Source organism: Actinoplanes sp. NPDC048988, assembly GCF_043197815.1.
Lineage (GTDB): Bacteria > Actinomycetota > Actinomycetes > Mycobacteriales > Micromonosporaceae > Actinoplanes.
In genome coordinates this window covers 1-111,291 of the sequence record NZ_JBICTW010000002.1, presented here as the reverse complement: position 1 = coordinate 111,291, position 111,291 = coordinate 1, and the positions used below count along the sequence as shown (strand labels likewise).

The window sequence follows — 111,291 nt, the reverse complement described above, 5'->3', positions numbered from 1 at the left end:
AAGAGGCATAGAGGTTAACCGGAAGAAAACGGTCAGCGATGGTGGCTGATCGAGACGAGGTCATCACGTTCGGTTGCTCAGGATGCCAACAATCTCAATCCGAGTAACTTTCGCCCGAACGTATATGGCATTCGCCTTCGGTGATGCGCACAATCGAGCGCGTGTCAGGCCGCCATCGTAGAAACTTCAATGCAAGAGGAGCTGGCGTCGTCGGAGCCGCGATGGCGATAGTCGTCGTCTTGGCCGGGTCGTACCTCGGCTACCAGCAGCTTTCCGACAAGGGGTGCACCGGTTCGATCCGGTTGACCGTCGCCGCCGCCAATGAGATCCAGCCCGCAGTTGATCAAGCCGCGCAGCGGTGGGTGCAGGACGGCGCAAATGTCGACGGCACCTGTGTCGCAGTCAGCGTGGTCAATGCGAATTCGTCGACCATGGCCGCCGCGGTCGCCGGCGAGCACAAGGTCCAGCTGACCGGGCTCGGCACGGCGCCCGAGTCGGTGAAGGTCCCCGACGTCTGGATCCCCGACTCGTCGACCTGGTTGCTGCGGCTCAAGGCCGAGGCCCAGGGCTTCGCACCCACCGACCAGAAACCGATCGCGCAGAGCCCTGTCGTGGTCGCCATGCCGAAACCGGTCGCCGAAAAGATCGGCTGGCCGGACCGGGAGCTGTCCTGGAGCACCCTGCTCAACCAGATGCTGACCAGCACCAGCCTCAACACCGGCATCGTCAACCCGTCGCTGGACGCCGCCGGACTGGCCGGCCTGCTCGCGCTCGGCCAGGCGGCCGGCTCGGGTGAGAAGGCCCAGTCGACGAAGGTCTCGGCGATCAAGGGCCTGGCCAACAGCGCCTCGGCCCTGCGCGACGACCTGCTGCAGAAGTTCCCGCGCTCGGCCGACCCGACCGACATCGCGTCGAGCCTCGGCGCCGCGCCGCTGTCCGAGGAGGACGTGGTCGCGTACAACGCCGAGAGGCCGGCCGTTCCGCTGGTCGCGCTCTACCTCAACCCGAGCCCGCTGCCGCTCGACTACCCGTACGCGGTGATGCCCGAGGTCGACCTCCAGAAGACCAAGGCGGCCGAGGGCCTGCGGGCCCAGCTGTCCAGCGCGTCCTTCAAGAACGCCCTGGCCACGGCCGGCCTGCGGGCCCCCGACGGCTCGTACGGCGCCGGCTTCGCCCGTCCGCTCGGCGCTCCCGACGCCTCGCCGGCGGTCACCAAGCCCGCGGCCGGTGGTGGCGACGACAGCGGCGGCGGCCGTGCCGCCGCCGGTCTCGACGCCAGCACGCTGTCCCAGGTGCTCGGCAGCTGGAACGCGATCACACAGCCGGGCCGGGTGCTCGCGGTCTTCGACGTCTCCGGCTCGATGGACGACCCGGTTCCCTCGGCGGGCAACCAGTCGCGGGCGCTGGTGACCCAGAAGGCCGCCGCGGCCGGTCTGAGCATGTTCGACGACAAGTGGGCCGTCGGTGTGTGGCTGTTCTCCACCGAGATGAACGGCAAGAAGCCCTGGCGGCAGGTCCAGTCGATCAAGCCGCTGGCCTCGTCCCGCACGGAGATCGCCGGCGCGATCCCGCAGATCGTCCCGAAGAAGGGCGGCGACACCGGCCTCTACGACACGATTCTGGCCGCCTACAGCGAGGTCAAGAAGACGTACGAGCCCGGCAAGGTCAACTCGGTCATCCTCTTCACGGACGGCAAGGAGGAGAACCCCGACGGCATCAAGAAGGAGAAGCTCCTGGCCGAGCTGAAGAGGCTGAACGATCCGAAGGCGCCGGTCCGCCTGGTGATCATCGGTATCGGCGACGGTATCGACGAGCCGGTCCTTCAGGAGATCGTCAAGGTCACCCCGGCCGGCGGCGTCTTCATCGCGAAGGACCCGGCGCGGATGGCGTCGATCTTCGCCGAGGCGATCGGCCGCCGTACCGGCGCGAACAGCTGACCAGACCGGGGCCGCTCTCTCAGGAGAGCGGCCCCGGCCAGTCGAGACACACGGCGACCGCGTCGTCCTCGAGGTCCGCGTCACCCAGATAGGTCCGCAGATCACCCAGCAGTGACCGGACGGCCTGCAACGGGGCCAGAGCTCCGGTGTGCCGGACGAAACGGGCCAGCGCCGCCTCCCCGTACCGCCCCGTCGCGGTCACCGCCTCGAAGACGCCGTCGCTGACGATCATCAGCCGGTCGCCGGGGAGCAGCGTGAACTCCTGCACCCGATAGTCGGTGTCCTCGAACATGCCGAGCGGGAACTGCGCGGTGAGCTTGTGCTCGGTCACCACGCCGTCGCGCAGGAACAGCAGCCGGGGGGAGCCGGCGTCGACCGCCAGCACCTCACCGGTGGCCAGATCGATCCGCAGCATCAGCGCCGCCGCGTACTGGGCGCCCCGGTGCAAGGCGTAGATGGCCTGATCGGCCAGCGCGGCCTGGTCGGCCAGCCCGATACCGGCCCGCCGGGCGTTGCGCAGCGAGTACGTCGCGAGCGCGGTGAGCAGGGCCGCCTGCACGCCGTCGCCCATCCCGTTCAGGACGCTCAGGTAGAGCCGGCCGTCGTGCTCGGCCCAGTCGAAGCTGTCGCCGCGTACGGCGTACGACGGCTCGAGTTGCCCGGCCAGGCTGAACGAGGGCCGGACCCGGCTGCGCCCCGGCAGCAGCTCCCACTGCATCTCGGCGGCCAGGGTGAGCCGCTTGGTGCGGGCCGCCGTCCGGTATCGATCGGTGCCGGCGGCCGCGGACTGCAGCTCGTGCGCCACGAGCGTCGCGATCTCGGCCAGCTCGCCCCGCAGATCCGGGTCCTCGGGGACCGGTGTGGCCCGCAGCACCCCGATCCGTTCGCCGCGGGCGGTCACGGGTAGGTGGACGGCGCCGTCCTCGACCACCTCGGACTGGTGGTCGAAGCTGCGCCACGCCGGGTCGCCGGGATGGGTCATGGGTTCGCCGCCGAGCAGCGGCAACAGGGCCGCGAGCCGGTAATCGACCAGGTAAAGCTCGGTGTCACGCAGGTCGTAGGCGCTCGCCAGAGCGGCGGCCAGCCGCTCGGGAACGGCGTCGGCGTCGGCCCCGGCCAGGGCCCGGCGGACCGCTTGTAGCCTGTTGATCAATGGCGCACTCCTCGAACAGATCGGCCAGTACCGGTAGTCTCTGCTGCACCATGGCCGTTCACCAGGGGCCGGACGGGCCGGACCCGATGTACGCCGCGGCGATCGACGACGCGGCGCAAGCCCTGCTGCTCGCCTGGGACGTGGCCCGTGAGCAGGCCACCCCACGCGTGTCCTCGGTGCAGCTGAGCGCGCTGCTGGCCGTCGAGCGGGCCGAGGGCCTCAACCTCGGCGGTCTCGCGGCCGAGTTGTCCATGTTGTTGTCGTCGGCCAGCCGGCTCTGCGACCGCCTGGTCGCCTCGGGCCTGGTCGAGCGGGTGCCGGGCCACGCCGACCGGCGTGAGATCGCGCTCTATCTGACGGCGGCCTCTCGGGCGCTGCTGGCCGAGCTACGGCGCATCCGCCGCCAGTCGCTGACCACGGTGCTCGAGAAGATGTCGCCGGCCGGCCGGGCCGCCCTGCTGCGCGGGCTCACCGAGTTCGCCGCCGTGTCGGTGGAGAGCGGCGAGGAGTCCGCTCCCGCTCAGACCGCCTGAAGCGCGAGCCACGTCGCCGGGTCGTCCTGCACCGCGCGGATCACCGCGTCGGCCGCCCCGCGCACGGCGGCGTCGGGGCCGAGCGTGGCCGGCCGCAGCGTGATCGGGGCCAGGTCGGCGGTCAGCACCCGCCGGCGCAGCTCCGCCTCGATGCCGGCGCTGAGCTCGCCGAACCGCGGCGCGTACCCGCCGCCGAGCACGATCACGTCGAGGTCGAGCAGGTTGACCACGGCCGCCAGCGCGATGCCGAGCGAGGCCGCGGCCAGCGCCGGGTCCTCGGCCACCATGGCCGCGCCCGCGTACTGCTCGAGGCAGCCGTTGGCGCCGCAGCGGCAGGGCCGCCCGTCCGGATAGACGGTGACGTGGCCGATCTCACCGCTCCAGCCGCGGCCGCCGCGGTAGAGGTCGCCGTCGAGCACGATGCCGGCGCCGATGCCGACCTCGCCCGAGACGTAGAGGAAGGTGGGCTCGCCGTCGCCGGCCCGTAGTTCGCCGAGGGCGGCCAGGTTGGCCTCGTTGTCCACGGTGATGGGCAGGTCGGCCAGGGCCGGCGTCCCGCGCAGGAAGGCGATCGGGTCGACGTCCTGCCAGCCGAGGTTGGGCGCGACCCGGACCAGGCCGCCGGGGGCGACCAGCCCGGGCACGGCCAGCGCGGCCCCGGCCAGGGCCAGCCCGTCCTCGGCGGCGGCGGCCCGGGCCCGCACGGCCAGCTCGCCCAGGCCGGCCAGGGTGGGCGAGCGGTCCATGAAGCGGTGCCGGACCGCGCCGGTGAGATCGACCACGCAGGCCGCCAGGTAGTCGACGTTGATCTCCAGGCCGAGGCCGGCCGGGCCGTCGGGGGAGAGGGCGAGCGCGGTGGCGGGCCGGCCGGCGCCGATGCGGGGCGCGGGGCCGTGCTCGGTGAGCAGGCCGCCGGCGATCAGGTCGTCGACCAGAGCGCTGACGGTGGCCCGGGTGAGCCCGGTGGCGCCGGCGATGCCCGCCCGGGAGGGGCGATCTGCGCTGTTTACCACTGTCTGCAACACCAGTGCGAGATTGTGGGCCCGCACGCTCGATTGACGGACGGGCGCCCGGGAAGGACTTCTCAGACGACCGTTCACGGCCTTGACAATGCCACACGGCCGCCAAATAATTCAACCACTAAACAAATCCGAGCTGTTACGTGGAGGTAACCGTGCCGGTCCAGCCCACACGCGAAGACAAGTTCTCATTCGGCCTCTGGACGGTCGGGTGGCAGGCCCAGGACGCGTTCGGTTCGGCCACGCGTCCCCACCTCGACCCGGTCGAGGCCGTGCACAAGCTCGCCGAGCTCGGTGCGTACGGCATCACGTTCCACGACGACGACCTGGTGCCGTTCGGCTCCGACGCGCAGACCCGCGACGGCATCATCGCCGGGTTCAAGAAGGCCCTCGAAGAGACCGGCCTGATCGTCCCGATGGTCACCACCAACACCTTCAGCCACCCGGTCTTCAAGGACGGCGCGTTCACCAGCAACGACCGCTCGGTCCGGCGCTACGCGCTGCGCAAGGTGCTGCGCCAGGTCGACCTCGCGGCCGAGATGGGCGCCAAGACCTTCGTGCTCTGGGGCGGCCGCGAGGGCGCCGAGTACGACGTGGCCAAGGACATCAACGCCGCGCTCGACCGCTACCGCGAGGGCCTCAACCTGGTCGCCCAGTACTCCGAGGACAAGGGCTACGGCCTGCGCTTCGCCATCGAGCCCAAGCCGAACGAGCCCCGCGGCGACATCCTGCTGCCGACCCTCGGTCACGCGATTGCTTTCACGTACGAGCTGGAGCGCCCCGAGCTGTTCGGCATCAACCCGGAGACGGGCCACGAGCAGATGTCCAACCTCAACTTCACCCAGGGCATCGCCCAGGCGCTGTGGCAGGGCAAGCTGTTCCACATCGACCTGAACGGCCAGCACAGCGTCAAGTTCGACCAGGACCTGGTCTTCGGCCACGGCGACCTGCTCAACGCGTTCTCCCTGGTCGACCTGCTCGAGCACGGCCCGATCGGCGGCGGCCCCAAGTACGACGGCCCCCGCCACTTCGACTACAAGCCGTCGCGGACCGAGGACGCCACCGGCGTCTGGGAGTCGGCCAAGGCCAACATGCGGATGTACCTGCTGCTCAAGGAGCGCGCGCAGGAGTTCCGGGCCGACCCGGCCGTGCAGGAGGCGCTGCGCGCCAGCAAGGTGCTCGAGCTGGAGACCCCGACCCTGAACCCGGGCGAGACCTACCAGGACCTGCTCAACGACAAGAGCGCCTTCGAGGAGTACGACGTCGACGCGGCCGGCGCCCAGGGCTACGGTTTCGTCAAGCTGCACCAGCTGGCCATCGACCACCTTCTCCGCGCGAACTGATTCAAGGGACGACATGACTCTCGTAGCCGGGATCGACAGCTCCACCCAGTCCTGCAAGGTGGTCATCCGCGACGCGGAGACCGGCAAGCTGGTCCGGCAGGGCCGTGCCAGCCATCCGGAGGGCACCGAGGTGCACCCGGACGCCTGGTGGGCCGCCCTCCAGGAGGCGATCGCGCAGGCCGGTGGCCTGGACGACGTGGCCGCGGCCTCGGTCGCCGGCCAGCAGCACGGCATGGTGGTGCTCGACGAGAACGGCGAGGTGGTCCGCCCGGCGCTGCTGTGGAACGACACACGCAGCGCCGGGGCGGCCGCCGACCTCATCCAGGAACTGGGTGGGGGCGAGAAGTGGGCCGAGGCGGTCGGCATCGTGCCGGTCGCCAGCTTCACCCTGACCAAGCTGCGCTGGCTGGCCCGCAACGAGCCGGATAACGCGGCCCGGGTGGCCCTGGTGTGCCTGCCGCACGACTGGCTGACCTGGAAACTCTCCGGGTCGGCGAACATCGGCGACATCAAGACCGACCGCAGCGACGCCAGCGGCACGCTGTACTGGTCGGCCAAGACCAACGAGTACCGGCTCGACCTGCTCGAGCTCGGCTTCGGCCGCCGGATCAGGGTGCCCGAGGTGCTCGGCCCCACCGGCATCGCGGGCCACCTGCCCAACGGCGCCCCGCTCGGCCCGGGTGCCGGCGACAACGCGGCGGCCGCCCTCGGCACCGGAGCCGGCACCGGCGACGTGATCGTCTCGATCGGCACCTCGGGCACGGTCTTCGTGAGCTCCGAGGTCTCGCCCAACGACCCGACCGGGACGGTGGCCGGGTTCGCCGACACCACCGGCCGCTTCCTGCCCATCGTGGTCACGCTGAACGCGGCCCGGGTGCTCGACGCGGCCGGCAAGCTGCTCGGTGTCGACCACGCCGAGCTGTCCCGGCTCGCGCTCAGCGCACCCGCCGGTGCCGACGGGCTCGTGCTCATCCCGTACCTCGAGGGGGAGCGCACGCCGAACCGCCCGGACGCCACCGGCGCCGTTCACGGCCTGACGTTGAAGACGTCCGACCCGGCCCACCTGGCCCGGGCCGCCGTCGAGGGCATGCTGTGCGCGCTCGCCGACGGTCTCGACGCGCTGGTCGCCAACGGCGCCACGGCCAACCGGATCGTGCTCGTCGGCGGCGGGGCGCGCAGCGAGGCGGTCCGCCGCGTCGCGCCCGAGCTGTTCGGCCTGCCGGTGCTGGTTCCGCCGCCCGGCGAGTACGTGGCCGACGGCGCCGCGCGCCAGGCCGCGTGGGTCGCGCTCGGCGGCGAGGAGCCGCCTGTGTGGACGGCCGAGGCGCCCGAGACGTACGAGGCCACGCCCGTTCCCCTCATCCGGCAGCAGTACGCCGCCGCACGAGACGCGGTTGTCAACCGCGCCCGCTAACCTTTGCGGGTGAGCAGAGGCGGTACCGCCCATCGCGCGTACAGCGTGGTGGTCTTCGTGGTCCTCGCCTCGCTCGACAACGTCGCCATCGGCCTGGTGCCGCCGCTGTACGGCAGCATCGGGGACGCCTTCGGGGTCGGCGAGGGCCACATCGCCCTCGCCACCACGATCATGTTCCTGATCAGCGCGGTGGCGGCGATCGGTTTCGCGTACGCCGGTGACCGCACCGACCGCAAGCCGGTGCTCATCGTGGGCACGCTGATCTGGGTCGCCGGCACCGCCTGGTCCGGCCTGGCCGGCAGTTATCCGAGCTTCCTGCTCGCCCAGATCGTCGCCTCGTTCGGCCTGGGCGCGGTCGCCTCGGTGAGCTTCGCCGTGGTCAGCGACCTGATCTCACCCCGCCGCCGCGGCCTCGTGATGGGATTCTGGGGTCTGTCCCAGGGCGTCGGCACGCTCGCCGGCACCCTGGTCGGCGGCTTTCTCGGCCACACCGACTGGCGCGAGCCGTTCCTCGTGACCGCCGTGGCCGGCACGATCGCCACTGTCGCCTACCTGTTCACGTACAACGTGCCCCGCGGCGACAGTCAGCCCGAGCTGGCCGGTGTCGACTACGACGAGCGGATCCACCACGACCACCTGCCGTTGATCCTGCGCCGCCGCACCAACATCTGGCTGATCCTGCAGGGCAGCACGGCCCAGATCGCCCTGGGCTCGCTCGTCTGGCTGCCCATCCTGTTCCGGTCCCGGGCCGAGGACCAGGGCTATTCGGCCGGCACGGCGGTGCTGGTCGGCAGCGCTTTCGCCACGCTCTTCCAGCTCGGCGGCGCGCTCTCCATCGTGGGCGGCCTGGTCGGCGACCGGCTTCAGCGGCGTACGCCCCGGGGCCGCGCCCTGGTCGCCTCGGTGGGCGTCCTGGCCGCCGTCCCCTTCTACATCGTGCTGTTCTTCGTGCCCATGGAGATCGACGTTCCGGACGGCGCCGGCACCGGCGCGGTGGTCGGCGCCGTGCTGGGCAGCGTCTTCACCTCGCCCACGGTCGGCCTCTGCCTGGCCACCGCCGTCTTCGCGCTGATGCTCACCTCGGCCAACTCGCCGAACTGGTTCGCGCTGATCGCCGACGTGAACCCGCCCGAGCACCGCGGCACCGTCTACAGCCTCGGCAACCTGGTCAACGGCTTCGGCCGGGCCGGTGGCAACGCCATGGTGGCGGTGGCCTTCCGCGGGCTGGCCGGCGCGTTCCCACCGCCGCTGAACTACGCGGTCGGGCTGGCCGCCTTCCAGCTGTTCTGGGTGCCCACCGGTGTCATGTTCTGGCTGGCCAGCAGGACGGTGGCGAAGGACATCTCCGACACCCACGCCGCCCTGCTGGCCCGCGCGGCCCGGCTAGAGCACCGCCCAGACGGTGACGTCGGTGGGGACGCGCCCGTCGTCGTCGAGGGGCTCGCTGCTCAGCAGGACGGTGGCCCCGGCCGGTAGCTCAGCGGCGTCCGCTCCAAAGTTGGTCAAAATCAACGCAGAATTATTGCGAAATTCCAGTACTTCGTCCGATTTGCGCGACCAGGTGAAGGTGCCGGCGCCCAGGCCGCGCTCGCGCCGGACGGCCAGCGCGTTCCGGTAGAGCTCCCACGTCGAACCCGGAACCCCCTGCTGACGGTCGGCGGCGTACTCGGCCCAGACGGCCGGCTGCGGCAGCCAGCTCTTGTCCGATGGCCCGAAGCCGTACGACGGAGCGTCCGCCTCCCACGGCAACGGCACCCGGCAGCCGTCCCGGCCCCGCTCGGTGTGCCCCGAGCGCTCCCACGCCGGGTCCTCCCGGAACTCGTCCGGCATCGTCGTGTGCTCCGGCAGCCCCAGCTCCTCGCCCTGGTAGAGGTAGGCCGAGCCGGGCAGCCCGAGCATCAGCAGCGTGGCCGCCCGGGCCCGGCGCAGGCCGAGCGCGGTGTCCGGCTGCGGGTCCTCGGCGCCGATGCCGTGCATCCGCGCCTGCCCGACCGGGTAGCCCAGCCGGGTCGCGTGCCGCACCACATCGTGGTTGGACAGCACCCACGTGGTGGTCGCGCCGACCTCGTCGTTGGCCGCCAGCGACTCGTCGATGATCTCGGCCAGCCGCACCGGGGTCCACGGCGCGTCCAGGTACGGGAAGTTGAAGGCCTGGTGCATCTCGTCGGGCCGCACGTAGCGGGCCAGCCGGGACGCCGGCTGCACCCACGCCTCGGCGACCAGGATGCGCCCGCCCGGATATTCGTCCAGGACGGAACGCCACTGCTGGTAGATCGCGTGCACGCCCTCCTGGTCCCACATCGGCGGCGGCGGGCCGGCCGGCTCGAGACCGCCCAGGATCTGGCTCGTCGACGTCCAGTCGGTCAGGTCCCTGTCCTTGATCAGGCCGTGCGCGACGTCGACCCGGAAGCCGTCCACGCCCCGGTCGAGCCAGAACCGCAGGATGTCCACGAACTCGGACCGGACCTCGGGGTTGTCCCAGTTGAGGTCGGGCTGGGTGACGTCGAACAGGTGCAGGTACCACTGACCGTCCGGCAGCCGCTCCCAGGCCGGGCCGCCGAAGACGCTCTGCCACGAGTTCGGCGGTTCCGAGCCGTCCGGTCCCTTGCCGTCGCGGAAGATGTAGCGCGCCCGCTCCGGGCTGCCCTTCGGCGCCGCCACCGCCGCGCGGAACCACTCGTGCTCGCTGGAGGTGTGGTTGGGCACCAGGTCGACGATGAGCTTGAGCCCCAGGTGGTGTGCCTCGGCGATCAGTTTGTCGGCGTCGCCGAGGTCGCCGAAGCGAGGATCGACCCCGCGGTAGTCGGCCACGTCGTAGCCGGCGTCGTACTGCGGGGACGGGTAGAACGGGGAGAGCCACACGGCGTCGATGCCGAGGTCTCGCAGATAGGGCAGGCGCCCGGTGATGCCGGGCAGGTCGCCCATCCCGTCGCCGTCGCTGTCGGCGAACGAGCGGGGATAGACCTGGTAGATGACGGCGTCGCGCCACCAGTGTTCAGTGCGGGGCATATGCCCAGGCTAATCGTCGAGGATGGCGGCGAAACGCTCCTCGGCCAGGTCGAGCTGGTCCAGGATGTGGTCCTTGGCCGCTATCGACAGCGGGGTGTCCGGGCGGCCGACCAGTTCGCGGAGCTTGGGCACGAGCGGGCGGTACTTCACGGCGGCCTTGAACGCCTTCTCCGGCGTCGTGTGGACCACGCCCACCCCGTTGTCGGTGAAGTCCGAGACCTTGATCACCCGGGCCCACGGGTCGCGTTCCAGGCTGTCCGCCACGTGCTGCCGGTACTGCTCGTGGCGGTCCCGGTCGCGGTCGTACTCCGGGTTGGTGACCGAGCGGACCAACTCGGCCGTGCGGGGACCGAAGCGGCGGGCCAGTTCGGCGATCGCCGCGTCGGTCAGCTCCTGATGGGTGCCGCTCGACCGCCCGGCCAGCTCGGCCGGGTGGTCCTCGACGGCGTCGTGCAGCAGGGCCGCGGTCAGCACGTCCACGTCCCGGACCCCGTAGTACTTGATGATCCGGATGGCGACCCGGAGCAGGTGGTTCAGGTACGGCTCGCGCACCCGCCGGTCGTCGGCGTGCAGTTTCGCGGCCAGCTCGAGCGCCTCGCCCAGGCGCTCCCGCTCACCGGCCGGGAACGACTCCAGTTCGAGCAGCAACCGCTCGCGGAGGCCGGCTTCGCCATACACCTCGGTGATCGCGTGCAGCGGCATCGACAGCAACATCCGTGGCGCCATGCCGAGAACGTACCGGACACGTCAGCCGTTGGTGGTGGTCCGCACGGGAACCGGGCGCGGCGAGGGCCGCCGCACGGTCGGCGCGGCGATCGTGGCCTGCTTGAGCGACCACGGGACGCCGGCGTTCTCGGCGTGCACACCCCGTCGTGGCGTACCGGCGCCGTCGGTGAACTCCTCCTCGGTCATCGCCTGGAGCGCGCTGAGGGCGACCCCGACGATGGTGGCGGCGGTGATCAGCGTGATCGGCACGATCATGGTGAGCGGCCGGAAGCCGTCGACCGGGGCCGTGCCGAGCGGGTCCAGGTGCACCGACATCGCGGCCATGCCCGTGTAGTGCATGCCGCAGACCGCCACGCCCATGATGGCCGCGGCGCCGCAGATCGTCGCCCAGCCGCGGACGGAGACGGCGAACCACAGCGCCACCGTCGACGCGACCACCGCGATGATCGCCGACGCGACGACCAGGGCCAGGTTGTAGCGCATCTCGCCGGCCACGTGCATGCCGTACATGCCGGTGTAGTGCATGGCCAGCACGCCGCCGCCGGTGAGCACGCCGGCCGCGATGATCTTGGGCAGGCTGCGCCGGCCGTGCCCGACGATCAGCAGGCCGGTGCCGACCGCGGCGACCGCGAAGACCAGGCTCAGCACGGTCATCGGGATGTCGAAGCGCACCGGGCTGTCCGGCACCTCGAAGCCGAGCATGGCGGCGAAGTGCATGAGCCAGATGGCGCCCCCGCCGATCGCGAACGCGGAGATGACCAGCCACCGGTTACGCCGGCCGCGGGTACGGGCGTCCCGCGCCCGCGCCGTGCCCAGCAGACCGAAGAACGAGCCCAGGAAGGCCAGCAGGTAGGCGGCGAGCGGATTGAAGACGCCGTACGTGAAGTGATGTACCTCGGCCACGACAGAGCCACCTCGCGAGAAAAGATCGAAAGATTTCCGCGAGTGATTCAGTCAGGAATCGGGAGAAGGCCATCGCACGGCGAGTGCGGCACCCCTACGAGAGGAGCCGGGGCCACCCGTTCAGGTGGCCCCGGCTCTGTGGTTTGCCGGGGGACTTAGTTTGTGGGAGCGGGGGATCAGGTGAAGATGCTGACGCCGCCGGGGCCGACCAGCAGGCCCACGATGATCAGCACGATTCCCCAGAGGAGCTGACGCCGGAACAGGGCCAGGATGCCGGCGACCACCAGAATGACTGCGAGGATCCAAAGGAGTACGTCCATGCACCTGGGATACCCGAGTGCCCGATTTCGGAAACGTGTTTATCCGACGGTCGTAAGTGACGATTCGATCTCGCCGCTGAGCAGCTGATACACGTTGTACGCCTGCTTGATCACCGGGTGCGCGACGTTGCGTACGGGCACCCCTCCCGGCGTACGGCCGCGCTCCGATCCGTGGTGTGCGTGCCCGTGCAGGGCGAGGGCCGTCGGCGCCGAGTCGATCGCCTGGCCGAGCTGATAGCAGCCGAGGAAGGCGTAGATCTCCAGCGGCTCGCCGACCAGCGTCTCGGGTACCGGCGCGTAGTGGGTCAGCGCCACCAGCGCGTCCGCCTCGACCGAGTGCAGGGCCTCGCGCAGCGCGGCCGCGTACCGCTCGGTGGTGCCGACGAAGTCCTTCATCTCCCGCTCGCCGAAGTTGCTGGCGCACGCCCCGGCGAACCCGCCGCCGAAGCCCTTGCTGCCGGCGATGCCGAGCCGGTGCCCGTTGATCTCCAGCACCGTCGCGGTGCCCTCCAGCACGGTGATGCCGGACTCCTGGAGCACGTCGGTGACCTGGTCCTGCTGGTCGCTCTGGTGGTCGTGGTTGCCGAGCACCACGACGACCGGAACGGCCAGGCCACCGAACTCCTTGGCGAAGCACCGGGCCTCCTCGACCGTGCCGTGCCGAGTGAGGTCCCCGGCCACGAGCAGCGCGTCGGCGCGGTCCGGCAGTTCCTCGAGGGCGGGCCGGTACCGGCCCACCACGTCCTTGTCCACGTGGACGTCGCCCACGGCGGCGATCCGGATCATGAAATCTCCTCCACCTCACTGGGCGCCTGGGCCCGGGTGATGCCGATGTCGCAGGTGATCTCCACCTCGGGGAAGCGGGTGGTGATCTGGCGGCAGATCTCGTCCCGGCGCTGCGCGCTCTCCACCTCGCCGCCCAGCACGATCGAGTGCTCCCGGCGCTGGACCGTGATCCCCTGCTCGGCGATCCGGTCGTGCTCGGTGAGCAGCCGCTGGATCTCGGCCTCGAGATCGATGTCGTTCGTCATACCCGGCCCCTTCATTTGGACGCGAGCGCTTCCGGGAGCGGGACGACGTCCAGCCGGTCCAGCAGGATCAGAAACGCCTCGGCGTAGGGTGACTTCCTCGTCTCCCGGCGGACCCGGTCCCAGTCGATCTGCTCGCGCAGCGAGCGGGCCACGGGCAGTCCGGTGGCGAAATCGCAGTAGTGCTGGCTGTAACTGAGCAGCTTATGGATCATCAGCTGGCTGGCCGAGAGCACCGGCATGTAGATGGCCTCGACCGAGATCTGCTCGGTGTCGCGCAGCGTCTCGTCGGTCACCGGCGTCTCCACCGGCCGGTAGATCAGGTCGACCATCCGCTCGTCGTCGTACACCTTGACCAGCCAGTCCTCCGGCGGCTGCTCGGTGCGGAAACCGGCCTTGGACAGCTCGGCCAGCGCCTGCTCCTTGTCCTGCTCGCGGAGCAGGAAGTCGACGTCGTGGTCGCTCGAATGGCCGCCGTGCGCCCACACCGCGAAGCTCCCGCCCAGTGCGAACGGGATGCCGGCCGCCTTGAGCGTCGAGGCGACCTTCTTCAGTGTGGTGGCCAGGCCCTCGTCCACCTGGTGCGGCATGACGTAATCCCCCTGTCGGCGTATGCGGTCCCGTGCCGATTACGACTACCCGGGCGCCCCCGCGTTTGAACCGCCGACCTCGGGGATCTTCGGGCAAAACCCACTGCAACCCCCATTTTGGTACGGGCGGGAGCGCCGTCGCGGGGAAACCGGATGTGCACCTGCCGGTTACCGTTGGTTGGCATGACCCTTCGTACGATCGCCCTGATCGGCATCGACGGCTCCGGCAAGACGACGCAGGCCCACCGCCTGGCCGATGAGCTGGCCGCGGCCGGCCTGCCCGCTGTCTACCGGCGCAACGCCGGGGGCCGGCACTGGGTCGGCAAACTCGCCGTGCGGCTCGGCAAGCGCGACGCGGAGGATCTGATCGGCCGCCGCGCGATGCTCTTCGTGGAGTCGGTGCTGCGCTGGCTGGCCATGCTCCGCACGCTGCTGTGGCGGGTGCTCACCGGCGGCGTGGTGGTCATGGACAGATACGCCTTCTGCCAGTACGCGAGCCTGCGCGCCCGGGGCGCCCACCCGGCCGCCGAGCGCCGCGCCCGCCTCGCCTACCGCCTCTTCCCCCGCCCCGACGTGACGTTCCTGCTGGCCGTCGACCCGGCGGTGGCCCAGCGGCGGATCGACGCCCGCGGCTACGACCACGAGTCGATGGCCTACCTGAACGCCGCCGACGCCGCGTACCGCTCCCTGCCCGAGTTCGGCTCCTTCGTGGTGATCGACGCCAACGGGACGCCCGACGAGGTCTCGGCCGCCCTGCACGCCGCGCTCGCCACCCGCCCGGTGGCCCGGCGCCGCGGCCTGCTCCTGGCCGGCGCGGCCGCGCTCGCCGGCATGCTCACCGTCCTCGGCTACCAGTTCGCCGAGCTTCTTTAGACGGGCAGTTTCGCCCCACTGGTCGCCTTGGAGGCGTCGGAGGCCAGGAAGAGCAGCACCGAGGCGATGTCGTCGGTGCTCGGCCACTTGCTGTAGTCCGCGTCCGGCATGTCCCGCCGGTTGGCCGGCGTGTCCACGATCACGGGCAGGATCGTGTTGGCCCGCACGCCCTGGCCCCGGTACTCGGCCGCCACCGCGTCGGCGAAGGCGATCACGGCCGCCTTGGAGATCGCGTAGCCCGACCCGCCCGCGAACGGCGCCAGCGCCGCCCGCGCGGCCACGCAGACCACCGAGCCGCCGCCGGCCGCCACCAGGTGGGGCAGGGCGGCCGCGGTGACCAGATACGTCGGCCGCAGGTTGGCCGTCAGCATCGCGTCCAGCCCGGCGATCGGCGTCTCGGCGATCAACTTGCCGACCGTGAACCCGCCGGCCAGATTGATCACCGCGCGCAGTGGGGCGCCCGTCTCGGCCGCAGCCACCTCGATCGCGGCCGTGACTTCCGTCTCGTTCTGAAGGTCGGCCTCCACCGCCAGGGCACCCTTCGGCAGCCGTCCGGACGACCCCGGACGGACCGGCGTGACCACCCGCCACCCCTCGGCCAGAAACCTCTCCACCGCCGCCGACCCGATCGCCCCGGCCCCGCCGGTGATCAGAACCGTGCTCTCGCTCATATGTCCTCCGCTGTGTTTTTCGTCACCCCGCGCGTCCGGATGGTCCGGCCGGGCCGAACCGTTGTCGAACAGTGGGTCACTCGCCGGTGCATCACCCGTGCGGGCGAGTGAACTGCGCCGCCGTGTGCCGCATTGTGGCAGGTGGTCCCGTTCGGTCAACGCCTCGGGATCTTTTCGATGTTGCTTTTGTTTCAAGCCCGTCGCGAACCTGACGATCCACCACCTGAACCCGGGAAGCCACTCGGCCGTACAGGGTGGTGACGAGGGTCCCAAGGTCATTGGTGATGCCCGTCGCTGTGATCAATGAGGAGCCGGTGGTGTCATGAGACGAGCGACGGGTAAGCGTCTGTCAGCGCTGCCGACAACAAGGGCGCGTGGGAATGCCGCCAGAGCGGGCCTGCTCAGCAAGTACGCACTGGGCTCTCAGCTATCACCCAGGCATTCGTGACACTTTCGACCCACCAGCCGGAATCAGTACAGGCAGCAATTTGTTGTGTAGATGCCAGTAACCGCAATGTGCGAACTGCGGACGTTACGGGGAGGAACTGATGGACACAGGTATCGCCCGTAGCGGGGTTAGTAGTGATGGCAATGAGGGGACCGTGGGCAACGTGGAGAAGAGCACCGTCTTGAGGACCGATCAGGTTGCCGAGGAGCGCGACCTCGTTGGCGTCTACCTGCACGAGATCTCACGGACACCGCTGCTGGACGCCGCACGTGAGGTCGAGCTCTCCAAGTCTATCGAGGCCGGCCTGTACGCCGAGTTCCTTCTCGACAGCGGCGAGAGCAAGCGCGGCGTGAGCCGCGAGGAGCTGGAGCGGCTGGTCACCGAGGGCCAGAAGGCCAAGGACCTGTTCATCCGCGCGAACCTGCGACTGGTCGTCTCGATCGCCCGGCGCTACGTGCGCTCCGGCATGCCGATGCTCGACCTGATCCAGGAGGGCAACACCGGCCTGGTCCGCGCGGTCGAGAAGTTCGACTACGAGCGCGGCTACAAGTTCTCGACGTACGCGACCTGGTGGGTCCGTCAGGCGATCAGCCGGGCCATCGCCCAGCAGGAGCGCACGGTGCGCCTTCCCGTGCACCTGGTCGAGGACGTCAACCGGATGCGCAACGTGACCCGTCAGCTCGTTCGTGAGCTGGGCGGCGACCCCGAGCCCGAGCAGGTCGCGGCGGCGCTGGGCGTCACCGTCGAGCGGGTCAACGAGCTCACCCGCTGGGCCCAGGACACGGTGTCCCTCGACACGCCGGTCGGCGACGACGGCGACACCAACCTCGGCGACCTGGTCGCCGACAGCGACGCCCCCTCGCCCGAGGACATCGTTCTCACCGCGCTCGAGCGGCAGCGCATCGAGGGTCTGCTCAACCACCTCGACGACCGTTCGGCCGGCATCATGCGGGCGCGCTACGGCCTCGAGGACGGCCGGGAGCACTCGCTGACCGAGGTGGCCTCGCGCTTCTCGCTCAGCCGCGAGCGCATCCGCCAGCTCGAGATCCAGGCGCTCGGCCGGCTCCGTGAGCTGGCCCGGGCCGAGGGCCTTCAGGCCGCCTGAGAAACGACACCCCCCCCGTCTCCTGAGACACGAAAGGCCGGTACCCGCGAGGGGTACCGGCCTTTGCCGTGCCTGACGCTACTTGACGCGTCCGTAGCCGTACGGCGACATGATGTCGATCGAGACCTTCTTGACCACCGAGCCGGTGTGCGGCGCGTGGATGATCATGTTGCCGCCCACGTAGATGCCCACGTGGCCGAGACTTCGGTAGAACACCAGATCGCCGGCCTCGAGCTCGGACCGGCTGATATGGGCCACCTGGCCCCACTGGGCTTCCGTGTTGTGCGGCAGCGACTTACCGGCCGCCGCCCACGCGCCCGAGGTCAGGCCCGAGCAGTCCCAGGTGTTGGGGCCGTCGGAGCCGAACACGTACGCCTCGCCGAGCTGGGCGTAGGCGAAGGAGACCGCCTTGCCGGCCGAGCCCGGGATGGTCGGGACCGGTCCGTTGTACTTGCTGGTGGCTTCCTGCGCCTGACCGTAGGCCTGGGTGCGCATGGCCAACAGCTTCTTGACGTCCTTCTGGATGCTCGCCTTGCGGGCGGCCAGAGCGTTGACCTGAGCGGTCTGCTTGGCCTGGGTCGCCTTGAGGGCGGCCTGGCGGGCGCTGAAGTTCTGGGTAGCCTCGGTGTACGAGTCGATGTCGCGCTGGTTGGCCCGGGAGATCTGGTCGAGGTAGTTGATCTTGTCGACCAGGTCGTCCTGTCCCTCGCCGGACAGCAGCGCGGTCATCGGCCCGACCCGGCCCTGCATGTACGACGTCGCGGCGAGAGTGCCGACCCGCGCACTCGCCTGTTTGAGCGCCGCCTGCGCGGGAGCCAGAGACGCCGCGAGCTTCTTCTCGTCCGCGATCGTCTTCTTCAGGCTGATGTTCATCTTGTTGTAGTTCTCGGTGATGTCCTCGAGCTGGTTGGACGCCGCCTCGATCTTCTTGGTGAGCTCGCTCGTGGACGGAGCCGCGTGGGCGGCTGTCGCCAGAGACCCGGTCATCGCGACTGCCATGGCCGCGACGGCGAGCACCCGAAGCCTCGTACGGAGGTGTGGCACCGGTTTAGTGGCCTTTCTTCCGCTTGGCCGCCTACCGGGTTGGCTGTCCCTGTTTTCCGAGGCTCAGTCGGGCGGGAAGAACGCCCTACCGCTTGCGCGGACTCACCCCAGAGACGCGATCCCCGGCCCCATCGCAGGTCTTAAACGCGCTCGGGGGAGAGCGGGTCGTCGCCACGACGGATTGAGCGGCGCTGGCCGGCGCCACCGAGGGGAGTGGCTGCGGACCGGACCAACCGCATTAACTTATCGGGGGAAACATCAAATGCAAGTGGTCACAGAGTGATTTAAGACTGTGGACCGCTATGCGTCATTGATCCCGATAACGGATAGTCATTCGGCGAGGACAATGTGTTGATGGTGCCTCTCAAGCCGGACTATTCGCAAGCTCCGCCGCACGCTGCGGAATCCACTGCTTGCTCACCTTGCGCTCGACCCAGAAAGACAGGAACGGGATCGTGCCGGCCAGCATCACGCCGATCATGCGGAGGAAACCCCAGCCGGCCCGGCGCGACAGGTCGAAGGTCAGGACAAGGTAGACCATGAACAGGAAGCCGTGTGCCGGGCCGACGATCGCGACCACGGTGTCGTTGTCACCGAGGTATTTCAGCGGCATGCCGACCACGACGAGCGCGAGCAGCCCCACGCCGACGATGTAGGCGATGATCCGGTAGCGGGTCAGGGCACCCTGCACAGTGGCACGTCCTTCTTCTCTACTTCGGGCCCGGGTAATCGCCCGGCCGGGCCCCCGGGTGGGCCTTGAGCCAGGCCAGATAGTCGTTGTAGGCGGCCGTCTCGGGATCTTCGGCGTCCGCGGCGGGGCGCACGGCCACCCGGACCGGCCGGCCGACCGTAACAGCCGTACCTGGAAGCCTTTCGGGCTCGGGCTCGTCACCGCGCGCCGGGTCGAGCTTGCGCCGGGCCAGTTGCACCTCGCGCCACCAGAGAAAGACCACGAAACCCGCGAAGACCGGCCATTCGAACGTGTAGCCCCAGCTGATCGCGTTGCCGCCGCTCGCCCGGGTGAACTGCCACCAGCCCAGCACCAGGCACCCCAGGAACAGGACCAGCGCCAGGACATGGCGGGCGATCCACGCCGGAGTCCACAGGCCCTTCATGCCCTTGAGCGTACCGGCGTGGGTTTGACCCCCGTCCGCATGGGCAACCGTCGGAGCACAGCAAGGCCACGTCGTCTACGGAGGTGCACGATGACCGACGCCCGGGATGCCTCGGCGCCGCTCATGGAGAACGGGATCGACCCCGCCGGACTGGGGGACGAGGACCTGTTCCGCGAGCTGTCCAGCCTCTATCGCACGCGGCTCGCCACCCTGCGGCACGGCCCCGACGCGGCATTGGCGAACCACTTCAAGCGGACCGCCGAGCTCGAGACCGAGTACATGGCCCGCTATCCCGGGCGCGAGGTGGACCCGGACCGCCTCACCCAGGACTTCTAGCTAGGAGAATTTCTTGACCGAGACGCTGCGCGCCCGGTTGGCGCGCGTCGGCCAGTCGTACGCCCCGCACGAACATCGCCCGCTCGCCGGCTATCTCGCCGCCATGGGAACCTTCACCGCCCTGGCCGCCAGCCTGGCCGCGGCCGCGAAGGTCACCGGCAAGCCGGCGCCCGAACGCCCCTCGCTGGGCGACGTGGCCCTCCTGTCCATAGCCACCCACAAGCTGAGCCGGCTGATCGCCAAGGACGCGGTCACCAGCCCGCTGAGGGCCCCGTTCACCCGCTACAGCGAGCCGGCCGGGGCGGCGGAACTCAACGAAGAGGTACGCGACCAGCACAGCTCCCTGAAGCACGGCGTCGGCGAGCTCATCACATGCCCGTTCTGCCTGGCGGTCTGGGTGGCCACCGGCCTCACCGGCGGCCTGGTCCTGGCGCCGCGCCTGACCCGGCTGGCCGCCACCACCTTGACGGCCACCGCCGTCTCCGACTTCCTGCAGATGGCGTACGACATCGCCAAGCACGCGGCGGAAAAGGACTGAGCCTCAGGGTGGTCCGTCCTGCTCGAGGCCGGACCACCCGCGGGGCCCCTCGGTCTCGCCGTCGTCCTCGTCCGCGGTGATCTGCTCGTCCACGGCCGTGGAGTCGTGCTCCGCCGCGAAGTCTTCCTGCTCGTCCGGATCGCCGATCGGCTCCACGCCCGTACCTCTCCCTGGTCAGACTTCGAGGGCCCGGAGCGCTTCCGCGGCCTCGTCCTGCGCGTACTCGCCCTCCGGAAGCGCGTCGATCCGGGTCATCGCGGTGGCCGGCAGATCGGACGCGATCGCCCGCCGCTGGAGGTCGGCGCTGCTGAGCCGCTCCTGTGCGTCGAAGGCGTCGTCCAGGAAGGTGTCCAGCTCACGAAACTCATCGCTCACGGCCGGAGGACTACCCCTCGTACCCCAGGGCAAACTCTGTGACCGGCGTCACATGAGCTAATGGAATCAGGCCCGCGTTCCGACCGTTGAGAGCAGATGTCGGTGTGCCCAGTGTCCCCGGGCCTCACCCATTGCCTTCACGGAATACCGTTCGGCTGGAGCCGTGATGAGCCACTCGCCGCGAGGCGACCTGCACACCGACATCGCGCCGCTCCCGGTCCGCCGGGGGCGGCGCAACCTTTTCCTCGGCGGTTTGCGGTCCCCGTCCGCGCGGGTACTCGATCTCCCATGACTGATGACCGGATCGGGCAGCGCGCCGCCGATCTGCTCCCCGAGGAGCGGGTGAGCGGGGGCAGCGACGACCCGCGGGCGCAGGCGGAAGCGATCCTCGCGGAGTCGGACGAGCGCGAGGAGAACCCGGGCGCGGCCCCCGACTCGTTCCTGGAGCAGCGCAGCTCCGGGCAGGCCGCCCAAAACGGCGAAACCACCCGGTAGAGGCACAAGACTTACGTGTTCGTCGATGGTCATGGCAGGATGCCCCGCGTGCCTGCCCCAAATCGCCGGGTTTCGCCCCCGCAGCGTGGACCCGCCCGAGTTCTCACCCGGCCCGGGCGCACCCGCACACCCGCGACCCCGCCCCCGGCCGGCCCCCACCCGCTGGAACTGGCGGGCCTGCTGCACGAGCTGTCGGCCCGGCTGCTCTCGGCCGAGGGTTTCACCCCGGCCCTGGACAGGCTCGCCGAGTTCACCGCGGGAGCGGTGCCCGGCACGGTCCGCTGCTCGGTGGCCCTGATCGGCGAGGGCGCCCCCGTCTCCCAGGCCGGTCACGGCCCCGCCGGCGCGGGCGTGGACGCCCTCCAGTACGCACAGGGCACCACCGGCCCCGGCCTCGAAGCCGCCCGCACCCGCACCCTCGTCACGGTCCCGGATCTGGCCGCCGACCAGCGCTGGCCCGAACTGGCCGAGGCCGCGCGCGCCGAGGGCATACGGGCGGTCGCCGCCGTACCCCTCGACCTCCCCCGGGCCGAGGTGGGCGCCCTCAGCCTCTACTTCGACGAGCCCGGCGCGCCCGGCCCCGACCGCCTGCTGACCGCCATGGCCCTGGCCAACCAGGCCGAGGTCCTGCTCGACGAGCTACGCCGCCGCGACGCCCTCAGCGCCGGCGCCACCGTCGACCACGCCATCGGCGTCATCATCGCCCAGCGCGGCTGCGGCGTCCGCGAGGCCCACGACGTCCTCCGCGACACCGCCCAGCGCCTGGGCCTCGACCGCCACGCCGTAGCCGACCGCCTCGTCACCGCCGCCGCCCGCAACGCCTGACAGGCACGCCCGTCCCGTTTGAAGGGCACGTCCGTCAGGCCTGAAGGGGCCCCTCACGCGTGAGAAGCGCGTGCGCCCACCACGCCCGGGGAGTGCGCGCGGCACGTCTCAGAAGCGCCCCGGCCCATCTCAAGAGCGCGCCGGCTCGTCTCAGAAGCGCCCCGGCACATCTCAAGAGCGCGCCGGCATGTCTGAGAAGCGGACCCGGCCCGTTTGAGAGCGCGCCCGCCCGCCACGCCTGGGAAGCACGGCACGTCTGAGAAGCGGACCCGGCACGTTTGAGAGCGCGCCCGCCACGCCTGGGGAGCGCGGCACGTCTGAGAAGCGGGCCCGGAACGTCTCACAAGCGCGCCCGGAACGTCTCACAAGCGCGCCCGGAACGTCTCACAAGCGCGCCCGGAACGTCTCACAAGCGCGCCCGGAACGTCTCAGAAGCACGCCCGCACGTCGTGGCTGATCGGCTGGTCACGGCAGCCGCCCGGCACGTCTCAGGAGCGCACGGCAGGGGGATGCGTCAGGCCTTGTCGACGCGCTGGACGACGTCGAACTCGAGCAGGGACGCGCCGCTGGCTACGGGCTTGGCGCGTTCGCCGGAGTGGGCGGCGCGGCCGCTGCCGGCCGACCAGGCCTGGAAGTCCTCCTCGGTCTCCCAGCGCGTGTAAACGAAGTAGCGGGTCTCGCCCGCGACCGGGCGCAGCAGCTCGAACGACAGGAAACCGGGCGCGTTCTCCACGGCGCCCTGCCGGGCGGCGAACCGCTTCTCCAACTCGGGGCCGGCGCCCTCGGGAACGTCAATCGCGTTGATCTTCACAACAGCCATGCCGCAACGCTACTGCGCCGCCTCGCCGGGCCCTCGAGTTATCCACAGGCCCGCCCACGCGCCGGAAATGCGAAACGGGAGGCGGAATGTCCCCGCCTCCCGTGTCACTGAAACGCCGTCAGCGAATTGCCTCCGTCGTGCCCGGCTTGTCGCGCAGCGTTCCCGCCTCGACCTCGCCCGGTTCGTCGCTCAGCGGTCCCGCCTCGGCGTCGGCCGGCTTGTCGCGCAGCAGGCCCGCGCCGCCCTCAGCCGGCTTGTCGCGCAGTGAGCCCGCGCCTACCTCGGCCGGCTTGTCGCGCAGTGGGCCCGCGCCTACCTCGCCGGGGACGCCGTCGCTGTTCTCGGCGGCCAGGATGTCGTCGGCCCGCTGCTGCTGGGCCGAGCGCAGGCTCAGCGGGATCTCGGGCAGGAAGAAGACGACGATCAGGCCGATGACCATGACGGCCAGGGCCAGCAGGAAGACGATCTGGATGCCGTCGGAGAAGCCGACCTTGAACGGGTGGGCGATCACGTCCGAGAGCTTGCTCAGGAACGACGTGTCGTTCAGGTCGCCGCCGCCGGCGGTCGCCTGCTGGAGCGTCTGCGCCTGGGCCGGGTTGGCCTGCAGGGCCTGCTGGAACTCGGGCGTCGCGCGGGCCGCCGTGAAGGCGTCGCTGATCTTGCCGGGCAGGACGTTGAACAGGACCGACAGGAAGATCGCGGTGCCCAGGGTGCCGCCCATCGAACGGAAGAACGTCACCGAGCTGGTCGCCACGCCGATCTCCCGCGGCGAGACCGCGTTCTGCACCGCCGTGATCATGGGCTGCATGTTGCCGCCCAGGCCGAGGCCCATCAGCACCATGATCAGCATGGTGCGCCAGAGCGGGGTGTCGGCGCCGATCGTGGCGAACAGGCCGAGCGAGGCCACCATCAGCGTGCTGCCGATGATCGGGAAGATGCGGTAGCGGCCGGTCCGGGCGATGAGCTGGCCGGAGATGATCGAGCCGGACATGATGCCGAAGACGAACGGGATCATCTGCAGGCCGGCCATGGTGGCCGACGAGCCCTTCACGATCTGCAGGTACAGCGGCACGGTCATCAGGCCGCCGAACATGGCCATGCCGAGGATCGTGCTGGAGGTGGCGCCGACGGCGATCGTCCGGTTACGGAAGAGCCGCAAAGGCAGCAGAGCTTCGTCCCCGTACGCCCGTTCGGCGAGCACGAACGCGACGAGGCCGATCGCGCCGATGATGTAGCAGGCGAACGCCCGCCCCGAGTCCCAGCCCCAGTCGCGGCCCTGCTCGGCCACGGTCAGCAGCGGCACCAGGCCGACGATCAGGGCGACCGCGCCGGGCCAGTCGATGCGGTGGTCGACGCGGGTGTGCGGCAGGTGCAGCACCCGGGCCACGACGGCCATGGCCGCGATGCCGATCGGGACGTTCAGGTAGAAGACCCAGCGCCAGCCGTCGACCCACAGGATGGTGTCGGCACCCGCGAAGAAGCCGCCCAGGATCGGGCCGAGCACGCTCGCGGTGCCGAAGACGGCCAGGAAGTAACCCTGGTACTTGGCGCGCTCGCGGGGCGGCACGATGTCGCCGATGATCGCCAGGGCCAGCGACATGAGGCCGCCGGCGCCGATGCCCTGGATGGCGCGGAACGCCGCCAGCTCGTACATGTTCTGGGAGAGGCCGCAGAGGAACGAGCCGACCACGAAGATGCCGATGGCGAACAGGAAGAACGGGCGACGGCCGTACAGGTCGGAGAGCTTGCCGTACAGCGGGGTCGAGATCGTCGACGTGATCAGGAAGGCCGTGGTGGCCCAGGCCTGGATGTTGAAGCCGTGCAGGTCGTCGGCGATCGTACGGGTGGCCGTCGCCATGATGGTCTGGTCCAGCGCGGCGAGGAACATGCCCATCATCAGGCCGCCGAGGATGGTGAGGATCTGCCGGTGGGTGAATTCCACGGCCGATGGTTTCGTCGTGGGGTTGCTCACGCGTTCTCCCGTGGTGGTGGTGTCGCGGCCGGATCGTGGCGCAGGAGCGCCTCGACCGAGCTGTTGAATTGTTCGAAGAGGCCGGCGAAGGTGGCGATCCGGTCTTCCGGCCACCCGTCGAGCGCCTCGCGGAGCCAGGCCTGGCGCGCCTGCTCGAGCTGTTCGCAGGCGGCGAGCCCGGCGTCGGTGATGGCGAGTCGTGACGCCCGGCCGTCCACCGGGTCGGCCTCGCGGCGGGCGAGGCCCGCCTTCACCAGTTGCGCCACCTGACGGCTGATCGTGGAGGGGTCGGCCTGCTTGATCTCGGCCAGGTCGGTGGCGCGCATCGGACCCCGGTGCCGCAGCGGGAACAGCAGCATCAGGGCGGAGAACTCCGCACCGAGGTCTCCGACACTGAGGATGCTCCTGCTCCGCGTCGCGAGTCGGTGGAACCGCACAAGTTCCTCGGCTAATTGCGGGAGCGCGTCCACGGCGGGCCGTCCTGAGGTAGGTCTATTGGATGCGTGCACACTACAACTGATTGGTTGGTGAAAGCATCTCGATTTGGTCGACCGAGGGTGACGATCAGCGCATACGCCAGACGCCTGTGACGAGCGTCTCCGTCTCCTCCAGCGCGGCCGGCACGGGCACGACGTACTCGGCCACTCTTTCGAAGAGCCGTTCCGGGAAGTACCCCCGGCCGGGGTCCCCAACCAGGACCTCGGTGTTTTCTCGGCGGGCGGCGCGCAGGGTGGCCGTCATGGCCGGGGCGACCGCGGGGCTGTAGAAGACGTCGCCGGCGAGGAGAAGGTCGGTGGTGGCCGGGGGTTGCGTACTCAGGGTGACGCCGTTGGCCGCGGCGTTGCGCTGGGCGGCCTCGGCGGCGGCCGGATCGAGATCGGTGGCGGCGGTGGTGGCCGCGCCGGCCAGGGCGGCCGCGATCGCGGCGACGCCGCTGCCGGTGGCCAGATCGTGCACCGCCCGGCCGGCGACCGTGCCCGGATGGTCGAGCAGGTAGCGGGCCAGGGCCTGGCCGCCGGCCCAGACGAAGGCCCAGAACGGCGGCGGCTCGTCGCTGCGGAACTCGCCGCCGGTCAGATCGAACAGGCCGACCCCACGGTCGGCGAGATACAGGCGGATCTCCGGCGCCAGCGGGACGGGCAGGAGCGTGGTCTCGACCTTCACACAGTGATTGTGCTGCTCCCGGCGCTGGCCATGACGAGCTTCGCGCGGTATTCGGCGCGCGCCTCGGCCGCCCACGGCACGTCCTCGTCCTCGAGCAGGGGACGGGTGGCCAGGAAGGCGGCCGCCGTCAGCGGCTTGGCCGCGCGGTCGGCCGGGCGGCCCTCGGCGGCGGCGATCAGCTCGTCGAAGCGGTGGACGTCGACCCGCACCTGGTCGGGGTCGAGCGACCAGCGTCCACGGTGGTGGCGGACGACCGGCTCCATCGTGGCCCGGAGGGCCGACATGTCCGACTCGATGTCTTTCTTCTTTTCTTCCAGCGTCTCCGCCAGCTCCGCCGTCGACTGCGGACCCCGCAACGCGAGCAGGGCGAACAGGTGGCGCTGGCGATCTCCGCCGAAATCGGGACCGACCAGGAGGATCCCTCTGGTTCGGACCTCGACGCGGCCGAAAAGCTGGATGTCGAACATGTTTCGGAACTTTGCAAGCGAGGAAGCCAGGGCGGCAAGCCCCAATGCGGGGGGTCGAATCACCCGAAAGACTGGTGATCACGGCCGCTTGGCCTCAACCGATCATCGGGCGTACCGGTGGAACGGATCCGGCCCGGTGCCGCCGCCGTCTATTGGTAGGGCAAAGATGAGAGCCGGTACTCCTTAGACTTCCACGGGTCCGGTTGAGAGAAAGGTGGCGCATGATTAACGGCGATGCGATCAGCGTTCTCGTCGTGGACGGCCACCAGACGTTCGCCGAGCTGCTGGGACACGCCCTGGCCGGGCAGCCCGACCTCCAGTACGTGGGCCACGCGCTCACGGGTGCCGAGGCGCTGCGGCTGGCGGCGGAGCTCAAGCCGAACGTGATCCTGCTCGACCCCGATTTGTCCGATGCGGACGGTATTGCCATCGCGGAACTGCTTCGCGTGCGCCAGCCGGACACCCGTGTGGTGATCCTCACTGCCTCCGAGGAGCAGGCTCTGGTCGGCCGGGCCACGGCGGCCGGCGCGGCCGGCTTCCTGTCCAAGAACGGCGCTCTCGGCGACGTGCTGAACGCGCTGCGGACGGCGCACGGCGGCGGCATGACCGTCTCCACCGACATCCTGGCCCGGCTGCTGCGCAGCACCAGCCCGGTCGTCGGCCCCCGCGGCGGCGGCCTCACGGCGCGTGAGGACGAGGTACTCCAGCTCATGGCGGCCGGCCTCGACGCGCGGGCCATCGCCCGGCGGCTCGGCATCAGCCTGCACACGTGCCGGGGCTACGTGAAGGCGGTGCTGGCCAAACTCGGCGCGCACAGCCAGCTCGAGGCGGTCGCGATCGCCACCCGGCGGGGCCTGGTCCGCCCCGGCCGACCGTAACGCTAAGTAGTTATCGCCGGTACTCATCCGGGAAGACGCGAAATCCGTACCTGTTGCGGGGTGCCGCTGTTCATGGCGGCGTCAGGGGAAGGATTCGCGTGGACCGAGCAGCAGCTGACCGAGCAGCGGCTGGCGGGGCACCGTCCGATGTGGCGGTGGCCGAGCCGTCGGCGCCCGGGCTGGGGAGTCGAGACACCATCTATCGGCGGCCACCGGCGCGGCCGGAGGCCGAGGAGCCGTCGTGGTTCAACGGCAGCATGCAGGCCGGGGAGCCGCCGTCCGGCCCGGCCGAGGAGGCGCCGAGCCGCGCGTCGTTCGGTTTCACCGACGGCCCGATCTCACCGGTACGGCATCCGGCCTCGCCGACCTCACCGGCCCCGACCGGCCGTCCCGAGGCGGCTTCCATAGGCCGTCCTGAGGCGGCCCCGGTCAGCCGTTTCGAGGCGGCCCCGGTCAGCCGGGCCGAGCCGGCTTCGATGAGCCGTCCAGAATCCGCTCCGATGAGCAGTGCCGAGCCGGCTCCGATCGCGGTGGAGCTTCCCATCCGCCGGATGGGGGACACGGCCGAGCGACGACTGGGCATTTCGGACACTGGTGAAAGACCGGCGCTGTTCCCGAATGCGGGCTTCCGGGGTGCCGGCCTCACCGAGATCGGGGAGCGCCCGGCCGTACGGCCCCAGCCCACCGGCGCGCCGCGTCCCACGCCGCCGGCCGCCGCGCCTCGTCAGCCCCGGGGCGTCACGGTCGGCATCCTCGTGATGAGCCTGATCGTGCTGGTCGCCGGCAGCATCGTCGGCGTCGTCTACTTCACCGGCTCCGACGACGACCTCGACAGCGTGCTCCAGCTCGGCGCCGGCGAGAACGGTAAACGCACCGCCACCGCGCCGCTCGACAACCGTACGAAAGCAAGCTTTGAATTGCTCGCCGCCACCAACAAGGTCACCCTGTCCATCGGTGAGCTCGGCGACGACCTTTACCGCATCTCCACCCCGGAGGACGCCGGCATCCTGCCCAGCCCGATCGTGCGCGACGACGACGTGAAGCTCCAGGTGACCCGCGACGGCGACGGCACCGGCGGCGAGGTCGACGTGGTGCTGGCCGCGAAGGTCAACTGGCAGTTGCGCTTCTCCGGCTACGCCGAGGAGCAGGTCATCAACCTCAGCGGCGGCCAGATCAGCGGCCTCGAGATGGTCGGCGGGATGCGTTCGGCCCAGCTCACGCTGTCGCGGCCGTCCGGCACGGTACCGATCAAGATCAATGGTGCGGTGGAGAAGCTGGCGCTGAAGTCGCCGGCCGACAGCCCGGTACGGGTCAAGGTCGGCGGCGGGGCGCAGACCGTCGTGGCCGGGACGCGGACCCTGAAGGACGTCGCCGCCGGCTCCACGCTCACCCCGAAGGACTGGGCGGTGCCGAACCGCTACGACGTGGGCGCGGGCGCCCCGATCACGACGCTGACCGTGGCCAACGCCTGAGGGACGGGCCGGCCTTTCGGAAAAGGCCGGCCCGGCGGTCAGGAGAGAACGCGCAGGCGGACCGTCTGCTCCATGGCCCGCAGCCGGTCGAGCACCTCGTCGCTGAAGTCACCGCTGATGTCGGTGATCAGGTAGCCGTACTCGCCGCGGGTGCTCAGCAGCTGGCCCTCGACGTTCACCTTGTGCTCGGCCAGGATGCTGTTGACCTGGGCCAGCACGCCCGGGGTGTTGACGTGCACGTGACCGATGCGGCTCTGCCCGGCCTGCTCGGGCAGGGCGACGCCGGGGAGGTTCACGCTGAGCGTCGTGTTGCCCTCCTCGACGAAGGTGGCCAGCTTGTTGGCCACGAAAGCGCCGATGTCGGACTGCGCCTCCTCGGTCGACCCGCCGATGTGCGGGGTGAGGATGACGTTGGGCAGGCCGCGCAGCTCGGAGACGAACTCGTCGCCCCGGCCCTTGGGCTCGGTCGGGAAGACGTCGACCGCGGCGCCGGCCAGGTGGCCGCTTTCCAGGGCCTCGCGCAGGGCGACGTGGTCGACCACGATGCCGCGCGAGAGGTTCAGGAACAGGGCGCCCTCGCGCATCCGCTTGAACTGCTCGGCACCGAAGAAGCCGGCGTTGCCGGGGCGGCCGTCGACGTGGATGGTGACGATGTCGCTGGTCTCCAGCAGCTCCTCGATCGAGGCGCAGCGGTGCGCGTTGCTCAGCGCCAGCTTGTCGGCGGTGTCGTAGAACGACACGTGCATGCCGAGGTTTTCCGCCAGCACGGAGAGCTGGGTGCCGATGTTGCCGTAGCCGACGATGCCGAGGCGGCGGCCGCGGATCTCGTGGGCGCCGTCGGCCGACTTGTCCCAGACGCCCTGGTGCATGAGCGCGTTCTTCTCGGTGAGCCGCCGCGTCATCGCGATGATCTCGGCGATGGCCAGCTCGACCACCGAGCGCGTGTTGGAGAACGGCGCGTTGAAGACCGCGACGCCACCGGCGGAGGCGGCGGTCAGGTCGATCTGGTCGGTGCCGATGCAGAAGGCGCCGATCGCGACGAGCTTGTCCGCGGCCTCGAGCGCCTTGGCGCTGACCTTGGTCTTGGACCGGATGCCCAGCAGGTGCACCCCGCGGATGCGCTCGATCAGCTCGGACTCGTCGAGGGCGTTACGGACGGACTCGACGGCGTATCCCTCGGACTCGAGCCGGGTCACCGCGTCGGGATGGATGCTCTCCAGTAGTAGGACTCGCACCTTGGCCTCGTCGATCATCGTGTTCCGTTCCGTGAGGAAGTGTGGGCCGTCCGGGCCGCCACGCCGAAGCCCGACTTCCCAGCCTATAGCCCTCTGGTGACCCGCCCGGGCGGGTGTGCTCGACCTCCCATCTGGTGGTTCCGCGTCGCGGGCACGGGTACGGAGGTGACCTTTCTTCAGTTCACATCTCGGCCTTCAACCAGCGCTGGAGCTCGTCGGCCTGCCACCGCTGGAAGGCCCGTACGGTCGGTATGCCCGGCGGCGGAGGCTGCCGGCAGACGTCGCGGAACATGCCCGCGAGCGCGGCGAACGCGTCGGTCACGATCCGCCGGTCGATACCTTCGATCACCCGTTCGGGATCGCCGCCGTGCACCCAGACGTTCGCCGCGAGGTCGACGCGGTTCCACCACCGCGGGGCGACCGCCGCCCACGGCCAGTCCACGATGATCACCCGGCCGTCCGGGCGGACGATCATGTTGTCGGCCCGGATGTCGCAGTGCGCGACCGTGTCCCCGGTCCGCAGCCGGGCCACGGTCCGCTCGGCGGCGGCCCGCAGCTCGGGCAGGTGGTCGCTCTCCCAGGGGTCGAGGCCGGCCGGCGGGTCGGCGGCCACCCGGTCCCATCCCGCGAAGTCCTCGGCGAACAGGTCACCGGCGTTCTTCAGACCCGCGGGCGCCGGCGTGAGCGCCTGGTCCAGCTCGGCGAGGGCCGTCACGGCGGCGTCGATCTCGCTGGCGACCCAGGGTGTACGGGGGTGGGTGCCCGCCACGTCCTCGAGCACCAGGACCACCCAGTCGCCGTCGTCGAAACCGTCGATCAGCCGGGGTGCGGGCACCCGCTCCGGCAGCATCGCTGTGATGCGCATCTCGTCGCGCGCCAGTTCGGCCGAGCGGGCGTTGACGGCCGGGGTGACGGCCTTGACGAAGGCCCGCCGCCCCGACTCGGTGACCACCCGGTCGGCGCTGCCCGGCGAGAAGCCGCCGGGCTGGGACACGGCCGTGACCACCGGGCCGCCACCGATGATGCGCTCGATCCGCGTTCGTACGGTCTCCGGCAGCTCGAGCCACGTGATCCTTTTCCCCGACGCAGACACCATGAGCCGATCGTGGCAGTTCGCCTTCCGAGGGGGCGACCCCATTTTGGCCGGACTGGGGTCACCGCCCGTTTCCGCGCTCTTTGCCGGACTTGTGGGCGCGAAGTTCTGGCAGACTCGAAGGGTGGCTTCGCTGGGGTGGGCGGTCGTGCTGTCGGTGCTGTCCGCCGCCAGCTATGCCGCGGCGGCGGTGGCGCAGGAGCGCCTGGCCGAGCACGGCCAGCGCGGCCTCTCCCGCTGGGCCGCCGCGCTGCTGCTGACCGCCGGCGGCGTCGGCCTGCACGTGGTCGCCCTCGACTTCGGCACGGTCGCGGTCGTACAGGCCCTGGGCACGCTGACTCTGCTGTTCGCGCTCCCCATCGCTCGCCTCCGCTACGGCGTGCGGATCAGCGCCGCCGCCTGGGCCGACGCCATGCTCACGGTGGCCGGCCTGGCCGTGATCATGTCGCTGTCGGTCGAGTCCGGCCGTCCGGCCCTGCTCACCACGGCCGAGGGCCGCGAGCTCTCTCTGATCACCGTCGGCGCCGTCGGCGTGCTCACCCTGCTGGCCTGGCGCTGCGGCCCTCGCATGCGCGGCGTCCTGCTGGCCGCGGCCGCCGGCACCGCCTTCGGCATCTCGTCGGTGCTCTCCAAAGCCGTGATCGGCACCGTCACCGACGGTGGCCTCCGCTCGGTCTCCATCTTCGTCCTGGCCATGGTCGTGCTCTTCGCCATCGGTGGATACCTGCTGGGCCAGTTCTCCTACCGGGGCGCCGGCCTGGCCGCGCCGTTGGCCACGGTCAGCGTCTCCAACCCCATCGTCGCCGCCATCGCCGGCGTCGTCGTCTTCGACGAGGCCTTCCGCTCCGGCACGGTCGGCGTCGTCGTGGTCGCCGCGGCCGCCCTGGTCATGACCGCCGGCGTCATCGGGCTGGCCCGCCGTACGGCCGCACCCCCCGCCGCACAGCCGTCCGCCACGCCGTCCGGCGAACTGTCCCAGCCGGGCGGTCAGCGGTAGCGCATCCGGTATCGCTGGTGGGTCACGCCACTGCCCTCGACCACCTCGACCCGCTCGAGCCTGCCGTCCAGGGACATGCAGAAACTGGCGCTCACGGTCACGTTCGAGCTCCTTCGCCGTGCGGGTGCGCGGTCCGCGCTCGGCCCTGGGACCGCCGGCGGCGGGAGAACTCATCGCCCGAGAAAGACGGATCGCGTAGTCCTTTCGTCCATGTGCGGGGGACAAAAGGGCGACATTGACGTTGATCTAGATCCGATCGGCCGCCGGGACGCGTGCTTGTGGGCGAAGGGGCGACGCTCACGCCCCCAAACGAGGAGAAGTCATGCTCAACTCGAAGCGTTCCCGGGTTCGCGCTGCCGCTGGGGTGGGGATGGCAGCCGTGGTCGCCGGTGTCGGCGCGGTGACCTTCAACGCGTCCGCGGCCGAGCAGTCGGCGGTGGCCGTGACGGCGCCCGACGGCCGGGCCGTGTCGATTCCGGGGATTCCGGCGGCCATCAAGCCGCCCAAGGGGGCCAAGCCGATCGGGGCGTACGTCGTCGCCTCGGGTACGCAGACCTACACATGCGCCAACGGGTCGTTCGCGGGGGCGTCCGTGCCCGAGGCGCAGCTCATCGGCACGGGCGGGCGGGTGCACCACTTCGCCGGGCCGAGCTGGCAGTCGACGCGGGACGGCTCGCTGGTCAAGGCGGCCAAGGAAGCCGAGAGCGCGCGGGCCGGCACGATTGCGGAGCTGCTGCTCAAGGTCACCGAGAAGTCCGGGTCGGGTGTGCTGGGCAAGGCCACCTACATCAACCGGCTGCTCACCTCGGGCGGCACCGCGCCGGCCGGCACCTGCGTGGACGGGACCAAGAAGGCGGTGCCGTACGGCGCGGTCTACGTGTTCTGGACGAACTGAGAGGCGGTGAAGGTCGTCGGCTTGACGGGTCGTAATCGGTCGATGATCGGGCGTAGTTTGAGGACGGCAGGTCGTTCCCTCAGCGGTGAGGAGCCACCATGAAGAAGCTCATCAACGACCCCTCGAACGTCATCGCCGACGCCCTTCACGGCATTGCCGCCGCCCATCCGGAGCTGCGCGTCGACCACGAGAACCGGATCATCGTGCGGGGTGACGCGCCGGTGCGCGGCAAGGTCGGCCTGGTCTCCGGCGGCGGCTCGGGGCACGAGCCGCTGCACGGCGGATTCGTCGGGCCCGGCATGCTCGACGCCGCCTGCGCGGGCGAGATCTTCACGTCGCCGGTGCCCGACCAGATGACGGCGGCGACCCAGGCCGTCGACGGCGGCGCCGGCGTGCTGCACATCGTGAAGAACTACACCGGCGACGTCATGAACTTCGAGCTCGCGGCCGAGATGGTCGCGGCCGACAGCGGCACCGAGGTCGTCGCGGTCGTCGTCGACGACGACGTGGCCGTGCAGGACAGCCTCTACACGGCCGGGCGCCGGGGCGTCGGGGCCACCGTGCTGCTGGAGAAGATCGCCGGGGCGGCGGCCGAGGAGGGCCGGCCCCTGGCCGAGGTGGCCGAGGTGGCGCGCAAGGTCAACGCGTACTCCCGGAGCATGGGTCTGGCCTTGACCTCGTGCACCGTGCCGGCGGCCGGCAAGCCGACCTTCGACCTGCCCGAGGACCAGATGGAGGTCGGCATCGGCATCCACGGCGAGCCCGGCCGCCGCCGCGTGCCGGTCGCGCCGGCCGACGAGATCGCCGAGATGCTGGTCGGCCCGATCCTGTCCGACCTCGACTACACCGGCGGCGACAGCGTCATCGCGTTCGTCAACGGCATGGGGGCGACGCCGCTGATCGAGCTGTACGTGATGTTCAACGAGGTGTCGCAGCTGCTGGCCAAGGCCGGTGTGCCGGTGGCGCGGTCGCTCGTGGGGCCGTACATCACAAGCCTTGACATGGCCGGCTGCTCGGTCACCCTGCTGAAGGCGGATGACGAGATCCTGCGATTGTGGGACGCGCCGGTCAACACGCCGGCGCTGCGGCGCGGGGTCTGACGCCGATGGACACGGCGGCGCTCACCGCGTGGATCCGCGAGTTCGCGCGGCTCGTCGCGCAGAACAAGGAACTGCTCACCGAGCTCGACTCGGCGATCGGCGACGGCGACCACGGCGTCAACATGGACCGGGGCCTCACGGCGGTGGTGTCCGCATTGGACGCCGAGGTGCCGGAGACGCCGTCGGCGCTGTTCAAGAAGGTCGGCATGACCCTGATCAGCAAGGTCGGCGGGGCGAGCGGGCCGCTCTACGGCACGGCGTTCCTGCGGATGGCGGCGGCGGCCGGCGACTCGGTGGAACTCGACAAGGTCCTGCGGGCGGGACTGGACGGGGTGATCGCCCGGGGCAAGGCGGTGCCGGGCGACAAGACGATGGTCGACGCGCTGACCCCGGCTGTCGAGGCGCTGGAGGCCGGCGGCAGCCTCGGCGACGCGGTGCTCGCGGCCGAGCAGGGCCGGGACGCGACGGTTCCGATGGTGGCGCGCAAGGGCCGGGCCAGCTATCTGGGGGAACGCAGCGCCGGTCATCCCGATCCCGGCGCCACCTCGGTGACCCTCCTGGTGCGGGCCGCGGCGACGACGCTGGAGCCCTGATGGTGGGCCTGGTGGTGGTGTGCCACAGCCGCCCCCTGGCCCGGGCCGCGGTCGCCCTCGCGACCGAGATGACGAGGGGGCGGCCGCTGACCCTCGAGATCGCGGCCGGACTCGACGAGGACACCTACGGAACGGACGCGGCCGCGATCATGGAAGCGCTGATCGCGGCCGACACCGGCGACGGCGTCGTCGTCCTGATGGACCTGGGCAGCGCGGTGCTGTCGGCCGAGACGGCGCTGGAGCTGCTCGACGACGAGGTACGGGAGCGGGTCGTGCTGTGCCCGGGGCCGCTCGTCGAGGGCTTGGTGGCGGCGGCGGTGGCGGCCGCGTCCGGCGCGAGCCGCGACGAGGTGGCCGCCGAGGCGGCAGCGGGCCTGGCCGGCAAAGAGTCCCACTTGGGCGTCCCGTCTGAAGATCAAATTATTGGTGGTACGAGGGAAGGCCCGTCCGCCACCGTCGAAGTGACCGACCCGCACGGGTTGCACGCGCGACCGGCGGCCCGGGTGGTGACCGAGGCGCGGTCCTTCGACGCGCGGGTCGAGCTGCGCAACGCGACGACGGGATCGGGGTGGGTATCCGCGTCGAGCCTGTCGAAGGTGGCCACCTTGGGGGTGCTTCAGGGGCACGAGTTGGAGGTACGGGCGTCGGGCCCCCAGGCGCAGGAGGCGGTCGACCGGATCGTGGCGGTGGCCGGTTCGGGCGAGCTTATCGAGCCGGGCGGTGACGGCTCGGGGTTTTCCACAGAACAGCGGTCGTCCACAGGGGAGCCGCGCGATCGTGGGTCGCTGGGGGAGAATGAGGCAGGCGGGGGCCCCCAAGGGAGGGCGGGGGCTGACCTGCGGGCGGACGGCGCGCGCCACCAAGCCGGGCCGGCCTCTCCGGGTGTGGCCATCGGCCCGGCGGCACACCTGCGTGCCGCGCCGCTCGATCTGCCCGACCTGCCCTCGCTCGGTGCGGAGCCCGAGCTGCGCCGCCTCGAGCAAGCCCTGGACGCCGCCCGCCGCGAGATCACCAGCATCCCCGACCCCATCTTCGACGCCCATCTCCTCCTGCTCGACGACCTCCTGCCCGAAGCCCGCACCCGGATCGAGCAGGGCGCCCCCGCACCCCAGTCCTGGCATCGAGCCGTGTCCTCCGTCGCCGCCCAGTTCGACGCTCTCACCGACCCCTACCTGCGGGCCCGCGCCGCCGATGTGCGCGCCGTCGGCGATCAGGTCCTGCGCCTGCTCCTCGGCGCCCCGGCCGCGACCACCACCGCCGACGGCGTTCTCCTCGCCGCCGACCTCACTCCCGCCCAGGCCGCCGCGCTCGACCCCGCCCGCACCGCCGGCGTTCTGCTGGCCGCCGGCAGTCCCACCTCGCATGCCGCGATCCTCACCCGTACCCGTGGCATTCCCGCCGTTGTCGGCGCCGGCCCCCAAGTTCTGGACGTTCCGGACGGCACCCTCATCGCGCTCGACGGCGGTTCCGGCACCTTTGTCGTCGGGCCTTCCGGCACTGACCTCGCCACCTTCCGCGCCGCGGCCTCCCAGCAGGCGACCGTGCGTGAAGCCGCCCGCTCCCTCGCCTTCGAGCCGGCCGTGACGAGCGCCGGCGTGGAGATCGCCGTCGGGGCCAACATCGGTTCCGTCGAGGACGCTCGTGTGGCCGCCGCGAACGGCGCCGATCTGGCCGGCCTGGTCCGCACCGAATTCGTGTTCCTCGACCGGGCCGGCGCGCCCGATGTGGACGAGCAGGTCGCCGTCTATCGCGCGATCGCCGAGGCCTTCGGCGGCCGCCGCGTCACCCTGCGCACGCTCGACGCCGGCAGCGACAAGCCCCTGCCCTACCTGCCGGCGCCGGCCGAGGCCAACCCCTTCCTGGGTGTACGCGGTCTCCGTCTCTCCCTGGCGCATCCACGGGTCTTCGCCGAGCAGCTTCTGGCGATCGCCCGCGTCGCGCGGGAGGCCCCGGTCAGCGTCATGTTCCCGATGGTCACCACCGTGGACGAGCTGCGCCGGGCCCGCGTCATGCTCGACGAGGCCGTCGCCCGCACCGGCTCGGGCCGCCCGGCCGGCCTGCGCGTGGGCATGATGGTCGAGGTGCCGGCGGCCGCGCTGCGGGCCGCCGAGTTCACCCCGTACGCCGAGTTCTTCAGCGTCGGCACCAACGACCTGACGCAGTACACGCTGGCCGCCGAGCGCGGCAACGCCGCCCTCATGTCCCTGTCGGCCGGCCTCGACCCGGCCGTGGCCCGGCTCGTCGACGAATTGTGCCGGGCCGCCGCCGCCGACCGCGTCCCGGTCGCTGTCTGCGGTGAGCTGGCCGCCGACGAGCAGGCCGTGCCCCGCCTGCTCGCCGCCGGCGTGCGCCAGCTGAGCGTGGCGCCCGCCCTCGTCCCCCTCGTCAAGCAGACCGTACGGGCGATCTAGACCAGGCCACCCATCGCCGGGTCGCTGATGCTCTCCTCGCCGTTCTCCAGGTGGCCCGCGTAGCGGCGTTCGAAGCCGGCGCCGGTCACGGTCAGGTCGTACCAGCCGCGCGTGCGGCCGGCCGCCCGCTGGTACGTACGGCTCGCTCCGGCCCGTACGGCGAACCGTTCCGTCTTGTGGGTGTAGCGATCGGTGACGGTCACCTCGGCGCGCCCGGAACCGTGATTGCGGATCTCCAGCGTGATCGTCTGCCGGCGGTCGTCGCCGGCGGCGTGCACCTCGACGGCGGTCGTGCCCTGGAAGTGGCGGAAGAAGCCGTTCGGGCCGCGCACCTCCAGGTCCGGCGTTCCCGTCCAGGCGCCGGTCAGCCGCTTGCCGGGCTCGACCGTGTACGTGCGTGGCGCCACCGCCGGATCGGCCGAGTGGACGTGGAAGACCGCTGTCGCGTGCCCGGTGTTGCGGAACTCGATCGTGAAGCCGTCCGGGCCGGCCTTCCCGTCCACGTGCAGCCGGTAGGGGAGCGCGCGGGCCGGGCGGACCCCGCGCTCCTGCCCGGGCAGCTCCGGGTCGGCCGGCGGCACCGGCACCTCGTTCGGGCGGCGGGTCAGCTCGGCCGGCTTGAAGTCGGTGGTGCCGGGCAGATCGGGGCGCCCCCGGTTCGGGTTCTTGAAGTCGAAGGCGCTGGTCAGGTCGCCGGCCACGGCCCGCCGCCACGGGGTGATGTTCGTTTCGACGAGGCCGAACCGCTTCTCCAGGAACCGGATCAGCGAGGTGTGGTCGAACACCTGCGAGTTGACCCAGCCGCCGCGGGTCCACGGCGACACCACGATCGTCGGGACGCGGATTCCGAGGCCGTACGGGCCGGCCGGGTGGCCGGCGCTGCCCGGGAAGATCTCGTTGGTGGTCGGCACCGTCGACTCGCCCGGCGTCGGCGGGACCAGGTGGTCGAAGAAGCCGCCCTCCTCGTCGTACGTGACGATCAGCGCCATCTTGCTCCACACGTGCGGGTTGTCGGCCAGGATGTCGATGACCCGGGAGACGTACCACTCGCCGTAGTGCGGACCCCAGTTCGGGTGCTCGGTGTAGGCCTCGGGAGCGACGATCCAGCTCACCTTGGGCAGCCGGCCGTTCTCGACGTCGGCCCGGAAATCGGTGAGCAGTTGCTCCGGGTCCCGGCCGAGCTGGGTGACCTCGGTGCCGGTCTTCGCCTTGGCGGCGAGCGGGCTGCCCGGCGCGGCGTTCTGGTACTGGTGGAAGTAGAGCAGCGAGTTGTCGCCGTAGTTGCCGATGAACGGGTCGTTCGTCCAGCCCCACGACCCGGCGGCGGTCAGTCCGGTGCCGACGTCCTGGTAGATCTTCCACGACACTCCGGCGCGTTCCAGCCGCTCCGGATAGGTGGACCAGTCGTACCCGGCCTCGGCGTTGTCGACGACCGGCCCGCCGCCCTTTCCGTCGTTGCCGACCCATCCGGTCCACATGTGGTAGCGGTTGGGGTCGGTCGAGCCGAGCAGCGAGCAGAAGTAGTTGTCGCAGATCGTGAACGCGTCCGCGAGCGCGTAGTGGTACGGCAGGTCGGCCCGTACGTGGTGGGTCATGGTCTGGACGCCCTTGTTCGGCACGAACCGGTCGTGCCGCCCGCCGTTCCAGGCCGCGTGCGTGTCGTTCCAGCCGTGCGGCGGGTCGGGCAGGAACATGGCGCCCACGTCCGGCACCTCGGGCCGGAACGGCAGCAGTTCGCCGTCACCGTGGCGCTGATGCCACACCGACTTGCCGCCGGCCTGCCGGACGGGATGCGGATCGGCGAATCCCCGTACGCCCCGCATGGCGCCGAAGTAGTGGTCGAACGACCGGTTCTCCTGCATAAGGAAGATGACGTGCTCGACGTCCTGGATGGTCCCGGTGCGCGTGTTCGCCGGGATGGCGAGGGCCTTCTCCAGCCCGGACGGCATCGCCGAGGCGACCGCGGGAATGCCCAGCATCTGCAAGAAAGTGCGCCGATCCACATTGGCCATGCGCGGCAAGTTAGCTTCCGAAGTTGACCAGCTCATATACGGGAGTCGATCAGTGAGTGCCGCCGGTCTGTCCGCCTTCTCCCTGGAAGGCAGAAAAGCCCTGATCACCGGGGGTAACCGGGGCCTGGGTTACGCGTTCACCGAGGCCCTGGCCGCGTGCGGCGCCGCCGTGGCGTTCGCCGGCCGCGACGCCTCGGCCAACGACAGCGCGGTGCGGCGTCTGGCGGCTTCGGGCATTGAGTCGTACGCCATCACCGCCGACCTGACCGTCGACGACGACGCTGACCGCGCGGTCGACGAGGCGGCCACCGCCCTGAACGGCCTCGACATAGTCGTCAACAACGCCGGCGTCTGCTTCCACAACCCGGCCTGGGACGCCCCCGACGCCGAGTGGCAGCAGGTCTTCGACTTGAACGTGCGCGCCGTCTGGCGGGTGAGTCTGGCCGCCGGCCGCCCCATGCGCGACACGGGCGGCGCGATCGTCAACATCGGATCCATCTCCGGCCTGATCGTCAACCGCCCCCAGATGCAGGCCCCGTACAACGCGTCGAAGGCGGCGGTCCACCAGTTGACGAAGTCCTTGGCCGCCGAGTGGGCCCCGCACGGCATTCGCGTCAACGCGGTGGCCCCCGGCTACGTGAAGACGGAGATGGCCCCGGTCGACCGCCCCGAGTTCCAACGAATGTGGATCGAGGACACCCCACAGCAGCGCTACGCGACCCCGGACGAGATAGCCCCCAGCGTCGTCTTCCTCTGCTCTCCGGCGGCTTCCTTCATCACCGGCGCCGTCCTGGTCATCGACGGCGGCTACACCCTCTTCTGACGGGCACCGGGCCTGTGACGCAGATCTACTGTCCGCGTGGTCAGTACGAGCTACGTTACTAACCGCATGGTCATTAATACGGAGGTCGCCATGAACGCCCACGCCGGTGCTCCCCAGCCCACCTGGGGACGAGTGCTCTCCCTTCTCTGGTTTCCTTTCTTCTTCGCGGCTGTCATGTCGTCGATCTACGTGATCGGGATCGGGCATCCGGCGCCCACCGCGGTGCATCTCGGGGTCATCGGAACGGCGCCCGCCGTGCCGGCCGGCGTCGATGTGCGGCCGGTCAGTGACATCGGGGGAGTCAAAACCGACGAGCTGGCCGGGGTGTACGACTCGGGCAGCGGGACGCTCTACGTCTCCACCGCCGGCAGCAGCACCCGGGCCGACTTCCTGACGAAGGTGCTGCACCCGGCGCACACTGTCGACGTGGTGGCCGCCTCCAGCGGGGACGTCACCGGCGTCGGGCTGTTCTTCTACGGGCTGCCGCTCCTGCTGGTCGGCATGATCACCTCGTTCATGATGTTGCAGTTCGGGATGTGGCCGATGCGCCGGAAGATCGTCACGATCGCGGCCACCGGCGCCTTCGCCAGCGTCTTCACCTTCGCCGTGGCGACATGGCGCGATGTCATCCCGGCCGACTGGTGGCTTCTGGTGTACGGCTTCCTGCTCACCCAGGCGATCGGATGGATCACCACGGCGCTACCGCGGTTCGTCAAGCAGTTCACGATGCCGGTCGCGATGACATTCGTCCTGCTGCTGGGGCTGCCCACCGCCGGCGGCACCGTCAACGCCGACATGCTGCCGACGTGGCTCCGGTGGCTGCACGACGTGCTGCCGTTCGGCCAGTTCATCGAGATCGCCCGCTCCAGCGCCTACTTCGGCAACCACGGCCTGGCCCGGCCGCTGACCATCCTCGCCGCCTGGGTGGTCGCCGCCGCCGCGCTGCTGGCCTGGGCCGCCCGGCCGCCGAAGCGGATCGCGCCCAGCGTTCCGCGGTTCTCCACCCGGCTTCACGGCACCGTCCGGACCACGGCCGGCGTCCCGGTGGCCGGCGCCACCGTGCTCACCCTCGACGACGCCGGCCGTGAACTGGTCCGGACCATCACGAACGAGACCGGTGCGTACGAGGCGGCGAGCGTCCGCCCCGGCCTGCACCACCTGGTCGTCACGGCCGCCCATCACGAGCCCGAGATCGTGACGATCGGCGTGCGCGAACACCACGCCGAGCCCCGCGACATCACCCTCGTCGACTGGAACGATCCGGCCGGCACGCTGACCCCGCAGGAGGTCGACGAGCGCCGCAGCCTGGTCGCTTAGCCCGGCGAAGGAGGGTCCGGACGGCGGGCTGATCGTCACGGTGAGTCTGCCCCGGGCGTTCTGAGCTCGTCGTACAGGGCGGCGGCCCGCTCCTCGTTCCGAACCGCCTCCCCGATGTCGCCGAGAAGCCGGTGGGCGCGGCCGAGGCCGGCGTGAGCACGGGCCAGCAGCTCGCGGGCGCCGATCTCCTCGGCGATGACGCGTGCCTCGGTGTGCAGGGTGCGCGCCTCGGCCGGGTCGGTCACCGCCTCGCCCAGCCCGTTGAGCGCGGCCGCCTCGCCGTCGCGGTAACCGGTCTCGCGGAAGATGCTCAGCGCCTGACGGTGATGATCGGCCGCCCGGGGGTCACCGCGCCTCGTGTCCAGCATGCCGAGGGCGTACAGGGCGCTGGCCTCGCCCGTACGGTCGCCCAATTCCTTTTGAAACAGCGCCAGGGCCTCGAAAAGATGCTCGCCGGCCGGCTCGTGGCGGCCGAGTTCCGTCTCGGCCTCGCCCAGGCTGATCAGGGAACTGCCCTCGCCCATCCGGTCGCCGTTGGCCCGGCAGAGCGCCAGCGCCCGCGCGAAGTGCTCGGCCGCCTCCTCGTGGTGGCCCAGCGTCTGCTCGATGTAGCCGACCCGGGCCAGGGCGCGGCCCTCACCGAGCGGGTCACCCGACTGTCGATAGAGGACCAGCGCCCGCCCGAAGTGGTCGGCCGCCTCCCGGTAGCGGCCCAGCTGCGTCATGACGACGCCCAGGTTCAGCAGCGCGCGGGCCTGGCCGACCGGGTCGCCCGTACGCCGGAAGAGCTCCACCGCCCGCCGATGGCTGTCCGCGGCCGGGCCGCCCTGACCGAGCCGCCACAGCGCGGTACCGAGATCGGTCAGCGCGTGCCCCTGCCCGGCCAGGTCGCCGACCCGCTCGGCGGCCGTGTGGGCCAGGCTGTGCACGGTGACGGCGTCGTGGTTGTGGCCGCCGTTGAGATAGCGGAACAGGATGCGGGCGAGTCCGGTGGCGTGCCCCGGCCAGCCGTCGGCGGCCATGTGCGCGACCACCGCGACCAGGGTGGCCCGCTCGGTGTCCAGCCAATGCCGGGCCGCACCGGCGTCGGCCGGCTTCGCGGTGAGGATGCCGCTGGTGGCGATGCGCGGACGCCGGTGGGCCTCGACCGGGTGCAACACGTCCATCGCCTCGGTCGTAGCGGCCAGGTAGTAGTCGAACAGCCTCGTCAGCGCGGCCCGGCGTTCCCGGGGGCTGTCCTCGTCCCGCGCCTTGTCGGCGGCGAAGGCACGCACCAGGTCGTGGAACGTGTACCGGCCGGGCGCCGCCCGCGACAGCAGGTGGTCGTCGCAGAGGCCGTCGAGCCGGCGCTCCACCCGCCGCGGCTCGTCGCCGGCAAGCGCGGCCACGGCGTACGCGTCGAGGTCCTCACCCGGATGCAGAGCGGCCAGCCGCAGCAGACGCCGCTGCGCGGCCGGCAGGTCGCGGTAGGAGAGGTCCAGGGCCAGCTCGACGCCGCCCTCCAACTGGCGGCGCTCGTCCAGCCGGTCCGCGTGATCGGTCAGCGACCAGCCCGGCGTGGCCCGGATGTGCGCGGCGACCAGCCCCAGCGCCAACGGCAGATAGCCGCAGTGGCGAGCGATCCGGGCCGCGGCCCCGGGCTCGGCCGCCCGCCGGCCGCGGGTCAGGAAAGCCGCGGCCTCGTCGGCGCCGAACACGTCCACCACCAGAGTGTCGAGCCCGGCCAGGCTGTGCCGGCTCGTGACCAGCGTCAGACATCCCGGCGCGTCGGTCAGCAGCGGCCGCACCTGCTCGATGTCGCCCGCGTTGTCGAGCAGAAGAAGGGAGTCGGTCATTCGTTCCCGCAACGCGGCCGTCCGCGCCGCGACGGCGTGCGGGATCTGCCGCCCGGGCACCCCGAGCAGCCGCAGAAGGGCACCCAGAACGGCGGCCGGATCGGCCGGCGGCTGCCCCGGATCGGGATGGAACCCGCGCAGGTTGACGAAGAGAACCCGCTGAAAGCGCTCCCGCATGAGATGAGCCGCCCGCACGGCCAGCTGCGTCTTACCGACCCCGGCCATCCCCTTGATCGCCAGATGGCCCGGCCCGGCCCGCTGGATCAGTTCGAGCTCGGCCGCCCGCCCGGTGAACTCGGCCAGATCGGGCGGCAGCCGATCCTGAACGCTGACCCGGGCCGCCGCCTCAGCCTCCCCGCCGGCGGCCCGAAGAGCCCGCCGCCACCGGGCGACATAGTCCTCGTCCGGGCAGAGAGCACGCACGATCGCCAGTACGAGGTCGTTGTCGACCCGCCGCCGCCCGGCCCGGAAACAGTCCACCACCGTCGACCGGCGGGCCTGGCCACCGACCCGCTCGGTGATCGCCTCGAAGGAGGGCTCCCCGGCCCACCTCTTGAGCACACGAAGCCGCCCGGCAAGCTCATCGAGCCCATCGCCCACGGCGGGCTCAGGAGGCGGCTCCCCCGCGAAGGGCACGTCTGACCCCCCAGCTCACGGTGGGTTTGGCGCGCCCGGCAGGATTCGAACCTGCGACCGATGGATTAGAAGTCCATTGCTCTATCCGCTGAGCTACGAGCGCGTGGGCCAACAGCCTATCTTGCCGACCGCGACCCGGGGGTAACCAGGCGTCCCGTCAAAACCGACCGGAACGTCCATGCCCGAGAGCCCACTCGGTCCACCCGTTCCGGCCCGCTCGCGCCGCGGGTTCGCGTCCTCAAAAGACACTCGACGCGGTCATTTCACCTGTTCGCGTCTTCCGGGGCCGGGGGGACCTCGATCTCGGGGGTGCCGACCGGCGGGAGGTACGCGTCGACCCAGCGGCCCAGTTCGCGGAAGACGTCGACCCGTACCTGTTTGCCGGAAAGGGTCAGGTCGTGCATGCCGCCGTCGAAACGGGCGATCGACACGCGCGGGCCCAAACGCGGAGCCCAGCGGACGATGTGGTCGACATCGAGCACCGAATCCGTCGTCCGCAGGTCGTCGTGCCAGGCGCGGCCGCGGAAGGAGCGCGTCGAGCAGGCCACCATGATGGGCGCGTCGATGGAAAGGCCGGACCGTAGACGCCTTTGACCGCGGCGAATGGCTTCGAGCCAGCCCGTGGTGACCGGGAATCCCAGCACCGGTTTCCACGCCAGGTCGTATGTCCATTCGCCACGATGGTCGGTGTGCAGGCTCTGCCCGTACAGGCCCAGATTGGCCATCGGGATCTTCCGGTACGGCGCGCGCCGGGAAACGCCGATCGCGGCCGCCATGATGGGCCGTTTCACCAGCCAGGGCACGTTGAAGTCGAAGAACGGGCTGTTCAGGAAGAGGCCGTCGACGATGCCGCGGCCCTGCCGCGAATGCGACCACAACGACGTGATGAGCCCGCCGGTGGAATGGCCGGCGACCAGCAGCTGATCGTGCCCGTCGTCCTCGCGGATGATGCGGGCGGCCTCATCCAGCTCCGGGTAGTAATCGGTGAGGCTGCGCGCGAAGTTCGGCGTCTGGTGGGGGAGCAGGCTCCGGCCGTACTTGCGCAGGTCGAGCGCGTAGAAATCCCAGCCCTGCTCGACGAAGAAATCGGCGAGATGCGTCTGGAAGAAATAGTCGACGAATCCGTGCACGTACAGAACGGCGCGTTTCCGCGGCTTTTCCGCCCGCCGCCGCACCAGCGTGGCGATGACCGCGCCCTCGTCGTCCGAACCCAGGTCGATCGTGTGCCGCTCATAGGGCGGTCCAAGAACGTCGGTCTCCACGGGCCCAGGCTACCGACCGGTACCGCCGGCCGCCCGTCATATCAGATCGCCTTCGTCACCCGCCGGTCTTCCACAGACCGCTTCGTCATCCACAGACCCACAGTCAAGATCCCCTTCCGGTACGCCGTGACGGCCAGACTGCCGCGGTCAAGTTCACACACAGGAGGTCACATCGTGTTCGACACCCACCTCGTCGTCGTGGGCAATGTTCTCGTCGCCCCGGAATGGCGCCGCGTCACCGCCAGCGGCAGCCTGGTCGCCAACTTCCGGATCGCCTCGAACGCCCGCCGCTTCGACCGCGAGAGCAACACCTGGGTCGACGGCAACAGCCTGCGCATCCGCGTGTCGGCGTGGCGCCGCCTGGCCGAGGGCGTCGCCTCGTCGATCACCGTCGGCGACCCCGTCATCGTGTACGGCCGCCTTTACACCCGCGACTGGAAGGACGACCAGGGCAACACCCGCGTCTCGTACGAGATGGAGGCCTACTCGATCGGCCACGACCTGGCCCGGGGCCGCGGCCGCTTCTTCCGCCAGAAGTCGCTCCCCGGCAACGCCGCGATCGAGGACGCCGAGGCCGACATGCTGGTGGCCGGCGAGCCGTCGATCGCACTGACGGCCCAGGAGACCCCGATCGGCTACGGCGAGGGCATCCCGCCCGGCGGCATTCCCACCTTCGCCGAACCCCCGTCGTTCCCCGAGCTCCCGGCCGAACTCTCCCCGGTCGCGCAACGCCTGTCCGTGGTCGCGGGCGAGCCCACGCCGTCGGATCCGGCGCCGGCCGATTCGGCGCCGGCCGCCCCTGCGCCGATCGACCCTTCGCCGGCTGACCCTTCGCCGGCGGAGCTTTCGCCGGTGGCCGCGGTTTCGGACGGCGCGCCGGATGAGGAACCCGAACCGGAGGAGCCCTCCCCGACCGGCGACGACTTCACCCTCGAGGTCGAACGGCTCACAGCGGCGCAGCCCACCACCCCCACCCGCCGAAGCCGCCGCTCCTCCTCGAAACGAGAGCCCATCGCGGCCTGACCACCTTCAGCCCGGCCGGCAGCGTCGCCGGCCGGGCTCGTCGCCGGCCGGGTTCGTCGCCGGCCGGGTTCGTCGCTGGCCGGGCTTGCCGCTGGCCGGGCCGATGGCGCTGGCCGGGCCCGCCGCTGGTCGGGCCGATGGCGCTGGCGTCCGCCGGTCGGCGCTCGCTGCGGTCGCACCCGCGGAGTCCGGGTCGGCATTCATGGCGGCCGCTGCACCTGGCACCGGAGAGGGGGTGGTTCAGCGGGGCGGGCACATCTACAGTCGGCCGGTGCTCAAGCGGCGACTGGCGATTCTCACGGCGGCCCTGACCGGTGCGGCGATGCTGAGCGGTTGTGGCGACCACGCGGACAAGACCGCGGCAGCCGACCCCGCTCCGATCTCGGCTGCATCGGGTTCATCGGGTTCATCGGGCGCTTCGGGCGCTTCGGGTGCCTCGGGAACGCCGGGCGGAGCCTCGGCGGTGCCGGGGGCGGCTTCGGCGGCGGCCCCCGCCGCATCCGGCGCTGCCACGTCGGCGCCTGCGGTGAAGCCGTCCGCCTCGGCAACGCGGAAGGTGGCTAAGAGCCTGCCCAAACCGGGCAATTCGTCCGGCGGGGCGAGTGTGCCGGCCGAGGCGCGGGCGGTTGACACCAGCAAGCCGGACCGCACGATCGGGGATGGCACGCCGGCCAGTTGCACCTCGGCGGCCGTCGTCAAGGCGGTCGCGCGGGGCGGCGTCATCACGTTCGACTGTGGGCCCGATCCCGTCACCATCACCATGACGGCCACCGCCAAGGTGCACAACACCAGCTCCACCGTGGTGCTCGACGGGGGCGGGCGGGTCACGCTGAGCGGCGCCGGCCGGCGCCGGATCCTCTACATGAACACCTGCGACGAGGAGCTGACCTGGGCGACCTCACACTGCAACGACCAGGAGACGCCGCGGCTGACCGTGCAGAACCTCGTCTTCGCCGAGGGCAACAGCACCGGTGAGACCGTCGAGGGTGGCGGCGGCGGCGCGATCTTCGCGCGCGGCGGGCGCCTCAAGGTGGTCAGTTCGCGCTTCACCGGGAACCGCTGTGACGGCACCGGGCCCGACCTGGGCGGGGCGGCCATTCGCGCGCTCGATCAGAGCGGGGACCGGCCGGTGTACGTCGTGAACAGCACCTTCACCGGCGGGAGGTGCTCCAACGGGGCCGCCCTGAGCAGCATCCAGGTTTCCTGGACGGTGCTCAACAGCGTGTTCAGCGGCAACTCGGCCGTCGGGCGCGGGGCCAACCCGGCCCGCGGCGGCACGCCCGGCGGGGGCAGCGGGGGAGCGATCTATGTGGACGGCAACGACTTCACGCTCAGCCTGGACGGCACGATCGTCAAGGACAACAAAGCCCGGGAGGGTGGTGGCGCCATCTTTTTCGTCAGCAACGACCGTAGTGGCACGTTGAAGATTCGCCGCTCCACGTTGGCCCGGAATCCGAGCGCGGGTTTCGAGACCGCGGGCCTGCCCGGGGTCTTCTACCTGGGCCGGGGCACGCCGTCGACCAGTGGCTCCACCTTGAAGTAGGGCCGTACGGACAGGGCCACCCCCGAAAGGGGTGGGCCGATCGTGCCGCGTTAAGGGGCCGCCCGGCCGACCTGCCCGGTTGGTCCTGGCGTGCCCGGGACCGGCAGACTGGGGCCGTGCTGTTGAAGGAGATCCGCGCGATAGCGGGCGAGACGTTGGTGCTCGCGCCGCACGACCAGGACGCCGAGACTGCCAACACCAGCTGGTTCGGCGCACCGATGCACGAACGCATAAGCATGACGGCGGACGAGGTGGTGTCCGCTTTCGAGGAGACCGCCGAGCTGCTGCGCGACCAGGTCGCGGCCCAGCGGCATCACGGGCCGGCGACGTTCTACGTCTGGCACGACCTCCAGGCGGGGCAGCTGCGCTGCTCGACACGCTCCTGCGGACACGACCAGTTGCCGTTCAAGACCTACCGGACGACCGGTGACCTGCAGGCCATCGTCGTCGAGTTCCTGGAGGACCGCGCGCCGGGCGCGATCGCCTGGGGCCAGTTGGAGCCGGTGCCGTTCCCGGACGGCCCGGTCGTCGTCGACGACCAGATCGTCGTCTGGGTCTGCGACCTGAGCCAGTCCACGCCCGGCACCGGCGTGAGCCAGGCCGCACCCAGCCCAGCCCAGGCCTGACCAAAGCCCGCGACCTGGGCGCGAGGCGTGCCCGGGTCCGGCTAACGTTGCCCTGCTCTGGAGAACACAGGAGGACAGGGATGGCGAGGCTGGGACCCGGCACGGCGGACGCCGCCGGGCTGATCGCGGGCTACCTGCTCGACGCGGCCCTCGGGGATCCGCGCCGTTTCCACCCGGTGGCCGGCTTCGGCACGGCGGCCGGAGCCCTGGAACGCCGTCTCTACGCGCCGAACCGCCTGTCCGGGGCCGCCTTCACCGCGGTCGCCGTCGGGGTGCCCGCCGCGGCCGGCCTGGCCGCCGCCGTGGCGACCCGCCGCCTGCCGGTTGCCCGGGCCGCGCTTGTGGCCGCCGCCACCTGGACCGTGCTCGGCGGCCGCACTCTGCGGCGGGAGTCGCGGATCATGGCCAGGCACCTGGAGCGCGACGACCTCGACGCCGCCCGGGGGCGGCTCAGCCATCTCTGCGGCCGCGATCCGTCCCGGCTCGACGCGCCCGAGCTGGCCCGCGCCACCGTCGAGTCCGTCGCCGAGAACACGTCCGACGCCGTCGTCGCCCCACTCTTCTGGGGTGGCGTCCTCGGCCTTCCCGGCCTGCTCGCCTACCGGGCCGCCAACACCCTCGACGCCATGGTCGGGCACCGCTCCGACCGGTACGCCCGCTTCGGCACCCCGTCGGCCCGGCTCGACGACGCCCTCAACCTGGTCCCGTCCCGCCTGACCGGCCTGCTCACGATCGCCTCCGCGCCCATCGCCGGTGGTTCTCCCCGCGAGACCCTCCGGGTCTGGCGCCGCGATCGCGACGATCACCCCTCGCCCAACGCCGGCCAGTGCGAGTCCGCCATGGCCGGCGCCCTCGGCGTGCGGCTCGGTGGCCGTAACGTCTATTTCGGCCGTAGCGAGACCAGGCCTTTCCTCGGTGACGGCCCGAAGCCGAAGGCCGTGCACCTGCGGCGGGCCGCCCGGGTGTCCGGTCTGGTGGGATTCGGCGCGGCCGTCATCGCGGCCGGCGCCGCCCGGCTGCGGAGCCGGCGTTGAGCGGCCTGCTGGTCGCCGGCACCACCTCGGACGCCGGCAAGAGCATCCTCACCGCCGGCATCTGCCGCTGGCTGCACCGGCGCGGGGTCAAGGTCGCCCCGTTCAAGGCGCAGAACATGTCGAACAACTCGGTCGTCGTCGTGGGCCCGGACGGCCGCGGCGGCGAGATCGGCCGGGCCCAGGCCATGCAGGCCGCCGCCGCCGGCGTCGAGCCCGACCTGCGCTTCAACCCCGTCCTGCTCAAGCCCGGCAGCGACGTCTCGAGTCAGGTCGTCCTGCTCGGCGAGGCGATCGACACGGTCACCGCCGGCAACTACCGGGCCTTGAAGCCGCGGCTGGCCGAGGTCGCGCACGCCGCGCTGGCCGAGCTGCGCGCCGAGTACGACGCCGTGATCTGCGAGGGTGCCGGCAGCCCGTCCGAGATCAATCTGCGGGACGGCGACTTCGTCAACATGGGCCTGGCCCGGCGGGCCGGTCTGCCCGCGATCGTGGTGGGTGACATCGATCGGGGCGGGGTCTTCGCCGCCCTGTTCGGCACGGTCGCGCTGCTCGACCCGGCCGATCAGGCGCTCGTGGCCGGCTTCGTGATCAACAAGTTCCGCGGTGACCGGGGGATTCTCGCGCCGGGGCTCGACATGATCACCTCGGCCACCGGGCGGCCCGTGCTGGGCGTGCTGCCGTTCCACCTCGACGTCTGGCTCGACGGGGAGGATTCGCTGGCCTACGGGCGGGTGCTCGGGCGGCCGGCCGCGCCGCACGGCTCGGAGTGGCTCCGGGTCGCCGTCGTCCGCCTGCCCCGGGTCTCCAACGCCACTGACGCCGAGGCCCTGGCGGCCGAGCCGGGGGTCCGTGTCCGGATGACCGTCGAACCGGCCGAGATCGCCGACGCCGACCTGGTGGTGCTGCCCGGCTCCAAGGCGACCGTCAGCGATCTCGCCTGGCTGCGCGAGACGGGTCTGGCCGACGCGGTGCTCGCTCACGCGTACGCGGGAAAGCCTTTGCTCGGCATTTGCGGGGGTTTCCAGATGCTCTCCCGGAGCATCCACGACGAGGTCGAGAGCCGGCGTGGCCGCGTACCAGGCCTCGGTCTTCTGCCCTTGGAGATCACCTTCGGCCCCCGCAAGATCCTCGCGCAGTCGCACGGTCACGGGCTCGGCGCGCCCGTCAGCGGCTACGAGATCCACCACGGGTTCGTGTCGAGTCAAGACCAGGTCAAACCCTTGCTGGTGTACGCCGATGAGCGCACCGAGGGAGCCGCGGCCGGCAACGTCTTCGGCACCCACTGGCACGGCGCCTTCGAGTCCGACGAGTTCCGCCGGCGCTTTCTGACCGAGGCCGCGCGCCTGGCCGGCCGCGGCGGCTTCACGGTCGCCCCGGGCACGCGCTTCGCCGATCTGCGCGAGCGCTCGCTCGACGTCCTCGGCGATCTGGTCGAACAACATCTGGACACCGACGCCCTGTGGCGGCTGGTCGAGCAGGGTCCGCCGGGCGGACTTCCGTTCATTCCACCCGGCGCACCTGGATAAAGGTTGCGCTCCGGAAGTACCTTGAGCCTGGCGTGTTCAGGCCCGGAGCCCAGGACGGGGTGTGTGGATCGATGACGACCGACGAGGAGAACCGCCCGGTACGCCGGCGGGTCACGCTGACCGGGATCAGCTCGCGGGCCTGGGAACATCCGGCCGACCGGGGCGCGCTGACCGCCCTGCGCGAGCTGCGCGGCTTCGACGACGTGGTCAAGGCGTTCTTCGGCATGTGGAACGAGCGCGGCTTCCGCCTGCAGTTCCTGGCCGGCGCCATCCGGGTCGACCACCGGCAGTACCCGCGGGTCTACCAGCGCTTCACCGAGGCCGCGCAGACCCTCGACGTGGTCGAGCTGCCGGAGCTGTACGTGTCGCAGGACCCGATCATCAACGGCTCGGCGATCGGCCTCGACAAGCCGTTCATCGTGATCACCACGGCCGCCGTGGAGCGGCTCGACGACGACGAGCTGCGGGCCATGCTGGGCCACGAGATCGGCCACGTGCGCAGCGGCCACGCCGTCTACAAGACGATCATGATGATCCTCACCCGATGGGCGGCCAACCTGAGCTGGCTGCCGGTGGGCGCCATCGCGCTGCGGGCGATCATCGCCGCGATGTTCGAGTGGTGGCGCAAGGCCGAGCTGTCGGCCGACCGGGCCGGCCTGCTCGCCGGCCAGGACCCGGCGGCCTCGCTGCGGCTGCTGATGAAACTGGCCGGCGGCGGCGACCTCTCCCAGATCGACACGGCCGCCTTCCTCGAGCAGGCCGCCGAGTACGAGAGCGGCGGCGACCTGCGCGACAGCGTCCACAAGATCGGCATGACCGCGTGGAGCACCCACCCGGTGCCGGTGGCGCGCGCCGCCGAACTGCGCAAGTGGGTCGACTCGGGGGTGTACGCGCAGATCCTGGGCGGCGACTACCCGCGCCGCGACTCCGACGGCGACGCCTCGGTCTCCGAGGACGTCAAGGCGGCCGCCCAGTCGTACCGCGACACTTTCAACAACTCCCAGGACCCGCTGGTCGGCCTGCTGCGCAAGCTCGGCGACGGCGCCGGCGACCTGGCCGGCTCCGCCGTCCGCGGCGCCCGCAACTGGGCCAGCGACGCGTCACGCCGGGGCCGCGACAACACCTAGGTCCTAGGATCGGTTCATGAGTTTGAGTGAAACCGATCTGCGCGCCGCGGTCGCGCGGGAGCTGCCCGGGGTCCGTGCCGACCTGGAGCGGCTGATCCGCATTCCCGGCATCGCCTTCGAGGGCTTCGACCACTCCCACGTGGAGCGGTCGGCCGAGGCCGTCGCCGAGCTGCTGCGCGGCGCCGGCCTCGACACGCAGATCGTGCGGCACGGCGGCCAGCCCGCCGTGATCGGCCGCAAGGCCGCCCCGGCCGGCGCGCCGACCGTGCTGCTCTACGCGCACCACGACGTCCAGCCGGTCGGCGACCTCGACAAGTGGACCAGCGACCCGTTCGAGCCGCAGGAGCGCGACGGCCGCCTCTACGGCCGCGGCGCCGCCGACGACAAGGCCGGCGTGATGGCCCACGTGGCCGCGCTGCGCGCCTTCGGCGACCAGCTTCCGGTCGGCGTCGTGGTGTTCGTCGAGGGCGAGGAGGAGTACGGGTCGGATTCGCTCGACGCGGTCATCCAGGCCCACCTCGAGGAGCTGCGCTCCGACGTCATCGTGATCGCCGACTCCGGCAACTGGGACATCGGCGAGCCCGCCCTGACCACGTCGCTGCGCGGCCTGGTCAACCTGTTCGCCGAGGTCAAGGTGCTGCGCAGCGCCGTGCACAGCGGCATGTACGGCGGCCCGGTGCCGGACGCGCTGATCACGCTGTCCCGCCTGATCACGAGCCTGCACGACGAGCACGGCGAGGTGGCCGTGGACGGCCTGGTCGGCCGCGAGGGCGCCCCGGTCGACTACCCGGAGGACCGCTTCCGCCACGAGGCCGGCACGCTCGACAGCGTCCAGCTGATCGGCCAGGGCACCATCACCGACCGCCTCTGGACCAAGCCGGCGATCTCCGTGCTCGGCATCGACGCGCCGCGCACGCTCGAGGCGGCGAACGCCCTGCAGCCCACGGCCAAGGCCAAGATCGGCGTACGGCTGGCCCCCGGCGACGACCCGCAGTCGGCCTACGAGGCGGTCAAGGCCCACCTCGAGAAGCACGTGCCGTGGGGCGCCCAGGTCGAGGTCACCCTGGAAAGCCTCGGCTCGCCCTGCGTGATCGACGCCACCGGCCCGGCGTACGACGCGGCCCGCGCCGCCTTCGCCTCGGCCTGGGACGGCACGGCGCCGGTGGACATCGGCGTGGGCGGGTCGATCCCGTTCATCGCCACCTTCCAGGAGCTGTTCCCGCAGGCCGCGGTGCTGGTCACCGGCGTCGAGGACCCGTACGCGGGCGCGCACGGCCCCAACGAGAGCCTGCACCTGGGCGAGTTCGAGCGGGTCTGCGTGGCCGAGGCCCTGCTGCTCAAGAACGTGGCGGACACCTTGTCGAAGTAGAAGGAGCGGCCGATGGCCGAGCTGACGTGTGACGTGCTGGTGGCGGGCGCCGGTCCGACCGGGCTGATGCTCGCCAACTGGCTGGTCAAACTCGGGGTCGACGTGATCGTCGCCGACGGCAAGGAGGGGCCCACCCGCGAGTCGCGGGCCCTCGTCGTCCAGGCGCGCAGTCTCGAGATCTACGACCAGCTCGGCCTCGGCGACCTCGTGCTGCGCGCCGCGAAAAGGGCGGACGCGCTCGCTCCCGGGTTCGGCGACCGCGCGTACGGCCGCATTCCGCTCGGCCCGCTCGGGGGCGACCTGACCCCGTACCCCTCAATCGAGGTCTTGGAGCAGAGCCGCAACGAGGAGATTCTGGACGAAAATCTCCAGAAGATCGGCGGCCGGGTCCACTGGGAGACCCCGGTGACGGCGGTGACCCAGACCGACGAGGGCGTGGTGGCCAAGGTCGGCAACGACACGGTCCGGGCCCGGTTCTGCGTGGGCTGCGACGGGGCCAATTCGGTCGTACGCAAGGCGCGCCGCATCCCGTTCGAGGGCGTGACCAACCCGCACAGGTTCTTCGTCCTCGACGCGACAGCGGCCGGTGGCCTGGTGGAGAACGCGATAAACGTGCGTCCCGGCGGCGCCGACTTCCTGATCGGCTTCCCGATGCGGGGCCACGGGAACTGGCGCCTCATCGGCCTGGTCGGCGACGATTTTTCCGAAGAGGAGGTGCGCCCGCGCCTGCGCCGGTTCGCGGTGACGTACGGCGAAGCGCGCTGGTTCGCGACGTACAAGGTGCACCACCGGGTCGCGGCGGCGTTCCGCGACGGGCCGTTCTTCCTGGCCGGCGACGCGGCCCACGTCCACTCGCCGGTCGGCGGCCAGGGCATGAACACGGGCCTGCAGGACGCGCACAACCTGGCCTTCAAGCTGGCCGACGTGGTGCACGGCCGCCGGGGCGACGCCTGGCTCGACCGCTACGAGGCCGAGCGCCGCCCGGTGGCGAAAACGCTGGTGGCCACCACCGACCGGCTCTTCCAGGCGGTCACGTCACAGCGCCGGGTCATGCGCGCCCTGCGGGCGCTGGCGGTGCGGCTGCTGGCGCCATTGGGGGTACGGGTCCTCCCGCGCGCTTCGGGTGGCTCGCGCCTGTTCCAGTACGTGTCCCAGATCCGCATCCACTACTGGATGACAGCCGGCGCCGAGGCGGCGTCGGGCGGCCGCCGCGGCCCGGTGGTCGGCCGCCGGCTGCCCTGGACGGGCGGCAACTTCGACGTGCTGCGCGAACTGACCTGGCAGATCCACGCCTACGGCGACGCAGCGGACATCCCTGACCTGGGAGTGCCCGTGCACGTCTTCGAGGCGGCGCCCCGGACAGCCCTCGTGCCGGGCCGGCTCTATCTGGTACGCCCCGACGGATTCGTGGCCGCCGAGGCCACTCCGAGCGAGGCCGCCGACACGTTCGCGCCACTGCTTCCGGCCCTTCGTCACAACGAGTGAACTGGTGCGCAAGCGCGTAGCGTCCTGTTAGGATATCGAACATGCGTTCGAACGATTCCTCACTGGCTCCCTCCTTGACGGCCCCCGTGGTGCGGTCCTTGCCGGTCGGGCCGCGCCACGCCATCGACCGGCTCCGCTCCCGCGAGCGACTCGAGTCCATCGCCCGCCTCCGCGCCGCGGTCAGCGCGATGAGCTCGGTCGACGTCGCCGACTGGGACGACTCCGCCCTCACCGACCACCTGGACGCCCTGTCGGCCACCCTGGTCGCCCTCGACGCCCAGGTGACCCGCGTCGCCGACCAGGTCCGCGCCCGCGGCTTCCGCATCTCCGAGCCTCGCGCCGCCTGACTTCCACCGCCACCGCCCACGCCCGCCACCGCCCACGCCCGCCACCGCCCACCACCCACGGCTCCGCCGCCACTCACCGCCTGGTCTTGGCCTTTACGCCTTGTCTTTCGTCGCGGCCCCGCGCCGTCGTCTGGGCCTGACCTCGCCGCTTTCCGCTTTCCGCCCTTGCCTTTCGCCGCCGCACCGCGCTGGTCGCCCGGGCTCGACCTCCGCTCTTTCCGGTTCTTCCCCTTCGCCGCCTCGGCCGGACTTCCGCTCTTCCCGGTTCTTGCCCTGCGCCGCGGCCGTGCCGTCGGTCGGCTGACCTCCACATCTGCGCGCTTCCGCCTCCTGCCGCTGCCCGCTCCGGGCCGAAAATGTCAGGGGTTGCTGCCAGGATGTGGGGGTGCGATTCCTCGACCTGGCGGCGACCTCGGCGGCCGTCGCGGCGACTTCCGGGCGCAAGGCCAAGATTGAGCTCCTGGCCGACGCGCTGCGGCGGCTCGACACCGACGAGATCGCGGCCGGGTCCGCCTTCCTCGCCGGTGAGCTGCGGCAGCGGCAGACCGGCGTGGGTTATGCGAGCCTGCGCGACCAGCCGCCGCCCGCGGCCGAGCCGAGCCTCACCGTCGGCGGCGTCGACGCCGCGATCGTCGAGATCTCGGTGGTCGCCGGCGCCGGCTCTCAGGCCCGGCGGCGCGAACTGCTGGGCGCCCTCTTCGCCGCCGCCACCGCCGACGAGCAGCGACTGCTGGTCGGCCTTTTCGGCGGCGAGCTGCGCCAGGGCGCCCAGGCCGGTCTGCTCGCCGACGCGATCGCCAAGGCGTCCGAGGCCCCGCTCACCGCGGTCCGCCGGGCGCTGCTTCTCTCCGGCGACCTCAAGCAGGTGGCGGTGGCCGCGCTGACCGGCGGCGCGCCCGCCCTGGCCGAGATCCACCTGAGGGTCGGCACCCCGCTGACCCCGATGCTGGCCCAGGCCGCCCCCGACGTCGGCGCCGCCCTGCTGGCCACCGGCACACCGGCCACCGTCGACGTGAAACTTGACGGCATCCGCATCCAGGTCCACCGCTCCGGCGACGACGTAGCAGTCTTCACCCGAAGCCTCGACGACATCACCGCCCGCATGCCCGAGGTGGTCGACACCGTCCGCAAACTCCCCTTCCGCGAGGCCGTCCTCGACGGCGAGGCCATGGCCCTCGACGAGACCGGCCGCCCCCGCCCCTTCCAGGAAACCTCAAGCCGAGCCGCCACCCGCGGCGCCCGCGCCTCCACCCGCCGAGCGTCGTCCCCGCCCGACGCCGCGCCAGCGTCCTCCTCGGCGGCTTCCGCGTCTTCCCCGGCGGCTTCCGCGTCCTCCTCGGCGGCTTCCGCGTCTTCCCCGGCGGCTTCCACGGCCTCCTCGCGGGCGGGTTCCGGCCGGGGCTCCTCGCGGGCGGCCTCTGCGGCGGCGCCGATCGCGCTGACGCCGTACTTCTTCGATCTGCTGCATCTCGATGGGACGGATCTTCTCGACGAGCCGGGGCGGGTGCGGTGGGCGGCGCTGGCCGACGCCCTGCCCGACGAGCTGATCGTGGGACGGACGACGGCCGAGAGCGAGGAGCAGGCGGCGGCCGCCTTCGCGGCGGCGATCGCGGCCGGGCAGGAAGGTGTGGTCATCAAGGCGACGGAGGCCCCGTACGACGTGGGGCGCCGCGGCAACGCCTGGGTCAAGGTCAAACCGCGGCACACGCTCGACCTGGTGGTTCTCGCGGTCGAGTGGGGACACGGGCGGCGCCGAGGGTGGCTCTCCAACCTGCATCTGGGTGCGCTCGATCCGCGTACGGGCGAATTCGTCATGCTCGGCAAGACGTTCAAAGGGCTCACCGACGAGCTGCTGCGCTGGCAGACCGAGCGCTTCCAGGAATTGAAAATCGACGACAACGGCTGGGTCGTCCGGGTGCGGCCGGTGCAGGTGGTCGAGATCGCCTTCGACGGCGTGCAGACGTCGCCGCGCTACCCGGGCGGCGTGGCGCTGCGTTTCGCCCGGGTCCTGCGCTACCGCGACGACAAACCGGCTTCGGAGGCCGACACCATCGACACGGTCCGCGCCATCGGAGGCCATCCGACGCCGTAAGAGCGGCCGCGGGTAGCGCCCGAGGCGGCGCGGCGCTAACGGTCGCCGTCCTCCGCGGCGGCTCGCTCGCGGTCGGCTTCCTCGACGCGGTCCCCGGTCGCGGCCAGCGCGGCCGCCTTCCTACGGTCGTACTCCTCGACGCGGTCCCCGGAGGCGGCTTGGCGGCGGTCGTACTCCTCCACCCGGTCGCCGGAGGCGGCTTGGCGGCGGTCGTAGTCGTCGACGCGGTCGCCGGAGGCGGTTCGGCGGCGGTCGTGATCTTCGACGCGGTCGCCGGAGCGGGCCTGGGGGCGGTCGGAGGCGGCGGCGCCGGCTGAGGCGGGGGCCGGCTCGCGGGCGGCGCCGGGGGAGCGGGGCTTCGACTCGCCGCGGGCTTCCTTGCGGGCGTAGTAGCCGTACGCGAACAAGGCCATCACCGCGAACAGCCACCACTGGACCGCGTACCCGCCGTTCTGCCACGCGTCCTCGTGATCGATCGGGATGCGGGTGAACGCGGCGTCGTTCGCCGGCGTCTGCTCGGTGAGCAGCACGTACGCCCCGTACACGGGATAGGGCATTTCGGGTGCGAGCTTGGGCACCGTGATCCGGCGGGTGTCCAGCCGGCCGTTGCGCCGTTCGATCGGCGCCGGTCGACTTTCCGACAGGTGGAGCTGGCCCACGACGGTCACCGTGCCGGTCGGCGCGGCCGGGACCGAGGGTGCCGCCAGCGCCCCGCCGGCCGGAGCCGGGATCCAGCCGCGGTCGACCAGGACGGCCGTACCGTCGTCCAGGACCAGCGGCGTGACGATTTCGTAGCCGACGTCACCGTCGACCGTACGGCCTCGCGCCTGGATCTCGTGTTGTGGGTCATAACGGCCGGTCACGGTGACCTTTGTCCAGGCCAGGTCCTTGCCGGGGGCCCGGCCCGAGGAGCCCGCGGTGGCCGGTTTCGCCAGTACGGAGGTCATCGGCACGGCCTGCACGGAATCGGCGGCGTCGATGCGGTCGTTGATCGCGCTGCGTTCCTCGTACCGTCGCAGCTGCCAGTTGCCGAGCATCACCATGACCGACGCGGCCGCCAGAGCGAACGCGGCGGCGGCCAGCCAGCGCGGCCTCAGCAGGAAGCGGTACACGTCCCGAGGCTACCCGTCGACAGGTTGACACCTGCTGGGGCCAGGTACTGTCCCACTTCGGTAGTCGACAACAGGCGATATTCCGTTCGGGAGAGTCATAGATGAGCGCCCAGCCCCGTCTGGTCGTGAGCGCGCCCGCGTCCGGGCACGGCAAGACCGCGATCGCGGTCGGCCTGCTCGCGGCGACCGCGGCGCGTGGCATCCCGGCGGCCGGGTTCAAGGTCGGCCCGGATCACACCGACGCCGCGTACCTCGGACTCGCGGCCGGCCGGCCCGGCCGCAACCTCGACCCGCGGCTGGTCGGCGCCCAGCGCATCGCCCCACTGTTCCTGCACGGTGCCGGCAGCGCGCAACTCTCGGTGATCGAGGGGGCGATGGGCCTGTTCGACTCGCTCACCGGCCAGCCCGAGATCGACGGCACCGCCGCGGTCGCGGCCGCCCTGCACGCCCCGGTCGTGCTGGTCGTCGACGTCGCCGCGATGGGGCACTCGCTGGCCGCGCTCGTGCACGGCTTCCGGATGTTCGACGAGATGGTCCACCTGGGCGGGGTGATCCTCAACCGGGTCGCGTCGCCGCGCCACGAACAGATGCTGCGTACCGCCCTGGACGACATCGGCATGCCGGTGCTGGGCGCGCTGCGCCGCGGCGACCTGCCGAACGTGCTTCCGGCCCGCGCGCACGGCCCGGTGCCGGTCGCCCACCGTACGGTCGAGGCGAGCCGTGCCGTCCGCCGTCTCGGCGAGGCCGTCGCCGGAGCGCTCGACCTCGACCGGCTGATGGCCCTCGCGTCCTCGGCGCCGGCCCTGCCCGGGCCCATCTGGACGCCCGCCGACGTCGTCGGCGGCGAGGTCTTCGACCAGCGACCGGTGGTCGCGCTTGCGGGTGGTCCGGGTGCTCCTTTCACGTACGTCGAGACAGCCGAGCTCCTGACGGCCGCGGGCGCGGACGTGGCCGTGGTCGACCCTCTGCGCGACGAGTCGCTGCCGGCCGGGACGCGCGCTCTGATCGTCGGCGCCGGCCTTCCCGAGGGGTACGCCGAGGAGCTGTCGGCCAACCGCAGGCTCTGCACCGCGGTCGCCCAGTTCGCCCGCGACGGCTGGCCGGTCGTCGCCGAGGGCGTGGCCCTGCCGTGGCTCGGCCGCGAGTTCGACGGCCGCCCGATGTGCGGCGTCTTCGACGCGTCGGCCACCACCGCCGACCAGACCATCGCCGGATACCGCGAGGCCACGGCGCCGACCACGTCGTCGCTGGCCCCCGCCGGCGCCCGCATCACCGGCTACAAGCAGCACCGCGCGATCGTCACCCCGCGCGCCGGCACGGTCCCGGCCTGGACCTGGTCGGGCGGCAACCCCGAGGGCTTCGTCTGGCGCCAGGTGCACGCGTCTCAGCTCGGCCTGCACTGGGCCGCCGCCCCCGAGATCGCCAAGCGCATCGTGTCGGCCGCCCTCGCCGGCCCGGCCCCGATGGGCCCGCCGTCCCGCCCGCCGATGCCGCCCCAGCCCCAACCTCACGCCCCGGCCCAGCCTCACGCGCAGGCCCAGCAGCGCCAACCAATTCAGCCTCAGCCTGTTCAGCCGCAGCCCCATGTGCCGGCGTCACCGGTCGAGCCCTTGCCGGCGGAGCCGATCTCGGTCGAATCCCTGCCGACCCAGTCCTTCTCGGTCCAGCCGCAGGTGCCGTCCATCCCGCAGCCGGCGTCGACGCAGCCGTCGCCGGTTCAGGCTCACCCGATCTCATTCCAGCCGCCGGCCGGTCATCCGCAGTCACCGCCGGCCGAGCAGCCGCCGGTCCAGCACGAGCCCGGCCCGTTCCAGCAGCCCGGTTCACCGGCGCCGCAGGCGGCTCGTACGCCCGTACAGTCAGGTCCGCCGATCTCGCACCCGGGCCGTCCCGAACACCTGGGTTCCCCCGGTCAGCAGACGGCTCACCTTCCCGGCCCGCCCGGGCCGACCGTTGATCAACAGCCGCCGATCCCGCAGCAGCCGCCGGCCGTGTCATCGTCCAATCTGAACGACACGGTGGACATCACCATCTCCTGAGCGAGCCGGAGCCCCGTACGGGCGCCCCACCTGATTCGGGTCATCCGGATGACGCCGCGCAACAGCCGAACGCCGCGAGTTCGGCCGCCGAAACGCGCGCGTTCCACATAGATCAGGCCGAAAGCACGGACCACCGCGAAAACGCCCTCCGCAAGGCACGAAACTGTCGCACCCCGGTCGTAACGTGAACGTAACGAGGACGACCCGAAGGAGGACTGCCGTGGCCGATCGTGTGCCGCTGGACTTCGACCCGCCGGTTCGGGTGCTGCGAGCGCTTCTGCTGGGCATCGACAATCACGAGCTGCTGGTCCCCACTCCGTGTCCCGACTGGAGCGTCGCCGCTCTTCTCGACCACCTGATGGGCTTGTCCTTCGCCTTCACCCAGACCGCCCGCAAACGCGCCGACGCCCCCGGCACCTCCGAGCCGCCCCCCGAGCCTTCGGCGCAACATCTGTCCCGCCATTGGCGCAGCCGCCTCCCCGTCCTCCTGGAAGATCTGGCCACCGCCTGGAAAGAACAGAACGCCTGGACAGGCACGTCAGCCGCCGGCGGCGTCACCATGCCCGCGGCCGCCCTGGGCCACGTCGCCATGACCGAACTGATCGTCCACGGCTGGGACCTGGCCCGTTCCACAGGCCAGGAATACGCCGCCGACCCACGAACCCTCGAAATCCTCATCGAGTTCAACTCGCAATACCCACCCGAGGGCACCCCCGGCCTCTTCGGCCCGGTGGTCCCCATCCCCGACGACGAGGCCACCTTGCTGGACCAGCTCCTGGCCCTCTCCGGCCGCGACGCCAGGTGGCGCGCCCCACGCCGCCGCCCCGCCGCCCCAGCCGCCTGACACCCACAGCCGGCGGACGCAACCCCCAGACCGCCGGCTGTCTTCGGCCAATCAAACGCCCTTCAAGCCGCCGCCCACCGCGGCAGCTACCCACCACGCCGCCGTCCACCGCGGCAGCTACCCACCACGCCAGCCGCCAGCCGTTCCTTCACGCCAGTCGCCCCACCGACCCGAGCAGCCTCGCGAGTCGGGCTCCTTCGCTGTGCCAGCGGCCGCGCCAGCTGGCTCGTGGCTCCGGCCGCCCCGCCCCGGCTGATCCGCCGTGCCGGCCGCCCCAGGGGCTCGCGCGGCGTCGCGGCTGGAGCGGCTCCGCTGCGCTAGCGGTCGCGCGGCCCAATTGCGCCAGCGGCCGTGCCATGCCGCCCAGTCGTACCATGCTGCTCAGTCGTGCCGTGCTGTTTCCACAGTGCGCCGGCTGTCCACAAGTAGCCCGACGCCTCCGGCTGATCTCGCGCTTTTCCGGGATAATGCCTATCGGGGGCCGCCCCCTGGGAGGGCGGGATCCTGCGGTGGGGTGAGTAGGGACCGCCTGAGGGCTAATCGCGGTTGTTGTCCTCGTCGCCCGGGTTTCGGCGCCCGGAGTCGTCGTCCGAGTTGCCGCGCCCGGTGTCCGGCCGGCGGCCCGCGTCCCGGTCACGGTCTCGGTTCTCGCGGTCGATGTCGCCCCGGTCAGTGTCGCCCCGGTCAGTGTCGCCCCGGTCGGAGTCCCGACGGTCGGAGTCACGGCGGTCGGAGTCGTCGGCGTGCCGTCGGCGGTCGCGCTCCGACTGGCCCGAGTTTAGGCGCCCGGAGTCGTTGCCGGCGTCCGACACACGGCCGTCGTGGTCCGACGAGTCGCGATCACGATCGGAGTCGGAGTCGCGGTCGCGGTCGGAATCACGGTCGCCGTCCGAGTTGCGGTCGCGCTTCTCCTTGGAAGTGATCGCATCCGAAGGCGGCGTGAACTTCGCCTTAGGCTGTCCCTTCAGGGCGTCCTTCAACGTCTCCGCCACGGTGTACTTCGACACCGTCGCCCGGCTTGTCCCCACGTTCCTCTCCGGGTTGTCCGGGTCCGCCACGAAGGCCGCCGCCGCCAACTGCGGCGTGAACCCGCAGAACCATGCCGTCTTGTTGCTGTCCGTTGTTCCGCTCTTCCCCGCCACCGGCCGCTTCAGGACCCCGTACACCATCTCCGACGTGCCCCACCCGCCGCAGCTTCCCCGCGCCGCCCCGTATCCGGTCACGCAGCGGGCCGCGTCTGTCGCCGCCCGGGCCACGTCGACCGAGACCGCCCGGTGGCAGCGCGGCGCCGCGATCTCCTTGCCCTGGTAGGTGGCCGGCTTGCCGGTGCGGTCGAGGATCGACTTCACCGGCAGCGGCTCGCAGTAGTTGCCTTCGGCGGCCAGGGTCGCGAACACGTTCGCCATCTCGATCGGCGTCGCGTCGCTCACCCCCAGCGTGAACGCCCCCCACCCCGAGGCGTGCTCCGGTGACGCCAGCCGCCGGTCCACGTCCGTACGCCAGCGCAGGCCGAGCCGTTCGGCCATCTTCACCGCCTTCTCCGCGCCCACCTTCTGTTCGAGCTGCACGAAGTACGTGTTCACCGACTTGCCGAAGCCGCTCCACATCGTCTGGTCGCCGGTCATCGACGACGTCGAGTTCTTCGGGCACCAGTGCACGCCGCATGTCGCCGGTCCGGGCGCCGTGATGTATTTCGAGTAGAACCTCTGCGGGCTGTAGAACGACGTCGACAGCGGCATGCCCTCGTCGAGGGCCGCCAGCATCGTGAAGATTTTGAACGTCGAGCCGGCCTGGTAGCCGGCCATGGAGCCGCCGCCGAGCAGCGGGTTCACCGTGTTCGGGAAGTTGCCTTTCAGGTGGCGGTACCGGCTGTGTTTCTCGTTGCCGGACTGGTCAAGGGAGTACCGCCGGTTCACCGCCATGCTGACCACCCGGCCGGTGCCCGGTTCGATGATCACCTGGCCGTGGGCGATGCGGCTGCGACGTTTCTCCTTGTCGAGGACGTGCTCCATCGCGTACGACTGGATCTTGGGGTCGATGGAGGTGATCACCCGGTAGCCGCCGCGCCGCAGGTTCTCCTCGCGGTCGGCGACGCTGCGGCCGAAGGCCGGCTGTTCCTTCCACCACGACTTGAAGTAGTCGCAGAAGAAGCCCCAGTCGTTGTGCGGGTCGGCGATCGAGATGCAGTCGTTCGGCGGCGACGACAGCTTCAGCGTGATCTTGGCCCGTTTCGCGTCGGCCGCCTGAGCGGCCGTGATGGTCCGCATCTTGAGCATCTGGTCGATCACGTAGTTGCGCCGGTCGGTGGCGGCCTGCCGGTCCTGGGTGGCCGGGTCGTAGGCCGACGGCGCCTTGACCAGCCCGGCCAGCAGGGCGGCTTCCGTGAGGGTCAGATCCTTCGGCGACTTCGAGAAGAAGACCTGGGAGGCGGCGAAGACGCCGTACGCCCGGTGGCCGTAGTACGCCGAGTTGAGGTAGCGCTCGAGGATTTCCGGCTTGGTGAGCCGTTTCTCCAGTTCGATGGCGAGCCGCATCTCGCGCAGTTTGCGGGAGGTGGTCTGCTCGGTGGCCTCGAGCGCCTCCTTGGGGGTCTGCGCGCCGTCCCTGAGCGCCATGCGGACGTACTGCATGGTCAGGGTCGACGCACCCTGGGAGACGCCGCCGGCTTTCTGGTTGGCCACGAAGGCACGGGCCACGCCTTTGGCGTCGACGCCGTTGTGCTCGTAGAAGCGGGTGTCCTCGGACGCCACGATCGCCTGGGTGATGTACGGCGACATGTCAGCGATCTTCACCGGCTTGCGGTGTTCCTCGTAGAACGTGGTGAGCAGCGTCTTGCCGTCGTTGGCGTAGACGTAGGTCGTCTGCGCGCTGGGCACCTCGATGAGTTTTTCGGGGAGGCCGTCGAGGGCTTCGGTGCCCGCCTTGACGCCGAGTCCGGCGAGGGCGGCCAGTGGGTAGGCGAGGCCGGCGACCACGAGTCCCGCGATCAGGCCGGCACGGACGAGGGGAGCGACTTTTCCGGCTGCCACCCCTTGAAGGTATGACAAAACCTCTTATTTGCTCACGGAACAGCCGAAGTAACGTGCGTATCACGGTCGGGCATTCTGATCCCATGTCCCTCGACCTAGGCCACCACGGCGACACGGAGGTCGCCCCGGGTCTGATCGACCTGGCGGTCAACGTCCGGCACGAGCCGATGCCGCCGTGGCTCGCGCAGCCGCTGATGAGCTCGCTGAGCGACCTGAAGGCGTACCCCCAAGCGGAGAAGGCCACCGCGGCCGTGGCCGCCCGGCATGGTCGTGAGCCCGGCGAGGTCCTGCTGACCGCCGGCGCCGCCCAGGGCTTCGTCCTGCTGGCCCAGGCGCTGCGCGGCGCGAATCACCCGGTCGTGGTCCACCCCCAGTTCACCGAGCCGGAGGCCGCGCTGCTCAACGCCGGCCACGTGGTCGACCGGGTGCTGCTGCGCGAGGAAGACGGTTTCCGGCTGCAAAACGCCGACGTGCCCGACGACGCCGACCTCGTCTTCGTCGGCAACCCCACCAACCCGACCTCGGTGCTGCACCCGGCCGAGGAGATCGCCGCGCTGGCCCGCCCGGGCCGGGTGCTGGTGGTCGACGAGGCCTTCGCCGACACCACGTTCCGCCCGGGCGTCGCGGGGGAGCCGGAGTCGCTCGCGTCCCGGCGCGATCTGCCCGGCCTGGTCGTGCTGCGCAGCCTGACCAAGACGTGGGGCCTGGCCGGGCTGCGGATCGGCTACCTGCTCGGCCCGGCCGATCTGCTGAAGCGGCTCGCCGCCGCCCAGCCGCTCTGGGCCGTGTCGACGCCCGCTCTGGCCGCCGCTCTGGCCTGCGCGTCACCCACCGCGGTCGCGGCTGAGCGGGAGATCGCCCGCCGCCTCGCGGACGACCGAGCTCATCTCACGAAGAGGCTGGGCGAAGTGCCGAAGGTCACGGTCGCTGGGGCCCCGGCCAGTGCCTTCGTTAGCGTACGCATCCAGGGAGCCGACAAAATCAGGCTGGAGCTGCGGGAACGCGGCTATGCCGTGCGCCGGGGCGACACTTTCCCCGGCCTGGGCGCCGACTGGTTGCGGTTGGCGGTACGCGACACTGCCACCACCGACGCCTTCGTCGAGACCCTGACCGCCGTGATCGAGGAGCAAGCGTGACCGCATCGCTGGAGGACACCCTCGCCGCCGTCCGTCCCGCCGACGAGCCGGCGATGGCCGCCGCCCGCGAGCACCAGGCCCGGCTGACCAAGCCGGCCGGCTCGCTGGGCGCCCTCGAGGAGCTCTCCGTTCGGCTGGCCGGGCTGGCCGGGGTCAACCCGCCGCCGATGCCCACCCCGGCCACTGTCGCGGTCTTCGCCGGCGACCACGGCGTACACGCCCAGGGCGTCAGCCCCTGGCCGCAGGAGGTCACCGCCCAGATGGTGGCCAACTTCGTGGCCGGCGGCGCGGTCGTCAACGCCTTCGCCCGCCAGGCCGGCGCGGACGTCATGGTGGTCGACGTCGGCGTGGCCATTCCGCTGCACGGCGGCGCCACCCTGCTCGAGGCCAACGTGCGCCGCGGCACCCGGGACATGACCGTCGAGCCCGCGCTGACCCGCGACGAGGCCCGGGCCGCGGTCGAGGTCGGCCTCGGCGTCGCCGCCGCGCTGGTCGACAACGGCGCGAAATGCCTGCTCACCGGCGACATGGGCATCGCCAACACGACACCGGCGGCGGCTCTGACCGCCGTCTTCACCGGCCTCGCCCCGGCCGAGGTGACCGGACGCGGCACCGGCATCGACGACGCCACCCTCGACCACAAGGTCGAGGTCGTGACCCGGGCTCTCGCGCTGCACCGGCCCGACAAGAGCGATCCGCTGGGCGTGCTGGCCGCTGTCGGCGGTCTCGAGCACGCCGCGCTCACCGGGTTCATCCTCGGCGCCGCCGCCCGCCGCGTCCCGGTGATCATCGACGGGGTCATCGCCGCCTCGGCCGCGCTGGCCGCGGCCGCCCTCGCCCCCGACGCGGTCGCCGCCATGGTCGCCGGGCACCGCTCGGCCGAGCCCGGCGCCACCGTCGCCCTGGCCCACCTGGGCCTGGAGCCGCTGCTCGACCTCGGTATGCGCCTGGGCGAGGGCAGCGGCGCCGTGCTCGCGCTGCCGGTCGTCGAAGCCGCCGTCCGGGTGCTGCACGAGGTCGCCACGTTCGACTCCGCGGGAGTGTCCGAGAAATGAGCGTCTACCCCCTCGGTCTCAAGCTCACCGGCCGCCGGGTGCTGATGGTCGGCGGTGGCGCCGTCGCCACCCGCCGGGTCCCCGCCCTGATCGCGGCCGGTGCCCGGGTCGAGATCGTCTCGCCCGACCTGAGCCCGGCGCTGCACGGCCTCGTCGACGCCGGCCGGGTCACCTGGACGGCCCGGCGCTTCGAGCCGGGCGACGTCGAGGGCGCCTGGCTCGTGCACGTCGCGATCGACGATCCGGCGGCGGCCGAGCAGGTCAGCGCGGCCGCCGAGGAGCACCGGATCTTCTGCGTCCGCGCCGACGACCGGGAGGCCGCGACCGCCTGGACGCCCGCGGTCACCCGCCAGGGCCAGGTCACCGTCGCGGTCACCGACGGCGGTGACCGGCGGCGCGCGATGGCCGTACGGGACCTGGTGGCGAACGCCCTCGAGAGCGCGCCGGCCGCGACGGAGGAGTACAAGGGCGTGGCGCTGGTCGGCGCCGGCCCCGGCGACCCCGAGCTGATCACCGTGAAGGGCCGCCGGCTGCTGGCCGCGGCCGACGTGGTGGTGGCCGACCGGCTGGTGCCCGGCATGCTGCTGGGTGACCTGCGGCCGGAGGTCGAGTTCGTCGACGCCGCCAAGATCCCGTACGGGCCGCAGAAGGCCCAGGAGGAGATCAACCGGATCCTGGTCGAGCGGGCGCTCGAGGGCAAGTTCGTGGTGCGGCTCAAGGGCGGCGACCCGTTCGTCTTCGGCCGTGGCGGCGAGGAGGCCATCGCCTGCGCCCAGGCCGGCGTGCCGGTGCTCGTCGTCCCCGGCGTGACCAGCTCGATCGCCGCTCCCGCGCTGGCCGGCATCCCGGTCACCCACCGGGGCGTGGCCCACGAGTTCACAGTGGTCTCCGGGCACGTCGCGCCCGACAGCGACGCCTCACTCGTCGACTGGCCGGCGCTGGCCCGGATGCGGGGCACCATCGTCGTACTCATGGGCCTCAAGAACCTGCCCAAGATCGCGGCGCGCCTGATCGCCGAGGGCCGCTCGGCCGAGACGCCGGCCGCCGTGGTGCAGGAGGGCTCGACGGCTCACCAGCGTTCGCTGCGCGGCACGCTCGGCTCGATCGCGGCCGACGCGGCCGGCGCCGGCATCCACCCGCCCGCCATCGTGGTCATCGGGGACGTCGTTCACGTAGGGGTATAGAACCGCTACCCACCGGGTAGGACCGTGGCTATGGACGGACGGCCGCGGATGACGTTGACGAGCACGGTTCTGGACGCTCCGGACGCCAAAGAGCTGGCGGACTTCTATCACCGCCTGCTGGGCTGGAGCATCACCACCGAGGAGACGGACTGGGTGATCCTGGGCGCGCCGGGAGGCGGCGCCGGGCTCTCGTTCCAGACCGAGAAGCAGTACGTACGGCCGGTGTGGCCGGCCGGTCCGGGCGATCCGCAGATGAGCGCCCACCTCGACATCAAGGTCGACGATCTGGAAGCGGCGTGCGCGCACGCCACCCAGGCGGGTGCCACGCTCGCCGACTTCCAGCCGCAGGAGACCGTCCGGGTCTTCCAGGACCCGGCCGGTCACCCCTTCTGTCTTTACGTCGACTGATCGGTGATCTCGCGGCCTCCGGCCGCCTCGGACAGAGCGTCGAGGAAGGTCCGGGCCCACTGCGCCACATCGTGCGTACGCAGGTGACGCTGCATCACCCGCATGCGCCGCTTCAGCTCGGCCGGCTCGGCCGCGACGGCCCGCAGCAGCGCGTCCTTGACGCCGTCGGGGTCGTGCGGGTTGCACAGGAAGGCCTGGCGCATCTCGGTCGCCGCGCCGGCGAACTCGCTGAGCACCAGCGCCCCGCCGGTGTCGGCCCGGCACGCCACGTACTCCTTGGCGACCAGGTTCATGCCGTCGCGGAGCGGGGTCACCATCATGACGTCGGCCGCCACGTACATCGCGGCCAGTTCCTGCTTGCTGTACGACTGATGCAGGTAGTGCACGGCCGGCACGCCGACCTTGCCGAACTCGCCGTTGATCCGGCCGACCTCGCGCTCGACCTTGACCCGCAGCGTCTGGTAGTGCTCGACGCGCTCCCGGCTCGGGGTCGCCACCTGCACCATCACCGCGTCACCGACCTTGAGCTTGCCGTCGGCCAGTAGCTCGCGGAACGCCTTGAGGCGCAGCTCGATGCCCTTGGTGTAGTCGAGCCGGTCGACGCCCAGGATGATCGTCTTGGGGTCGCCGAGCTCGGCCCGGATCTCCTTGGCGCGGGCCTGGACCTTGGGGTCGGCGGCCATCCGCTCCATCTCGCGGGTGTCGATGCTGATCGGGAAGGCGCCCGCCTTGACCTTGCGGCCGTCCACCTGGATCGACTGGCCCTCGTAGCGCAGACCCAGAAGGTGCCGGGCCAGCCGTACGAAGTTCTGCGCCGCGAGCCGCTGCTGGAAGCCGACCAGGTCGGCGCCGAGCAGGCCGCGCAGCACCTCGGCCCGGAACGGCATCTGCATGAACAGCTCGATCGGCGGGAACGGGATGTGCAGGAAGAACCCGATCTTGAGGTCGGGGCGCAGCTCCCGCAGCATGGCCGGCACCAGCTGGAGCTGATAGTCCTGCACCCAGACGGTCGCGCCGTCGTCGGCCACCTCGGCCGCGGCCTGCGCGAAGCGCTGGTTGACCAGGCGGTAGGTCTCGCGCCAGCGCCGCTTGTAGACCGGGGTCTCGACGGCGTCGTGGTAGAGAGGCCAGATGGTCGCGTTGGACTGGCCCTCGTAGTAGCGCTCCAGCTCGTCCGCGCTCAACGGCACCGGGTGGATGTGGATGCCCTCCAGTTCGAAGGGCTCGGGCGCCTCGCCGGTGCCACCGGCCCACCCGATCCACGTGCCCCCGTGCTCGGTCAGCACCGGATGGAGCGCGGTGACCAGGCCGCCCGGACTCGTGCGCCACTGGCGCTCCCCGTCCGGGGTGGTGACTTCATCGACGGGCAGACGGTTGGCGACTACGACGAAGGAACTTCGTTCGGCCACGCTGAGTGCACCTCCGGGTCGTTTCTGTTCCCCCTGTGAGCCTACTGTGCGTAGCAGCACGGGGCGTGCCCAGTCTTCAATGGCCGCCGTGGCCCTGTTGGCGGCGGGGTGTCATTCTGGGCCCGTGACACCTCCGGATGATCTTTCCCCGCCACGGCGGCCGATCTTCTTCCCTGTGGTCATTGCCACCGTTTTCCTCACGATCATCGGAATGACCACCGGATTCGTGCTCGGCGAGAAGCAGCGCCGGGACGAGGCTCACGAGCGTGAGCAGCAGCAACAGCAGAACCAGCAGCCTCAGGAGAGCGTGTCCCCGGCGGCGCCGGCCGTCGCGCCCGAGGACCTGTGCCCGTCGGAGACCCTGGCCAAGGCGCGCAGCCTGGGCTTCTCGGACGAGCTGCGCCGCCTCCACCGGTACGTGACCGACCGCGGCACCGTCATCTGGATCTGCCAGGACCCGGCCGGCCGGCTGTTCTACCAGAGCAAGACCGGCGGCGAGAAGAAGGAGCTCGTGCAGGGCGTCAACGGCCTGCTCCTGACCGACACCGTCCAGACCGGTGAGGCGGCGTACGAGGCGACCGCGGCCAGCGACGGCACCCAGTTCTTCATCTCCCGCAAACAGCTCAAGATCGACTTCACCGACAACCGCAAGACCCAGGTCGACGACGTCGTCGATTTCGAGTGACGCGGGGAATCCTTGACGCCTGGGCGGGGTTGAGTTAGGGAGTCGGCGGGCGACCTGGAAAGATTGCCCCGGCATTCTGCGCGCAGTCATGTGGCGCAACTCAACGATCACGGAGGTAGGGCGCACCGTGGCCCAGTTCATCTACGTCCTGGAAAAGGCGCGCAAGGCGCACGGCGACAAGGTCGTGCTCGACAACGTGACGCTGAACTTCCTGCCCGGCGCCAAGATCGGTGTGGTCGGCCCGAACGGCGCCGGTAAATCCACGCTGCTCAAGGTCATGGCGGGCATCGAGACGCTGAGCAACGGCGAGGCCCGGCTGATGCCCGGCTACACCGTCGGCATGCTCGCGCAGGAGCCGCCGCTCAACGACTCCAAGACCGTCCTCGGCAACATCGAGGAGGCCGTCGCCGAGACCAAGGCCAAGCTCGACCGGTTCAACAAGATCGCCGAAGAGATGGCGACCGACTACACCGACGAGCTGATGGAGGAGATGGGCAAGCTCCAGGAGCAGCTCGACAACGTCAACGCCTGGGACCTCGACTCCCAGCTCGAGCTGGCCATGGACGCGCTGCGCTGCCCGCCGCCGGACGCCGACGTCACCCAGCTCTCGGGTGGTGAGCGCCGCCGCGTGGCGCTCTGCAAGCTGCTGCTCGAGGCGCCCGACCTGCTGCTGCTCGACGAGCCCACCAACCACCTCGACGCCGAGAGCGTGAGCTGGCTGGAGCAGCACCTCGCGAAGTACGCCGGCACGGTCATCGCCATCACCCACGACCGGTACTTCCTCGACAACGTGGCCAACTGGATCCTCGAGCTCGACCGCGGCCGCACGTACCCGTACGAGGGCAACTACTCGACGTACCTCGACAAGAAGGCCCAGCGTCTCGCGGTCGAGGGCCGCAAGGACGCGAAGCTCAAGCGGCGCCTCACCGAGGAGCTCGAGTGGGTCCGCTCGAACGCCAAGGCCCGCCAGACCAAGAGCAAGGCCCGTCTCGACCGGTACGACGAGATGGCCAGCGAGGCGGAGAAGACCCGCAAGCTGGACTTCGAGGAGATCCAGATCCCGCCGGGCCCGCGCCTGGGCAGCACGGTCATCGAGTCCAAGGACCTGGTCAAGGGCTTCGACGGCCGTACGCTGATCGACCACCTGTCGTTCTCGCTGCCGCGAAACGGCATCGTCGGCATCATCGGCCCGAACGGCGTCGGCAAGACCACGCTGTTCAAGACCATCGTCGGGCTGGAGAAGCCGGACGAGGGCAGCGTCCGCATCGGCGAGACGGTGAAGCTGTCGTACGTGGACCAGAACCGTGAGGGGCTGGGCGGCGACGAGACAGTGTGGGAGGTCGTCTCCGACGGTCTCGACCACCTGATGGTCGGCAAGGTCGAGATGCCGTCCCGGGCGTACGTGGCGGCGTTCGGCTTCAAGGGCCCCGACCAGCAGAAGCCGGTCAAGGTGCTCTCCGGTGGTGAGCGCAACCGCCTCAACCTGGCGCTGACGCTGAAGATCGGCGGCAACGTGATCCTGCTCGACGAGCCGACCAACGACCTCGACGTCGAGACGCTGTCCAGCCTGGAGAACGCGCTGCTCGAGTTCCCCGGCTGCGCCGTGGTCATCTCCCACGACCGGATGTTCCTCGACCGGGTCGCCACCCACATGCTCGCGTGGGAGGGCACCGACGAGGACCCCGACAAGTGGTTCTGGTTCGAGGGCAACTTCGAGGCGTACGAGAAGAACAAGATCGACCGCCTCGGCGCCGACGCCGCCCGCCCGCACCGCGTCACGTACCGCAAGCTCACTCGTGACTGAGCGATTTACGTACGACGTGCCCGTGCGCTGGTCCGACATGGACGCGTACGGGCACGTGAACAACGCGCGCTTCCTCACCCTGTACGAGGAGGCGCGCGTCGCCATGTTCTTCGTCGGCGCGCGCAAGCACGGCCTGGGGTCGTTCGAGGAGGGCATCGTCATCGCCCGCCACGAGGTCGACTACCTGCGTCCCGTCGACTACGGCGATCCCGTGCGCATCGAGATGTGGATCTCCGAGGTGCGCGCCGCGGCGTTCACCGTCGCGTACGAGCTGTTCGACGGCGACGTGCTGGCCAGCCGGGCCAAGTCGGTCTGCGTGCCGTACCACCTGGCCGAGGGCCACCCCCGGCGCTTGAGCCAGGCCGAGAAAGACTTCCTGCGACCGTACGTCGCGTCATGAGCTCGCACGGCCTGGTCGGTGTCCCCGACGCGGGCGCCTTCCTCGCCCGTCTGGTCCGGCTCGACCCCGGCGCCCCCGTACGCCTGAAGACCTCCGGCGGCCGGGTGGCGCTGTGGGCCCGGCTTCCCTGGGACGTGCTGGTGACCCGCGAGGTGGCCGGCGACGGTCCGCGGGACGCCACTGTGGCCGCCCGTGAGCTGCTGGACGTGCTGGCCCGCGGGGGAGACGAGCTGCCGCCGCTGCGCGACGCCCAGTGGCGCTGGCCGCTGCCCACGCCCGGCGGCGAGACCGTCGAGTCGGTCTCCGGGGCCGAGCTGAGCCGCCTGGCCGCCGCGGCCGCCGGAACGCTGCGCGAGGTGACGGCGACCGGTCTCAGCGGACGCTCGGTCGGCCAGCGCGCGGTCCGGGACGCCCTTCTCGACCACGTCGCCCTCGTCGTGACGCCGCCGCCCGGCGGCCGCCCGGTCGAGGTGTCCCAGCGACTCGTTCAGGCGATCTCCCGGATGGGTTTCCTCGGCCCGGGAGACACTGAGGGCCCGTCGACGCGCGTACGGGTGTCCGGACGCTGGGTGGGACTTTCTGCACCATATGGAGTGGCGTGGCTACAGGCCGTTCAGAAATTGACCGTTATGCCTATAGTCGATCACCCGAAAGGGTGATGCCGTATCGGACGACCGGTTGCGCCCTCCGGTTGGGGGGATGACCTCCGCGAAACCTACGGGTACCGTCGGCCCTCGGATCCACTCGCTACGTCCGGCGGTGGGTCTGCTGGGGAGTGAGGTGCACAAAGATGCCGTGGTGGTCATGGCGTCCGGGCTCGGCCGCGGGTAACCCGGCGGAGGCCGACGACAATTCGGCGGTTCGCAGTGCCGTACGGGTCGGCGTACCGGCCCAACGAGAGCCCGGCCGGCTTCCGGTCCCGGTCGAGACGGCCGGCTCCGAGGAACCCGAAACGGTCGCGCCGGTGACGCTGGCCCGCATCGGCAAGGCGCTCGACCTGCTCGACATCCGCTTCCTGGCCGACGGCGGCGGCAGTCTGCTGGCCATGTGGGAGCGGCACGCGGTGCTGTTCACCCTGGAGGGCCCCGACGACGAAATCCTCGTCATGCGCGCCCGCCCCCACTCGACGGTCCCCCCGGACTGGGCCGACCGCGCCTACCGAGTGGTGAACGAGTGGAACCACACCCGCCGCTTCTGCAAGGCCTACGTGGGCGACCCCACCGAACGAGCCCAGCTCCCCATCTACGCCGAACTCCAGGTACCCCTGGCCGCCGGCACTCACGACGCCCTCCTGGTAGAGCTCCTGGACTGCGGCGCCGCCGTAGCCACCAGCTTCGTGGACTGGCTACACGACGAGGGCGCCCTGCTCTAGCTCTCCGGCGCTGCCCCTCCAACAAGAGGCCCCAGCCCGAGCCCCACCCAAGCCGGTCAAGACTCCATGGCGCTGCCACCCTTGTGAGCGGCCCGCGATTTGCCCCGTTGATGGAGAGGTGGGGGGGGGGGGGGGGGCGGGGGGGCGGGGGGGGGGGGGGGGGCGGCCCCCCCCCCCCCCCCCCCCCCCCCCCCCCCCCCCCCCCCCCCCCACCTCTCCATCAACCTCCCAGGGGCAAATCGCCCGCTGAGCGAAGCGAAGCCAGCCAGCTCAGCAGCCGCATGCACCCAGCTCAGCCAAGCGGGAACATCCCGACCCGCCCGTGGTACTCCCGCCCCAGCTGGTCCGTGTCCGACCCCACCAGCAGTCCTCGCGAGTGCACCACGAAGACCCGGACCCCCACCCCGCGCGACCGCGTCGGGTTCCAGGTGAGCGACCGCCCCGTCGCCGGGCTGACCGCACCGATGCCCGGCCGGGAGACCGCGCCCGGGCCAGGGCCCTTGGCGTCCGAGCCGTACGGGTTGTCGAAGTACCGCTGGTGCCCGCCCAGGTAGACCGCGGATCCGGTCACCGCGACCGCGTACAGCGAATCCCCGCCGGTCCGCTGCACCCACGTGGGGTTGTGCCGCCCCGAGCCCGCCACCTCGAACCGGGCCGCCGAGTCGCACAGCCGATCCGGCGAGCTGGCCCGCCCTGTTGCCGCCACCACGAAGTAGGACCCGTCCGGCGAGAACTTCACCTGCCGCAGGTACGTGTCGAAGCCCTTCATGCACTGCGGCTTGTACGCGTCCGTGTACCAGCTCGTCAGCTGCGCCGACGGCCCCGACACATCGAACATCGCGATCTGCGTACGGTCGTACCCGCTGGCCCTCAGCAGCGCACCCACCGCCACCAGCTTCCGCCCGTCGGGCGAGATGTCGAAGTGCTCGACCCGGGTGCGGCTCAGCCCCGGCGCCGTCAGCTTGGCGTCGAATCCGCTGTCCACGGCGCCGGTGGCGGCGCTGAGGCGGGCCAGCCCGGCCCGGTTGACGCCGTTGATCGCGGAGAACGTGCCCGCCGCGTACAACCGGGAACCTCGCGCGTTCAGCGACCGGATGTCGCCCCAGTTGATTTTGGCGTTGAACGCGCTGACCCGCTGCCCGCCCATGGTGAGGCGGGTGAGGCCGCGCTGGGCCGTCCCGTTGACGGTCTTGAAGGCACCGCCGGCGTACACCGTGCCGTCCTCGCCGGCCGTCAGGGCGTAGACCGCGCCGTCGACCTGCGGCGCGAAGCCGCGGACGGCGCCGTCGTTGAGCCCGAACGCGAAGATGTTCTTGCGGGCGAAGGTGGTCCGGCGGGTGCTGTCGGTGACCTTGGTGAAGGCGCCGCCGACCACCACCGTGTCGCCGACGATGGTCATCGACCAGACCGTGCCGTCGAGGACGTGCGGGGTGAAGTCCACCGGATTCGGGGACACGATGGTGGGCTGGGCAAGGTCGGCCGCGGCGGGATGCGCGCACGCCACAGCGGCGGCGGCGATGGTGGCGGCGGCGAGCAAGCGGCGACGCATGCGAAAGGCTCCAGGTCAGTTGAGCAGCGTATTTACCTACCGCTCAACGACTATGGAGTCATAACGGACACGATCTGCGATCACCGGTTACAAGGCGATCGCCCGCGGAGCGAAGCGGAGCCAGCAGCTCAAGCGTTAACCATGAAATGGGCTGCTCGCTCCAAATAGTCCCAAAGCTGGTCATGTAGGGGCTTCGGGAGTTCCAGGCTGTCGACCGCGTCGCGCATGTGTTTGAGCCAGGCGTCGCGGGCCGCGAAGTCGACCACGAAGGGCGCGTGGCGCATGCGCAGGCGGGGATGGCCGCGGGAGGCCGAGTACGTGTTGGGGCCGCCCCAGTACTGCATGAGGAACAGGGTCAGCCGGTCGGCGGCCGGGCCCAGGTCCTCTTCCGGGTACATCGGGCGCAGCAGGGGATCGTCGGCGACGCCCTCGTAGAACCGGTCGACCAGACGCCGGAACGTGGGCTCGCCACCGACGGCTTCGAAGAAGTTGGCGGGGTCGGTCACCGTTCCATCCTGCCAGCCGCCCGCCGCGGCGGTCAGGCCACGGCCCTGTGACGGCCGTGATGCTCGTGCTCGGGCGACGCCTGCTGGGTGGCCGCCGCGAACGTCTCCCGGCTGGGCCAGCTCGCGGCCAGTACGCCCATCGCCACCGTGCCGCCGACGCTCCACAGGCCGACCACCATCGGCAGCCAGAAGTGGTCGGCCAGCAGGCCCGTGACCATGACGGCGGCGAACTGGCTGAGCTGCATGCCGGTCTGCATCACGCCGTACGCCCGGGCGCGGTACCCGTGCGGCAGGATGAGCACGAATCGGGCGTTCAGTGTCGGGGTCACACCGCCCTGGGCCATCCCGGAGAGCGCCACCAGCACGGCCACCATCGGAGCCGGCGGGCCGGCCAGGGACGGCACGAGCACGAGCGCGGAGAGCACGGCCAGCGGCCGTACCAGCCGGTCGCGCAGGTCGTTACCGGCGAGCCGGCTGATCAGCAGGCCGCCGACGACGAAGCCGATCGGGCCGGCCGCCATGATCAGGCCCTGGTCGAGGCCGCGGGTGGCCGAGTCCGGGTCGGCCTCGGCGGCCCACGCGGCGGCCAGGCCCTCGGGCACCACGGCGAACATCGTCAGAACGAAGACCATGATCGCGATCGAGCGCAGCGTCGCCGTGCCGAAGACCAGCTGGAAGCCCTCACCCGACTCGCGGAGCAGGTGACGGCGGTCGGATTTGTCCCACGCGGCCGGCCGGGGCCGCACGCCCCAGGTGATCAGGGCGGCCGACAGCGCGAAGGTGACGACGTCGATGGCCAGGGCCACCTGCGGGTTGATCGTCGTGGCCAGCGCGGCGCCGGCCATGTATCCGAACACCTGGGCCGCCTGCACGGTCGTGGCGTTGGTGGCGACCGCGATGGGCAGCTTGTCGCGCCCGACGACCAGGGGTTGCAGGGCCGAGCGGGCGGCCTGGGTCGGTGGCGTGCCGAGGCTGGCCAGGAAGACCAGCAGAAGCATGACGGGGATGGGTACGCCGGGGATGAGCAGCAGCGCGATGACGACCATGCGGAACAGGTCGGCGATGATCAGGACCCGGCGGTACGGGTACCGCTCGGCCAGTGTGGCCAGCAGCGGCCCGCCGACGACCCAGGGCAGGAAGCTGACCGCGAACGCCGCCGCCGACATGAGGACGGACTTGCTCTCCTCATAGACGAGGACGGTGATGGCGGCGCGGGCCAGGTAGTCGCCGACCCAGTTGACGATCAACGAGAGGTAGAGCGCACGGTATTCACGCACGCCGAACAGGTCGCGGAAGGTGACCTTCCTATCGCTCTCTGTCACCGCCTCGGACACCAGGTCCTCTCTCGATCTCGACTGTCACCGGGTCGCGGCGACCGCCGGGCGCCCCCGCGCGAGGGGGTCGGGCCCGCGGGGAACGTGATGCCGCATGTGCAGATGCTCAAGCCGGATTCTGCCCGATCGTCCGAGTCGATGCTAGGGCGTACGGGCGGAATGTCGGCCATTCGGTCGAGTCCGGGCATCCCCCGTACGCCCTAATCGCAGCTCAGGTAGCTCCACCCGGCTGGTGGCCGGCGTCGGAACTGCCGAGGTACGCCGGCGGCACCGCGCTGCGCGGCAGCAATCGAGAAGCGGCGATGCGCTCGGACATCCCGCTCGTCTCCAGCGACTCGGTCAGCGCCTGACGGAGATCACGCTGGACGGCCACCTGACCGTCCGAGGTCGTCTTGGCGATCGTGCGGATGACCGCGCCGTCGACGGTCAACTGCTCGACACCGACCACGTCCGGCGGCTCCAGAAACTCAGTCTGATGCTCGGGCGCGTCGGCCACCCGCTGCGCGGCCTCCTTGAGCACCGCGATCGCCTGCTCGGAGTTGACGAAGCCGATCGGGATGTCGATGACCACCATGGCCCAGCCCTGGCTCTTGTTGCCGACCCGGACGATCTCGCCGTTGCGGATGTACCAGAGCACCCCGCGCGCGTCGCGGACCGTGGTGATGCGCAGGCCGACCGTCTCGACCACGCCGGTGGCCTCACCCAGGTCGACCGTGTCGCCCACGCCGTACTGGTCCTCCAGAAGCATGAAAAGACCGGCGATCAGGTCCTTGACCAGACTCTGCGCACCGAAACCGAGCGCCACGCCGACGATGCCGGCGCTGGCCAGCAGGGGTGCCAGGTTGAAGCCGAATTCGCCCAGCACGAGCAGGGCGGCCATGGTGAAGACCACCGCGCTGACGAAGCTGCGCAGCACCGAGCCGATCGCCTCGGCCCGTTGCCGGCGGCGCTCCGGTATGTACTGCCCCTCCTCGGCGGTCTGGGCCGCCCTCTCCTTCAGCGGCTTGAGCAGCGCCGGCATCGAGGCCCGGGTCGTCGTGTGCGTCAGGCGGTCGATGGCCCGGTGCAGCAGCCAGCGGATCAGCAACGCGATCAGGATGATCCCGATGATCCGCAGCGGCTTCACGATGATCACGTAACTACTGCTGGCCAGCCACTGATTGCCGGTCCACTCCAGGACCCGGCTGCAGAGCGCGTCGGTTTTACAGACCTCTTCGACGTTGATCGTCGTGTAGACGTCGGGCGACGGTGAGGGGGAAGGGGCGAGAAGTAACACGGGGCACAACCGTACCGGGAGCCGACGACCCGGTTCTCAGGCACCGCACAGCCCGCTGACCTCAGACGTTTACCCTCCGGCCACGGATTTCGCTCGCAATTTGGCCATCCATCAGGGACTATTGGCGCACGAGGTCTCGACTACTCACGCAGGAGTGCCAGTAACACCTTTACCCGAAGGGTGAATCTTGATGCCTGACATACGACCCATAGTGGGCTCATCCGCGTTGGTTCTGAACGCCACCTACGAGCCGCTGTGCGTCGTATCGGTGCGTCGAGCGACCATCCTCGTCCTGACCGCCAAGGCAGAGTGCGTCTCCGACGGCGACGGCATCCTGCACAGCGTGCACACCAACCTTCCGGTCCCCTCGGTAGTGCGCCTCACCCGGTACGTGAAGGTCCCGTACCGCACCCATGTCGGCCTCTCCCGCCGTGCGATCTTCGCCCGGGACGGCGGCCGCTGCGCCTACTGCCGAGGCTCGGCCGAAACGATCGACCACGTGTTCCCCCGCAGCCGCGGGGGCCTGCACGCCTGGGAGAACGTGGTGGCCGCCTGCGCCAAGTGCAACCACAGCAAGGGCGACAAGACCCCCGCCGAGCTCGGCTGGAGGCTCCACCAGATACCAGCCGCACCACGCGGGGTGGCGTGGCGGGTCCTCGGACACCGCACGCCAGATCCCCGTTGGGCCGACTGGCTCGACCTCCCTGCCGCCCCGGCTCTAGAAGCCGAGGCGGCTTAATTGTCTCTGCTGGCTGGCTCCGCTTCGCTCCGCGGGCGATCTGCCCCTGGGGGCCGAGGAGATGACGCACGGTTTTGCGACGCCAAACCCCACGGCGCCGCAAAACCGCACGTCATCTCCTCGACGGGCTGAGCTGCTGGCTCCGCTTCGCTGCGCGGGCGATTTGCCCCTGGGGGCCGAGGAGATGACGCACGGTTTTGCGACGCCAAACCCCACGGCGCCGCAAAACCGCACGTCATCTCCTCGACGGGCAAATCGCGGGTGTGGGGTGGCTACGAGTGTTTGGTGTCTACGAGTGAGGCGAAGACGACGATGTTGTCCTGGTAGCCGGTGCTGCCGCCCAGCCAGCGGCCGCCGCAGGTGAGCAGGCGCAGGGAAGGGCGGCTGTAGTCGCCGTAGACGCGCTGGACCGGCAGTTTGCCCTTGTCGAACTGTTCGACGGAGTTGACCTCGAAGACCGCTACGGAACGGTCGGCCCGCTGCACCTCGATGCGCTGGCCGGGCTTCAGCTTGGGCAGGGCGTGGAAGACCGAGGGTCCCGTACGCGTGTCCGCGTGACCCACGATCAGCGACGGCCCGAACTGCCCCGGTGTGGGGCCGCCGTCGAACCAGCCGGCCTCGTTGTGCCGCTCCAGCGGCGGCACGTCCACCGTGCCGTCGTCGGCGCGGCCCACCTCGAGGATCGGCGCCTTCACGTTGATCGCCGGGATGGTCAGCCGCAGCGGCCGGCTCGGGTCGAGGACCGGGAACGAACGCGGCGGCGGCTCGTTCCTCTGCTCGCCCGCGAACAGCCGGCCCAGGTCGAGGTTGGTCGCCGCGCCCAGCCCCATCGCGACCGCGAACAGGCCGAGGAAGAGCAGGGCGAGCGCGATCATGCCGATCGGCCACGGCTTACGGCCCCGGGCCGGCCGGGGCGGCGATGTCGGCAGCGGCCGCGGGGACGGCTGACGAAAGGGATGCCGCCCCGGCAGCGGCCTCGGCGCGGGCAGCGGCCCGGTGATGGTCCCCGGCGGCGGCGCGGCGATCTGCGCCGGCTTCTTCCGCAGCACCGACTCCGGCATCCGCGGCCCGGTCACCGGCTCCCACCGAGCCCGCCCGGCCCCCTCCCGCCGACCCTGCCCAGCCGCGTCCCGAGCCTGCCCAGCGGCATCCCACCGGCCCTGCCCAGCCGCTTCCCGGGCCGGGTCGGCCGCGTCCTGGCGCGATCGGCCCGCGGCGCCCGGCCGGGGGTTCTGGGGTGGAGCGGACCGAGCCGACGACGGGCGCGGCGGGGGCTGGCCGGACGACTGGCGCGGCGGGGGCTGGCCGGTCATCGCCCGGCCCTCAGCTGAGCCGCCGGCGGCGCAGGGCGACCACGCCGAGGACGAGGCCCGCGACGATGACCGCGAGGCCGCCGCCGATCAGCGCCGGCGCGTTGCGGCCCGGTGCCGTGCCGCCGCCGCCCGTGGCCGGGCCGCGGGCCGGTTCGACCTTGGCCACCACGTGCACCGTGGCGATCGTCGTGTGCCCGTCCGGGCAGCGGAGCTCGGCGCGGTAGTCGCCGGGCCGGGTGCCGGACGGTACCCGTACGGTCGCCGTCAGAAAGCCGTATTGCGGCGCCACCGTGACCGTTCCGAACAGCCCGGACGTGACAGTGGCCGCCTTGAGATTGTCGTCACACGAGGCGCGCAGCGCCAGATCGTCACCGGCCGGCACCGTGCTGGGGTTGACCTCCAGGAAGATGGCGGCGGCACGCGCCGGCGCGGCGTCCACCACCGCGATCGGGACGAACAGGCCCAGAAGGAGCGCCGCCAGGGCGGCGGGGACGGAAATGCGCATCGATTCCCCTTCCTGCCGTCCGAGGACGCGTTGCTACGAACGGCGCGTGTGGGTGATTTTCGCATCTCCGGCCCCAATACGCCGAGATCCCCATCGCGTGAGTGCGCGGGTTATAGACCCGACGCGGCGGCATGACCTGCGCTCCGCTACCGTGACAGTTGTTCGGATCAGTTTGAAGGAATTCAGGCCCCTGGGGGCGTTGACGTTGTCGATTTCAAGCACCGTTCTGGTCTTCGTGGTCATTCCGGCGGTGATCATCGGGCTGATCGCCGCGCTCGTCATGGCCGGCGCCGACCGCACGAAGCGCACACACCGCTACCGGCCCGGCCGGCCGTACGACTTTCAGCCGATCTGGTTCCTCGCCAGGCCGGAGAAGCTCGTGGGCCCGTCCGGCCATGGCCACGCTCAGCCGGCTCTGACCGGCGGCTCGGTCCTGGAGGACAGCTCCGGGGCTCCGGTCAAGCCCGGTTCAACAGGAGGCGCAAGTGACAGCTGGTGACCTTGGCAAGCAGCCGCGGAAGGGCCAGGCGCTGACCGCCCTGGACGAGCCGGGCGGCGACACGCTGGTCCACGCGTCCTCCGGCAACGAGGTGGAGGACGGCCCGTTCACCACCCGGCAGCTGCTGCGTCTCGACGAGGCGCTGCGGGTGGCCGACGAGTCCACCGGCCTGACGTTCAGCGTCTACATCGGCGAGTTCGAGACGCCGACCCGCGAGTTCGCGGAGAAGCTGGCCGCGCAGGTCAAGGACGCGGCCAACGCGGTCCTGCTGGCGGTTTCGCCCAACCAGCGCAAGCTGGAGATCGTGACCGGCTCCGAGGCCCGCAAGCGGATCTCCGACCGGGACGCGAAGCTGGCCGGGCTGTCGATGTCGGCCGCTTTCGCCGGCGGCGACCTGGCCGGCGGCGTGATGGCCGGTCTCGATCAGCTGGCGTCGCACGCCGGACGCCGCTGACACATACCGCGATAAAAGCCCCCGGTCCGCCGGGGGCTTTTTCGTGGCCGAAACCGGGCGGTAACAACGCTGTGTCGCTAGGCTTGTAGCCCACGGTGATGGAGGTGGTCCGGTGTGGGACTGATGAGCCCGGCTTCGTACACCCTCGCGCGCTGGAGCGCCCCCGAGGCCGAGTGGACCGAGCCCGACCTCCACCTGTTCCCGCAGGACGGCCACCGTTACGAGATCGTCGACGGCAGCCTGCACGCGTCGCCGCCGCCGTCCGAGTCGCATGAGGCGACCGTCCGTGGCGTCGTCACCTCGCTGCGCTCGTCGGCGCCGCCCGGCTGGTGGGTCTGCGACCGGGTCGGCGTCCAGATGGGTGACAGCAACCTGATTCCCGACGTTCTGGTGCTGCGCCCGCGCTCGTCCGGTTCGGTCTGGTGCGACCCGGCCGATGTGGCCTTGGTGGTCGAGATCGAGTCGCCGGCCACCCGGCGCTTCGACCGGCTCCTCAAGCCCGCGCTCTACGCCGAGGCCGGCATCCCGAGCTTCTGGCGGGTCGAGCCGGGCCGGGCGACACCCTTGCTTCACACGTACGCGTTGACCGACGACCGCTACCAGGCGGTGCACAGCGTCGAGGGCGCCGAGCCGGTCAAGCTCGACGCCCCCTATCCGATGCGGATCGCCCCCGCGGCCTGGATCTAGCCGGATTGTGCCCGACCTCTCGGGGCACAATCCCCGCCGAGCGGAGCGAGGCCCTCAGGCAGAGTCGACATCCTTCGCGCGGGCCTTCAGGGCCCGCAGGACGCCGTCGCGGCCCTCGGCGACCAGGCGGCGCAGGGACGCCGGCTGACCGTCGCGGGCCAGCCACGCGTCGGTCAGCGCGACCGTCTCGTCGCTGATCTGGTACACCGGGTAGCCCAGCATCGCGAACTCCTGAGCCGGCTCACTGTCCGAGCGGGCCCAGACGTCGCCCACCACGTCGAAGAACTTCGTCGCGTACGGGGCGGTCAGCTCGACCTGCTTGGTGCTCTGGAAACCGGTCAGCAGCGAACGGTTGAGCCAGTTCGGCACGCCGCCCTCGCCGGTCAGCTTCGTCCACACCCGGGCCTTGTTCTCGGCCGTGGGGATCAGGGCGTGGGCCACCGCGGCCTCGCGCTCGCCGCTGGCCGTCCGGTCGGTGGCGAGCTCGTTCTCGATCTCCTGCTCGGTCGCGGCGCCCAGCGACACCAGCGCCTGCAGCAGCGACCAGCGCAGCTCGGTGTCGACGACCAGGCCCTCGGGCACGCTCTCGCCGGAGAGCCAGCCGCGCAGCACGGCCCGCTCGTCCTCGGTGCGGGCGGCCCCGATGAAGGCCCGGGCCCAGGTGAGCTGCCACCCGCTGCCGGGCTCGGCGGCGGCCAGCTGGGTGCGGGCCAGCTCGGCGAGCTGGGCGTAGCCGGTCGCCTGCCACGCCGGGTCGGCGTACTGGGCGATGGCGGTCGAGGCCTGACGGAACGTGTACGTCGACAGGTTGATGTCGGTCTCGGCGGGCAGGCCCGAGCAGACCAGCGTCACGTAGTCGCGGGCCGCCAGCTCGGCGTCGCGCAGCATGTCCCAGGCCGCGTTCCAGCACAGCGCCCGGGCCAGCGACGAGTCGAGGCCGGCGATGTGGCGGACCACCGTCGCCATCGAGCGCTCGTCGAGCCGCAGCTTCGCGTACGTCAGGTCGTCGTCGTTGAGCAGCAGGACGTCGGCCGCCTTGACCCCGGCCAGGGCCGGGATCTCGGTGCGCTCGCCGGTCACGTCGATCTCGAAGCGGTCGCGCCGGACCAGCCGGTCGCCCTCGAGGTCGTAGAGGCCGACGCCGATGCGGTGGGTGCGCAGCGTCGGGTAGTCGGCCGGGGCCTCCTGCTGGACCACGACGCTGGAGTACGTGCCGTCGGCGCCGATCTCGACGAGCGGGCGCAGCGTGTTGACCTGCGACGTCTCGAGCCACTGGGCGGCGAACTTGCGCAGCTCGCGGCCGGAGGCGGCCTCGAGCTCGGTGAGCAGGTCGTCGAAGGTGGCGTTGTTCCACGCGTGCTTGCCGAAGTAGGCGCGCAGGCCGCTCAGGAAGGGCTCGAGGCCGACGTACGCCACGAGCTGCTTGATCACGCTGGCGCCCTTGGCGTACGTAATCCCGTCGAAGTTGACCTCGACGGCCTCGAGGTCGGGCATCTCGGTGTAGACCGGGTGGGTCGAGGAGAGCTGGTCCTGGCGGTAGCCCCAGCTCTTGCGCACCGACAGGAACGTCGTCCAGGCGTCGGTGAAGCGGGTGGCCCGGGTGTTGCACCAGTGGCTGGCCCACTCGGCGAACGACTCGTTGAGCCACAGGTCGTTCCACCAGCGCATGGTCACGAGGTCGCCGAACCACATGTGCGCGAGCTCGTGCAGGATCGTGTTGGCCCGCTGCTCGTACTCGAAGTCGGTGACCTGCGAGCGGAAGATGTAGTGCGCCTCGGCGTGCGTCACGCAGCCGAAGTTCTCCATCGCGCCGGCGTTGAAGTCGGGCACCCACAGCTGGTCGTACTTGGGCAGCGGGTAGCGCACGCCGAACTGCTCGTGGAAGAAGTCGAAGCCCTGCTTGGTGACCTCGAACAGGTTGTCGGCGTCCATGTACCGCGCCATCGAGGCGCGGCAGAAGACACCCAGCGAGATGCCGTCGTGCTCGTCGCGGACCTCGTGGTACGGGCCGGCGCAGAGCGCGGTGATGTACGTGCTCATCCGGGCCGAGGTCTCGAAGTGCACGGTCTTGGCGCCCGGACCGGCCTTCTCCTCGCGCTCGATCGGGCTGTTCGAGATGACCTTCCAGTGCGCCGGCACCGTGGCGTGCCACGTGTAGACGCTCTTGAGGTCGGGCTGGTCGAAGGCGGCGTACACCCGCTGGGCGTCGGCCGTCTCGAACTGGCTGTACAGGTAGATCTCTTTGTCCACCGGGTCGAGGCTGCGCTGCAGCCCCTGGCCGCTCTCCGAGTAGGCGAAGTCGGCGTCGACCACCAACTCGTTCTCGGCGGCCAGGCCGGTCAGGGTCAGGCCCTTCTCGGCCGAGAACCCGGCGAGGTCGAGCGGCTGCCCGTTCAGGGTCGCCGACCGGATCGAGGCCGCCGCGGCCTCGATGAAGGTCTCGGCCCCCGGCTCCCGGCAGGTGAACGTCACAACCGTGGTGGAGCGGAAGGTGCCGTCGCCGGGATTGCCGTGGCCGTCGGTGAGGTCCAACGTGATGTCGTACCCGGTGACCTCGAGCAGGCGGGCCCGCTCGGCGGCCTCCACCTGGGTCAAATTTCGAACTCCGGCCACAGTCACTCTCCTCTGAGCGCACAAGCTTTCCCGCTCAGCCTATGCGGACGGGTAGGCGTGGCACACCTCACCCGGCGTCCTGCACAGGACAGTCGAGCAATAGATAGTTGCTTGGAGGAGTATCGACGCATGACTGAACGCGCCACGGTCGACATGTGGTTCGACCCCATCTGCCCGTGGGCATGGATGACCTCCCGTTGGCTGCTCGAGGTGGAGAAGGTCCGTCCCCTCGACGTCCGCTTCAACGTGATGAGCCTGTCCGTGCTCAACGAGGGCCGGGATCTGCCCGAGGAATATCAGGAACTCATGGCCAAGGGCTGGGGTCCCGTACGCGTGTGCATCGCGGCCGAGGAAGCCGCGGGCCCGCAGGTGCTGCGTGACCTCTACACGGCCCTCGGCACGCGGATCCATCTCAAGAAGTACGAGCTCGACGAGAAGCTGTACACCGAGGCGCTGGCCGAGGTGGGTCTCGACACCGCGCTGGCCGACGCGGCCACCAGCGACGCCTGGGACGACGCCCTGCGCGGCAGCCACGACGCCGGCATGAAGCCGGTCGGCACCGACGTCGGCACCCCGGTCATCCACGCCCCCGGCCCGAACGGGGACGACAAGGTGGCCTTCTTCGGCCCCGTGGTCACCCCCGCCCCCAAGGGCGAGGCGGCCGGCAAGCTGTGGGACGGCGTCCTGCTCGTCGCCGGCACCCCCGGCTTCTACGAGCTGAAGCGCTCGCGGGACATCGGTCCGATTTTCGACTGATCAGCTTCCGCCCTCCGTACGCGTCGTTGGATGGGGTGAGATACACCTCATCCACGACGGAGAGCACACATGGCCGACACCGAAGCGGTGGCGCTGTCCACCATCGCCGTCCAGCGCGGGGACTGGACGAATCTCGCACCCGACCTGGCAGGCCTGGTGGCGCCGCCGGTCACGGTCTCGGCCCTGCCCCTGCCGCGGCCCGTCGGCGACTGGCGGAAGGGGCAGCAGGCCAGGTCACGAGCCAACATGCCCGTCGGTAAGCACCATCGGCCCGCCCGGTAACTTGGCAGACATGACGGTCGCGCACCCGATCAGCAAGGCGTGGGTCACCACCGGTGGCACCGGCGCCCAGAACTACGACGAATTCGCCGACGACGCCGAAATCACGTCCATCATCGCCGACAATCCGCATAGTTCGCTCGCTGTCGAGATGCCGCATCTCGCCCCCGACTCGCTCGGCAAGTCCTTCGCCGACGCCCTGCCGGACGCGGTGGCCCGGCTCGCGCTGGAGCGCGCCGACGGCAGCTACGCGCCGGCCGAGCAGGTCGTCGTGCTCTACCGGATCACCGGCGAGGGCGAGCCGCCGGCGTACGGGCTCTGGACCATGGTCGACACCGACCAGATCTCCACCCGAGCCGACGAGCCCGGCCTGGTGATCCGCAACGAGGAAGTCTTCCTCGAGAAGGTCCGCGAGCGGGTGGCCCTGGCCGAGGCGCTGGGCACGCTGCTCTCGCCGGTGCTGCTGCTGCAGACCACCAAGGGCGACGAGCTGCACGCCGCCCTGGCCGCCGCGATCGAGACGGCCGGTGAGCCCGCCGCGACCGACATCGACCAGACCGGCCGTACCCACGCGATCTGGGTCGTCGGCCCGGGCCCGCAGCAGGACGAGCTGACCGGACTGGCCGGCGGCGGCGAACTGGTGGTGGCCGACGGCAACCATCGCAGCCTGGCCGCGCAGACCGCCGGCTTCCCGCGCTTCCTCGCGGTCGTCACCACGCCCGCCTCGGTCGCCATCCAGCCCTACAACCGCCTGGTCAGCGAGCTGCCGGTGCCGCTCGACGACGTCCTGGCCCGGCTGCGCGCGGCCGGCGCGACGGTCACCGAGGTGCCGCGACCCGCGCGGGTGCCTTCCAAGGGCACGATTGAGGTGTACGCCGCGGGGCCCCATCCAACCACCCCATCCACCGCCCTAAACCGGACTAAAGGCCGCACCTTCACGCTGGGCCTTCCCGTGAACACCAACCTGTCGCCGGTCGACAACCTCGACCACGCGCTCGTCGAGCGGGTGCTGCTGCGCGACGTCCTCGGGCTCGACGCCGGGGACAAGCGCGTGTCGTACATCGGCGGCGACTACCCGGCCGAGTGGCTGCGGGGCGAGGTCGACGCGGGCCGCTCCGAGCTGGCCGTGCTGATCGCGCCGGTCACCGTCGACGACTTCGTGACGGTCAACCTGGAGCGGCAGAAACTGCCCCGCAAGAGCACCTGGTTCACCCCGAAGGCCCGCGGCGGCCTGGTTCTCGCCCAGCTCGACTGATCATGCTGAACCCCCAGGTCACGGCGGCGGCCGAACTCCGTTCCCGGCCGCCCGCCCTCTCCTCCGCCGACCCTCACGAGCAGCTGCGGGCCATCCGCCAGGCGATGATCGACGCGATCGAGGTGGAGACCGGCCCCGAGCTGCCGCTGCCGGTCGTGGTCGACGTGGACGCGGACGGCGTGCCGTGCCGGCTCTACGCCACCCGTACGGACGCTCCGGTCTTCGTCTATCTGCACGGCGGCGGCTGGTGCTACGGCACCGTCGAGACCGTCGACCGGCTGTGCCGCCGGATCGCCGACCGTTCGGGCTGCGCGGTGCTGTCGGTGGAGTACCGGCTGGCCCCGGAGCATGTCTTCCCGGCCGCCCAGGACGACGTCGACACGGTGCTGGCCTTCGTCCGCAAGTCCGGGGCCGATCTCGGCGTCGACCCGTCGCGGCTGGCCATCGGCGGCGACAGCGCCGGCGGCCAGCTGGCCACGGTGGCCGCCCGGCGGCAGCGCGACCAGGCCACGCCGCTCGACCACCAGATCCTGATCTACCCGGCGATCGACCCGATGACCGCGTCGGAGTCGTACGACGAGGTCGGCTCGTACGGGCTGGACCGCGCCTCGATGAAGCTGGCCTGGGAGACGTACGTTCCCGACCCCCGGCTGCGGTTCACCCCGGACGTGGCCCCGCTCGCGGCCGACCTGGCCGGGATGCCGCCCACGCTGATCATCACGGCCGAGTACGACGCGCTGCGCGACGAGGGCGCCGACTACGCGGACGCCCTGCTCGCCGCGGGCGTCCCGGTGGTGCACACGCGCTACATGGGCGTGAACCACGGCTTCGCCCGCAAGCTCGCCGTGATCGACGACGCACGCGTGGCGGCAGATCAGATCGCTTCTGTTCTGCGAGCATCCTTGTGCTTCTGATCGTTCTGAGAGAGTGAGAGCATGCGCGTCTACCTGGGTTCCGACCACGCCGGCTACGAGCTGAAGATGCACCTCGTCAACCACCTGATCAAGCAGGGCCACGACGTCGTGGACGTGGGTCCGCACGTCTACGACCCGGAGGACGACTACCCGGCGTTCTGCCTGCAGACCGGGGCCAAGGTGGTGGCCGACGAGGGCTCGCTCGGCATCGTCATCGGCGGCTCCGGCAACGGCGAACAGATCGCCGCCAACAAGATCGCCGGCGTCCGCGCCGCACTGGTCTGGCGCACCGAGATCGCCCAGCTGGCCCGCCAGCACAACGACGCCAACGTCATCAGCATCGGCGCCCGCGAACACACCCTCGACGAGGCCACCGCCTTCGTCGACACCTTCCTGGCCACCCCGTTCTCGGGCAACCCCCGCCACGCCCGCCGCATCGCCCAGCTGGCCGACTACGAGCGCACCCGCGAACTCCCGGAGATCCCGCAGAGCTGAGCTGGCGGGCTCCGCTTCGCTCCGCGGGCTAACGGTTGCGGGGCAGGTCCTCGCGTGGGACCCAGTTCCTTCGAACGATCGTGAGGTTGGCGTCGGCGTCGGCCAGATGCTCGGCGGTCGGGCGGGCGGCGTCCCTTGCTCGGAGCGCGGCGCCCACGCTGACCTGCGACGATCCCGACCCGACGAGGCCGCGCAGGCCCCGTTCGACCTCGCGGTCGTCGCCGCCGGGGCCGTTGCCGAGCGTGCGGCGGCCCGGCGAGCCGTTCCGCGCCGGCCGTCCGTCGGCCGGTTTCGCGCGTGGCGGCGCCGGCACCGGCTCCGTGGCGCCCGCCTCGCCCACCGCCGGATCGCCCGTCACCGAGCCCGGCGTGGCGGCCGAGCCACGGACCGCCCAGCCCGGAGTCGCCGAGCCCGGAGCTGTCGAGCCCGGAGCTGTCGAGCCTGGAGTTGCCGAGCCCGGAGCTGTCGAGCCTGGAGCCGTCGCGGTGGGGACCGCCGGCTCGGGTTCCGGGTCGGCGACCGGCGCGGTAACGGCCGTCCCGGGCGGCTCGGTGTTCCCCGCGGCAGCGCCTGAGGGCTCGGTGGTCAGGGACGACCCGCGCCCGGCCGGCTCGGGGGTCTCGTCGGCCCCGGGCGCAGTGGGGGGCGGGGACGAGTGCGGGGGACGCACGCGGCGACGTCGGCGTTCGGGCTCACCCATGACGCCGACGGTACCGCTGGTTGCCGCACTCAGAACACCTCGAGGGCGCCCGGCTGCCGGTGCCATCCGAACGCGGCCGACGGGAAGTTCGCCGTCAGCTGCTTCACGCGGCCCGCGGCGGCCAGCGCGGCCAGTGACGTACCGCCCAGGTAGGCCGCGCCGAGCTCGGTGATCGTGCAGCTGAGGTCGGGGGCGTCGTCAGTGCGTACGCAGGAAGCCTTGTCCCGGTCTGTGGTCAGGCGCCACCGGCCGTTGTTGGCCTCGACGACCGGGTCGGTGATCTCCAGGACCACGTCGATCGGGAAGAGGTAGCGCCGGGCCTCCAGCGCCGCCGGCACGTCGACCACGCGCAGCCACAGGCCGTCCGCGTACTGCCGGCCCAGCCGGCGCGGCTCGTCGACCAGGTGTTGCAGCGGCTCGTCGAGGGTGCCGTAGTTGTAGGTCGCCTTGCGGGTCAGGTCGATGGTGAGCAGGAAGCGCCACAGCTCGGTGTAGGTGACCGGGTCGGCCGCCACCACCTCGTCGATGTGTACCGTGCCGTCGGGGCCGTAGCTGGTCCAGCCCTCCTTGACCCGCCACAGGGCGTATCCGGCCGGGCCGTCGTCGCCGTCGACGATCACGCCGTACCGGCCGGTGCCGCCGTCGCGCTGGGCGTCGCCGTCCCGCAGCAGGTACTGCCACCAGTGATCGGCTCGGCTCGACCAGCCGGGGCGCTCGGACCGGAGCCGGTCGTGCAGCGCGGCCAGCTCGGCCCGCGCCTCGCCCGGCTTGACCATGCGCAGCCGCACCGGGTGGGCCGGGGCGGTGATGCGAACCTCGCGGCTGGCCACCTCGAGACGGAGACGGTCGGCGGCCGCCCCGTACCCGAAGCGGGGGTAAATGGCCGTCTCGCTCGCCCACAGCACCGCGACGGGCTCGCGGCCGGCCTCGGCGATCTCGGTGAGCTGGCGGCGCATCATGCCGCTGAGCAGGCCCCGCCGCCGATGGGTGGGAGCGACGCCGACGCCGGTGACATGGGCGGCCGGGATCACCGCCCCGGGCACGCTCAGTTCCCGGGTCTGCGCGGTGGCATGACCCACCACCAGGCCGCCGTCGTCGGCCACCACCGACCGCTCGGCCTCGGTGATCCGCATCTCCCACTCGCGGAAGTCGTCGCTGACGTGCTCGTGGAAGACCTGCCCCATCAGATCGGCGATCGCGGGGAGATCCGCGGTGGTGGCGGCGCGCAGGCGTACGGAATCGTCCATGCGCACTTGTGTAACGGACCGCGGCCACCAAGGCGAATGATTTGCGGGCTCGCTACTCTCGGAGTGGCGGGGGTGCCGATTTCGCCGGCCCGGCCCGCCGATCGGAAGGGGAAAGCGAATGCCTGAGCAACCGCAGTGGTCTGAGCGGACGCTCGACATGCCGCCGCAGGACCCGTGGGCCGACGCGCCCACCACACCGGTGGCCGGCCCACCGGCGCCGCATTCGGGTCCGCCGGCCCCGCCCATTCCACATTCCGGCCTGCCGGCCCCGCATTCCGGCCCGCTGGCCCCGCATTCCGGCCCTCCGGCCTCGCCGCATTCCGGGCCGATGCCGCCGACCGCGCCTTTCGCCAAGCCGGAGGAGGCGGCGGCGTCGCCGTTCAGCCGGGGCCGGGCGCAGGTCAGCCCGCAGCCGCGGTACACACAGCCCGAGCACACCAACCCGGGCTGGCCCGGCCTGGAGGCGCCGGACCGGCCCGCGCTGAGCTGGCGCTGGAGCGAGATGCGCAAGGGCGGCGAGTGGACCAGCGCCGCCGTGCTGTTCGCCTTCGTCTGCTGGGGTGTCTGGACGCTCTCCGGCGACGGCGACTTCGGCACCCCGGTGATCGTCTTCGTGGTCACGCTGGCCGTCGCGGCCGGCCTGTTCTGCCTGGCCCGCCTCGTCGGCCACCTGGTGCTGGAGCGCCAGTTCGGCCGTGTCCGGCGCTCCTCACGCGGCTCCCACCTGGTCACCGCCCTGTTCCTGGCCGGTGTCGGCGTCACCTTCCTCCAGCAGACCCAGTGGGTCATGACCGCCTACCACTGGGTCACCGACCACCTCAGCTGACCGGCTTGCCGCCGGTCACGCCGAGCACCTCGCCGGTGGTGTAGCTGGACTCCTGGCTCGCGAAATAGACGTACGCGGCCGCGAGTTCGGCCGGCTGACCGGCGCGGCCCAGGGGAGTGTCGCCGCCGAACGACTTGACCTTCTCCTCCGGCATCGTGGCCGGGATCAGCGGCGTCCAGATCGGGCCGGGCGCCACCGCGTTGACCCGGATGCCCTTGGCGGCCAGGTCCTCGGCCAGCGCCTTGGTGAAGGCCACGATCCCGCCCTTGGTGGTGGCGTAGTCGAGCAGCGGGCTGGACGACTGGTAGGCCTGGATCGACGCGGTGTTGATGATCGTGGCGCCGGCCGGCATGTGCGGCACGGCCGCCCGGCACAGCCAGAACAGGGCGTACAGGTTCGTCTTCATCACCCGGTCGAACTGCTCGTCGGTGATGTCGGTGATCCCGCCCGGCTGGGCCATCTGGTACGCCGCGTTGTTGACCAGGATGTCGAGGCCACCGAGGTCGGCCACGGCGCGGTCGACGATGGCCTGGCACTGCGACTCCTCGCGGATGTCGCCGGGCACGAGCACCGCCGTACGGCCGGCCTTCTCGATCAGCTGGGCGGTCTCGCGGGCGTCTTCCTCCTCCTCGGGCAGGTAGGAGATGAGGACGTCGGCGCCTTCCCGGGCGTACGCGATGGCGACCGCCCGGCCGATGCCGGAGTCACCGCCGGTGATGACGGCCTTGCGGCCGCTCAGCCGGCCCGAGCCTTTGTAGCTCTCCTCGCCGTGATCGGGACGCTGGGGCATCTGCCCGGTCAGGCCGGGCGGCTCGAGGTCGCCGCCGTCGTACTCCGGTCCGGGGTACTTGCTGCGCGGGTCCAACGCATTCTCCTTCGGCTCGTGAGCGAACGAGCACGGTATGCCCGGAGAAACCCTGCGTAATCCACCGTCACGCCGGCTCCGACACGTGCGCCGCCACGATCCGCCAGCCCTGTTCCGTCCGTACCCAGGTCTGGGACTGGCGGCCCAGAACGTCGCGGCCCGGATAGCCGAAGAGTGTGTTGACCACCGCGACGTCCGGGCCGAAGGCCTGGACGAGGGTGTCCTTCAGATAGCGGCCGGGCGGCAGCGGCGGCTGGACCCGGCGCCACCGCCGCTGCTCGTCCAGGCCGACCTGCTGGTCGGCGATGCCATAGCGGACCGCGTCCGGCGCGAAGAAGGCCAGCATCGCCTCGACGTCGTTGGCGATCAGGGCCCGTTCGTACGCCTCGAACCGCTCGGCGACCTCGGCCTCAACCGTCATGCGCGTGCCTCCGCGACCTCGACGGTCTCCTCCGGCTCCGGTTCCCGGGGCGCCGGCCGGGTCAGCGCGAAGATCACGCAGACGGTGGCCAGGAACAGGTAGCCGAGCGTGACCTGCCCGTCGGCGTTCCACTGCACCTTCGGGGCGTGGATGAGGCCGACGAAGCTGAGCGCCGCGCCCGAGCCCGCGAAGATCGCCGCGTGCCAGAAGCGCTTGTCGATGATGAAGGCGACGATGGCGCCGAGCACGAGACCGGCCAGGATCGCGCCCTCGCCGAGGGTTTTCAGGCCGTCGTAGACCACGCCGGCCCCGGCCAGCGCGTCCGTGCCGACCTGAGCCGCTGTCGTGCCGGCGGCGGCCAGGGCGTTGTCCATCTGCCCGGTCGCCCACTGCGCGATGTTGGGGATGAGCGCCGCGACCACCGCCGCCGCGTGGGCCCGTGGGGTCGCCTGGAACGCCTGGGCGCCGATCAGCAGACCGATGTAGAGCAGGATCGGCACGATCGCGGCGGTCGGGAAGATCGCGCCGAGCAGCCCGAAGAGGCCGAAGAAGCAGAGCAGCGCGATCACCACCCCGGTCGCCATCGAATATCCGGTGCGGCCGCCGGCGGCCTTCCAGCCGGGGTGCCCGACGTAGACGGCGGGCGGGAACGGCGAGCCGAGGCAGGAGCCGATCACCGCGCCGGCCCCGTCGGCCAGCAGCACGCTGCGCAGGTTGTACCGGTCGCCGGCGGTGGCGGCGCTCTCGACGTTGGTCATCGCCTCGGTGAAGTTGTAGACGCCGAGCGGGATGGCGGTGGCCAGCAGCGGCGCCATGTCCTTCAGGCCGTCGAGCAACAGGCCGACCTTGAGGTGCGGGAAGGCGAACGCGATGTCCTTGGCCGCCGCGGTCACGTCCGGCACCGACATGGCGCCGCCGATCCAGCCGATCGCGGTGCCGACGAGCAGGGCGGCCAGGCCGATCGGAAAGTTGTAGGGCAGCTTGACGTCGGTGAGCAGGCCGATCAGCAGCAGGCCGAACACCGGCAGGGCGATCCACGCGTAGTTCCACATGGTGCCGGCCGGGTTCATCGAGATGAAGGTGATCGAGATGCCGGCCGTCCACGCCGCCACCGGGTCCTTCGTGGTCAGGTAGATCGGCAGCATGATCACGAAGATGACGATGAACATGTGCGGCACGCTCGGCCCGTACGGCAGCGCCGTGACGTCCGTGCGGTTCTCTTTGGCGGCGAGCCGCCGGGCCAGGTAGGTGTAGTAGACGTTGCCGGCGACCAGCGCGATGCCGAGCGCGGGCAGGATGACGCCGAAGACGTCCGAGGCCGGCATCCCGATCACGCCGATGCAGAGGCCGGTGAGGGTGAGCACGTTGACCAGGACGTTGACGCCGAAGCCGAAGAAGGCGTTGGTGTCGCCGCGAACCCAGTAGGCCGTCTTCATCTCTGCTCCTCCAGGGCGGTGATGACACTCGGTGACTCCGCGACCCAGCCGAAGATGCCGCCCTGAGCGGCGATCATCTCGAGGCCGGCGCGCTGGAACTCGGGGAAGTAGGAGCCGACGCAGTCGGCCAGGACGAGGCAGTCGTAGCCGCGGTCGTTGGCTTCGCGGACCGTCGTGTGGACGCACACCTCCGTCGTGACTCCGGTGACGATCAGATGGCGTACATCGGCAAGAATCTCGGACAGGTTCGTCCCGTAGAAGGCGCCTTTGCCGGGCTTGTCGACGACGATCTCGTCCTCGAGTGGGGCCAGTTCGTCGACGATGTCGTGCCCGTACTCGCCGCGGACGAGGATGCGGCCGAAGGCGCCCTGCTGACCGATCTGCCCACGGGCGAGCTTGGACGGAGGACAGTCCGACAGATCAGGCAAGTGGCCCTCGCGGGTGTGGATGACCGGAAGACTCGCGGCGCGCCACGCGGCCAGCAGCGCCGCGAGGGGCTTGATGGTCCGGCTGAGCTGGGACACGTCGTTGCCGAGCGACTCGCCGAATCCGCCCGGGAGCAGGAAGTCCCGCTGCATGTCGATGACCAGCAGCGCGACGCTGTCCGTGTCAAACGTGTAGGGGCCGGGTTCGGCCTCGATGCTCGGCATGATCAGACCGCCTTCAGTCCGCTCAAGGGCGGCGGGTGGGGTGGTTGGATGGCCGTCGCGGCGATGACGTCGTCCGCGGTGGCGACGCAGCCGAAGACGCCGCCCTGCATGGTGACCATGTGCAGTGCGGCGGCGTGGTTGGACGGGTCGGTCGCTCCGGTGCAGTCGCTGAGGATCAGGCACTCGTAACCGCGGTCGTTCGCCTCGCGCATCGTCGTGTGCACGCAGACGTCCGTGGTGATCCCGGTCAGGATCAGATGCGTGATGCCGTGGGTGCGCAGCACCAGGTCGAGGTTGGTGGCGTAGAAGGCGCCCTTGCCCGGCTTGTCGACGATCACCTCACCGGCGATCGGCGCCACCTCGGGCACGATCTCCCACCCCGGCTCGCCCTTGATCAGAATCCGGCCGCACGGGCCGAGCGCGCCGATCTCGGCCCCGATTTGCGCCGACCGCCAGCGCTTGTTGGCCGGCAGGTCGGACAGGTCGGGGTCGTGCCCCTCGCGGGTGTGAATCACGAGCATGCCCAGGTCGCGGGCGTGGGCCAGCAGCCGTGCGGTGGCCGGCAGTCCGGCTCGGGTGAGCCCGATGTCATATCCCATCGCGTCCACGTAGCCGCCCGGCCCGCAGAAGTCGGTCTGCCAGTCGACGCAGACGAGGGCCGTCCTCGTGACGGGGACCGACCCGTCGTACGGCCAGAGGTAGGGGTTCGCTTTCACAGGTCCGATGAGTGCCGTCATGCGTGCGGTCCTCTCGAGCGGTGATGCCGCCAGCCGCCGCTGGCGGTGATGTCCGGTGCGCCCCGCGCCGCGTACGCCTCGCACAGGAACCCGGTGACCTCGGTGCCGTCGCCCAGCGCGAGCCGGCCCAGCGACAGCGGCGCGGCGATGCCGGCCAGGAGGCTGCCGACGGTGGCCGCCGGCAGCTGCCACAGCTCCACCTCGATCGCCTCGCCGCCCTCGGCGACGCGGACCAGGCCGGGCGCTCCCGACGGCAGGTGGTGGAGCCGGTAGCAGGGTGCGGTGCGCGCGGCGCCGAGCAGCGTCCCGCCGCGGTCGACCAACTCGCCGTTACGCGGCTCGCCGCTGAGATGCAGCCCGGCGACGGCCAGCGTCATCACGTCATCCTTCGGGAGACCGCTTGCTGCCAGCAGGAGCGTCTCGTCGCTGAACGCCGGGCCGAACAGGGTGAGCGACGCCGGCCGCCCGTCCTCGGTGAAGCCGTTCGGCACGGTCACCGCGGCCATGTCCAGCAGGTTGGCGAACTGCGTGTACCGGCCGAGGTCGAGGTTGCGGCCGATCGGGTCCTGGGTGATCTCGGCCTGGGTGTAGGTCGTGCCGATCGTCGGCAGCACGAGCACGTCGATCCGTTCCCACATCCGCTCGGCCTCGGCCTTCAGCTCCCGCAGGCGGTGCTGGGACCGGAAGGCGTCGGCGGCGGTGAAGGCGTACCCGGCCTCCAGCACCTGCCGCGTGACCGGCAGCATCTTCTCCAGGTGACCGTCGAGGTCGGCCAGCCGCTCGGCGACCCACGGACCGCGATAGAGCAGGTCACCGGCCTCCAGCAGCGGCGCGACGTCCACGACGGCGTCACCGCCGATCCGCCCGTACGCTTTCTCCTGCCCGGCGTCGGAGAAGAAATCCAGCCCGTCGGCGATCCCGATCCTCGGTTCCGCCAGCAGCGGCCGGTCACCCTCCGAACCCCAGGGGTCCCGGGGTACGCGTCCCCGAGCGGCCCGGAAGACGCGGCGGGCCGCCGCCACCGCCGGGGCGAAGACCGACACGCAGTCCAGTGAGCGGCAGGCCGGCACGACGCCGAGCGTGCTGAGCAGGCCGCGGGTGGGTTTGACGCCGATGATCCCGTTGAGCGCGGCCGGCACGCGCCCCGAGCCCGCGGTGTCGGTGCCGAGGGCGAACGAGACCGATCCGTCCGCGACCGCGACGGCCGAGCCCGAGCTGGACCCGCCCGCGATGAGCCCGCCGCCGAAGACGCTTTCGGGGGTGCCGTAGGGGGAGCGGCAGCCGGTCAGCCCGGTCGCGAACTGGTCGAGGTTGGTCTTGCCGACGACGATCGCCCCGGCGTCGACCAGGCGCTGGACGACCGGCGCGCTGCGTTCCGGCTCGTACGCGAACTCGGGGCAGGCGGCGGTGGTCGGCAGCCCGGCCACGTCGATGTTGTCCTTGACCGCGAAGGTCAGCCCGGCCAGCGGTTGTCGCGGATCGACCCGATCGGCCTGTGCGTGCAGCTCGGCGGCGCTGAAGGTGCTGATCCAGACGCCCGGTGATCTTCGGTGGGACAGGAATTCATCGACGCTCGCATGTGCCTCCACATCGTCGATTGTCGACAATTCCGTTTCCGTGCCGATCCAGCTTTGTAACGAGCCGATTTCGCTACGTCAGGTAGGTGCGCGCGCCATGATCGCTCAGGGCCGCGGCGATGCCCTCGGCGTCGCCGCGCTCGACGGCGGCGAACAGGCGTTCGTGGCGCCGTACGCCGTCGGCGGCCCGAGCCGCCTCGGCCTCCCGGCGCATGTTGACCGCCATGTAGAGCTGGATGCGGACCAGAACCGAGCTGTAGAGGTCGGCGAGCTGGCGGTTGCCGCCCAGCGCGACCACCTCGGTGTGAAAACGCCGGTGGGCGTTGGCCAGCTCCAGCCGGTCGCCGGCCTCGGTCGCCTCGCGCATGGCGCCGAGGGCGGCTCGCAGCGCGGTCAGGTCAGGAGCGGCCGGCATCGAGGCCACGGCGTGCCGCTCCAGCACGTCGCGCACCTCGTAGAGCTCGCGCACGTCGTCGTCGGAGAGCGTGGCCACCCGGGCCCCGCGGCGGGGGATGTGCTCGACCAGGCCTTGCTGCGCGAGCAAGCGCATGGCCTCGCGCAGCGGCGCCCGGCTGATGCCGAGCCGGCGGGTCAGCTGCTCCTCGACCAGGCGCTCGCCGGGATCGGTCCGGCCGCTCAGAATCTCCCGGCGCAGCCGGTCGACGGCGAGCTCCACGAGGCTGTACGTCTGAAGCTCACCCTCGGTCACGCCGACGAGTCTGCCAGCCGCCCGTCACGTCCGGTCGTGCCGGTCATGGTCGCGAGCGCGGCCGGGGCGGACACTGGGCCACACGGCTGCGGCGATCATGACGATGCCGATCACGATGAGAGCGATCCAGAGAAGGGTCACTGCGGGAGGTTAGCCCCGGCCGGGCTCCGTGTGGCGCTTCGGAGCCCGGCCGGATCGTGCACCATCTGCCAGCTTTCGCCCGCCAGCTTTCGCCCTGCCGGCTTTCGTCCTGCCGGCTTTCGTCCTGCCGGCTTTCGTCCTGCCGGCTATCGTCCGGCGAGGCTGGAGCCGGTCTCGACCAGCGTCTTGAGGTCGCTGAGGATCCACGCCCAGCCGCCGCCCGCGCCGTCGTCCTCGGTGCCGGCGACCATGGCGGCCGTCCTCGGCGCGTTGGTGACCTCGTGGGTGAGCGTCAGCTTGTGGACGCCCGGCTGCATCTTGGCCTCCTCGATCTCGTACGTGATCGTGGTGAACGGCTCGGCCGCCGTGCCCGGGTCCATCAACATGCGCCAGGTCTGCACGAGCCGGCGCGGCGGATCGGCCTCGATCACCTCGCCGTCCACGATGACGTCGGGCACCTCGAAGCCGTTGGCCTTCCCGAAGTCCTTCATCTCCTGGGTGGCGTGGGCCCGGTAGGCGCCACCGGGCTTGAGCTCGTAGTCCACGGGCGCCGCGTACGCGTACCGCGAGGTCCACTCGGGATCGGTGATGGCGGCCCAGATCCGCTCCGGGCTCGCCTTGATCCAGACGCGGTACACCTGGGTGGTCTCGGTGGTCATGACTCTTCCTCCAGCGCGTTCTTGAGATCGAGAAGTGCGGTGACGTGACGCTCCGTGAATTTGTCGATCCAGCGGTCGTGGATCTGCCGGATCGGTACGGGATTGAGGAAGTGCAGCTTCTCCCGTCCCGAGCGGCGCGTGACGACGAGACCCGCCTCCTCCAGGACTTTCAGGTGTTTGGCGACCCCGAAGCGCGTCATCGCCAGCTCGGACTCGAGCTCGGTGAGCGTGCGGCCGTCACGCGCGAAGAGCAGGTCGAGCAGGAAGCGCCGGCTCGGGTCGGCCAGTGCCTTGAACACCAGGTCGTCGTCGGCCATGACGCAAAGTTATGAGACCAATAGGTCACATGTCAAGGCTTAATGTTCTCTTCATAGACCTGCGTCGAAGTATTCCGTTACGTTGACGCCCGCACGTCGGAACGGGTGCAGACGCGCAGCGCTGGGTGGCGGCCCGGCGCTGCGCCCCGCCCGCCCTCTTCTGTGCGGTCGATGAACCGCGCCGCCAGCTCGGGCGTGGCCCCACTGACGAAGGCCAGCGCCTGCTCCACGCTCATGTCCGGTGCCTCGTAGTGGCGTTCGCCGGCCGCGGTGGCGATGCCGACGGTCATCCGGCCGCCCCAGCGCTGCGGAAGCGACTGCCGCAACGTCCAGCCGATCACCGCGCCGCGCCGCAGGGCGACCGTGTTCCGGCTGAGCGCCCCACGCCGTACCACCAGATAAGGCCCGTCCAGGGCATGTCCCAGCGACCGATAGGCCACCACGGCCAGCGCCAGCGTGATCGGCAGCAGGGCCAGCGGCCAGAACCAGCCTTCGAAGAACAGCAAGACGATGGAGGCCAGTACGGGTCCGCCGACGGCCCAGCCGAGCCGCCTCCGCAGTGCGCCCAGGGGGTGCGGCAGCAGCTCGGCCTCCAGCGGCCGGCGCCCGTCCGGCAGCAGTTGGGCGGCGATCTCGCGGGCTTCGGCCATCCGCAGCCGGGGCAGCAGGGCGCCGGACGGAGCGTCGGCCGTCTGCCGCAGCCCGGTGGTGACGACGCTGGTCTCGGTCAGGCGCAGCCAGCGCCAGGCGAGGGGTTCCCTGAAGGCCAGCCCGCGCATCCGCCGGTCGTCGCGCTGCAGGGTGTGGGTGGTGAACAGGCCCCGCCGAGTCACCAGGGCGTCGCCCTCCCGGGCGAGCTCGAATCCCCAGTTCTCGGCGAGGAAGGCGGCCGCCGAGGCGGCCACCCCCAGCGGGTAGACGATGACCGCGCACAGGAGGAGATTCGCCGTCAGGCTCCGCGAGTCCCAGCCCAGCGCGTCCCGCCCCACGCTCACCAGGTCGACGCCGAACGGCCGCAGGAACCAGTACAGGGCGAAGAGCGGACCGGCCACCACGATCGGCCCCCACGCGGAGACCATGTTGAGCGGCACCCACTGCCATCTCAGCCGCGCGAGCGCGTTCCCGGCGGCGGGTTCCTCCGCGCTCACCGGCTCGCTCGGCAGCAACTCGCGGCGCAGCCGGGCCGCGTGCCCGCTGTCCAGGGCGTTCAGCGTGAACGACGACGCCTGCTCACCCGACCCGATGTGCACCACCCGCAGCCGGAACAGCCGGGGCACGAGCTTGGCCGAGCTGTCCACGGTACGGATCCGATCCCGCGCCACCGTCCGGTGCCGCTTGGCCGCCCACCCGCTGCGCATCTCCACTGCGGTGGAGGTGACCCGGTAGCGCGTGGTCAGCCACCGCACGAGGTCGGACAACGCGCCGAGGAAGCCGGCCACCGACCCGGCGACGAGCGCCCACACCGGCCCGCCGTCGTTGAAGGCGACAGCCCCCAGATAGCCGACCCCACACGAGATCGCCGCCCGGATCAGATCCATGTACACGACCCGGACGCTGAGCCGCCGCCACCCGTCGCCGCTCACGTCGCGTCCCCCGGCGTGGCCGCCGTGACTTCACGCAGCCGCTCCACGGTCTCCCGCGCCACGCGTACGTCAAGCCCCTCGATCGAGATCTTGCCTTCGCTCGACGCCGTGGTCACCTTGATCGTCGCGATCCCGAGCACCTGCTGCAGCGGCCCCGCCTCGGTGTCGATGCTCTGTATCCGCGACAGCGGCACGATCTGCCACTTCTTGGTGAGCCACCCCTCGAGCGCGTACACCGCGTCATCGGTCGTCTCCCACCGATGCACCCGATAACGCCACCCCGGCATGACCGCCACGTTCACCGCGTACACCACGGCGAGCCCCACCAGCACCGGCCCGAGCCAGCCCCGGCTCCCTTCGACCCACCAGAAGACGGCGCCGAGAATCTCCAGAACCCCGACACCCCAGAACAGCGCCTGCAGCGTCCGCCACAGCACGAACCGCCGATCCACCCGCCACCGGGGCGGCCGTATCCACATCACAGAGGGCTCAGGGCCAGCCATGACTTCACGGTAGAGAGCCCAGTCGACCGCCCAAAAGCTACTTTGGTAGGGGCCCGTAGCCCAAGGATCACCCACCGCCCAACCAAGCCCCGAACCTCACCCGCGGCGCCCACCCCGCCGCCACGCATCGCCCGCAGACAACGCCGCTCCCGACGAACCGCCACCCCACGTACAGCCAGCCCCGACCCCTCAGCCACGCACCACCCGCAACCGGTCCACCCCGTGGGCGTCCGAGGGCTCGGCCCCCGGGCAGGTATGGCGATCCGCCACCGTCCGCACACTCCGCGGACATGAGGATCCCAAAGGAGGGCGGGCGAACCGCCACCCTCGTACCACCAGCCCCGAACCTCAGCCACGCACCACCCGCAACCGGTCCACCCGTGGGCGTCCGAGGGGCTCGGCCCCCAGGCAGGCATGGCGATCCGCCACCGTCCGCACACTCCGCGGACATGAGGATCCCAAAGGAGGATGGGCGAACCGCCACCCACGTACCACCAGCCCCGAACCTCAGCCACGCACCACCCGCAACCGGTCCGCACCGTGGGGGTCTGGGGGCTCGGCCCCCAGGCAGGTATGGCGATCCGCCACCGTCCGCGCACTCCGCGGACATGAGGGTCCCAAAGGAGAGCGGGCGACGAGAATCGAACTCGCGTAATCAGTTTGGAAGACTGAGGCTCTACCATTGAGCTACGCCCGCAACGTCCCCGTCTGGACGGGGTCCGCTCGCATAGCTTACTGGGTCATCTCCGGGCTTTGCGAACCGGATAGGTGCCTGAGGTGACTCCAGCGCACGCATGGGGAAGCGGACCGCATACACTGGCCGACGCCACGGGGTGTGGCGCAGCTTGGTAGCGCACTCGCTTTGGGAGCGAGGGGCCGTGGGTTCAAATCCCGCCACCCCGACTGACATCAACTATCGGCAGCAACAAGGAGTACGCCTGTGAAGAGCACCGTCGAGACTCTGAGCCCGACGAGGGTGAAGCTCGCTATCGAGGTGCCGTTCGACGAGCTCAAGCCGAGCCTGCAGAAGGCGTACCGGGAGATCGGCGCGCAGGTGCAGGTGCCGGGCTTCCGTCGCGGCAAGATCCCGGCAGCGGTCATCGACCAGCGTGTCGGGCGTGGCGCGGTCCTGAACGAGGCGGTTCAGGAAGCCATCCCGCAGCAGATCCTGGCCGCCGTGCGTGAGCACGACGTCAAGACCCTGGGCCGGCCCGAGGTCGAGATCACCGAGTTCGCCGACAACGAGCCGCTGAAGTTCACCGCCGAGGTGGATGTGCGGCCCGAGATCGCGGTGCCGGATCTGTCCACCATCAAGGTGGAGGTCCCGGCCGTCGAGATCGGCGACAACGAGATCGACGAGCAGATCAACGGCCTGCGTGAGCGCTTCGCCACCCTCAAGACCGTGGAGCGCCCGGCCGCCGAGGGCGACTACGTGCAGCTCGACCTGAACGCCACCGTCGACGGCGAGGAGGTGCCGGGCGGCTCGGCCACCAACATCTCGCACGAGGTCGGCAGCAAGCAGCTGCTTCCGGGTCTCGACGAGGTGCTCGTGGGCATGTCGGCCGGTGAGGACGCCACGTTCACCACTCAGCTCGTGGGCGGCGACTTCGCCGGCCGGGACGCGCAGGTGGCCGTGACCGTTCGCAGCGTCAAGGACAAGCAGCTCCCCGAGATCGACGACGAGTTCGCCCAGCTGGCGAGCGAGTTCGACACGCTCGACGAGCTGAAGAACGACCTGCGTGAGCGGCTGACCAAGGTCAAGAAGGTCGAGCAGATCTACGCGGCTCGCGACGAGGCGCTCAAGCAGCTCGTCGAGGCGGCCGAGATCCCCGCTCCCGAGGGTGTCGTCAAGGACGAGGTCGAGGGCCGTAAGCAGGCGATGACCGACCAGCTGGAGCGGATCGGCGCGACCCTGCAGGACTACCTCACCTCCGAGGACAAGACCGAGGAGCAGATCGACCAGGAGCTGACCGAGGCGGCCCAGGAGGGCGTCCGGATCCAGCTGCTGCTCGACACCATCGCCGACGCGGAGGACGTGCAGGTCTCCGACGACGAGTTCGGTCACGAGATCGTGCACCGGGCGCAGCGCGCCCAGATGCAGCCGCAGCAGTACTACGACCAGCTGGTCCAGTCGGGCGCGGCGGCCGCCGTGTTCGGCGACGTGCGCCGCGGCAAGGCGCTGGCCTCGGTGATGGAGCAGGTCGAGATGAAGGACGCCGAGGGCAACGTCCTCACGCTCGACGATCTGCGGGCCGCCTCGGACGAGGAGCACGGCCACGAGGGCCACAACCACTGATTTTGTACGGCGGGAGCCGCCACCCCTGGGGTGGCGGCTCTCTGCTTTTTCCCGGGCGCGTGCGCTGTCAGCGAACACCTGCCCGAGCGGGAAGCCGTTGCCCATTCCACCGGTTAGGTTGGGCGTACGACGGACAACCTGCCGGCTAGCTGTTGAAGGGCTGCCATGACCGATCTTCACCTCCCCGCGAGCCCCCTGCTGCGCGGTGACTCAATCAGTGGCAACCTCGACGACTCGGTCTACAACCGCCTGCTGCGTGAGCGCATCATCTTCCTCGGCAGCGAGGTGACCGACTCGGTGGCCAACCGCATCTGCGCGCAGCTGCTGCTGCTTTCCGCAGAGGATCCCGAGCGCGACATCAACCTGTGGATCAACTCGCCCGGTGGCTCGGTCTACTCGGGTATGGCGATCTACGACACGATGCAGTTCATCGACAACGACGTCTCGACCGTCGCGATGGGCATGGCCGCGTCGATGGGGCAGCTGCTGCTCTGCGCCGGCGCTCCCGGCAAGCGTTACTCGCTGCCGCACGCGCGGATCATGATGCACCAGCCCTCGGGCGGCATGGGCGGCACGGCCGCCGACATCGCCATTCAGGCCGAGCAGATGCTTTACACCAAGCGCATGTTCCAGGAGCGGGTCGCCTTCCACACGGGCCAGACCCAGGAGCAGATCGAGCGCGACTCCGACCGTGACCGCTGGTTCACGGCGGAGGAGGCCAAGAACTACGGCTTCATCGACCAGGTGATCACCGGGGCCACTCAGGTTCCCGAGGGCGCCGGAACGCTGAACTGAGGAGCGGAACTATGACTGACCTGACGACGCCTCGCGGGTTCGCGCCGGTGACCAACCGCTACGTGCTGCCGTCCTTCATCGAGCGTTCTTCGAACGGGATGATGAAGGAGACGAACCCGTACAACAAGATGTTCGAGGACCGGATCATCTTCCTCGGCGTGCAGGTGGACGACGCGTCGGCGAACGACGTGATGGCCCAGCTGCTGACGCTGGAGAGCTCCGACCCGGACCGTGACATCACGATGTACATCAACTCGCCCGGTGGCTCCTTCACCGCCATGACGGCGATCTACGACACCATGCAGTACGTGCGTCCGGACATCTCGACGGTCTGCCTCGGCCAGGCCGCCAGCGCCGCGGCCGTGCTGCTCGCCGGTGGCACCCCGGGCAAGCGTCTCGCGCTGCCGCACTCCCGGGTGCTGATCCACCAGCCGGCCACCGAGGGTGGTTACGGCCAGGGCTCGGACATCGAGATCCAGGCTCGCGAGATCCTCCGCATGCGGTCGCAGATGGAGGAGATGATCTCTCGCCACACCGGCCGTACGGTGGAGCAGGTCCGCAAGGACGTCGACCGCGACAAGATCATGACGGCGGCCGAGGCCAAGGAGTACGGCATCGTCGACACCGTCCTGGTCAGCCGCAAGAAGACCCTCCAGGCCGTCGGCAGCGGCAGCTGAGAGAAGCGTATCGTCAGGGGCCGGCCGGCCCGAGTTAGACTGGCCGACCCCTGACACGCCCGTTTTGGGGGGTCGGAGAACGGCCCCTTTGCGGGTAACGTCGAGCATGCAGCCTCAGTTACGCGGTTCGGCAGACGATGAGAAGGCAACGGGGCGATTCGACCTCGGTTCCGGGCCGGCAGCAGTCGGCCGATGAGCACAAGGAGTACGTAGGTGGCACGGATCGGCGACGGCGGCGACCTACTGAAGTGCTCCTTCTGTGGGAAGAGCCAGAAGCAGGTCAAGAAGCTCATCGCGGGCCCCGGGGTCTATATCTGCGACGAGTGCATCGACCTCTGCAACGAGATCATCGAGGAAGAGCTGGCCGAAACCGGCGAGGTGAAGTGGGAAGAGCTTCCCAAGCCGATGGAGATCTGCCAGTTCCTCGACCAGTACGTGGTGGGTCAGGAGCAGGCCAAGAAGGCCCTGTCCGTGGCCGTCTACAACCACTACAAGCGGATTCAGGCCGAGTCGAGCGGGGCCCCCGGCGGGGGCAGCGACGTCGAGGTGGCCAAGTCCAACATCATGCTCATCGGCCCCACCGGCTGCGGCAAGACGCACCTGGCCCAGACGCTCGCGCGGATGCTCAACGTCCCGTTCGCGATCGCCGACGCCACGGCGCTGACCGAAGCGGGTTATGTCGGTGAGGATGTCGAGAACATCCTGCTCAAGCTCATCCAGGCCGCCGACTACGACGTGAAGCGCGCCGAGCAGGGCATCATCTACATCGACGAGGTCGACAAGATCGCCCGCAAGAGCGAGAACCCGTCGATCACCCGCGACGTCTCCGGTGAGGGCGTCCAACAGGCCCTCCTCAAGATCCTTGAGGGTACGGTGGCCAACGTGCCGCCGCAGGGTGGCCGCAAGCACCCCCACCAGGAGTTCATCCAGATCGACACGACGAACGTGCTGTTCATCGTGGGCGGCGCCTTCGCCGGTCTGGACCGCATCATCGAGTCCCGCGTCGGCCACGGCGGCGTCGGCTTCGGCGCCAACCTGCGCTCGATCTCCGAGCGCAAGACCGACGACATCTTCAGCAAGGTCATGCCCGAGGACATGCTGAAATTCGGCCTGATCCCCGAGTTCATCGGCCGTCTGCCGGTCATCACCACGGTGCGCAACCTCGACCGCGAGGCGCTCATCAAGATCCTGACCGAGCCGCGCAACGCCTACGTGAAGCAGTACCAGCGCCTGTTCGAGCTCGACGGCGTCGAGCTGGAGTTCGACCAGGGCGCCCTCGAGGCCATCGCCGACCAGGCCATGCTCCGCGGCACCGGCGCCCGGGGCCTGCGCGCCATCATGGAAGAGGTCCTGCTCTCCGTGATGTACGAGGTCCCGAGCAACCCGGACGCCGCCCGCGTGGTCATCACCCGCGAGGTGGTCCTCGAGAACGTCAACCCCACGATCGTCCCGCGCGAGTTCGTCGGCCGCCGCCGCCGCGAGCGCGAGGAAAAGTCGGCCTGACACTCACCGAATGCCGCCGTCTCTCCTCACGAGAGACGGCGGTTTTTCTGTACGGGCGCACAACCACCCCAACCGCAAGAAATCACCACCGCCCGCAGCGGCCGGGCCGTAGCCACTCGCCCTCCGCGCCCGCCCGCCGGGCGGGCCCGTCGCCTCACCCCGCGCCTGGCCCCGACCGTGCTTCAGCACCCCAGCCGTTCGCCTTGTGATCGCTCTGGCTGTGGCTCGGCGGGCGGGGTGGCTCACTGCATGGCTGTGCCGACCGGGTGGCGGGCGTCCTGGGGGCACACGAAGACGTACAGCGAATAGCCCCGCCCGATGACCACGTCCGTGGGGGTCCGGGGAGCGCCGTCGTCCTCGCTGGACGCCGCGGTGATCAACAGCTTCATCGGGCTGCCGCACGCCACGCAGTCCACCGCGTGCCAGTCGCTCAGTGCCCAGCTGGCGTACCCGCCGACCTTCCACCCGGGCGCCACCGACAGATCGTCGTCGTAGTCGAGCCCGCGCCGCGCAGCCCACCGCTCGGCCTGTTTCCGCAGCCTGTCCGGCAGCAGCCCGTCGTACTCGTGCTCCCGGACCACCTCGGGCCGCACCACACAGGGGGTGACCAGATAGTCCTCGTTGACGACCGCCGGCTGCGGCACGCTCTCGAGCGTCGCCCCGACGTCGGCGGCCCGCCGCCACCGAAGCTCCACGCGCGGGTTGTATCCCGTCGACTCGTGATCGAGCGGACACCACAACACCTGGAGAAGGTCCGCACCCGCCGGCCAGTCGATCCCCGGCACGTCCCGCCGATACAGCTGAGCCACCGGCACGAACGCGATCGCCTGACGTGCCGCCGCATGCGGTTCCGAGTAGTCGTTTCCCGGCAGCTCGGCCCGCTCGGCGTCGGTCACCTCATACGGCTTCCCCGTGGCCGCCGCCCGCGCCTCCGCCGCCGCGTAGATCCGCCGCTGCCGCCACACCGTCTCGACCGTCAGGAGCCGATCGAGGTAGTGGTCGCCATCGGTGCACAGCGGCCACGCCTCGTCGGCCGGCCACAGCAGAGGCCCACCCACCGAGCTCTCGGCCACTCCCGGCTCACCCGGCACCGGCCGCAGCCGGGTGGCGTCCCGCGCGTACTCCCGCAGCCCCGGAACCGCTTGCTCAATCTCAACCCGCCGTGTCACGCCGCACCTTCCTCGTCGCGCAGCCGCTGCAGCACCAGCTCGGTCCAGCGGATGTTCTGCTGCTCGTACATGATCCCGGCCATGAGCGTCAGATACGGCCCCGGTTCGTCGCCGTTCTCGGCCAGCAGCCGTTCGTAGCGCGCGAGCTTCTCCCGCGACCGCGCGAGGCGCGCTTCGGAGGCGACGATGAGCGCGCCGGCGTCGCCCGGGCCGGCCGCCTGCAACTTGACCAGAAACTCATCGCGGATGGCAGCGGGCCGGGCCGGCTCCCGGACGAACTCCCGCAGGGCCCGGCGCCCGGCCTCGGTCAGCGTGAAGACCCGCTTGGTCGGGCGGCGGCTCTGCTCGACCACGCGCGCCTCCACCAGCCCGTCGCGCTCGAGTCGCTCCAGGTCGCGATAGAGCTGCTGGGGTGTGGCCGACCAGAAGTCCGCGACCGCCACATCGAAGCGCTTGGCCAGCTCGTAACCCGACGCCTCGCCCCGCGACAGCGCCGCCAGCACCGCATGTCGCAACGACATCTGGACAGCCTCCCGTGGCCGGGCTAGCGTCATGCCCACCTATTCAACTTGTTGAGTATAGGGGCCCTCTCGTGACCGCAGTCCATCCCTTCCGCGCCGCCGTGGAATCGGGCGACATCGCCGCCGCCATCGCCCTCCTGGACGACGACGTCGTATTCCACAGCCCCGTGGTTCACAAGCCTTACGTGGGCCGCGCCGCTGTCGCCGAGATCCTGCGCGCCGTGGTCCAGGTCTTCGAAGACTTCCGCTACACCCGCGAGATCAGCACCCCCGGCGCCCTCGACCACGCCCTCGTCTTCAGCGCCCGCATAGGCGACCGCGAACTCGAGGGCTGCGACTTCATCCACCAGACCCCCGACGGCCGGATAGCCGAGCTGACCGTCATGGTCCGCCCCCTGTCCGCCACCCTGGCCCTGGCCGAGTCCATGAAGGCGCGCCTGGCCCAGCCCTCGGCCTGACCCAAAGCCCCCGCCCTCTGAGGTTCCAGCTCGCCCCTGACGTCGCTACTCGGCCCCCGTCGGTTTCGGCCCGCCCGTGGTCGTCCGGCCCCAGCCCTTCGCCTCCGGGCCCCGGCCCGGCTCGGCTGCCCGGCTCGGCCTGGCTCGGTCCAGCCCAGCTCAGCTTGGCCAGCCGGCCCAGCCGGTCCAGCTCGGCTCAGCTCGGTCCGGTCTGGTCGTTTTGTTTCGGACTGGTCTCGTCGGGTCGGCGCTGCGTCAGCCCGTCGAATCGGGCACGTGCGTGCTGTGGTCGGGTATGCGCCGCCCAAGGTAGCGGCATCGTGTGAGGAGCGCGCGTGGACGATGGAGCCGTCACCGAAGCGGAAGTCAGCGCCGAGACCGTCGTGCTGGCCGGCCTGGAGCCGGTCGACTACCGGGAGGGGTTCGGGTTCCCGACGGGGGAGAGCCTGAGCGCGGAGGCGTGGGCCAGACGGATCCTGGAAGGGGCGTCCCGGGGAGACCGGGCCAAGATGCTCGCCGCCTGGAGGTTCCTCGGCGTCGGCCTGGCCCCGCTGAAGGCGCCCGGTCAGGTGCTGGGCTGGCGGATCCGGCGCAGCGACCCCGAGGCGATCGTGCTGGCCGTGCGGGCGACCGCGGGCGTCAGCGCCCGTCTGGTGCTGCGAGCCGAGCCCGGCCGGGTCACCCACGCGATGCTCGTCCGTTACGACAGCGGCCTCGGACGTCGTGTCTGGACCAGGTTCGCCCCCGCTCACCGCCGCTTTTACGTGCGCCTTCTCGACCGCGCCCGGCGTACCGGTCATGGCACCTCCCCTTCCTGAGCCGACTTGCCCCTTCACTTGGTAGGACGCTTCGAGGAGGACGATCCGCTTACCGCGGATGAGGCGCGGTGCTCATCACGTACCCAATAAGCCTTGGGTGTGGGTTCCCGGCGCTCGTAGGCTGAGGTCATGCGCGTTGCGGTGTGTCAGCTGAATGCCCGGGACGATCGGGAGAAGAACCTGGCCACGGCCCGGGACCTGCTCGAACGAGCGGCCGCGGGTGGGGCTCAGCTGGCAGTGCTGCCGGAGTACGTGGACTACCTGGGCCTCGGGGACGGCGCGCCCAAGCCCGAGGGCGTCGACGGCGAGTTCGCCGCCTTCTTCGCTCGGGCGGCCCGGGAGCTGGGGATGTGGGTCCACGCGGGGTCGTTCCATGAGAGCGGGCCGGACGCGAGCCGTACGTACAACACCTCTCTGGTCTTCTCGCCCTCGGGCGAGCTTGCGGCTCGCTATCGCAAGATTCACCTGTACGACGTGGAGATCGCTGGACGGGTCTCCTATCAGGAGTCCCGGTCGGTGGCGCCGGGGGACGAGACCGTGGTCGCGGAGATCGCCGGCGTACGGACGGGCCTGTCCATCTGTTACGACCTGAGGTTCCCCGAGCTCTACCGGCGGCTCGCGGTCGAGGGAGAGGCGCGGATCCTGGTGGTGCCGGCGGCGTTCATGGCGCACACCGGACGGGATCACTGGGAGGTTCTGCTGCGGGCTCGCGCGATCGAGAACCAGTGCTACGTGGTGGCGGCGGGACAGATCGGGGATCACGAGCCGGGCCGTACGTGTTTCGGGCGGAGCATGATCGTCGACCCGTGGGGGACCGTTGTCGTTCAGGCGCCCGACGAGGTGACTGTCGTGAGTGCCGACCTCGACCTGGACCGGCTCGAGCGCATTCGGCAGGAGCTTCCGAGCCTGGCCAACCGCCGGCTCTGAGTTGATGTTGCCGGGGTCACAGGAGCTGCACTAAGTAACCGAACACTGTCAGCCCGATTACGGCCCCGCCGGCCATGAGCATGGCGCCGCCCATCCGCGAGGGGCCTCTCATAACCAGCTTGCGTACGGACAAGATGACCGTGACCAGCACAAGCGTGCCGATCACGAACTGCCAGAACGGGAGCATCATGTCGGTCAGAGCGTCGGCTGCCAGCGTCGCGGAAGCACCCATGAGCCCACTCTTTCACGGTCGGAGGCTCCTTTGGGCGGTCTCGGCGGAGCAGTGGGCACGGGGGTCGATTTGCATGCGCGGCGTCCGGTCGCGTAACTTTCTCTCTGCCCACGGGAAACCGGGACGGAACGGAGCGAAAGCGACGGGCCAAACCCAAGGACCTGGGGGTACGCGGTAAGCTGGCTCAGCACTTCGGTGATGAGCCGGACAATGCGGCCGGGCGAGATCGGAACAGGGCAACTTGCGCCGATGAGAACGACCGGGTAGAGTTACCGGGCCGGACAGGAGCCGGGCGGACAGGTCGCTGAGCGATCGAGTCGGCCGGTCTGTGGGCCACCTTCACGAGTCACCCGCTTGGCGGCGGGGTTCGAAGCGTGGGGAAAACTTGGGCGGTGCGAACGAGATCCTAGATCTTGCGCTCGCGACGCCGACCAGGTAAGTTTGAGCGGTTGCTCCGGAGCGGTTAGCCGGATGCGGTTGTTCTTTGAGAACTCAACAGGGTGCTTGATAAGCCAGTGCCAATTAAGTAATACCCCGGCCGGCTTCTCTTTGCGGAGAGTCGGTGGGAGATTCCTTTGGCAACACTTTTTGTTGCCGGGACGCTTTTCCAAAGATTTTGTTGGAGAGTTTGATCCTGGCTCAGGACGAACGCTGGCGGCGTGCTTAACACATGCAAGTCGAGCGGAAAGGCCCTTCGGGGTACTCGAGCGGCGAACGGGTGAGTAACACGTGAGTAACCTGCCCCAGACTTTGGGATAACCCTCGGAAACGGGGGCTAATACCGAATATGACTCTTCACTGCATGGTGTGAGGGTGGAAAGTTTTTCGGTTTGGGATGGGCTCGCGGCCTATCAGCTTGTTGGTGGGGTGATGGCCTACCAAGGCGACGACGGGTAGCCGGCCTGAGAGGGCGACCGGC

Annotated in this window: 108 protein-coding genes, 3 tRNA genes, 1 rRNA gene and 4 pseudogenes (1 of these 116 only partly in view); 62 read left to right on the top strand and 54 right to left on the bottom strand. The window is 70.8% G+C overall.

The features are described 5' to 3' along the window. Both ACGFJ7_RS07650 and ACGFJ7_RS07645 read left to right on the top strand, forming a co-directional pair. Positions 1-11 carry the final stretch of a lactonase family protein gene (locus ACGFJ7_RS07650; protein WP_360244000.1) on the top strand. The gene continues 1,039 nt to the left of window position 1, outside the view, so only the last 11 of its 1,050 coding nucleotides appear in the window; its start codon lies off the left edge, out of view; the stop codon is at positions 9-11. 210 nt (positions 12-221) lie between these two features. Beyond that, positions 222-1,937 (top strand): substrate-binding domain-containing protein, encoded by a 1,716-nt coding sequence (locus tag ACGFJ7_RS07645; protein ID WP_360243997.1) that lies wholly within the window; start codon positions 222-224, stop codon positions 1,935-1,937. Between the two features lie 19 nt (positions 1,938-1,956). On the opposite strand, the gene ACGFJ7_RS07640 is transcribed toward ACGFJ7_RS07645, so the two are convergent. Next, positions 1,957-3,090, bottom strand: a complete 1,134-nt coding sequence (locus tag ACGFJ7_RS07640) for a PP2C family protein-serine/threonine phosphatase (RefSeq protein WP_360243994.1) — start codon at positions 3,088-3,090, stop codon at positions 1,957-1,959. Positions 3,091-3,140: 50 nt separating this feature from the next. Between ACGFJ7_RS07640 and ACGFJ7_RS07635 the strand changes: the two genes are divergently transcribed. Next, a complete protein-coding gene (locus ACGFJ7_RS07635) occupies positions 3,141-3,623 on the top strand; it encodes a MarR family transcriptional regulator (RefSeq protein WP_360243991.1) in 483 nt (160 codons plus the stop codon). Here the strand turns inward: ACGFJ7_RS07635 and ACGFJ7_RS07630 are convergent. Continuing rightward, positions 3,611-4,648: an ROK family protein gene (locus tag ACGFJ7_RS07630; protein ID WP_392641420.1), complete on the bottom strand. Its 1,038-nt coding sequence runs from the start codon at positions 4,646-4,648 to the stop codon at positions 3,611-3,613. The genes ACGFJ7_RS07635 and ACGFJ7_RS07630 overlap by 13 nt on opposite strands. A gap of 149 nt (positions 4,649-4,797) precedes the next feature. On the opposite strand from ACGFJ7_RS07630, the gene xylA reads away from it, so the two are divergent. From xylA to ACGFJ7_RS07615, 3 genes are read left to right on the top strand one after another with little or no spacing between them, the layout of a single operon-like run. After that, positions 4,798-5,985 carry a xylose isomerase gene (gene xylA, locus ACGFJ7_RS07625; protein WP_360243985.1) on the top strand — a complete coding sequence of 396 codons (1,188 nt, stop codon included), beginning with the start codon at positions 4,798-4,800 and terminating at the stop codon, positions 5,983-5,985. 13 nt (positions 5,986-5,998) lie between these two features. Then, positions 5,999-7,399 carry a xylulokinase gene (gene xylB, locus ACGFJ7_RS07620; RefSeq protein WP_392641418.1) on the top strand — a complete coding sequence of 467 codons (1,401 nt, stop codon included), beginning with the start codon at positions 5,999-6,001 and terminating at the stop codon, positions 7,397-7,399. Positions 7,400-7,408: 9 nt separating this feature from the next. Continuing rightward, on the top strand, positions 7,409-8,875 hold the full coding sequence (locus ACGFJ7_RS07615; protein ID WP_360243979.1) for an MFS transporter: 1,467 nt from the start codon (positions 7,409-7,411) through the stop codon (positions 8,873-8,875). On the opposite strand, the gene ACGFJ7_RS07610 is transcribed toward ACGFJ7_RS07615, so the two are convergent. From ACGFJ7_RS07610 to ACGFJ7_RS07580, 7 genes are all read right to left on the bottom strand, one after another. Next, positions 8,783-10,408, bottom strand: a complete 1,626-nt coding sequence (locus tag ACGFJ7_RS07610; protein WP_392641416.1) for a glycoside hydrolase family 13 protein — start codon at positions 10,406-10,408, stop codon at positions 8,783-8,785. The genes ACGFJ7_RS07615 and ACGFJ7_RS07610 overlap by 93 nt on opposite strands. Before the next feature lie 9 nt (positions 10,409-10,417). Continuing rightward, complete coding sequence (locus ACGFJ7_RS07605) at positions 10,418-11,134, bottom strand: HD domain-containing protein (RefSeq protein WP_360243973.1); 717 nt, start codon at positions 11,132-11,134, stop codon at positions 10,418-10,420. Between the two features lie 21 nt (positions 11,135-11,155). Continuing rightward, the gene (locus ACGFJ7_RS07600) at positions 11,156-12,037 is read right to left on the bottom strand and encodes an MHYT domain-containing protein (protein WP_360243970.1); all 882 of its coding nucleotides are present in this window, start codon (positions 12,035-12,037) and stop codon (positions 11,156-11,158) included. A 176-nt stretch (positions 12,038-12,213) separates the two neighbouring features. Then, positions 12,214-12,357, bottom strand: coding sequence for a GPGG-motif small membrane protein (locus ACGFJ7_RS07595; protein WP_179855124.1), 144 nt, complete (start codon positions 12,355-12,357; stop codon positions 12,214-12,216). 39 nt (positions 12,358-12,396) lie between these two features. After that, positions 12,397-13,143, bottom strand: coding sequence for a metallophosphoesterase (locus ACGFJ7_RS07590; protein ID WP_360243966.1), 747 nt, complete (start codon positions 13,141-13,143; stop codon positions 12,397-12,399). Continuing rightward, on the bottom strand, positions 13,140-13,388 hold the full coding sequence (locus ACGFJ7_RS07585; protein WP_097319761.1) for a hypothetical protein: 249 nt from the start codon (positions 13,386-13,388) through the stop codon (positions 13,140-13,142). The genes ACGFJ7_RS07590 and ACGFJ7_RS07585 overlap by 4 nt, the downstream gene beginning before the upstream one ends. A gap of 11 nt (positions 13,389-13,399) precedes the next feature. Next, complete coding sequence (locus ACGFJ7_RS07580; protein ID WP_360243962.1) at positions 13,400-13,975, bottom strand: nucleotidyltransferase; 576 nt, start codon at positions 13,973-13,975, stop codon at positions 13,400-13,402. Positions 13,976-14,158: 183 nt separating this feature from the next. Here ACGFJ7_RS07580 and ACGFJ7_RS07575 point away from each other — a divergent pair, with 183 nt between their 5' ends. Beyond that, positions 14,159-14,848: a dTMP kinase gene (locus ACGFJ7_RS07575; protein ID WP_360243959.1), complete on the top strand. Its 690-nt coding sequence runs from the start codon at positions 14,159-14,161 to the stop codon at positions 14,846-14,848. Here ACGFJ7_RS07575 and ACGFJ7_RS07570 read toward each other — a convergent pair. Next, positions 14,845-15,519 carry an SDR family NAD(P)-dependent oxidoreductase gene (locus ACGFJ7_RS07570; protein WP_360243956.1) on the bottom strand — a complete coding sequence of 225 codons (675 nt, stop codon included), beginning with the start codon at positions 15,517-15,519 and terminating at the stop codon, positions 14,845-14,847. The genes ACGFJ7_RS07575 and ACGFJ7_RS07570 overlap by 4 nt on opposite strands. A gap of 548 nt (positions 15,520-16,067) precedes the next feature. Between ACGFJ7_RS07570 and ACGFJ7_RS07565 the strand changes: the two genes are divergently transcribed. Next, positions 16,068-17,072 carry a sigma-70 family RNA polymerase sigma factor gene (locus ACGFJ7_RS07565; RefSeq protein ID WP_360243953.1) on the top strand — a complete coding sequence of 335 codons (1,005 nt, stop codon included), beginning with the start codon at positions 16,068-16,070 and terminating at the stop codon, positions 17,070-17,072. A 78-nt stretch (positions 17,073-17,150) separates the two neighbouring features. Here ACGFJ7_RS07565 and ACGFJ7_RS07560 read toward each other — a convergent pair whose 3' ends face one another. The 3 genes from ACGFJ7_RS07560 to ACGFJ7_RS07550 form a co-directional block, all read right to left on the bottom strand. After that, positions 17,151-18,059: an NlpC/P60 family protein gene (locus tag ACGFJ7_RS07560; RefSeq protein WP_360243950.1), complete on the bottom strand. Its 909-nt coding sequence runs from the start codon at positions 18,057-18,059 to the stop codon at positions 17,151-17,153. A 421-nt stretch (positions 18,060-18,480) separates the two neighbouring features. Next, positions 18,481-18,807 (bottom strand): DUF3817 domain-containing protein, encoded by a 327-nt coding sequence (locus tag ACGFJ7_RS07555; RefSeq protein WP_360243947.1) that lies wholly within the window; start codon positions 18,805-18,807, stop codon positions 18,481-18,483. A gap of 19 nt (positions 18,808-18,826) precedes the next feature. Next, positions 18,827-19,231: a hypothetical protein gene (locus ACGFJ7_RS07550; RefSeq protein ID WP_360243944.1), complete on the bottom strand. Its 405-nt coding sequence runs from the start codon at positions 19,229-19,231 to the stop codon at positions 18,827-18,829. A 90-nt stretch (positions 19,232-19,321) separates the two neighbouring features. Here ACGFJ7_RS07550 and ACGFJ7_RS07545 point away from each other — a divergent pair, with 90 nt between their 5' ends. Continuing rightward, the gene (locus tag ACGFJ7_RS07545) at positions 19,322-19,567 is read left to right on the top strand and encodes a DUF6158 family protein (protein WP_360243941.1); all 246 of its coding nucleotides are present in this window, start codon (positions 19,322-19,324) and stop codon (positions 19,565-19,567) included. 13 nt (positions 19,568-19,580) lie between these two features. Continuing rightward, entirely contained in the window at positions 19,581-20,105 is a 525-nt protein-coding gene (locus ACGFJ7_RS07540; RefSeq protein ID WP_360243938.1) for a DUF1360 domain-containing protein, read from the top strand. A gap of 3 nt (positions 20,106-20,108) precedes the next feature. On the opposite strand, the gene ACGFJ7_RS07535 is transcribed toward ACGFJ7_RS07540, so the two are convergent. Further along, positions 20,109-20,261 (bottom strand): hypothetical protein, encoded by a 153-nt coding sequence (locus tag ACGFJ7_RS07535; protein ID WP_360246560.1) that lies wholly within the window; start codon positions 20,259-20,261, stop codon positions 20,109-20,111. An 18-nt stretch (positions 20,262-20,279) separates the two neighbouring features. After that, positions 20,280-20,480, bottom strand: coding sequence for a hypothetical protein (locus ACGFJ7_RS07530; RefSeq protein WP_360243935.1), 201 nt, complete (start codon positions 20,478-20,480; stop codon positions 20,280-20,282). A 288-nt stretch (positions 20,481-20,768) separates the two neighbouring features. Here ACGFJ7_RS07530 and ACGFJ7_RS07525 point away from each other — a divergent pair, with 288 nt between their 5' ends. After that, complete coding sequence (locus ACGFJ7_RS07525; protein ID WP_360243932.1) at positions 20,769-20,975, top strand: hypothetical protein; 207 nt, start codon at positions 20,769-20,771, stop codon at positions 20,973-20,975. A gap of 48 nt (positions 20,976-21,023) precedes the next feature. Next, a complete protein-coding gene (locus ACGFJ7_RS07520) occupies positions 21,024-21,800 on the top strand; it encodes an ANTAR domain-containing protein (RefSeq protein ID WP_392641410.1) in 777 nt (258 codons plus the stop codon). A gap of 514 nt (positions 21,801-22,314) precedes the next feature. Here the strand turns inward: ACGFJ7_RS07520 and ACGFJ7_RS07515 are convergent. The 5 genes from ACGFJ7_RS07515 to ACGFJ7_RS07495 all read right to left on the bottom strand — a co-directional run bounded on the left by ACGFJ7_RS07515 (position 22,315) and on the right by ACGFJ7_RS07495 (position 26,223). Next, a complete protein-coding gene (locus tag ACGFJ7_RS07515) occupies positions 22,315-22,620 on the bottom strand; it encodes an antibiotic biosynthesis monooxygenase (protein ID WP_360243926.1) in 306 nt (101 codons plus the stop codon). Between the two features lie 118 nt (positions 22,621-22,738). Next, positions 22,739-24,592, bottom strand: coding sequence for an MDR family MFS transporter (locus tag ACGFJ7_RS07510; protein ID WP_392641408.1), 1,854 nt, complete (start codon positions 24,590-24,592; stop codon positions 22,739-22,741). After that, positions 24,589-25,062, bottom strand: a complete 474-nt coding sequence (locus ACGFJ7_RS07505) for a MarR family winged helix-turn-helix transcriptional regulator (protein ID WP_392641406.1) — start codon at positions 25,060-25,062, stop codon at positions 24,589-24,591. Before ACGFJ7_RS07505 ends, ACGFJ7_RS07510 begins: the two co-directional genes overlap by 4 nt. Positions 25,063-25,156: 94 nt before the next feature. Further along, positions 25,157-25,756 (bottom strand): class I SAM-dependent methyltransferase, encoded by a 600-nt coding sequence (locus tag ACGFJ7_RS07500; RefSeq protein WP_392641404.1) that lies wholly within the window; start codon positions 25,754-25,756, stop codon positions 25,157-25,159. Beyond that, positions 25,753-26,223, bottom strand: coding sequence for a hypothetical protein (locus ACGFJ7_RS07495; protein ID WP_392641402.1), 471 nt, complete (start codon positions 26,221-26,223; stop codon positions 25,753-25,755). The genes ACGFJ7_RS07500 and ACGFJ7_RS07495 overlap by 4 nt, the downstream gene beginning before the upstream one ends. A 221-nt stretch (positions 26,224-26,444) precedes the next feature. Here ACGFJ7_RS07495 and ACGFJ7_RS07490 point away from each other — a divergent pair, with 221 nt between their 5' ends. Further along, positions 26,445-27,101, top strand: a complete 657-nt coding sequence (locus ACGFJ7_RS07490; RefSeq protein WP_360243910.1) for a response regulator transcription factor — start codon at positions 26,445-26,447, stop codon at positions 27,099-27,101. A 155-nt stretch (positions 27,102-27,256) separates the two neighbouring features. Next, positions 27,257-28,573 carry a hypothetical protein gene (locus ACGFJ7_RS07485; protein WP_392641400.1) on the top strand — a complete coding sequence of 439 codons (1,317 nt, stop codon included), beginning with the start codon at positions 27,257-27,259 and terminating at the stop codon, positions 28,571-28,573. A 38-nt stretch (positions 28,574-28,611) separates the two neighbouring features. Here ACGFJ7_RS07485 and serA read toward each other — a convergent pair whose 3' ends face one another. Together serA and ACGFJ7_RS07475 are read right to left on the bottom strand one after the other, a co-directional pair. Further along, the gene (gene serA, locus ACGFJ7_RS07480) at positions 28,612-29,826 is read right to left on the bottom strand and encodes a phosphoglycerate dehydrogenase (protein WP_360243901.1); all 1,215 of its coding nucleotides are present in this window, start codon (positions 29,824-29,826) and stop codon (positions 28,612-28,614) included. 163 nt (positions 29,827-29,989) lie between these two features. Then, a complete protein-coding gene (locus ACGFJ7_RS07475; RefSeq protein ID WP_360243898.1) occupies positions 29,990-30,904 on the bottom strand; it encodes an aminoglycoside phosphotransferase family protein in 915 nt (304 codons plus the stop codon). Positions 30,905-31,025: 121 nt separating this feature from the next. Here ACGFJ7_RS07475 and ACGFJ7_RS07470 point away from each other — a divergent pair, with 121 nt between their 5' ends. The 5 genes from ACGFJ7_RS07470 (at position 31,026) to ptsP (ending at position 36,897) form a co-directional block, all read left to right on the top strand. Further along, on the top strand, positions 31,026-31,898 hold the full coding sequence (locus ACGFJ7_RS07470) for a DMT family transporter (protein ID WP_392641397.1): 873 nt from the start codon (positions 31,026-31,028) through the stop codon (positions 31,896-31,898). A gap of 322 nt (positions 31,899-32,220) precedes the next feature. Beyond that, on the top strand, positions 32,221-32,793 hold the full coding sequence (locus ACGFJ7_RS07465; RefSeq protein WP_360243892.1) for a DUF3455 domain-containing protein: 573 nt from the start codon (positions 32,221-32,223) through the stop codon (positions 32,791-32,793). Between the two features lie 98 nt (positions 32,794-32,891). Further along, positions 32,892-33,893, top strand: coding sequence for a dihydroxyacetone kinase subunit DhaK (gene dhaK / locus ACGFJ7_RS07460; RefSeq protein ID WP_392641395.1), 1,002 nt, complete (start codon positions 32,892-32,894; stop codon positions 33,891-33,893). A 5-nt stretch (positions 33,894-33,898) separates the two neighbouring features. After that, positions 33,899-34,486, top strand: coding sequence for a dihydroxyacetone kinase subunit DhaL (gene dhaL / locus ACGFJ7_RS07455; protein ID WP_360243886.1), 588 nt, complete (start codon positions 33,899-33,901; stop codon positions 34,484-34,486). After that, the gene (gene ptsP / locus ACGFJ7_RS07450) at positions 34,486-36,897 is read left to right on the top strand and encodes a phosphoenolpyruvate--protein phosphotransferase (RefSeq protein WP_392641393.1); all 2,412 of its coding nucleotides are present in this window, start codon (positions 34,486-34,488) and stop codon (positions 36,895-36,897) included. The genes dhaL and ptsP overlap by 1 nt, the downstream gene beginning before the upstream one ends. Here the strand turns inward: ptsP and ACGFJ7_RS07445 are convergent. Continuing rightward, entirely contained in the window at positions 36,894-38,909 is a 2,016-nt protein-coding gene (locus ACGFJ7_RS07445) for a phosphocholine-specific phospholipase C (RefSeq protein ID WP_392641391.1), read from the bottom strand. The genes ptsP and ACGFJ7_RS07445 overlap by 4 nt on opposite strands. A gap of 52 nt (positions 38,910-38,961) precedes the next feature. Here ACGFJ7_RS07445 and ACGFJ7_RS07440 point away from each other — a divergent pair, with 52 nt between their 5' ends. After that, positions 38,962-39,732 carry an SDR family NAD(P)-dependent oxidoreductase gene (locus ACGFJ7_RS07440; RefSeq protein ID WP_392641389.1) on the top strand — a complete coding sequence of 257 codons (771 nt, stop codon included), beginning with the start codon at positions 38,962-38,964 and terminating at the stop codon, positions 39,730-39,732. Between the two features lie 90 nt (positions 39,733-39,822). Further along, positions 39,823-41,049, top strand: a complete 1,227-nt coding sequence (locus tag ACGFJ7_RS07435) for a carboxypeptidase regulatory-like domain-containing protein (RefSeq protein WP_360243874.1) — start codon at positions 39,823-39,825, stop codon at positions 41,047-41,049. A 35-nt stretch (positions 41,050-41,084) separates the two neighbouring features. Here the strand turns inward: ACGFJ7_RS07435 and ACGFJ7_RS07430 are convergent, their stop codons facing one another. The 3 genes from ACGFJ7_RS07430 to ACGFJ7_RS07420 all read right to left on the bottom strand — a co-directional run bounded on the left by ACGFJ7_RS07430 (position 41,085) and on the right by ACGFJ7_RS07420 (position 44,782). Next, positions 41,085-43,445, bottom strand: a complete 2,361-nt coding sequence (locus ACGFJ7_RS07430; protein WP_360243871.1) for a tetratricopeptide repeat protein — start codon at positions 43,443-43,445, stop codon at positions 41,085-41,087. Positions 43,446-43,547: 102 nt separating this feature from the next. Further along, positions 43,548-43,623, bottom strand: a tRNA-Arg gene (locus tag ACGFJ7_RS07425). 160 nt (positions 43,624-43,783) lie between these two features. After that, complete coding sequence (locus ACGFJ7_RS07420; RefSeq protein WP_360243868.1) at positions 43,784-44,782, bottom strand: alpha/beta hydrolase; 999 nt, start codon at positions 44,780-44,782, stop codon at positions 43,784-43,786. A 174-nt stretch (positions 44,783-44,956) separates the two neighbouring features. Between ACGFJ7_RS07420 and ACGFJ7_RS07415 the strand changes: the two genes are divergently transcribed. Continuing rightward, complete coding sequence (locus ACGFJ7_RS07415) at positions 44,957-45,805, top strand: single-stranded DNA-binding protein (protein ID WP_392641386.1); 849 nt, start codon at positions 44,957-44,959, stop codon at positions 45,803-45,805. A 258-nt stretch (positions 45,806-46,063) separates the two neighbouring features. Here the strand turns inward: ACGFJ7_RS07415 and ACGFJ7_RS07410 are convergent, their stop codons facing one another. Next, complete coding sequence (locus tag ACGFJ7_RS07410) at positions 46,064-46,567, bottom strand: hypothetical protein (RefSeq protein ID WP_360243862.1); 504 nt, start codon at positions 46,565-46,567, stop codon at positions 46,064-46,066. Here ACGFJ7_RS07410 and ACGFJ7_RS07405 point away from each other — a divergent pair. The 9 genes from ACGFJ7_RS07405 to ACGFJ7_RS07365 all read left to right on the top strand — a co-directional run bounded on the left by ACGFJ7_RS07405 (position 46,566) and on the right by ACGFJ7_RS07365 (position 56,954). Next, positions 46,566-47,348 (top strand): hypothetical protein, encoded by a 783-nt coding sequence (locus tag ACGFJ7_RS07405; RefSeq protein ID WP_392641384.1) that lies wholly within the window; start codon positions 46,566-46,568, stop codon positions 47,346-47,348. The two genes, ACGFJ7_RS07410 and ACGFJ7_RS07405, sit on opposite strands and share 2 nt — an antisense overlap. Positions 47,349-47,464: 116 nt before the next feature. Next, positions 47,465-47,974 carry a hypothetical protein gene (locus ACGFJ7_RS07400; protein ID WP_360243856.1) on the top strand — a complete coding sequence of 170 codons (510 nt, stop codon included), beginning with the start codon at positions 47,465-47,467 and terminating at the stop codon, positions 47,972-47,974. Positions 47,975-48,054: 80 nt separating this feature from the next. After that, entirely contained in the window at positions 48,055-49,008 is a 954-nt protein-coding gene (locus ACGFJ7_RS07395) for a cobalamin biosynthesis protein (protein WP_360243853.1), read from the top strand. Continuing rightward, the gene (locus ACGFJ7_RS07390; RefSeq protein WP_360243850.1) at positions 49,005-50,534 is read left to right on the top strand and encodes a cobyric acid synthase; all 1,530 of its coding nucleotides are present in this window, start codon (positions 49,005-49,007) and stop codon (positions 50,532-50,534) included. Before ACGFJ7_RS07395 ends, ACGFJ7_RS07390 begins: the two co-directional genes overlap by 4 nt. A 71-nt stretch (positions 50,535-50,605) precedes the next feature. After that, positions 50,606-51,661: a M48 family metallopeptidase gene (locus tag ACGFJ7_RS07385; protein ID WP_360243847.1), complete on the top strand. Its 1,056-nt coding sequence runs from the start codon at positions 50,606-50,608 to the stop codon at positions 51,659-51,661. 22 nt (positions 51,662-51,683) lie between these two features. Beyond that, entirely contained in the window at positions 51,684-53,030 is a 1,347-nt protein-coding gene (locus ACGFJ7_RS07380) for a dipeptidase (RefSeq protein ID WP_360246490.1), read from the top strand. A gap of 12 nt (positions 53,031-53,042) precedes the next feature. Next, positions 53,043-54,515, top strand: coding sequence for an FAD-dependent monooxygenase (locus ACGFJ7_RS07375; protein ID WP_360243844.1), 1,473 nt, complete (start codon positions 53,043-53,045; stop codon positions 54,513-54,515). Between the two features lie 41 nt (positions 54,516-54,556). Beyond that, a complete protein-coding gene (locus ACGFJ7_RS07370; protein WP_360246558.1) occupies positions 54,557-54,862 on the top strand; it encodes a hypothetical protein in 306 nt (101 codons plus the stop codon). A 385-nt stretch (positions 54,863-55,247) separates the two neighbouring features. After that, positions 55,248-56,954 (top strand): ATP-dependent DNA ligase, encoded by a 1,707-nt coding sequence (locus ACGFJ7_RS07365; protein WP_392641380.1) that lies wholly within the window; start codon positions 55,248-55,250, stop codon positions 56,952-56,954. A gap of 317 nt (positions 56,955-57,271) precedes the next feature. Here the strand turns inward: ACGFJ7_RS07365 and ACGFJ7_RS07360 are convergent. Further along, a pseudogene (locus ACGFJ7_RS07360) lies at positions 57,272-58,066 on the bottom strand (SURF1 family protein); the annotation flags it as partial. A 101-nt stretch (positions 58,067-58,167) separates the two neighbouring features. On the opposite strand from ACGFJ7_RS07360, the gene ACGFJ7_RS07355 reads away from it, so the two are divergent. Both ACGFJ7_RS07355 and ACGFJ7_RS07350 read left to right on the top strand, forming a co-directional pair. Further along, entirely contained in the window at positions 58,168-60,105 is a 1,938-nt protein-coding gene (locus ACGFJ7_RS07355) for a cobyrinate a,c-diamide synthase (protein WP_392641378.1), read from the top strand. A gap of 220 nt (positions 60,106-60,325) precedes the next feature. After that, positions 60,326-60,949 carry a TIGR03086 family metal-binding protein gene (locus ACGFJ7_RS07350; RefSeq protein WP_360243832.1) on the top strand — a complete coding sequence of 208 codons (624 nt, stop codon included), beginning with the start codon at positions 60,326-60,328 and terminating at the stop codon, positions 60,947-60,949. 914 nt (positions 60,950-61,863) lie between these two features. Here ACGFJ7_RS07350 and ACGFJ7_RS07345 read toward each other — a convergent pair. After that, positions 61,864-63,996 (bottom strand): annotated as a pseudogene (locus ACGFJ7_RS07345) (transglycosylase domain-containing protein); the annotation flags it as partial. 65 nt (positions 63,997-64,061) lie between these two features. On the opposite strand from ACGFJ7_RS07345, the gene cobC reads away from it, so the two are divergent. Genes cobC through ACGFJ7_RS07325 form a run of 4 tightly spaced genes read left to right on the top strand, consistent with a single transcriptional unit; the run spans position 64,062 to position 67,761 of the window. Further along, the gene (cobC, locus tag ACGFJ7_RS07340) at positions 64,062-65,114 is read left to right on the top strand and encodes an Rv2231c family pyridoxal phosphate-dependent protein CobC (RefSeq protein ID WP_392641376.1); all 1,053 of its coding nucleotides are present in this window, start codon (positions 64,062-64,064) and stop codon (positions 65,112-65,114) included. After that, on the top strand, positions 65,111-66,169 hold the full coding sequence (gene cobT, locus ACGFJ7_RS07335) for a nicotinate-nucleotide--dimethylbenzimidazole phosphoribosyltransferase (protein WP_392641374.1): 1,059 nt from the start codon (positions 65,111-65,113) through the stop codon (positions 66,167-66,169). Before cobC ends, cobT begins: the two co-directional genes overlap by 4 nt. Beyond that, positions 66,166-67,353 (top strand): uroporphyrinogen-III C-methyltransferase, encoded by a 1,188-nt coding sequence (gene cobA, locus ACGFJ7_RS07330; RefSeq protein ID WP_392641372.1) that lies wholly within the window; start codon positions 66,166-66,168, stop codon positions 67,351-67,353. The genes cobT and cobA overlap by 4 nt, the downstream gene beginning before the upstream one ends. Positions 67,354-67,401: 48 nt before the next feature. Then, entirely contained in the window at positions 67,402-67,761 is a 360-nt protein-coding gene (locus ACGFJ7_RS07325) for a VOC family protein (protein ID WP_360243820.1), read from the top strand. On the opposite strand, the gene ACGFJ7_RS07320 is transcribed toward ACGFJ7_RS07325, so the two are convergent. Then, positions 67,749-69,170, bottom strand: coding sequence for a trehalose-6-phosphate synthase (locus ACGFJ7_RS07320; protein WP_360243817.1), 1,422 nt, complete (start codon positions 69,168-69,170; stop codon positions 67,749-67,751). The two genes, ACGFJ7_RS07325 and ACGFJ7_RS07320, sit on opposite strands and share 13 nt — an antisense overlap. A gap of 211 nt (positions 69,171-69,381) precedes the next feature. Between ACGFJ7_RS07320 and ACGFJ7_RS07315 the strand changes: the two genes are divergently transcribed. From ACGFJ7_RS07315 to ACGFJ7_RS07295, 5 genes are all read left to right on the top strand, one after another. Beyond that, positions 69,382-69,855, top strand: a complete 474-nt coding sequence (locus tag ACGFJ7_RS07315; RefSeq protein WP_360243814.1) for a hypothetical protein — start codon at positions 69,382-69,384, stop codon at positions 69,853-69,855. Between the two features lie 127 nt (positions 69,856-69,982). Next, positions 69,983-71,659, top strand: coding sequence for an energy-dependent translational throttle protein EttA (gene ettA, locus ACGFJ7_RS07310; RefSeq protein ID WP_360243811.1), 1,677 nt, complete (start codon positions 69,983-69,985; stop codon positions 71,657-71,659). Then, a complete protein-coding gene (locus ACGFJ7_RS07305; protein WP_360243808.1) occupies positions 71,652-72,059 on the top strand; it encodes a thioesterase family protein in 408 nt (135 codons plus the stop codon). Before ettA ends, ACGFJ7_RS07305 begins: the two co-directional genes overlap by 8 nt. Further along, entirely contained in the window at positions 72,056-72,718 is a 663-nt protein-coding gene (locus ACGFJ7_RS07300; RefSeq protein WP_392641369.1) for a hypothetical protein, read from the top strand. Before ACGFJ7_RS07305 ends, ACGFJ7_RS07300 begins: the two co-directional genes overlap by 4 nt. A 131-nt stretch (positions 72,719-72,849) precedes the next feature. Next, on the top strand, positions 72,850-73,431 hold the full coding sequence (locus tag ACGFJ7_RS07295) for a YbjN domain-containing protein (RefSeq protein WP_360243802.1): 582 nt from the start codon (positions 72,850-72,852) through the stop codon (positions 73,429-73,431). A 292-nt stretch (positions 73,432-73,723) separates the two neighbouring features. Here ACGFJ7_RS07295 and ACGFJ7_RS07290 read toward each other — a convergent pair whose 3' ends face one another. The 4 genes from ACGFJ7_RS07290 to ACGFJ7_RS07275 all read right to left on the bottom strand — a co-directional run bounded on the left by ACGFJ7_RS07290 (position 73,724) and on the right by ACGFJ7_RS07275 (position 78,096). Beyond that, the gene (locus ACGFJ7_RS07290; RefSeq protein ID WP_360243799.1) at positions 73,724-74,980 is read right to left on the bottom strand and encodes a delta-60 repeat domain-containing protein; all 1,257 of its coding nucleotides are present in this window, start codon (positions 74,978-74,980) and stop codon (positions 73,724-73,726) included. Positions 74,981-75,108: 128 nt separating this feature from the next. Beyond that, positions 75,109-75,522, bottom strand: coding sequence for a globin (locus ACGFJ7_RS07285; protein ID WP_392641972.1), 414 nt, complete (start codon positions 75,520-75,522; stop codon positions 75,109-75,111). Continuing rightward, positions 75,519-76,808 (bottom strand): MFS transporter, encoded by a 1,290-nt coding sequence (locus tag ACGFJ7_RS07280; RefSeq protein WP_392641367.1) that lies wholly within the window; start codon positions 76,806-76,808, stop codon positions 75,519-75,521. Before ACGFJ7_RS07280 ends, ACGFJ7_RS07285 begins: the two co-directional genes overlap by 4 nt. Positions 76,809-77,031: 223 nt before the next feature. Then, positions 77,032-78,096: a mechanosensitive ion channel family protein gene (locus ACGFJ7_RS07275; RefSeq protein WP_392641365.1), complete on the bottom strand. Its 1,065-nt coding sequence runs from the start codon at positions 78,094-78,096 to the stop codon at positions 77,032-77,034. A 190-nt stretch (positions 78,097-78,286) separates the two neighbouring features. Here ACGFJ7_RS07275 and ACGFJ7_RS07270 point away from each other — a divergent pair, with 190 nt between their 5' ends. Continuing rightward, complete coding sequence (locus ACGFJ7_RS07270) at positions 78,287-78,835, top strand: HNH endonuclease (protein WP_097319820.1); 549 nt, start codon at positions 78,287-78,289, stop codon at positions 78,833-78,835. 272 nt (positions 78,836-79,107) lie between these two features. Here the strand turns inward: ACGFJ7_RS07270 and ACGFJ7_RS07265 are convergent, their stop codons facing one another. After that, positions 79,108-79,911 carry a class F sortase gene (locus ACGFJ7_RS07265; protein ID WP_360243789.1) on the bottom strand — a complete coding sequence of 268 codons (804 nt, stop codon included), beginning with the start codon at positions 79,909-79,911 and terminating at the stop codon, positions 79,108-79,110. Positions 79,912-80,158: 247 nt separating this feature from the next. Then, entirely contained in the window at positions 80,159-80,653 is a 495-nt protein-coding gene (locus ACGFJ7_RS07260) for a hypothetical protein (RefSeq protein ID WP_392641362.1), read from the bottom strand. Between the two features lie 151 nt (positions 80,654-80,804). Here ACGFJ7_RS07260 and ACGFJ7_RS07255 point away from each other — a divergent pair, with 151 nt between their 5' ends. The 3 genes from ACGFJ7_RS07255 (at position 80,805) to ACGFJ7_RS07245 (ending at position 82,293) form a co-directional block, all read left to right on the top strand. Continuing rightward, positions 80,805-81,152, top strand: coding sequence for a hypothetical protein (locus ACGFJ7_RS07255; RefSeq protein ID WP_392641360.1), 348 nt, complete (start codon positions 80,805-80,807; stop codon positions 81,150-81,152). A 64-nt stretch (positions 81,153-81,216) separates the two neighbouring features. Continuing rightward, a complete protein-coding gene (locus ACGFJ7_RS07250; protein WP_360246486.1) occupies positions 81,217-81,606 on the top strand; it encodes a DUF5130 family protein in 390 nt (129 codons plus the stop codon). Positions 81,607-81,729: 123 nt separating this feature from the next. Then, on the top strand, positions 81,730-82,293 hold the full coding sequence (locus tag ACGFJ7_RS07245) for a Uma2 family endonuclease (RefSeq protein ID WP_360243780.1): 564 nt from the start codon (positions 81,730-81,732) through the stop codon (positions 82,291-82,293). Between the two features lie 54 nt (positions 82,294-82,347). Here the strand turns inward: ACGFJ7_RS07245 and pepN are convergent, their stop codons facing one another. Next, positions 82,348-84,906, bottom strand: coding sequence for an aminopeptidase N (gene pepN, locus ACGFJ7_RS07240; protein ID WP_392641358.1), 2,559 nt, complete (start codon positions 84,904-84,906; stop codon positions 82,348-82,350). 129 nt (positions 84,907-85,035) lie between these two features. Here pepN and ACGFJ7_RS07235 point away from each other — a divergent pair, with 129 nt between their 5' ends. From ACGFJ7_RS07235 to ACGFJ7_RS07210, 6 genes and pseudogenes are all read left to right on the top strand, one after another. Continuing rightward, positions 85,036-85,662 (top strand): disulfide bond formation protein DsbA, encoded by a 627-nt coding sequence (locus ACGFJ7_RS07235; protein WP_360243774.1) that lies wholly within the window; start codon positions 85,036-85,038, stop codon positions 85,660-85,662. Positions 85,663-85,731: 69 nt separating this feature from the next. Then, positions 85,732-85,944, top strand: a complete 213-nt coding sequence (locus ACGFJ7_RS07230; protein WP_360243771.1) for a hypothetical protein — start codon at positions 85,732-85,734, stop codon at positions 85,942-85,944. Between the two features lie 10 nt (positions 85,945-85,954). Beyond that, positions 85,955-86,801, top strand: a pseudogene (locus tag ACGFJ7_RS07225) (DUF1015 family protein); the annotation flags it as partial. Positions 86,802-86,917: 116 nt separating this feature from the next. After that, positions 86,918-87,196, top strand: a pseudogene (locus ACGFJ7_RS07220) (DUF1015 domain-containing protein); the annotation flags it as partial. Positions 87,197-87,198: 2 nt separating this feature from the next. Next, on the top strand, positions 87,199-88,110 hold the full coding sequence (locus ACGFJ7_RS07215; RefSeq protein ID WP_392641356.1) for an alpha/beta hydrolase: 912 nt from the start codon (positions 87,199-87,201) through the stop codon (positions 88,108-88,110). A 21-nt stretch (positions 88,111-88,131) separates the two neighbouring features. Then, a complete protein-coding gene (locus ACGFJ7_RS07210; RefSeq protein ID WP_360243762.1) occupies positions 88,132-88,605 on the top strand; it encodes a ribose-5-phosphate isomerase in 474 nt (157 codons plus the stop codon). 28 nt (positions 88,606-88,633) lie between these two features. On the opposite strand, the gene ACGFJ7_RS07205 is transcribed toward ACGFJ7_RS07210, so the two are convergent. Together ACGFJ7_RS07205 and ACGFJ7_RS07200 are read right to left on the bottom strand one after the other, a co-directional pair. Continuing rightward, complete coding sequence (locus ACGFJ7_RS07205; protein ID WP_360243759.1) at positions 88,634-88,963, bottom strand: hypothetical protein; 330 nt, start codon at positions 88,961-88,963, stop codon at positions 88,634-88,636. Between the two features lie 371 nt (positions 88,964-89,334). After that, positions 89,335-90,552 carry a GNAT family N-acetyltransferase gene (locus ACGFJ7_RS07200; RefSeq protein WP_360243756.1) on the bottom strand — a complete coding sequence of 406 codons (1,218 nt, stop codon included), beginning with the start codon at positions 90,550-90,552 and terminating at the stop codon, positions 89,335-89,337. Positions 90,553-90,670: 118 nt separating this feature from the next. On the opposite strand from ACGFJ7_RS07200, the gene ACGFJ7_RS07195 reads away from it, so the two are divergent. Further along, positions 90,671-91,378, top strand: a complete 708-nt coding sequence (locus ACGFJ7_RS07195; RefSeq protein WP_360243753.1) for a DNA-directed RNA polymerase II — start codon at positions 90,671-90,673, stop codon at positions 91,376-91,378. Here the strand turns inward: ACGFJ7_RS07195 and ACGFJ7_RS07190 are convergent. From ACGFJ7_RS07190 to ACGFJ7_RS07135, 12 genes are all read right to left on the bottom strand, one after another. Then, entirely contained in the window at positions 91,371-92,243 is an 873-nt protein-coding gene (locus tag ACGFJ7_RS07190; protein WP_392641353.1) for an SDR family oxidoreductase, read from the bottom strand. The genes ACGFJ7_RS07195 and ACGFJ7_RS07190 overlap by 8 nt on opposite strands. 67 nt (positions 92,244-92,310) lie before the next feature. Further along, positions 92,311-92,664 carry an AtzH-like domain-containing protein gene (locus tag ACGFJ7_RS07185; protein ID WP_360243747.1) on the bottom strand — a complete coding sequence of 118 codons (354 nt, stop codon included), beginning with the start codon at positions 92,662-92,664 and terminating at the stop codon, positions 92,311-92,313. After that, positions 92,661-94,100, bottom strand: a complete 1,440-nt coding sequence (locus ACGFJ7_RS07180) for a regulator (protein ID WP_392641350.1) — start codon at positions 94,098-94,100, stop codon at positions 92,661-92,663. The genes ACGFJ7_RS07185 and ACGFJ7_RS07180 overlap by 4 nt, the downstream gene beginning before the upstream one ends. Next, positions 94,097-94,750, bottom strand: coding sequence for a cysteine hydrolase (locus ACGFJ7_RS07175; protein ID WP_360243741.1), 654 nt, complete (start codon positions 94,748-94,750; stop codon positions 94,097-94,099). The genes ACGFJ7_RS07180 and ACGFJ7_RS07175 overlap by 4 nt, the downstream gene beginning before the upstream one ends. 2 nt (positions 94,751-94,752) lie before the next feature. After that, positions 94,753-95,487: an isochorismatase family cysteine hydrolase gene (locus ACGFJ7_RS07170; protein ID WP_360243738.1), complete on the bottom strand. Its 735-nt coding sequence runs from the start codon at positions 95,485-95,487 to the stop codon at positions 94,753-94,755. Beyond that, entirely contained in the window at positions 95,484-97,076 is a 1,593-nt protein-coding gene (locus ACGFJ7_RS07165) for an allophanate hydrolase (RefSeq protein WP_392641347.1), read from the bottom strand. Before ACGFJ7_RS07165 ends, ACGFJ7_RS07170 begins: the two co-directional genes overlap by 4 nt. Before the next feature lie 61 nt (positions 97,077-97,137). Continuing rightward, positions 97,138-97,773 carry a GntR family transcriptional regulator gene (locus ACGFJ7_RS07160; protein WP_360243732.1) on the bottom strand — a complete coding sequence of 212 codons (636 nt, stop codon included), beginning with the start codon at positions 97,771-97,773 and terminating at the stop codon, positions 97,138-97,140. Positions 97,774-98,060: 287 nt separating this feature from the next. After that, a complete protein-coding gene (locus ACGFJ7_RS07155; RefSeq protein WP_360243729.1) occupies positions 98,061-98,573 on the bottom strand; it encodes an SRPBCC domain-containing protein in 513 nt (170 codons plus the stop codon). Continuing rightward, entirely contained in the window at positions 98,570-98,890 is a 321-nt protein-coding gene (locus ACGFJ7_RS07150; protein ID WP_360243726.1) for a metalloregulator ArsR/SmtB family transcription factor, read from the bottom strand. Before ACGFJ7_RS07150 ends, ACGFJ7_RS07155 begins: the two co-directional genes overlap by 4 nt. A 77-nt stretch (positions 98,891-98,967) precedes the next feature. Beyond that, entirely contained in the window at positions 98,968-100,473 is a 1,506-nt protein-coding gene (locus ACGFJ7_RS07145; RefSeq protein ID WP_360243723.1) for a PH domain-containing protein, read from the bottom strand. Beyond that, on the bottom strand, positions 100,470-100,976 hold the full coding sequence (locus tag ACGFJ7_RS07140) for a PH domain-containing protein (RefSeq protein WP_392641344.1): 507 nt from the start codon (positions 100,974-100,976) through the stop codon (positions 100,470-100,472). Before ACGFJ7_RS07140 ends, ACGFJ7_RS07145 begins: the two co-directional genes overlap by 4 nt. 626 nt (positions 100,977-101,602) lie before the next feature. Then, a tRNA-Gly gene (locus ACGFJ7_RS07135) sits at positions 101,603-101,673 on the bottom strand. A 132-nt stretch (positions 101,674-101,805) separates the two neighbouring features. Between ACGFJ7_RS07135 and ACGFJ7_RS07130 the strand changes: the two genes are divergently transcribed. From ACGFJ7_RS07130 to clpX, 5 genes are all read left to right on the top strand, one after another. Continuing rightward, positions 101,806-101,879, top strand: a tRNA-Pro gene (locus ACGFJ7_RS07130). A gap of 37 nt (positions 101,880-101,916) precedes the next feature. Continuing rightward, entirely contained in the window at positions 101,917-103,272 is a 1,356-nt protein-coding gene (gene tig / locus ACGFJ7_RS07125; RefSeq protein ID WP_392641342.1) for a trigger factor, read from the top strand. 165 nt (positions 103,273-103,437) lie between these two features. Continuing rightward, complete coding sequence (locus ACGFJ7_RS07120) at positions 103,438-104,067, top strand: ATP-dependent Clp protease proteolytic subunit (RefSeq protein WP_360243714.1); 630 nt, start codon at positions 103,438-103,440, stop codon at positions 104,065-104,067. An 11-nt stretch (positions 104,068-104,078) separates the two neighbouring features. After that, positions 104,079-104,744, top strand: coding sequence for an ATP-dependent Clp protease proteolytic subunit (locus ACGFJ7_RS07115; protein ID WP_360243711.1), 666 nt, complete (start codon positions 104,079-104,081; stop codon positions 104,742-104,744). A gap of 213 nt (positions 104,745-104,957) precedes the next feature. Continuing rightward, positions 104,958-106,247, top strand: a complete 1,290-nt coding sequence (gene clpX, locus ACGFJ7_RS07110) for an ATP-dependent Clp protease ATP-binding subunit ClpX (RefSeq protein WP_360243708.1) — start codon at positions 104,958-104,960, stop codon at positions 106,245-106,247. Positions 106,248-106,489: 242 nt separating this feature from the next. Here clpX and ACGFJ7_RS07105 read toward each other — a convergent pair whose 3' ends face one another. Further along, positions 106,490-107,416: a hypothetical protein gene (locus tag ACGFJ7_RS07105; protein ID WP_392641339.1), complete on the bottom strand. Its 927-nt coding sequence runs from the start codon at positions 107,414-107,416 to the stop codon at positions 106,490-106,492. Further along, positions 107,413-107,937, bottom strand: a complete 525-nt coding sequence (locus ACGFJ7_RS07100) for a PadR family transcriptional regulator (RefSeq protein ID WP_392641337.1) — start codon at positions 107,935-107,937, stop codon at positions 107,413-107,415. Before ACGFJ7_RS07100 ends, ACGFJ7_RS07105 begins: the two co-directional genes overlap by 4 nt. A 71-nt stretch (positions 107,938-108,008) precedes the next feature. Between ACGFJ7_RS07100 and ACGFJ7_RS07095 the strand changes: the two genes are divergently transcribed. The 3 genes from ACGFJ7_RS07095 to ACGFJ7_RS07085 all read left to right on the top strand — a co-directional run bounded on the left by ACGFJ7_RS07095 (position 108,009) and on the right by ACGFJ7_RS07085 (position 110,140). Next, the gene (locus tag ACGFJ7_RS07095; RefSeq protein ID WP_392641335.1) at positions 108,009-108,395 is read left to right on the top strand and encodes a nuclear transport factor 2 family protein; all 387 of its coding nucleotides are present in this window, start codon (positions 108,009-108,011) and stop codon (positions 108,393-108,395) included. 335 nt (positions 108,396-108,730) lie between these two features. Beyond that, positions 108,731-109,213 carry a hypothetical protein gene (locus tag ACGFJ7_RS07090; protein ID WP_360243696.1) on the top strand — a complete coding sequence of 161 codons (483 nt, stop codon included), beginning with the start codon at positions 108,731-108,733 and terminating at the stop codon, positions 109,211-109,213. Between the two features lie 129 nt (positions 109,214-109,342). Continuing rightward, positions 109,343-110,140 (top strand): carbon-nitrogen hydrolase family protein, encoded by a 798-nt coding sequence (locus ACGFJ7_RS07085; RefSeq protein WP_360243693.1) that lies wholly within the window; start codon positions 109,343-109,345, stop codon positions 110,138-110,140. Between the two features lie 16 nt (positions 110,141-110,156). On the opposite strand, the gene ACGFJ7_RS07080 is transcribed toward ACGFJ7_RS07085, so the two are convergent. Further along, the gene (locus ACGFJ7_RS07080; RefSeq protein ID WP_360243690.1) at positions 110,157-110,372 is read right to left on the bottom strand and encodes a hypothetical protein; all 216 of its coding nucleotides are present in this window, start codon (positions 110,370-110,372) and stop codon (positions 110,157-110,159) included. A gap of 616 nt (positions 110,373-110,988) precedes the next feature. On the opposite strand from ACGFJ7_RS07080, the gene ACGFJ7_RS07075 reads away from it, so the two are divergent. Then, positions 110,989-111,291, top strand: a 16S ribosomal RNA gene (locus ACGFJ7_RS07075); the annotation flags it as partial.

Excerpts from the sequence above, each read along its gene's own strand:
- ACGFJ7_RS07645 (WP_360243997.1), top strand. The coding sequence starts at position 222 with ATGGCGATAGTCGTCGTCTTGGCCGGGTCGTACCTCGGCTACCAGCAG.
- ACGFJ7_RS07635 (WP_360243991.1), top strand. The coding sequence starts at position 3,141 with ATGGCCGTTCACCAGGGGCCGGACGGGCCGGACCCGATGTACGCCGCG.
- xylB (WP_392641418.1), top strand. The coding sequence starts at position 5,999 with ATGACTCTCGTAGCCGGGATCGACAGCTCCACCCAGTCCTGCAAGGTG.
- ACGFJ7_RS07610 (WP_392641416.1), bottom strand. The coding sequence starts at position 10,408 with ATGCCCCGCACTGAACACTGGTGGCGCGACGCCGTCATCTACCAGGTC.
- ACGFJ7_RS07605 (WP_360243973.1), bottom strand. The coding sequence starts at position 11,134 with ATGGCGCCACGGATGTTGCTGTCGATGCCGCTGCACGCGATCACCGAG.
- ACGFJ7_RS07595 (WP_179855124.1), bottom strand. The coding sequence starts at position 12,357 with ATGGACGTACTCCTTTGGATCCTCGCAGTCATTCTGGTGGTCGCCGGC.
- ACGFJ7_RS07590 (WP_360243966.1), bottom strand. The coding sequence starts at position 13,143 with ATGATCCGGATCGCCGCCGTGGGCGACGTCCACGTGGACAAGGACGTG.
- ACGFJ7_RS07585 (WP_097319761.1), bottom strand. The coding sequence starts at position 13,388 with ATGACGAACGACATCGATCTCGAGGCCGAGATCCAGCGGCTGCTCACC.
- ACGFJ7_RS07580 (WP_360243962.1), bottom strand. The coding sequence starts at position 13,975 with ATGCCGCACCAGGTGGACGAGGGCCTGGCCACCACACTGAAGAAGGTC.
- ACGFJ7_RS07575 (WP_360243959.1), top strand. The coding sequence starts at position 14,159 with ATGACCCTTCGTACGATCGCCCTGATCGGCATCGACGGCTCCGGCAAG.
- ACGFJ7_RS07570 (WP_360243956.1), bottom strand. The coding sequence starts at position 15,519 with ATGAGCGAGAGCACGGTTCTGATCACCGGCGGGGCCGGGGCGATCGGG.
- ACGFJ7_RS07565 (WP_360243953.1), top strand. The coding sequence starts at position 16,068 with ATGGACACAGGTATCGCCCGTAGCGGGGTTAGTAGTGATGGCAATGAG.
- ACGFJ7_RS07560 (WP_360243950.1), bottom strand. The coding sequence starts at position 18,059 with ATGACCGGGTCTCTGGCGACAGCCGCCCACGCGGCTCCGTCCACGAGC.
- ACGFJ7_RS07550 (WP_360243944.1), bottom strand. The coding sequence starts at position 19,231 with ATGAAGGGCCTGTGGACTCCGGCGTGGATCGCCCGCCATGTCCTGGCG.
- ACGFJ7_RS07545 (WP_360243941.1), top strand. The coding sequence starts at position 19,322 with ATGACCGACGCCCGGGATGCCTCGGCGCCGCTCATGGAGAACGGGATC.
- ACGFJ7_RS07525 (WP_360243932.1), top strand. The coding sequence starts at position 20,769 with ATGACTGATGACCGGATCGGGCAGCGCGCCGCCGATCTGCTCCCCGAG.
- ACGFJ7_RS07515 (WP_360243926.1), bottom strand. The coding sequence starts at position 22,620 with ATGGCTGTTGTGAAGATCAACGCGATTGACGTTCCCGAGGGCGCCGGC.
- ACGFJ7_RS07495 (WP_392641402.1), bottom strand. The coding sequence starts at position 26,223 with ATGTTCGACATCCAGCTTTTCGGCCGCGTCGAGGTCCGAACCAGAGGG.
- ACGFJ7_RS07490 (WP_360243910.1), top strand. The coding sequence starts at position 26,445 with ATGATTAACGGCGATGCGATCAGCGTTCTCGTCGTGGACGGCCACCAG.
- serA (WP_360243901.1), bottom strand. The coding sequence starts at position 29,826 with ATGATCGACGAGGCCAAGGTGCGAGTCCTACTACTGGAGAGCATCCAT.
- ACGFJ7_RS07475 (WP_360243898.1), bottom strand. The coding sequence starts at position 30,904 with ATGGTGTCTGCGTCGGGGAAAAGGATCACGTGGCTCGAGCTGCCGGAG.
- ACGFJ7_RS07465 (WP_360243892.1), top strand. The coding sequence starts at position 32,221 with ATGCTCAACTCGAAGCGTTCCCGGGTTCGCGCTGCCGCTGGGGTGGGG.
- dhaK (WP_392641395.1), top strand. The coding sequence starts at position 32,892 with ATGAAGAAGCTCATCAACGACCCCTCGAACGTCATCGCCGACGCCCTT.
- dhaL (WP_360243886.1), top strand. The coding sequence starts at position 33,899 with ATGGACACGGCGGCGCTCACCGCGTGGATCCGCGAGTTCGCGCGGCTC.
- ptsP (WP_392641393.1), top strand. The coding sequence starts at position 34,486 with ATGGTGGGCCTGGTGGTGGTGTGCCACAGCCGCCCCCTGGCCCGGGCC.
- ACGFJ7_RS07445 (WP_392641391.1), bottom strand. The coding sequence starts at position 38,909 with ATGGCCAATGTGGATCGGCGCACTTTCTTGCAGATGCTGGGCATTCCC.
- ACGFJ7_RS07435 (WP_360243874.1), top strand. The coding sequence starts at position 39,823 with ATGAACGCCCACGCCGGTGCTCCCCAGCCCACCTGGGGACGAGTGCTC.
- ACGFJ7_RS07405 (WP_392641384.1), top strand. The coding sequence starts at position 46,566 with ATGACGGCCACCGCCAAGGTGCACAACACCAGCTCCACCGTGGTGCTC.
- ACGFJ7_RS07410 (WP_360243862.1), bottom strand. The coding sequence starts at position 46,567 with ATGGTGATGGTGACGGGATCGGGCCCACAGTCGAACGTGATGACGCCG.
- ACGFJ7_RS07395 (WP_360243853.1), top strand. The coding sequence starts at position 48,055 with ATGGCGAGGCTGGGACCCGGCACGGCGGACGCCGCCGGGCTGATCGCG.
- ACGFJ7_RS07385 (WP_360243847.1), top strand. The coding sequence starts at position 50,606 with ATGACGACCGACGAGGAGAACCGCCCGGTACGCCGGCGGGTCACGCTG.
- ACGFJ7_RS07375 (WP_360243844.1), top strand. The coding sequence starts at position 53,043 with ATGGCCGAGCTGACGTGTGACGTGCTGGTGGCGGGCGCCGGTCCGACC.
- ACGFJ7_RS07370 (WP_360246558.1), top strand. The coding sequence starts at position 54,557 with ATGCGTTCGAACGATTCCTCACTGGCTCCCTCCTTGACGGCCCCCGTG.
- ACGFJ7_RS07355 (WP_392641378.1), top strand. The coding sequence starts at position 58,168 with ATGAGCGCCCAGCCCCGTCTGGTCGTGAGCGCGCCCGCGTCCGGGCAC.
- cobC (WP_392641376.1), top strand. The coding sequence starts at position 64,062 with ATGTCCCTCGACCTAGGCCACCACGGCGACACGGAGGTCGCCCCGGGT.
- cobA (WP_392641372.1), top strand. The coding sequence starts at position 66,166 with ATGAGCGTCTACCCCCTCGGTCTCAAGCTCACCGGCCGCCGGGTGCTG.
- ACGFJ7_RS07325 (WP_360243820.1), top strand. The coding sequence starts at position 67,402 with ATGACGTTGACGAGCACGGTTCTGGACGCTCCGGACGCCAAAGAGCTG.
- ACGFJ7_RS07315 (WP_360243814.1), top strand. The coding sequence starts at position 69,382 with ATGACCACCGGATTCGTGCTCGGCGAGAAGCAGCGCCGGGACGAGGCT.
- ACGFJ7_RS07300 (WP_392641369.1), top strand. The coding sequence starts at position 72,056 with ATGAGCTCGCACGGCCTGGTCGGTGTCCCCGACGCGGGCGCCTTCCTC.
- ACGFJ7_RS07295 (WP_360243802.1), top strand. The coding sequence starts at position 72,850 with ATGCCGTGGTGGTCATGGCGTCCGGGCTCGGCCGCGGGTAACCCGGCG.
- ACGFJ7_RS07290 (WP_360243799.1), bottom strand. The coding sequence starts at position 74,980 with ATGCGTCGCCGCTTGCTCGCCGCCGCCACCATCGCCGCCGCCGCTGTG.
- ACGFJ7_RS07270 (WP_097319820.1), top strand. The coding sequence starts at position 78,287 with ATGCCTGACATACGACCCATAGTGGGCTCATCCGCGTTGGTTCTGAAC.
- ACGFJ7_RS07260 (WP_392641362.1), bottom strand. The coding sequence starts at position 80,653 with ATGCGCATTTCCGTCCCCGCCGCCCTGGCGGCGCTCCTTCTGGGCCTG.
- ACGFJ7_RS07245 (WP_360243780.1), top strand. The coding sequence starts at position 81,730 with ATGAGCCCGGCTTCGTACACCCTCGCGCGCTGGAGCGCCCCCGAGGCC.
- ACGFJ7_RS07235 (WP_360243774.1), top strand. The coding sequence starts at position 85,036 with ATGACTGAACGCGCCACGGTCGACATGTGGTTCGACCCCATCTGCCCG.
- ACGFJ7_RS07230 (WP_360243771.1), top strand. The coding sequence starts at position 85,732 with ATGGCCGACACCGAAGCGGTGGCGCTGTCCACCATCGCCGTCCAGCGC.
- ACGFJ7_RS07215 (WP_392641356.1), top strand. The coding sequence starts at position 87,199 with ATGCTGAACCCCCAGGTCACGGCGGCGGCCGAACTCCGTTCCCGGCCG.
- ACGFJ7_RS07210 (WP_360243762.1), top strand. The coding sequence starts at position 88,132 with ATGCGCGTCTACCTGGGTTCCGACCACGCCGGCTACGAGCTGAAGATG.
- ACGFJ7_RS07200 (WP_360243756.1), bottom strand. The coding sequence starts at position 90,552 with ATGGACGATTCCGTACGCCTGCGCGCCGCCACCACCGCGGATCTCCCC.
- ACGFJ7_RS07195 (WP_360243753.1), top strand. The coding sequence starts at position 90,671 with ATGCCTGAGCAACCGCAGTGGTCTGAGCGGACGCTCGACATGCCGCCG.
- ACGFJ7_RS07185 (WP_360243747.1), bottom strand. The coding sequence starts at position 92,664 with ATGACGGTTGAGGCCGAGGTCGCCGAGCGGTTCGAGGCGTACGAACGG.
- ACGFJ7_RS07180 (WP_392641350.1), bottom strand. The coding sequence starts at position 94,100 with ATGAAGACGGCCTACTGGGTTCGCGGCGACACCAACGCCTTCTTCGGC.
- ACGFJ7_RS07175 (WP_360243741.1), bottom strand. The coding sequence starts at position 94,750 with ATGCCGAGCATCGAGGCCGAACCCGGCCCCTACACGTTTGACACGGAC.
- ACGFJ7_RS07170 (WP_360243738.1), bottom strand. The coding sequence starts at position 95,487 with ATGACGGCACTCATCGGACCTGTGAAAGCGAACCCCTACCTCTGGCCG.
- ACGFJ7_RS07155 (WP_360243729.1), bottom strand. The coding sequence starts at position 98,573 with ATGACCACCGAGACCACCCAGGTGTACCGCGTCTGGATCAAGGCGAGC.
- ACGFJ7_RS07150 (WP_360243726.1), bottom strand. The coding sequence starts at position 98,890 with ATGGCCGACGACGACCTGGTGTTCAAGGCACTGGCCGACCCGAGCCGG.
- ACGFJ7_RS07140 (WP_392641344.1), bottom strand. The coding sequence starts at position 100,976 with ATGGCTGGCCCTGAGCCCTCTGTGATGTGGATACGGCCGCCCCGGTGG.
- ACGFJ7_RS07120 (WP_360243714.1), top strand. The coding sequence starts at position 103,438 with ATGACCGATCTTCACCTCCCCGCGAGCCCCCTGCTGCGCGGTGACTCA.
- ACGFJ7_RS07115 (WP_360243711.1), top strand. The coding sequence starts at position 104,079 with ATGACTGACCTGACGACGCCTCGCGGGTTCGCGCCGGTGACCAACCGC.
- ACGFJ7_RS07100 (WP_392641337.1), bottom strand. The coding sequence starts at position 107,937 with ATGTCGTTGCGACATGCGGTGCTGGCGGCGCTGTCGCGGGGCGAGGCG.
- ACGFJ7_RS07085 (WP_360243693.1), top strand. The coding sequence starts at position 109,343 with ATGCGCGTTGCGGTGTGTCAGCTGAATGCCCGGGACGATCGGGAGAAG.
- ACGFJ7_RS07080 (WP_360243690.1), bottom strand. The coding sequence starts at position 110,372 with ATGGGTGCTTCCGCGACGCTGGCAGCCGACGCTCTGACCGACATGATG.